General features: G+C 70.0%; 73 protein-coding genes and 2 pseudogenes. 28 read left to right on the top strand and 47 right to left on the bottom strand.

Features of this window, described 5'->3' with window-relative positions:
* The first annotated feature begins 644 nt into the window (after positions 1-644).
* On the top strand, positions 645-1,847 hold the full coding sequence (locus tag J7E87_RS07700) for an amino acid deaminase/aldolase (RefSeq protein WP_215091338.1): 1,203 nt from the start codon (positions 645-647) through the stop codon (positions 1,845-1,847).
* Between the two features lie 51 nt (positions 1,848-1,898).
* Here J7E87_RS07700 and J7E87_RS07705 read toward each other — a convergent pair whose 3' ends face one another.
* From J7E87_RS07705 to J7E87_RS07720, 4 genes are read right to left on the bottom strand one after another with little or no spacing between them, the layout of a single operon-like run.
* Positions 1,899-2,861, bottom strand: coding sequence for a DUF2510 domain-containing protein (locus tag J7E87_RS07705; protein ID WP_215091341.1), 963 nt, complete (start codon positions 2,859-2,861; stop codon positions 1,899-1,901).
* Between the two features lie 48 nt (positions 2,862-2,909).
* Positions 2,910-3,692, bottom strand: coding sequence for a 3-oxoacyl-ACP reductase (locus J7E87_RS07710; protein WP_215091343.1), 783 nt, complete (start codon positions 3,690-3,692; stop codon positions 2,910-2,912).
* Between the two features lie 4 nt (positions 3,693-3,696).
* Positions 3,697-5,106, bottom strand: coding sequence for an aldehyde dehydrogenase family protein (locus tag J7E87_RS07715; RefSeq protein ID WP_215091713.1), 1,410 nt, complete (start codon positions 5,104-5,106; stop codon positions 3,697-3,699).
* Positions 5,073-6,437: a glutamine synthetase family protein gene (locus J7E87_RS07720; RefSeq protein WP_215091346.1), complete on the bottom strand. Its 1,365-nt coding sequence runs from the start codon at positions 6,435-6,437 to the stop codon at positions 5,073-5,075. The genes J7E87_RS07715 and J7E87_RS07720 overlap by 34 nt, the downstream gene beginning before the upstream one ends.
* A 57-nt stretch (positions 6,438-6,494) precedes the next feature.
* Here J7E87_RS07720 and J7E87_RS07725 point away from each other — a divergent pair, with 57 nt between their 5' ends.
* From J7E87_RS07725 to J7E87_RS07735, 3 genes are all read left to right on the top strand, one after another.
* Positions 6,495-7,244: a FadR/GntR family transcriptional regulator gene (locus J7E87_RS07725; RefSeq protein ID WP_215091348.1), complete on the top strand. Its 750-nt coding sequence runs from the start codon at positions 6,495-6,497 to the stop codon at positions 7,242-7,244.
* A gap of 113 nt (positions 7,245-7,357) precedes the next feature.
* Positions 7,358-8,803, top strand: a complete 1,446-nt coding sequence (gene eat, locus J7E87_RS07730; protein WP_215091350.1) for an ethanolamine permease — start codon at positions 7,358-7,360, stop codon at positions 8,801-8,803.
* A gap of 66 nt (positions 8,804-8,869) precedes the next feature.
* Positions 8,870-9,547 (top strand): gamma-glutamyl-gamma-aminobutyrate hydrolase family protein, encoded by a 678-nt coding sequence (locus tag J7E87_RS07735; RefSeq protein ID WP_215091352.1) that lies wholly within the window; start codon positions 8,870-8,872, stop codon positions 9,545-9,547.
* Between the two features lie 76 nt (positions 9,548-9,623).
* On the opposite strand, the gene J7E87_RS07740 is transcribed toward J7E87_RS07735, so the two are convergent.
* Entirely contained in the window at positions 9,624-10,562 is a 939-nt protein-coding gene (locus J7E87_RS07740) for a LysR family transcriptional regulator (protein WP_215091354.1), read from the bottom strand.
* A 70-nt stretch (positions 10,563-10,632) separates the two neighbouring features.
* Here J7E87_RS07740 and J7E87_RS07745 point away from each other — a divergent pair, with 70 nt between their 5' ends.
* Entirely contained in the window at positions 10,633-11,826 is a 1,194-nt protein-coding gene (locus tag J7E87_RS07745) for a TDT family transporter (protein WP_215091716.1), read from the top strand.
* Between the two features lie 6 nt (positions 11,827-11,832).
* Here J7E87_RS07745 and J7E87_RS07750 read toward each other — a convergent pair whose 3' ends face one another.
* The 5 genes from J7E87_RS07750 to J7E87_RS07770 form a co-directional block, all read right to left on the bottom strand.
* Entirely contained in the window at positions 11,833-13,095 is a 1,263-nt protein-coding gene (locus J7E87_RS07750) for a S8 family serine peptidase (protein WP_215091356.1), read from the bottom strand.
* A gap of 187 nt (positions 13,096-13,282) precedes the next feature.
* Positions 13,283-14,029: a helical backbone metal receptor gene (locus J7E87_RS07755; RefSeq protein WP_215091358.1), complete on the bottom strand. Its 747-nt coding sequence runs from the start codon at positions 14,027-14,029 to the stop codon at positions 13,283-13,285.
* Between the two features lie 14 nt (positions 14,030-14,043).
* Positions 14,044-14,637, bottom strand: a complete 594-nt coding sequence (locus J7E87_RS07760) for a helix-turn-helix domain-containing protein (protein WP_215091718.1) — start codon at positions 14,635-14,637, stop codon at positions 14,044-14,046.
* A 174-nt stretch (positions 14,638-14,811) separates the two neighbouring features.
* A complete protein-coding gene (locus tag J7E87_RS07765) occupies positions 14,812-16,653 on the bottom strand; it encodes an ABC transporter permease/substrate binding protein (RefSeq protein WP_215091360.1) in 1,842 nt (613 codons plus the stop codon).
* The gene (locus tag J7E87_RS07770) at positions 16,646-17,782 is read right to left on the bottom strand and encodes a glycine betaine/L-proline ABC transporter ATP-binding protein (RefSeq protein ID WP_215091361.1); all 1,137 of its coding nucleotides are present in this window, start codon (positions 17,780-17,782) and stop codon (positions 16,646-16,648) included. Before J7E87_RS07770 ends, J7E87_RS07765 begins: the two co-directional genes overlap by 8 nt.
* 297 nt (positions 17,783-18,079) lie before the next feature.
* Here J7E87_RS07770 and J7E87_RS07775 point away from each other — a divergent pair, with 297 nt between their 5' ends.
* The 5 genes from J7E87_RS07775 to J7E87_RS07795 all read left to right on the top strand — a co-directional run bounded on the left by J7E87_RS07775 (position 18,080) and on the right by J7E87_RS07795 (position 23,025).
* A complete protein-coding gene (locus J7E87_RS07775) occupies positions 18,080-18,985 on the top strand; it encodes a 5'-3' exonuclease (protein ID WP_215091720.1) in 906 nt (301 codons plus the stop codon).
* Between the two features lie 51 nt (positions 18,986-19,036).
* On the top strand, positions 19,037-19,879 hold the full coding sequence (locus J7E87_RS07780) for a siderophore-interacting protein (protein WP_215091363.1): 843 nt from the start codon (positions 19,037-19,039) through the stop codon (positions 19,877-19,879).
* A 342-nt stretch (positions 19,880-20,221) separates the two neighbouring features.
* A complete protein-coding gene (locus J7E87_RS07785; protein WP_215091365.1) occupies positions 20,222-20,806 on the top strand; it encodes a sigma-70 family RNA polymerase sigma factor in 585 nt (194 codons plus the stop codon).
* The gene (locus J7E87_RS07790; protein WP_215091367.1) at positions 20,803-21,549 is read left to right on the top strand and encodes an anti-sigma factor domain-containing protein; all 747 of its coding nucleotides are present in this window, start codon (positions 20,803-20,805) and stop codon (positions 21,547-21,549) included. Before J7E87_RS07785 ends, J7E87_RS07790 begins: the two co-directional genes overlap by 4 nt.
* A 105-nt stretch (positions 21,550-21,654) precedes the next feature.
* On the top strand, positions 21,655-23,025 hold the full coding sequence (locus J7E87_RS07795) for a deoxyribodipyrimidine photo-lyase (RefSeq protein ID WP_215091369.1): 1,371 nt from the start codon (positions 21,655-21,657) through the stop codon (positions 23,023-23,025).
* Between the two features lie 10 nt (positions 23,026-23,035).
* Here the strand turns inward: J7E87_RS07795 and J7E87_RS07800 are convergent, their stop codons facing one another.
* The gene (locus J7E87_RS07800; protein WP_308312878.1) at positions 23,036-24,268 is read right to left on the bottom strand and encodes a cyclopropane-fatty-acyl-phospholipid synthase family protein; all 1,233 of its coding nucleotides are present in this window, start codon (positions 24,266-24,268) and stop codon (positions 23,036-23,038) included.
* 247 nt (positions 24,269-24,515) lie between these two features.
* Between J7E87_RS07800 and J7E87_RS35845 the strand changes: the two genes are divergently transcribed.
* Both J7E87_RS35845 and J7E87_RS07805 read left to right on the top strand, forming a co-directional pair.
* Positions 24,516-24,641, top strand: a complete 126-nt coding sequence (locus J7E87_RS35845) for a hypothetical protein (protein ID WP_285427305.1) — start codon at positions 24,516-24,518, stop codon at positions 24,639-24,641.
* A gap of 189 nt (positions 24,642-24,830) precedes the next feature.
* Positions 24,831-24,968, top strand: coding sequence for a hypothetical protein (locus tag J7E87_RS07805; RefSeq protein WP_215091373.1), 138 nt, complete (start codon positions 24,831-24,833; stop codon positions 24,966-24,968).
* 63 nt (positions 24,969-25,031) lie between these two features.
* Here J7E87_RS07805 and J7E87_RS07810 read toward each other — a convergent pair whose 3' ends face one another.
* Positions 25,032-25,679 carry a TetR/AcrR family transcriptional regulator gene (locus J7E87_RS07810; protein ID WP_215091375.1) on the bottom strand — a complete coding sequence of 216 codons (648 nt, stop codon included), beginning with the start codon at positions 25,677-25,679 and terminating at the stop codon, positions 25,032-25,034.
* A 229-nt stretch (positions 25,680-25,908) separates the two neighbouring features.
* Between J7E87_RS07810 and J7E87_RS07815 the strand changes: the two genes are divergently transcribed.
* The gene (locus J7E87_RS07815) at positions 25,909-26,304 is read left to right on the top strand and encodes a nuclear transport factor 2 family protein (protein WP_215091377.1); all 396 of its coding nucleotides are present in this window, start codon (positions 25,909-25,911) and stop codon (positions 26,302-26,304) included.
* A gap of 75 nt (positions 26,305-26,379) precedes the next feature.
* Here the strand turns inward: J7E87_RS07815 and J7E87_RS07820 are convergent, their stop codons facing one another.
* From J7E87_RS07820 to J7E87_RS07885, 14 genes are all read right to left on the bottom strand, one after another.
* The gene (locus J7E87_RS07820; protein ID WP_215091721.1) at positions 26,380-29,208 is read right to left on the bottom strand and encodes an RNA helicase; all 2,829 of its coding nucleotides are present in this window, start codon (positions 29,206-29,208) and stop codon (positions 26,380-26,382) included.
* Positions 29,209-29,362: 154 nt separating this feature from the next.
* Positions 29,363-30,265 (bottom strand): diacylglycerol kinase, encoded by a 903-nt coding sequence (locus J7E87_RS07825; RefSeq protein ID WP_215091380.1) that lies wholly within the window; start codon positions 30,263-30,265, stop codon positions 29,363-29,365.
* A gap of 42 nt (positions 30,266-30,307) precedes the next feature.
* Positions 30,308-31,207 (bottom strand): twin-arginine translocase subunit TatC, encoded by a 900-nt coding sequence (gene tatC / locus J7E87_RS07830; protein WP_215091723.1) that lies wholly within the window; start codon positions 31,205-31,207, stop codon positions 30,308-30,310.
* Between the two features lie 101 nt (positions 31,208-31,308).
* Positions 31,309-31,602 (bottom strand): Sec-independent protein translocase subunit TatA, encoded by a 294-nt coding sequence (gene tatA, locus J7E87_RS07835; protein WP_215091382.1) that lies wholly within the window; start codon positions 31,600-31,602, stop codon positions 31,309-31,311.
* 215 nt (positions 31,603-31,817) lie between these two features.
* Positions 31,818-32,015 carry a hypothetical protein gene (locus J7E87_RS07840; protein ID WP_215091384.1) on the bottom strand — a complete coding sequence of 66 codons (198 nt, stop codon included), beginning with the start codon at positions 32,013-32,015 and terminating at the stop codon, positions 31,818-31,820.
* Positions 32,016-32,032: 17 nt separating this feature from the next.
* A complete protein-coding gene (locus J7E87_RS07845; RefSeq protein WP_215091386.1) occupies positions 32,033-32,287 on the bottom strand; it encodes a hypothetical protein in 255 nt (84 codons plus the stop codon).
* A gap of 15 nt (positions 32,288-32,302) precedes the next feature.
* A complete protein-coding gene (locus tag J7E87_RS07850; RefSeq protein WP_215091388.1) occupies positions 32,303-33,259 on the bottom strand; it encodes a YafY family protein in 957 nt (318 codons plus the stop codon).
* 17 nt (positions 33,260-33,276) lie between these two features.
* Positions 33,277-34,233 (bottom strand): YafY family protein, encoded by a 957-nt coding sequence (locus J7E87_RS07855; protein WP_215091390.1) that lies wholly within the window; start codon positions 34,231-34,233, stop codon positions 33,277-33,279.
* A 116-nt stretch (positions 34,234-34,349) separates the two neighbouring features.
* Positions 34,350-34,718 (bottom strand): FKBP-type peptidyl-prolyl cis-trans isomerase, encoded by a 369-nt coding sequence (locus J7E87_RS07860; RefSeq protein ID WP_215091392.1) that lies wholly within the window; start codon positions 34,716-34,718, stop codon positions 34,350-34,352.
* A 77-nt stretch (positions 34,719-34,795) separates the two neighbouring features.
* Complete coding sequence (locus J7E87_RS07865) at positions 34,796-35,767, bottom strand: FKBP-type peptidyl-prolyl cis-trans isomerase (RefSeq protein WP_215091394.1); 972 nt, start codon at positions 35,765-35,767, stop codon at positions 34,796-34,798.
* Between the two features lie 194 nt (positions 35,768-35,961).
* Entirely contained in the window at positions 35,962-36,624 is a 663-nt protein-coding gene (locus tag J7E87_RS07870) for a hypothetical protein (protein ID WP_215091396.1), read from the bottom strand.
* A 15-nt stretch (positions 36,625-36,639) separates the two neighbouring features.
* Complete coding sequence (locus tag J7E87_RS36090) at positions 36,640-37,224, bottom strand: matrixin family metalloprotease (protein WP_215091398.1); 585 nt, start codon at positions 37,222-37,224, stop codon at positions 36,640-36,642.
* A gap of 449 nt (positions 37,225-37,673) precedes the next feature.
* Positions 37,674-39,035: a Pup--protein ligase gene (gene pafA, locus J7E87_RS07880; protein ID WP_215091400.1), complete on the bottom strand. Its 1,362-nt coding sequence runs from the start codon at positions 39,033-39,035 to the stop codon at positions 37,674-37,676.
* A gap of 9 nt (positions 39,036-39,044) precedes the next feature.
* On the bottom strand, positions 39,045-40,313 hold the full coding sequence (locus tag J7E87_RS07885) for an MFS transporter (protein ID WP_215091402.1): 1,269 nt from the start codon (positions 40,311-40,313) through the stop codon (positions 39,045-39,047).
* A 133-nt stretch (positions 40,314-40,446) separates the two neighbouring features.
* Here J7E87_RS07885 and J7E87_RS07890 point away from each other — a divergent pair, with 133 nt between their 5' ends.
* Both J7E87_RS07890 and J7E87_RS07895 read left to right on the top strand, forming a co-directional pair.
* Entirely contained in the window at positions 40,447-41,532 is a 1,086-nt protein-coding gene (locus J7E87_RS07890) for a LacI family DNA-binding transcriptional regulator (protein ID WP_215091404.1), read from the top strand.
* A 67-nt stretch (positions 41,533-41,599) separates the two neighbouring features.
* Positions 41,600-42,655 (top strand): hypothetical protein, encoded by a 1,056-nt coding sequence (locus tag J7E87_RS07895; RefSeq protein WP_215091406.1) that lies wholly within the window; start codon positions 41,600-41,602, stop codon positions 42,653-42,655.
* Between the two features lie 76 nt (positions 42,656-42,731).
* Here J7E87_RS07895 and prcA read toward each other — a convergent pair whose 3' ends face one another.
* The 5 genes from prcA to arc all read right to left on the bottom strand — a co-directional run bounded on the left by prcA (position 42,732) and on the right by arc (position 48,447).
* Entirely contained in the window at positions 42,732-43,496 is a 765-nt protein-coding gene (prcA, locus tag J7E87_RS07900) for a proteasome subunit alpha (protein WP_215091408.1), read from the bottom strand.
* 62 nt (positions 43,497-43,558) lie between these two features.
* On the bottom strand, positions 43,559-44,374 hold the full coding sequence (gene prcB / locus J7E87_RS07905; RefSeq protein WP_251017133.1) for a proteasome subunit beta: 816 nt from the start codon (positions 44,372-44,374) through the stop codon (positions 43,559-43,561).
* A gap of 177 nt (positions 44,375-44,551) precedes the next feature.
* Positions 44,552-44,770 carry a ubiquitin-like protein Pup gene (locus J7E87_RS07910; RefSeq protein ID WP_215091412.1) on the bottom strand — a complete coding sequence of 73 codons (219 nt, stop codon included), beginning with the start codon at positions 44,768-44,770 and terminating at the stop codon, positions 44,552-44,554.
* A gap of 137 nt (positions 44,771-44,907) precedes the next feature.
* Entirely contained in the window at positions 44,908-46,419 is a 1,512-nt protein-coding gene (gene dop, locus J7E87_RS07915; protein ID WP_374195150.1) for a depupylase/deamidase Dop, read from the bottom strand.
* 261 nt (positions 46,420-46,680) lie between these two features.
* Positions 46,681-48,447, bottom strand: a complete 1,767-nt coding sequence (gene arc, locus J7E87_RS07920; protein WP_215091414.1) for a proteasome ATPase — start codon at positions 48,445-48,447, stop codon at positions 46,681-46,683.
* Positions 48,448-48,700: 253 nt separating this feature from the next.
* Here arc and J7E87_RS07925 point away from each other — a divergent pair, with 253 nt between their 5' ends.
* On the top strand, positions 48,701-49,012 hold the full coding sequence (locus J7E87_RS07925) for a ferredoxin (protein WP_215091416.1): 312 nt from the start codon (positions 48,701-48,703) through the stop codon (positions 49,010-49,012).
* 19 nt (positions 49,013-49,031) lie between these two features.
* Here the strand turns inward: J7E87_RS07925 and J7E87_RS07930 are convergent, their stop codons facing one another.
* From J7E87_RS07930 to J7E87_RS07940, 3 genes are all read right to left on the bottom strand, one after another.
* Positions 49,032-49,586 carry a hypothetical protein gene (locus J7E87_RS07930; protein ID WP_215091418.1) on the bottom strand — a complete coding sequence of 185 codons (555 nt, stop codon included), beginning with the start codon at positions 49,584-49,586 and terminating at the stop codon, positions 49,032-49,034.
* Positions 49,587-49,767: 181 nt separating this feature from the next.
* The gene (locus J7E87_RS07935; RefSeq protein ID WP_215091420.1) at positions 49,768-50,655 is read right to left on the bottom strand and encodes a tRNA (adenine-N1)-methyltransferase; all 888 of its coding nucleotides are present in this window, start codon (positions 50,653-50,655) and stop codon (positions 49,768-49,770) included.
* A gap of 56 nt (positions 50,656-50,711) precedes the next feature.
* A complete protein-coding gene (locus J7E87_RS07940; protein WP_215091422.1) occupies positions 50,712-51,959 on the bottom strand; it encodes a site-2 protease family protein in 1,248 nt (415 codons plus the stop codon).
* 108 nt (positions 51,960-52,067) lie between these two features.
* Between J7E87_RS07940 and J7E87_RS07945 the strand changes: the two genes are divergently transcribed.
* Complete coding sequence (locus J7E87_RS07945) at positions 52,068-52,928, top strand: RecB family exonuclease (RefSeq protein WP_215091424.1); 861 nt, start codon at positions 52,068-52,070, stop codon at positions 52,926-52,928.
* A 14-nt stretch (positions 52,929-52,942) separates the two neighbouring features.
* Positions 52,943-53,614, top strand: coding sequence for a response regulator transcription factor (locus tag J7E87_RS07950; RefSeq protein ID WP_215091426.1), 672 nt, complete (start codon positions 52,943-52,945; stop codon positions 53,612-53,614).
* A 72-nt stretch (positions 53,615-53,686) separates the two neighbouring features.
* On the opposite strand, the gene J7E87_RS07955 is transcribed toward J7E87_RS07950, so the two are convergent.
* From J7E87_RS07955 to metH, 4 genes are all read right to left on the bottom strand, one after another.
* Positions 53,687-55,276 (bottom strand): ABC transporter substrate-binding protein, encoded by a 1,590-nt coding sequence (locus tag J7E87_RS07955; protein ID WP_215091429.1) that lies wholly within the window; start codon positions 55,274-55,276, stop codon positions 53,687-53,689.
* Between the two features lie 62 nt (positions 55,277-55,338).
* On the bottom strand, positions 55,339-56,934 hold the full coding sequence (locus J7E87_RS07960) for an ABC transporter substrate-binding protein (protein WP_215091431.1): 1,596 nt from the start codon (positions 56,932-56,934) through the stop codon (positions 55,339-55,341).
* 441 nt (positions 56,935-57,375) lie between these two features.
* On the bottom strand, positions 57,376-58,077 hold the full coding sequence (locus J7E87_RS07965) for an HAD family phosphatase (RefSeq protein ID WP_215091433.1): 702 nt from the start codon (positions 58,075-58,077) through the stop codon (positions 57,376-57,378).
* 97 nt (positions 58,078-58,174) lie between these two features.
* Positions 58,175-61,687 carry a methionine synthase gene (metH, locus tag J7E87_RS07970; protein WP_215091435.1) on the bottom strand — a complete coding sequence of 1,171 codons (3,513 nt, stop codon included), beginning with the start codon at positions 61,685-61,687 and terminating at the stop codon, positions 58,175-58,177.
* A gap of 240 nt (positions 61,688-61,927) precedes the next feature.
* Here metH and J7E87_RS07975 point away from each other — a divergent pair, with 240 nt between their 5' ends.
* From J7E87_RS07975 to J7E87_RS07995, 5 genes are all read left to right on the top strand, one after another.
* On the top strand, positions 61,928-62,692 hold the full coding sequence (locus tag J7E87_RS07975; RefSeq protein WP_215091437.1) for an IclR family transcriptional regulator: 765 nt from the start codon (positions 61,928-61,930) through the stop codon (positions 62,690-62,692).
* A 244-nt stretch (positions 62,693-62,936) separates the two neighbouring features.
* Positions 62,937-63,725, top strand: coding sequence for an MIP/aquaporin family protein (locus tag J7E87_RS07980; protein ID WP_215091438.1), 789 nt, complete (start codon positions 62,937-62,939; stop codon positions 63,723-63,725).
* A 30-nt stretch (positions 63,726-63,755) separates the two neighbouring features.
* Complete coding sequence (glpK, locus tag J7E87_RS07985; protein WP_215091440.1) at positions 63,756-65,291, top strand: glycerol kinase GlpK; 1,536 nt, start codon at positions 63,756-63,758, stop codon at positions 65,289-65,291.
* A gap of 6 nt (positions 65,292-65,297) precedes the next feature.
* Entirely contained in the window at positions 65,298-66,908 is a 1,611-nt protein-coding gene (locus J7E87_RS07990) for a glycerol-3-phosphate dehydrogenase/oxidase (RefSeq protein WP_215091442.1), read from the top strand.
* 253 nt (positions 66,909-67,161) lie between these two features.
* The gene (locus J7E87_RS07995) at positions 67,162-67,833 is read left to right on the top strand and encodes a FadR/GntR family transcriptional regulator (protein ID WP_215091444.1); all 672 of its coding nucleotides are present in this window, start codon (positions 67,162-67,164) and stop codon (positions 67,831-67,833) included.
* Between the two features lie 265 nt (positions 67,834-68,098).
* Here J7E87_RS07995 and J7E87_RS08000 read toward each other — a convergent pair.
* Positions 68,099-68,410: pseudogene (locus J7E87_RS08000) on the bottom strand (fuconate dehydratase); the annotation flags it as partial.
* Positions 68,411-68,665: 255 nt separating this feature from the next.
* Here J7E87_RS08000 and J7E87_RS08005 point away from each other — a divergent pair.
* Positions 68,666-69,661 (top strand): PAC2 family protein, encoded by a 996-nt coding sequence (locus J7E87_RS08005; RefSeq protein WP_215091445.1) that lies wholly within the window; start codon positions 68,666-68,668, stop codon positions 69,659-69,661.
* Positions 69,662-69,840: 179 nt separating this feature from the next.
* Here the strand turns inward: J7E87_RS08005 and mshC are convergent, their stop codons facing one another.
* The 4 genes from mshC to J7E87_RS08025 form a co-directional block, all read right to left on the bottom strand.
* Complete coding sequence (gene mshC, locus J7E87_RS08010; protein ID WP_215091447.1) at positions 69,841-71,070, bottom strand: cysteine--1-D-myo-inosityl 2-amino-2-deoxy-alpha-D-glucopyranoside ligase; 1,230 nt, start codon at positions 71,068-71,070, stop codon at positions 69,841-69,843.
* A gap of 367 nt (positions 71,071-71,437) precedes the next feature.
* The gene (locus J7E87_RS08015) at positions 71,438-72,256 is read right to left on the bottom strand and encodes an SCO1664 family protein (protein WP_215091449.1); all 819 of its coding nucleotides are present in this window, start codon (positions 72,254-72,256) and stop codon (positions 71,438-71,440) included.
* Positions 72,220-72,810 carry a DUF3090 domain-containing protein gene (locus tag J7E87_RS08020; RefSeq protein WP_215091451.1) on the bottom strand — a complete coding sequence of 197 codons (591 nt, stop codon included), beginning with the start codon at positions 72,808-72,810 and terminating at the stop codon, positions 72,220-72,222. Before J7E87_RS08020 ends, J7E87_RS08015 begins: the two co-directional genes overlap by 37 nt.
* Before the next feature lie 106 nt (positions 72,811-72,916).
* The gene (locus tag J7E87_RS08025) at positions 72,917-73,615 is read right to left on the bottom strand and encodes a histidine phosphatase family protein (RefSeq protein WP_215091454.1); all 699 of its coding nucleotides are present in this window, start codon (positions 73,613-73,615) and stop codon (positions 72,917-72,919) included.
* A 59-nt stretch (positions 73,616-73,674) separates the two neighbouring features.
* Here J7E87_RS08025 and corA point away from each other — a divergent pair, with 59 nt between their 5' ends.
* Positions 73,675-74,667 carry a magnesium/cobalt transporter CorA gene (gene corA, locus J7E87_RS08030; RefSeq protein ID WP_215091456.1) on the top strand — a complete coding sequence of 331 codons (993 nt, stop codon included), beginning with the start codon at positions 73,675-73,677 and terminating at the stop codon, positions 74,665-74,667.
* A 33-nt stretch (positions 74,668-74,700) separates the two neighbouring features.
* Here corA and J7E87_RS08035 read toward each other — a convergent pair whose 3' ends face one another.
* Together J7E87_RS08035 and J7E87_RS08040 are read right to left on the bottom strand one after the other, a co-directional pair.
* The gene (locus J7E87_RS08035) at positions 74,701-75,483 is read right to left on the bottom strand and encodes a ferritin-like domain-containing protein (protein ID WP_215091728.1); all 783 of its coding nucleotides are present in this window, start codon (positions 75,481-75,483) and stop codon (positions 74,701-74,703) included.
* 267 nt (positions 75,484-75,750) lie between these two features.
* A complete protein-coding gene (locus J7E87_RS08040) occupies positions 75,751-76,800 on the bottom strand; it encodes an LLM class F420-dependent oxidoreductase (protein WP_215091458.1) in 1,050 nt (349 codons plus the stop codon).
* Positions 76,801-76,930: 130 nt separating this feature from the next.
* Between J7E87_RS08040 and J7E87_RS08045 the strand changes: the two genes are divergently transcribed.
* A complete protein-coding gene (locus J7E87_RS08045) occupies positions 76,931-77,914 on the top strand; it encodes an aldo/keto reductase (RefSeq protein ID WP_215091460.1) in 984 nt (327 codons plus the stop codon).
* On the top strand, positions 77,911-80,145 hold the full coding sequence (locus tag J7E87_RS08050) for an ATP-dependent RecD-like DNA helicase (protein ID WP_308312879.1): 2,235 nt from the start codon (positions 77,911-77,913) through the stop codon (positions 80,143-80,145). The genes J7E87_RS08045 and J7E87_RS08050 overlap by 4 nt, the downstream gene beginning before the upstream one ends.
* Before the next feature lie 400 nt (positions 80,146-80,545).
* On the opposite strand, the gene J7E87_RS08055 is transcribed toward J7E87_RS08050, so the two are convergent.
* The gene (locus tag J7E87_RS08055; RefSeq protein ID WP_215091462.1) at positions 80,546-81,208 is read right to left on the bottom strand and encodes a hypothetical protein; all 663 of its coding nucleotides are present in this window, start codon (positions 81,206-81,208) and stop codon (positions 80,546-80,548) included.
* A gap of 47 nt (positions 81,209-81,255) precedes the next feature.
* Between J7E87_RS08055 and J7E87_RS08060 the strand changes: the two genes are divergently transcribed.
* Positions 81,256-81,444, top strand: a complete 189-nt coding sequence (locus J7E87_RS08060) for a DUF5703 family protein (RefSeq protein WP_005319466.1) — start codon at positions 81,256-81,258, stop codon at positions 81,442-81,444.
* 131 nt (positions 81,445-81,575) lie between these two features.
* On the opposite strand, the pseudogene J7E87_RS34925 reads toward J7E87_RS08060, so the two are convergent.
* Positions 81,576-81,825: pseudogene (locus J7E87_RS34925) on the bottom strand (hypothetical protein); the annotation flags it as partial.

The following is an 81,825-nucleotide window of genomic DNA, read 5'->3' on the forward strand; positions in this document are numbered from 1 at the left end:
GGTCGCGGCGGCTCGGGCGCGCCCGCGCGGGCAGACGGCACCTCCGGACGCGGCGGCAGCGGGAAGGGGGACGGGCGGCGCGTGCCGTCAGCGGGCCCGTAGCGGGCGTCCGGCTCGGGCACAGGCGAGGGCCGGATGTCAGGGGTGGCAGCGTCCGGCTCGGTCCGGCCGGGGCCGTCGGCCTCGGACGCGGGCCGCCGTGGCGCAGTAGCCGTCCGCCCCGCCTGGGCTTCGGCCGACGACGCGTCCACCGGTGTCTCAGGGCTTCGCGGGGCCGTCGGCCCCGGCGGCGGGAGAAGCGGTTCCGGGGGAACCAGGTCCCTGATGCTCGACGGCCGCAGCGCCCTCGGCTTCGGCGGGACCAGCGCATCCGTAATGCGGGAGGTACTCGGCGACGGTTCCCCGTCCGCGGGCTGAGAAGAGGCCGGGCCGGGAGGGCGTTGCGCCTCCGTGCTCATGCCGCCCCCCTGAAATCTCGTCCACGAACACCAACGGATCGCCTTTCGGGGCAGGCCCGTTCGTCACCGCTCGGGCGTCACTCTACGGGCTGGAAGACGCGCCGCGGCAACGAGACCAGGGGTCCGGGGGGATCTGCCCAAAACGTCCCCCTACCCTGCGGTAATTCACTCTGGCAAGCTCAGCCCATGACTCCCCGTGCCGCGGACCGGGCCCGCTACGACAGGGCCACCGCCCATCTCGACGCGCCGCTCGCCGTCGTTGATCTCGACGCGTTCGACGCCAACGCCGACGACCTGGTGCGCAGAGCGGCCGGCAAGCCCATCCGGCTGGCGAGCAAGTCCGTTCGCTGCCGGGCACTCCTCGAGCGGGTGCTGGCGCGCGACGGATTCGCGGGGATCATGTCGTTCACCCTGGACGAGTCGCTGTGGCTGGCGCGGGCCGGGTTCGACGACGTACTGCTGGCCTACCCGTCCGCGGACCGGAGTGGGTTCGCGGAGCTCGCGGGCGACCCCAAGCTCGCGGCCGCCGTGACGGTGATGGTCGACGACGCGGCGCAGCTGGAACTGATCGACCGCTCGCGGGCCGGCGGCAAGGAGGAGATCCGGGTCTGTCTGGAACTGGACACCGCGCTGCACCTGCTGGGCGGCAGGGTACGGATCGGGGCCCGGCGTTCGCCGCTGCGTGAGCCCGCCCAGCTGGCTGAGCTGGCGCGGTCGATCGGGCGTCGCCCGGGCTTCCGGCTGGTGGGCCTGATGGCGTACGAGGGGCATGTGGCGGGGGTCGGGGACGCCGTGGCGGGCAGTCCGCTGCGGTCGCGGGCCGTACGGCTGATGCAGTCCGCGGCCCGTAAGGAGCTGGCGGCCCGGCGGGCCGCGGTCGTGCGGGCGGTACGGGCCGTGACGCCGGACCTGGAGTTCGTCAACGGCGGCGGCACCGGCAGCGTCCAGCACACCGCGGCCGAGGACGCGGTGACCGAGATCGCCGCCGGGTCCGGACTGTATGTCCCGCGGCTGTTCGACAACTACACGTCGTTCACGGGGCGTCCTGCAGCGCTCTTCGCCCAGCCCGTGGTGCGCAGACCGGGCGTGGGCGTGGTGACGGTGCTCGGCGGCGGCTACCCGGCGTCGGGCGCGGCCGGCGCGGACCGGCTGCCCGTCCCGTATCTCCCGGAGGGGCTGCAATACGACCCGCAGGAGGGGCCCGGCGAGGTACAGACCCCACTGCTCGGCTCGGCCGCCGACGATCTGCTGATCGGCGACAAGGTGTGGTTCCGGCACGCCAAGGCCGGGGAGCTGTGCGAGCGCTTCGACACGCTGCAGCTGATCGAGGGTGACCGGGTTACGGGAACCGCGCCCACGTACCGGGGCGAGGGCCGCACCTTCCTGTGAGGACCGGGGCTCACCTGTGAGGACCGGGGCTCAGTACGCCACGGTGGCTCCTCAGCCGGGACCGATGCTGCTGCCGACTCCGCCGCTCGTGGAGTCGCCGATCGGGCGGATGCTCGCGGCGATCTTGTCCATGTCGGCGAGCTTCGGCCCGTCCGGACCCGCGTCGAAGGCGAAGCGGACGACCACCATCGCCCCGGTGCCCACCGTCGAGGGGAAGGCCAGCGACTGGACATACCCGCCGGGGCCCGCTCCGGTGGTGACCCGCCAGCGCACCAGATAGCCCGCCCGTCCGGCGACGGCGACGGACTGCGACTTGAGCACGGTGTGGGACTTGATGCCGCCGTGGATGCGGGTGCCGAGGGTGTCCTCGTCGTACGCCTTGTCCGCCGCCGTCACGATGTCCTGTTCGGCAAGCGTCGCGGGCGAGTTCACATCGGTCTGGGCGGCGGTGATCGACGACACCCGGCCGTGCCGGCAGAACGAGGCGCCGCCTCCCGGACAGTCGTACGTCTCGTCCGTCACCATCGTGGTGCCCTCGTCCAGGGTGCTGTCGGACTTCTCCCAGCCCTGGGGGACGGGCATGGTGATGCCGTTGAGCTGGTCGGTCAGCAGCGCGGAGTCGTCGCCCGCGGACGGGCCGGCGGCGGGGCTGTTCGTGGGGTCCGCCGTGGTCGTGGCCGGCTCGCTGACGCTCGGTGCGGTCTCGGGCTTCGCCGGCCCGTCGTTCTTCCCGAGCAGCACGGCGCCGGTGGCGACCGCCCCGACGAGCACCACGCCCGCGGCGGCGAGCGCCACCAGCCGCACCCTGCCGCCGCCCGCGCCTGCGTGCGGGGCCTGCCGCGCCGGCACGGTCGGCGGGCCGAACCCGGCGGCCTGGACCGGCGCTTGTGCCTGGACCGGGGCGTGCGCCTGGACCGGGCGTGTGTGCGCGCTCCAGGCGGCCCCGTCCCACCAGCGTTCGCTGCCGGGCACGTTGGGGTCCGGGTACCAGCCCGCCGGGGTCGTCATGCTCATCCGGCCACCCTAGGGGGCCGCTTCCGTGGTTCTGCAACGGGAGTGCTTCTACACGGGAGTAACGTACGCGCCCGCGATTCCGCCGTCGACGAGGAAGTCCGTCGCATTGATGAACGAGGAGTCGTCGCTGGCGAGGAAGGCCACGGCGGCGGCGATCTCGTCCGCCTGCGCGAACCGTCCGGCCGGGATGTGCACCAGGCGGCGCGCCGCGCGCTCCGGGTCCTTGGCGAACAGCTCCTGCAGCAGCGGGGTGTTGACCGGTCCCGGGCACAGGGCGTTCACCCGGATCCCCTCGCGGGCGAACTGCACGCCGAGCTCGCGCGACATGGCGAGCACGCCGCCCTTGGACGCGGTGTACGAGATCTGGGAGGTCGCCGCGCCCATGACGGCCACGAACGACGCGGTGTTGATGATCGAGCCGCGGCCCTGGCGCTGCATGTACGGGATCGCGGCCTTGCAGCACAGGAAGACCGAGGTGAGGTTGACGTCCTGGACGCGCTTCCAGGCCTCCAGGCCCGTCGTGAGGATCGAGTCGTCGTCGGGCGGCGAGATGCCCGCGTTGTTGAAGGCGATGTCGATGCTGCCGTAGGTGTCGTACGCGGTCTTGAACAGCGCCTCGACTTGCTCGGCGTCGGTGACGTCGACGCGTACGAACGTGCCGCCGACCTCGTCGGCCGCGGCCTTGCCCGCGGTCTCGTCGATGTCCGCGCAGACGACGTTGGCGCCCTCGGTGGCGAGGCGGCGCGCGGTGGCCAGGCCGATGCCGCTGCCGGCGCCGGTGATGACGGCGGTACGGCCGACCAGGCGGCGGCAGATGTTCTGGGCGGTCATGGCTTCAGGCCTCCGTGTTGATGAAGACGTTCTTGGTCTCGGTGAAAGCGGTGAGGGCGTCGGGGCCGAGTTCGCGGCCGAGGCCGGACTGCCGGTAGCCGCCGAACGGCGTCCAGTAGCGAACGCTGGAGTGGGAGTTGACGGAGAGGTTGCCGGCGGCGACGGCCAGGGAAACGCGGATCGCGCGGCCCACGTCGCGGGTCCAGATGGAGCCGGACAGGCCGTACTCGGTGGCGTTGGCGAGCCGGATCGCGTCGGCCTCGTCCTCGAAGGGCAGGACCACGGCGACCGGGCCGAAGACCTCTTCGCAGGCGGCGGGGGCGTCCGGCGCCAGGTCGGTGAGCACAGTGGGCGGGAACCAGAAACCGGGTCCCTCGGGGGCGGTGCCGCGGATCGCTTTGAAGCCGTCGGGGACGTACGCACGTACCCGCTCCAGCTGCGCCCGCGAGATCAGCGGGCCCATCTGAGTGTTCTCGTCGGCCGGGTCGCCGACGACGACGGACTCGATCGCCGGGGCGAGAAGGTCGAGGAACCGGTCGTAGACCGAGCTCTGCACCAGGATTCGGGTGCGCGCGCAGCAGTCCTGGCCGCTGTTGTCCAGGAAGGACATGGGGGTGGCGGCCACCGCGGCTTCGAGGTCGGAGTCGGCGAAGACGATGTTGGGGCTCTTTCCGCCGAGTTCGAGGGTCACACGCTTCACGCGGTCCGCGCACTTGGCCATGATCTGCTTGCCGACGCGGGTGGAGCCGGTGAACACGATCTTCGCGACGCCCGGGTGCTCGACCAGCGCGTTGCCCGCTTCCTCGCCCGCGCCGGGCAGCACCTGGAAGAGGTGCTCGGGCAGGCCTGCCTCCAGGGAGAGTTCGGCCAGCCGCAGCGCGGTGAGCGGGGTGGTCTCCGCGGGCTTGAGCAGGACGGCGTTACCGGCGGCGAGTGCCGGGGCCGTGCCCCAGGCGGCGATCGGCATGGGGAAGTTCCATGGCGCGATCACGCCGACGACGCCGAGCGGTTCGAGGATGGTGATGTCGAGGCCGCCCGCGACGGGAATCTGACGGCCATTCAGGCGCTCGACTCCCCCGGCCGCGAAGTCGAGGAGGTCGCGGACGTTGCCCGCTTCCCAGCGAGCGTTGCCGATGGTGTGCCCGGCCTCCCGCACCTCCAACTGGGCCAGTTCTTCGAGGTGTTCGTCGACGACGGCGGCGAAGCGGCGCAGCAGCCTGGCCCGGTCGGCGGGTGCGGCGGCGGCCCAGCCCTGCTGGGCCTTCGCGGCCCGTGCGACGGCGGCGTCGACCTCGGCGGCCGTCGTCGCCCGGACGGTTTCGACGATCTGCCCGGTCGCGGGGTTGAGCACCTCGTGGTACGCGTACGGCAAAACGTGCCTCACAGACGTTCGAAGGAGCGGCGGAGCTCCCAGTCGGTCACCGCGGCGTCGAAGGCTTCGAGCTCGACACGCGCCATGTTGCGGTAGTGCGCGAGGACTTCGTCACCGAATGCGGCCTTGGCGATGGGGCTGGTCTCCCAGAGTTCGGCGGCTTCGCGCAGCGTGGTGGGCACCTGCGCATATCCGGCGGTGTACGCGTTCCCGGAGCACTCCTCCGGCAGTTCAAGTTGCTGCTCGATGCCGTACAGACCGGCCGCGACCAGGCCCGCGACGGCCAGGTGGGGATTGACGTCGCCGCCCGGCAGCCGGTTCTCGAACCGCATGGAGCGGCCGTGGCCGACGACGCGAAGCGCGCAGGTGCGGTTGTCGTAGCCCCAGGCGACGGCGGTGGGCGCGAAGGAGCCGGGCTGGAAGCGCTTGTACGAGTTGATGTTGGGCGCGTACAGCAGCGAGAAGTCACGCAGCGCCGCCAGTTGTCCGGCCAAAAAGTGGCGCATGACCTGCGACATTCCGCCGGGTCCATCGCCCGCCATGATGTTCGCGCCGGTCTCGTCCTGGAGCGAGAGGTGGATATGACAGGAGTTGCCCTCGCGCTCGTTGTACTTGGCCATGAAGGTGAGCGAGACGCCCTCCTGGGAGGCGATCTCCTTCGCGCCGGTCTTGTAGACGGCGTGCTGGTCGCAGGTGACCAGGGCTTCGTCGAACTTGAAGGCGATCTCGTGCTGACCGGGGTTGCACTCGCCCTTGGCGGACTCGACGACCAGTCCGGCGGTGGCCATCTCGTTGCGGATCCGGCGCAACAACGGCTCGATGCGGCCGGTGCCGAGGACGGAGTAGTCGATGTTGTACTGGTTGGCCGGGACGAGGTCGCGGTAGTTGCGGTCCCAGGCCTCCTCGTAGGTGTCCTTGAAGACGATGAATTCGAGCTCCGTGCCGACGTGCGCCGTGAAGCCGTGCTCGGCGAGGCGGTCGAGCTGGCGGCGCAGGACCTGACGGGGCGCGGCGACGACGGGTGAGCCGTCGTTCCAGGCGAGGTCGGCGACGAGCAGCGCGGTGCCCTCGTTCCAGGGGACCCGGCGCAGTGTGGTGAGGTCGGGGTGCATCGCGAAGTCGCCGTAGCCGCGCTCCCACGAGGACATCTCGTAGCCGTCGACGGTGTTCATCTCGGTGTCGACGGCGAGGAGGTAGTTGCAGCCCTCGGTGCCGTGCTCCAGGACCTCGTCCAGGAAGAAAGGCGCGGCGAACCGCTTGCCCTGGAGCCTGCCCTGCATATCGGGGAAGGCCAGGACGACTGTGTCGATCTCACCGCTCGCGACGAGGGCACGAAGCTCCTCGACCCCGAGCGGGGGTTTGCGGTCTGCCACGGGATTACGCCTCCTTGGGTCAGCCGGAAGCCATAAGGTATTACTGAAGACCATTGCATGGGAAGAGGAAACGGCAACGTGGTGAAGAAGAGCGATGCGGCCGACCCGCTGACACCCGTGCTGCGCCCTGTGCGCGCGGGCAACGGCTTCGAGGAAGCACTGGAGCAGATTCTTCAGCTGCTGCGCCTCGGGCTGGTCGCCGGCGGCGAACGACTGCCCGCCGAGCGCGAACTCGCGGAACGAATGGGGATAAGCCGGGTCACGCTGCGCGAGGTACTGAAGGTGCTCACCGACCAGGGACTCGTGGAGAGCAGGCGCGGCCGCTACGGCGGAACGTTCGTGCTGCACCGCCCCGACGCCCACGGCGAGGACGAACTGCGCAGGCGCGTGGCGGAGGTGGACGTCGAGGACACCCTGCGCTTCCGCGAGGTGCTCGAGGTGGGGGCCGCCGGGCTCTGCGCCGCGCACGGACTGTCCGACGAGGGCGCGGACCGCTTGCGTACGGCCCTGGCCGCGACGCATGACGCCCCGCTCACCGAGTACCGGCGCCAGGACACACTGCTGCATCTGACCATCGCCGAGCTGTCGGGCTCCCCCACACTGGCCGCCCGTTACGCCGCGGCGCGTGCCACGCTGAACGATCTGCTGGACTGCATTCCGCTGCTCGTACGCAACCTCGAGCACTCGCAGCATCAGCACACCGCGCTGGTCGACGCCGTGCTCGACGGGGACGCGGACGCGGCGCGCGAGGTGATGCGGGAGCACTGCGAGGGGACGGCGGCGCTGCTGCGCGGCTTCCTCTCCTGACACTTTCCTCGCGACCGAACCGTAACCGCGGGTTTACGCGCAGGGCTTGCGCATGACGGATCCCTGCCGCAATGGTGTCCGCACAAACCATTGACCTCTGCCAGGAGCGACTCATGGCCGAAGGCACCACCACACGCGACAAGTCCCCCACCGACGACACCTACTTGAACCGGCGCACCCTGCGCAGGGGCAGCGCCGGATGGCTGCTCCTCACCGGGCTCGGCGTCGCCTATGTCGTCTCCGGCGACTTCTCCGGCTGGAACATCGGCCTGTCCAAGGGCGGCTTCGGCGGGCTCGCGATCGCCACCCTCCTGATGGGCGCGATGTACGCCTGTCTGGTCTTCGCACTCGCCGAACTGTCGGCGATCCTGCCGACGGCGGGCGGCGGCTACGGCTTCGCCCGCCGCGCACTCGGCACCTGGGGCGGGTTCCTGACGGGCACCGCGATCCTCATCGAATACATCCTCGCGCCCGCCGCGATCTGCATCTTCATCGGCGACTACGTCGAGTCGCTCAAGCTGTTCGGCCTGGAGTCGGGCTGGCCGGTCTATCTCGCCTGCTTCGTGATCTTCATAGGGATCCACCTGTGGGGCGTCGGCGAGGCCCTGCGCTTCAGCCTGGTGGTCACGGCGATCGCGGTCGCGGCGCTGCTGATCTTCGCGGTGGGCGCGCTCACGGACTTCAGCGCGGGCGGCCTGGACGACATCCCCGTCGACAAGGACGCCTTCGGCTCTGGCTCCTGGCTGCCGTTCGGCCTGCTCGGCATATGGGCGGCGTTCCCCTTCGGCATGTGGTTCTTCCTCGGTGTCGAGGGCGTGCCGCTGGCGGCGGAGGAGGCGAAGGACCCGGTGCGCTCGATGCCGCGGGCGCTCGCCATATCCATGGGCATCCTGGCGCTGCTGGCAGTGGTCACCTTCATCGCCTCGACCGGCGCACGCGGCTCCAACGCGATCCAGGAGGCCGGAAATCCGCTGGTGGTGGCGTTGCAGGGAAGCGGTGACCCGACGCCGCTGAGCCGCTTCGTCAACTACGCGGGTCTGGCGGGCCTGGTCGCCTCCTTCTTCTCCCTCATCTACGCAGGCTCGCGCCAGCTCTTCGCGCTCTCCCGGGCCGGCTATCTGCCGCGCTTCCTCTCCCTCACCAGCCGCCGCAAGTCGCCGTACCTCGGACTGCTGATTCCCGGCGCGATCGGCTTCGCGCTGGCGGCGGGGACGGGGAACGGCGCGCGGATGCTGAACATCGCGGTCTTCGGCGCCACGATCAGCTACGCGCTGATGGCCCTGTCGCACATCGTTCTGCGCCGCCGCGAGCCCGAGCTCCCGCGTCCTTACCGCACGCCCGGCGGCATGGTCACCTCGTCCGTCGCCTTCATCCTCGCGCTGTCCGCGCTGGTGGCGACGTTCCTGGTCGACAAGGACGCCGCCTTCATCGCGCTGGGCGTCTACGCCGTCGCCCTCGCCTACTTCGCGATCTACAGCCGCCATCATCTGGTGGCGAAAGCTCCGGAGGAGGAGTTCGCGGCGCTGGCGGCGGCCGAGGCCGAACTCGAACGGGACTGAACCGGAACGAAATCAATCAAACTGGACTGAACCTGAAACAAACAGGATGAAAGGATCGGAGTCACTGTGGCCATGCCGCTCATCGGCGTCACCACGTACCTGGAGCCCGCCGCCTGGGGCGTGTGGGAGATGCCCGCGGCGCTGCTGCCGGCCGGATACCCCCGCCTGGTCCAGGCGGCCGGCGGCCTCGCGGCACTCCTCCCGCCCGACGACCCGGCCCAGGCAGAGTCGGTCGTCTCCCGACTGGACGGCCTGGTGATCGCGGGCGGAGCGGATGTCGAGCCCGTACGGTACGGGGCCGAGCCCGAGGAGCGTACGGGCCCGCCGGCGCGGGACCGGGACGCGTGGGAACTGGCCCTGATCCGGGCGGCGTTGGCGTCCGGGACGCCGCTGCTGGGGATCTGCCGGGGCATGCAACTGCTGAACGTGGCACTCGGCGGGACGCTGGTCCAGCACCTGGACGGGCACATCGGGGGTGTGGGCGTCTTCGGCGCCCACACCGTCAAGCCGGTCCCGGGGACGCGGTACGCGGAAATCGTCCCGGAGGAGTCGTCCGTCCCGACGTACCACCATCAGTCGGTGGACCACCTGGCCGACACCCTCGTGGCGAGCGCGCACGCCGAGGACGGCACGGTGGAGGCGGTCGAGCTGCCGGGGGCGGGATGGGCGCTGGGGGTCCAGTGGCATCCGGAGGCGGGGGACGACATGCGGGTGATGTCGGCGCTGGTCCGCGCGGCGGGGTAAGGGGCGGGTGCCCTCCGCCCCGTCAGCCCGGCTTCGAGCGTCAGCCCGGCTTCGACCGTCAGCCCGGTTTCGACCGTCAGCCCGGCTTCGACCCCCCGCGAGTCAGCGTCAGCAGGTCGCGCGCCGGGCCGGTCGGGCGGTGGGAGGTCGGCCAGACCGCGCGCAGGTCGCGGCGCAGGTCGACCGAGTCCAGGGGGATGCTCGTCAGGCGCCGCGCCGTCAGTTCCTCCGTCACCGCCAGTTCGCTGAGTACCGCCGGGCCCGCGCCGCTCACCACCGCCGCCTTGACCGCGGTGGTGGAGGCCAGTTCGAGCAGCGGTTCGGCGAGGCCGCCGTGGGCGGACAGCGCGGAGTCGAGAACCTGGCGGGTGCCCGAGCCCCGTTCGCGCAGGATCAACTGCGTGGCCGCCAGTTCCGCCGGGGTCAGCGGGGCGCGGCGGCGGGCCCACGGGTGGCTCGGGGCCACCACCACCAGCAGGCGGTCGTGGCCGATGACCGCCCCGTCCAGGCCGTCCGGCACGGACAGGCCTTCCACGAAGCCCAGGTCCGCCTCGCCCGCGAGCAGGCGCTGAGCCACCACCGCGGAGTTCCCGGCGAGCAGCGAGACCGCCGTGCCGGGGCGCCCGGCCCTGAGCGCGATCAGCCACCCCGGCAGCAGGTACTCCGCGATGGTCATCGAAGCGGCCACCCGCAGCCGGGAATCGCGCCGCCCGCGCAGCGCCTGCGCCCCGGCGTCGAACGCCTCCGCCGCCTCCACGACCCGGAGCGCCCAGTCCGTGACCAGCGCACCCGCGTCCGTCAGCCGCGACCCGCGCGGGGAGCGATCGACCAGCGCCACCCCGAGCTGCCGCTCCATCGAGCGGATGCGGCTGCTCGCGGCGGGCTGCGTGATACCGACCGCGCGGGCCGCCCGCCCCAGGCTGCCGTGCCGCGCGACGGCCAGCAGCAGCTCGAGCGCGCCCAGATCAGGCACTCGGTGCGCCAATGGCACCCGCTCTTCATGCTCGTCGCTCATAAATCCAGCTTATGGGCCCATAGGGAAGAGGTCCCTGGTGGGGAGCCCTCGCGCGGGTGAGGGTGACGGCATGGTCGTCGCCGCGCAGCCCCGTCCCCGCCCCCGCTCCGCCGGGTGGGCCCTCACCGCCCTACGGCTGCCGGGCCTCCGCCACCTCGGTCCCAACTGGTACGCGACCGTCATGGGCACCGCCATCGTCGCGAACGCCGGCGCCGCCCTGCCCCTCGACATCCCCGGCCTGCGGACGGCCTGCGCCGCGGTGTGGGCGCTGTCCGCCGCGCTGCTGGCCGTCGTCCTCGGCGCCCGCGCCGCGCACTGGACCCACCACCGCGACCAGGCCCGCGCCCACTTCCTCGACCCGGCGGTCGCGCCCTTCTACGGCTGCCTGTCGATGGCGCTGCTGGCCGTCGGCATCGGCACCCTGACCGTGGGTCAGGACGTGATCGGCGAGCCCGCGGCCGTGGCGAGCGCGGCCGCGCTCTTCGGCGGCGGCACCCTCACCGGGCTCGCCGCCGCCGTAACCGTCCCGTATCTGATGGTCGTACGCCACAAGGTCGAGCCCGGCACGGCCTCACCCGTGTGGCTCCTGCCCGTCGTCGCCCCGATGGTCTCCGCGTCCTTCGGCCCACTCCTGGTCCCGCATCTGCCGGCCGGGCAGTGGCGGGAGGCGATGCTGCTGGCGAGCTACGCGATGTTCGGGCTCAGCCTGCTGGCCTCGCTGCTCATCCTGCCGTTGATCTTCGCCCGGCTGGTCCATCACGGCCCGCTGCCCCTCGCGCTCACCCCCACCCTCTTCCTGGTGCTCGGCCCGCTCGGCCAGTCGACCACCGCCGTCAGCAAGCTGGCCGACGTGGCCCCGGGGGCGATCCAGGCACCGCACGCCGAAGGGCTCGCCGCCTTCGCCGTGATCTACGGCATTCCCGTGATGGGCTTCGCCCTGATGTGGCTTGCGCTTGCCGGTGCGATGGTCGTGCGGGCCGCGCGCGAGGGCATGCCGTTCGCACTGACCTGGTGGGCCTTCACTTTCCCGGTCGGCACCTGCGTGACCGGTGCGCAGGGCCTTGCGCACCACACCGGCCTGGTGGCCCTCGAATGGCTCGCGGCCGGCCTGTACGCGTTCCTCGTCGCCGCATGGGCGGTGACCGGCGTCCGTACGCTGCGCGGTCTGTTGGACGGAGCACTGCTCGCAGCGCCAGTGAAGAGGGTCTCGAACGGCGAGGGCGCGCACCGATGCCGGTGCGCGCCCACATCTTGCTTCAACTGACCGCCGTCAGAAGGAAGACGGGAGCATGAGCAGGGGCTCGTTGATCACGTCGCCGTCCTGGGAGGGCCAGGTCCAGTTGGAGCTGCCGGCGTCCCGCAGAGCCTTCTTGACGGTGTCGGGCTTTGCGCCGGCGTGGCCGGCCAGGTACAGCGCCGCGGCGCCCGCGACGTGGGGCGCGGCCATCGACGTGCCGGACATCGTGGTGTAGCCGCCGGAGCTGGAGGTGGAGGTGATGCACACGCCCGGCGCGATCAGGTCGATGTCGGAGCCGTAGTTGGAGAAGTTGGCGAACGTGTCGTCCACGTCGCTGCGGCACGTCGCCTTGCCGAGCCCCCCCGGCTTGCCGTCGAAGTCGGCCAGGGCGCTGACGGTGATCACTTCGTCGTACGCGGCGGGGATCATGTTCGCGGCGTCCTTGTGGTCGTTGCCGGCCGCCACGGTGTAGGTGACGCCCGCGGCGACGGAATTGCAGATCGCCTGGTGCATGGCGTCGTCGTTGCTCTTGCCGCAGTCGCCGTCGTCGGTGCCCGAGCCGCCCAGGCTCATGTTGGCGACCTCGATCTCATCCGCGTGCTGGGTGACGTGGTCGATGCCGCAGATGACGGCCGAGGTGCTGCCGGTGCCGAGGGGGTCGAGCACCTGCACCGGCCAGAGCCGGACGCCCGGTGCCATACCGACCACCCCGGTGCCGTTGTCCAGGGCGCCGATGGTCCCGGCGACATGAGTGCCGTGGCCGTGCAGGTCGGAGGGGTCCAGCATGGGCAGCCAGCAGTTCTTGCCGCCGGCCCGGTACACATTCAGGTCGGCGTGGTTCGGGGTGATTCCGGTGTCGATGACCGCGACGTCGGCGTCCACCCGGGTGTCGACACCGTCGATGGCCGCGGTGAGATTCTGGTCGGCCTCCGCCCGGTCCACACCGGTCGGGATCGACTGGGCGGTGGCGTGAACTCGCCGGTCGGGCTGGACAGAACGCACCCCTGGGTCGTCGGCGAGGGCCGCCGCGACGCTCGCGCTCATGGACGCCGAGTAGCCGTGGAGGGCGTAGCGGTACACGTGCTGCACCTGGGCACCCATGGTGTACGCCTCTGCGACGGCCTCGTCCACAACGGCGTCCATGCCGGCGCCCTCGGTGGTGGCTGTGTCCTCGAGGGTCACGATGTACGCGCCGGGGATCTGGTCGGACTGTGCGGGCGCCTCGGCAACCGCGGGGGTCGGTGATGCGGCCGCAAGCACGAGCGCAAGGAGGGCGATACCGAAAGTTTTAGGCATCCCGGACCTTTCTTGAGGGCATTGAGAGCCGAGACTCAACCCGGTGTTTCTGGGGAGTTCAGGGCATGTCTACTTCGCTACCGCGCTCACAGCTAGCAGGTTTGCCACGGTGCGGCAGGCCGACATCCGGCGGTCGCCGGATTCTCTGACCACCTGTCAACCATGTGGTCCCGTCCGGCCCTCGCTGCTACGCCTCACGCCTCGGGTCGCGGTCCGCCGCCCGCATTGCGCCTCGCAGCGCCCCGCCGAGCACCGAGGGTGCCTCGGCCAGCGACGGCCCGTACCAGGTCAGATGCCGGCCGCTGACCAGCGCGGACGGCAGTCCCGGAAATGCTTCGGGCCCGTCGTCCGCCGCGAAGCGGTACGGCTCGTCGGGCAGGACCGCCAACTGGGCGCCGCTGTCCCGCAGTTCGTCCAACGGGATGCGCGGATAGCGCTCGGCATGTCCCGCGTACACGTTCCGGACGCCGAGCCGGGCAAGCAGATCACCGGCGAAGGTGTCGCGGCCGAGCACCATCCACGGTCGCCGCCAGACCGGAACGACCGCCCGCCACTCCCCCACCGGCGCGACCTCGGACCACGCCTGTCGCGCCTCGTCGAGCCAGCGCGGCCCGGCCTGCCCGCAGACGGCTGCCAGCACCCGCTCCAGCTCGCGGAACGCCTGCTCCAGGTCGCGTATCTCCGTCTCAAGAACCTCGATGCCCGCAGCCCGCAACTCGGCCAGATCGGGTGCCCGGTTCTCCTCCTCGTTCGCGATCACCAGATCGGGCCGCAGCCCGATCACGGCGGCCACGTCGGGGTTCTTGGTGCCCCCGAGCCGTACGACATCGAGCCCGGCGGGGTGGCTGCACCAGTCCGTGGCCCCGACCAGCAGTCCGGGCGCACTGACGACCACGGCCTCGGTCAGCGACGGCACCAGTGACACGACGCGCACCCCGGCCCCGCCCCTCAGCGCCGGGGTTCTTCGGGGCCCGCGTCGTCGATGTGGTCGGCGACCGTGACGACGAGGATCCGGGTGTCGGGGGCGGTGGCCCGCCACCGGTGCCGCACGCCGCCGGAGAGGAAGAGGGTGTCGCCACGGGCCAGCCGGTAGGCGCGGCCCTCCGCCTCGACCTCCGCGGCGCCGTCGGCGACGTACATCATCTCGTCGTTGCGGTGCTGGAATTCGCGTCCCGGATCATGTTCCCCGGTGAATTCCAGGGCCTGGAGCTGATGGTGCCCCCGCACGAGCCGACGGGGCCTCGTGCCCGGCGCCGGTGGCCCTTCCGCTGCCGCGCGTACGACATTGATGGTGCGCGCGGCGTCGGACGCGGCCAGCAGCCGGGCGGGCGTGGTCTCCAGGGCGTCCGCGACCCGCTGGAGGGAGCGCATGCTGGGGCGCGCCCGCTCGTTCTCGACCTGGCTGAGGAAGGGCACCGAGAGGCCGCTGCGCGCCGCGACCGCGGCGAGCGTGAGGTCCAGCGCACGACGGCGCCTGCGCACAGCGGCGCCCACCCGAAGGGGTTCGGTCTCCTTCGGGTCCTTCGCGCCCGTCGCGTCCATGGCGTCCTTCGCGTCCATCCGCCGGGCCCCCCTTCCCTGGTCCAGTCTCACCTTACGCAGCTTCCGGCCCGGGCTTCCCTGCAAGTCCCTCCCCGCAGGGCCCAGGCACGGAGTCCGGAAAGCCGAAAGGGGTGGCCCCGCCACTGGCGGGGCCACCCTTGTGCTTGCTGCCGGCTACTGCGGAGCCATCCTTTCGCCGCTCGCGGCCTTGCCTGCCTTGGCGACGGGGGTCCACTTGTCGGCGAGGCCGGGGTTGTCCCCGAGCCAGGCGCGGACCGCGTCCTGCTCCTTGCCCTTGCCCGTCGTCTGGATCCTGGCTTCGAGGTCCGTGAGCTGCTTCTCGGTCATATGGAAGTTCTTGAGCCACTTGCCGACCTGCGGGTTCTCGGCGGAGAAGCCCTTGCGGGCCAGGGTGTGCACGCCGTCGCCCTTGCCCCAGGAGCCCTTGGGGTCCTTGAGCTTCTTCAGGTCGTAGCTGCTGTACGCCCAGTGCGGCGACCACAACGTGGTGACGATGGGCTCCGTCTTGTCGTACGCACGCTTCAGCTCGGCCAGCATGCCGGGCGTCGAGCCGTCGACGACCTTGTACTCACCCTCGAGGCCGTAGTCCTTGAGAACCTTGTCCTTGAGGATGCCCATCATTCCGGCGCTCGGCTCGATGCCGATGATCCGGCCCTTGAACTGGCCCGACTTGCCCTTGAGGTCCTCCAGGGAGTCGATGCCCTTCATGTACGAGGGGACGGAGAGCTCCAGTGAGGTGGGGCCGTACCAGGAGCCCATGTCCTCCAGTTTGCTCTGGTACTTCTTCCAGTACTGGGCGTGGGTGACGGGCAGCCAGGAGTCGGTCTCGAAGTCGACCTGGCCGCCGGCCAGACCGGTGTAGAGCGCTCCGGCCTCCAGCTGCTTGGTCTCGACCTCGAATCCGCGCTGCTCGAGCATCTCCTTCCAGAGGAAGGTGGAGGCGATGCCCTCGTCCCAGGGGATGTAGCCGATGGAGACCTTCTTGCCCTGGCCGACGCCCGAGGCGTTCGAGGCGTCGGCGGACTTGGCTTTGCCGAACATGCCCATGCCGCCGGCGACGAGCGCGAGGACGACGACGCCCACGAGGGCGACCGCGGGCTGCGGACGGTAGTTCCAGATCTTCGGCCCGCCGGTCAGGGACTTCGCCTTGGCCAGGGCCCGGCGCCCGAGCGGCGAGACCTGGCGGCTCAGCGCACCGGTCATCCGGTCCAGGTACATGGCGAGGATGACGATGGAGATTCCGGCCTCGAAGCCGAGACCGACGTCGACATTGCCGATGGCCCGGTAGACGGCGGCGCCGAGGCCGCCACCGCCGACCATGCCCGCGATGACCACCATGGACAGGCCCAGCATGATCACCTGGTTGATGCCGGCCATGATCGTGGGCAGCGCGAGCGGGAGCTGGACGCGCACCAGGGTGTTGCGCGGTGTCGTACCGAAGGCCTCGGCGGCCTCGACGAGCTCCTCGTCGACCTGGCGGATGCCGAGCTCGGTCATCCGTACGCCGGGCGGCAGGGAGAAGACGATCGTCGCGATGATGCCGGGGACCACGCCGACGCCGAAGAAGATGACGCCGGGGATCAGATAGACCATCGCCGGCATGGTCTGCATGAAGTCGAGCACCGGCCGGGTGATCCCGCTGACCGTCTTGGAGCGGGAGGCCCAGACGCCGAGCGGGATCGCGATCACCAGCGTGACGATGGTGGCGACGAGCACCAGCGAGAGGGTCGCCATCGCGTCGTCCCACAGCTCGATGGAGTCGATGAGCGCGAAACCGGCGAAGGCGAGGACGCCCGCGGACAGGCCGCGCAGCCACCACGCGACGACGGCGAGTATGCCCGCGAAGAGCAGCGGCGCGGGGCTGGACAGTACGGCGTCGATGCCGTCGTACATGCCGGTGACGAGTGAGCTGATGGCGTCGAACAGCCAGGAGAGATGGGACTGGAGCCAGTTGACGCCGCTGTCGACCCAGTCGCCGAGATGGAGCCTAGGCACTGGCCACCGCCTTGGTGGCAGCCTGCTCGGGGCCCGTGCTCCGCGGCGGAGTCTCCGCCGGGGTCATCGGCTCGCCGATGACCGCGAGCAGCCGGGCGCGCGGTACGACGCCGATCAGCTCCCCCTCGTCGTCGATGACGGCGACGGGGACGCCGCTGGTGGAGCAGGGCGTGAACAGGTCGATGATCGGGGTGTCCGCACGGACGGTGACGGGCGCCGCGGCCAGCACGTCCTTGGCGTTACGCAGCTCCTTGCCGTTGTCCGCCCGGGTGCCGTACGCGGCCTCCGCGTCGGCCATGATCGCGCCGGCGGTGAGCACCCGGGAGCGGTCGACGTCCTGGGTGAAGGAGGCGACATAGTCGTTGGCGGGGGTGACGAGGATGTCCTCGGCGGTGCCGAGCTGGACGATCCTGCCGTCCCGCATCACCGCGATCCGGTCGCCGAGGCGCATGGCCTCGTTGAGGTCGTGGGTGATGAAGACGATGGTCTTCTTCAGTCGCTGCTGCAGTTCGAGGAGCTGGTCCTGCATATCCCGGCGGATCAGCGGGTCGAGCGCGCTGAAGGACTCGTCCATCAGCAGCAGATCGGCGTCGGTGGCGAGCGCGCGGGCGAGGCCGACGCGCTGCTGCATACCGCCGGAGAGCTCGTCGGGCCAGGACTTCTCCCAGCCGGCCAGGCCGGCCAGCTCCAGGGCCTCGGCGGCGCGCCGGTCGCGCTCGGGGCGCGGGACACCCTGCACTTCGAGGCCGTATCCGGCGTTCTCCAGCACGCTGCGGTGCGGGAAGAGCGCGAAGTGCTGGAACACCATGCTGATCTTGGCGGAGCGTACGGCGCGCAGCTCGCCGGGGCTCAGGGCGGTGAGGTCCTGGCCGTCGAAGAGGACACGTCCGGCGGTGGGCTCGAGCAGTCCGTTCAGCATCCGCAGCAGCGTGGACTTGCCGGACCCGGACAGACCCATGACGACGAATATCTGACCCGGCTCGACGGCGAACGAGGCGTCGATCACCGCCGCCGTCGTACCGTCGGCACGCAGCTCGTCGCGGTCACTGCCGCTTTCGAGCTTGCGTACCCCTTCGTCGGGTCGTCTACCGAAAACCTTGTACAAGTGCTCGGCCTGCAGCCTGGACACATACACCTCACGCGTTGAACCGAAACGGCCCGCCCACCCCGCATAGGGGTCCCCTGCGCCGAAGCGGGGGAGGAGCCGTGGAGCAGGGCGGGTTCGGCCCGCTTTCCCGGCTTGTTCAATCGCTGCCGGGTCCGCTCCGGGCGCGTGCCTGCCCTGGTCCCTCCGGGGCAAACGCGACAGTGATCCACCTCACGAGGGCGGCGATTGCCCGCACGGGGGCGGCGCGCGGGGTGACTGTCAGCGCTGTCAGTGCTGTCAGTGGAATGCGGCATCATCAGGTCTGTGACGCGACGCCTGATGCTCCTCGACACCGCCTCCCTGTACTTTCGCGCCTATTTCGGGGTCCCGGATTCGGTCCGCGCCCCCGACGGCACCCCGGTCAACGCCGTGCGCGGGCTGCTCGACTTCATCGCGCGGCTGGTCCAGGACCATCACCCCGACGACCTGGTGGCCTGCTGGGACAACGACTGGCGGCCGCACTGGCGGGTGGAGCTGATCCCGTCGTACAAGGCGCATCGCGTCGCCGTGGAGACGGAGACGGGCCCTGACGAGGAGGAGACCCCGGACACGCTGGCTCCCCAGGTCCCGGTGATCATGGACGTGCTCGACGCGCTCGGCATCGCGCGCGTCGGGGCCGACGGGTATGAGGCGGACGACGTCATCGGCACCCTCACCGGGCGGGCGACCGGCCCGGTCGACATCGTCACCGGCGACCGCGACCTGTTCCAGCTGGTCGACGACGCGCGGGGGCGGCGGGTGCTGTATCCGCTCAAGGGCGTCGGGACGCTCCAGGTGATGGACGAGGCCTGGCTGCGCGAGAAGTACGGCGTCGACGGCCCGGGGTACGTCGATCTGGCGCTGCTGCGCGGCGACCCGAGCGACGGGCTGCCCGGCGTGCCGGGCATCGGGGAGAAGACCGCGGCCAAGCTGCTGGACACCTTCGGCGATCTGGCCGGGATCATGGCCGCCGCCGACGACCGGACCGCGAAGCTGACGCCCTCGCAGCGCAAACGACTGGACGAGGCCAGGGACTATGTCGCGGTTGCGCCGAAGGTCGTACGGGTCGCATCCGACGTGCCGCTGCCCGACTTCGACCCCGCCCTTCCCTCCGAGCCCCGCGATCCGGCGACGCTCGACGAGCTGGCCGCCCAGTGGGGGCTCGGCGGCGCCCTGACGCGACTGCTGTCCACACTTCAGCGCTGAGGTGTTAACTTAGGCAAGCCTAAGCACCGCACGAGCTCAGGGGAGACCTCCGTGGCAGAACGACCGGCCCGCAAGGCACCGAAGCCCTACGAGGCGCGGGTGGTGCGCACCGAGCGGATCACCCCGCACATGGTGCGTGTCCTCCTCGGCGGTGACGGGCTGGCCGGATTCGGTCTCGACGGGTTCACCGATCACTACATCAAGCTGCTGTTCGCGCCCGTGGGCGTGACGTATCCGGAGCCTTTCGACCTCGAGCGGATCCGTGAGGAGTTCCCGCGCGAGCAGTGGCCGGCCAATCGCACCTACACGGTACGGAGTTGGGACCCGGCCCACCGTGAGCTCGCGGTCGACTTCGTGGTCCATGGCGACGAGGGGCTGGCCGGCCCGTGGGCGGCACGGGCGCGCGTGGGCGACAGGATCAGGTTCCAGGGCCCCGGGGGCGGCTACGCCCCGGACCAGGCGGCCGACTGGCATCTGCTGGTGGGCGACGAGAGCGCGCTGCCCGCCATCGCCGCGTCGCTGGAGCGGATGCCGGCAGGCGCGCACATCCATGCCTTCGTCGAGGTCGCGGGCCCCGAGGAGGAGCAGAAGATCGTCACGCCGGACGGAGTTGAGATCAGCTGGCTGCACCGCGGAGACCGTCCGGTGGGCGAGGCACTGGTGGCGGCGGTGAGAGCCCTGGACTTCCCCGAGGGCGACGTCTGCGCGTTCGTACACGGCGAGGCGGCGTTCGTGAAGGAGCTGCGCCGCCATCTGAGGCTGGACCGGCAGATTCCGCGCGAGCGGCTGTCGATCTCGGGGTACTGGCGGCTCGGCCAGAGCGACGAGGCGTGGCGCGCGGCCAAGCGCGAGTGGAACGAACAGGTGGAGCGCGAACAGGAGAAGCCGGCCTGACGCTCGCTCCCTCTGGGCCCCCGGCTGCGCGACGCTGCCGGGGGCCTTCTAGATGCAGCCGGCGGTTTCGCGATGTTGTCGGCGGTTTTCGCCATGTAGTCGGCGGCTTTGCGGTGCTGTCGGCGGTTTTCGCCATGGGGCTTGGGCGTTGTCGATCAGCCATGGCCCGGGTCTGCGCTTGCGGTCCAGGGCCCCAACTGGCGGCCGGCGCCGGGGCCGTGGGCGCTCCGCGCGCCTCACGTGCAACTATCTCCGGACCCGGACCAATCCGCCGCACCAAGGGCTCCGAATACCTGGTGGAATCTGTCCGGACGAGATGCCCGCACAGTGGAGGAAAGCCGCGTGAACCAAGCCGTACACATCGGCGGCCCCGCCTCGGCGGGGCCTGATCTGCAGCAGCTGCTGGGCCTGGTGGCCCGAGGCGACCATGAGGCGTTCTCCCGGGTGTACGACGCGGTCTGCGGTCCGGTCCTGGGGCTGGTGCGCGCCGTGCTGCGCGACCCGGCCCAGTCCGAGGAGGTGACCCAGGAGGTGCTGATCGAGGTGTGGCGTACCGCCGCGCGCTTCCAGCCGTCCCGCGGATCGGCGATGACCTGGATACTCACGCTCGCCCACCGCCGCGCCGTGGACCGGGTCCGCTCGGCCCAGGCCGCCACCGACCGCGAGCGGCGGGCGGCGCTGCTCGACCAGACCCCCGCCTACGACGAGGTCACCGAGCAGGTCGAGGCCCGACTGGAGCGTGAGCAGGTACGGCGCTGTCTGCGCGGCCTGACCGAGCTGCAGCGGCAGTCGGTGACACTCGCGTACTACCGGGGGCTGGCCTACCGGGAAGTGGCCGAACTTCTCGCCGTGCCGCTCGGCACGGTCAAGACACGACTGCGCGACGGGCTCATCCGGCTGCGCGACTGCCTGGGGGTGAGCGCATGAACGCCGCTGATCTGCACACGCTGACCGGCGCGTATGTGTTGCACGCGCTGGCGCCCGACGAGCGCGCCGAGTTCGAGCGACACCTTCTGATATGCCCGGCCTGCGCCCAAGAGGTGAGGGAACTGGCCGCCACCGTGGGCAAGTTGGGGCTCGCCGTGGCCGTGACGCCGCCGCCCGCGCTCAAGCAGCATGTGCTGCGGCGGATCTCCGCCGAGCGCCAGGAGCCGCCCCGTGTCCCGGGTGCACGCCGTGGTGGCGCCCGCCGCGGCCGGGGGCTGTCACGCTTCGTGCTGGCGGCCTGCCTCGCCGCCACCGTCTCCTTCGGCGGGGTCGCCGCCTGGCAGCATCAGGAGGCCCGGGAGGCACGCGAGGACGCGCGGGCCTCGCAGCGGCAGGCCGAGGAGCTGGCCTCGGTGCTCGCCGCGCCCGACGCCAGGGTGAGCGGCACGAAACTGCCGGAGGGTGCGCGCGGCACGGTCGTCGTCTCGCAGAGCAGGAACAAAGCGGCCTTCCTCACCTCCGGGCTGCCCAAGCCGCCCCCGGGCAAGGTCTACCAACTCTGGTTCGACGACGGGGGAAAGATGCGTCCCGCCGGTCTGATGGACCCAGCCGTCACCGACAACGCCGTGCTGATGGACGGACCGGTGGACGGCGCTGCCGGCATGGGCCTCACGCTCGAACCGGCCGGCGGCTCCCCCGAGCCGACCACCGATCCGCTCGCCCTGATGCGCTTTTCCACCTGATGCGCGTTCCCGCCTGACGCATTTGCCCGACTGCCGCATTGCACCATTTCACCGTCTGACGCACTCCCCGCCTGATGCACCTCCCCGCCCGAGGAAGGACGGCGCATGAGCGTTGCGGTCATGCTCTTCACCGCCGATCTGCGACTCCACGACCAGCCGGCGCTGCGCGCCGCCCTGCGCGGCGCCGATGAGGTGGTACCGCTGTTCGTGCTCGACCGGGGCATTCACCGGGCTGGTTTCGACGCGCCCAACCGCCGCGCCTTTCTCGCCGATTGCCTGGCCGCGCTGGACGCCGGGCTGCGCGAGCGCGGCGGCCGGCTGGTGATCCGTACTGGCGAAGTCACCGAGCAGGTCTGCCGGGCGGTCGCCGAGAGCGGGGCGCGTTCGGTGCATGTCGCCGGTGGCGTCAGCGCCTATGCCGTACGAAGGGAAGACCGGCTGCGCGAGGCGCTGGAGGCGGTCCGGTGCGCCCTGCACGTCCACGACGGAGTGATCACCGCGCTGCCACCGGGGCGCGTGACGCCCACGGGCCGCGACCACTTCGCGGTGTTCACGCCGTACTTCCGCAGGTGGCAGGCGGCGGGGCTGCGTGAGGCAGTGGCCGCGCCGCGCACCGTGCCGGTGCCCGAGCTCGCCGGCCATCCACTGCCGCGGCGCACCGCGGTCGCCGGGGTGTCGCCGGGGCTCGCCCGGGGCGGCGAGCCGGAGGCCCGCCGACGACTGAGGGACTGGCTGGCCGACGAGAGCGGCGGCATCGCGGCGTACGAGCGGCGGCACGACGATCTGCCGGGCGACGCGACCTCCCGGCTCTCGCCCCATCTCCACTTCGGCACGCTGTCCGCCGCCGAACTCGTCCAGCGGGCACACGGCAAGGGCGGCCCGGGCGCGGAGGCGTTCGTACGGCAGCTGGCCTGGCGGGACTTCCACCACCAGGTCCTCGCCGCCCGGCCGGACGCGGCCCACGCCGACTACCGTGCCCGCGGCGACCACTGGCGCAGGAACGACAAGGAGATCGCCGCCTGGAAGGACGGCCTGACCGGCTGCCCGATCGTGGACGCGGCGATGCGCCAGCTACGGCACGAAGGGTGGATTCCGGGCCGGGCGCGACTACTGGCGGCGAGCTATCTCACCAAGACGCTATACACGAACTGGCGGATCGGCGCCCGCCACTTCCTGGACCTCCTGGTGGACGGCGACATCGCCGACAACCAGCTCAACTGGCAGTGGGCGGCGGGCACCGGGACCGACACCCGCCCCAATCGCGTCCTCGATCCGCTCGCGCAGGCGAAGCGATTCGACCCGCACGGGGAGTACGTACGCCGCTGGGTCCCGGAGCTCGCCCATCTGGCCGGGGCCGCTGTCCATGAGCCGTGGAAGCTCGACGGCCTGGCACGGGCCGGGCTCGACTACCCGGACCCGCTGGTGGAACAGGCGGAGGGGCGGGCACGGTTCGAGCGGGCGCGCGGACTGGACTGATCCATGCGGCTCAGGGGGCCGTCTTCGTCTTGGTCAGCAGCACTTGCTGCACATCCAGAGCACCCGAGCGGAAACCGGCCTCCGAGCCCGCGAGATGGAAGGTCCACATCCGGCGGGTCGTCTCGTCGAAGCCGAAAGCTTCGACGTCCGCGGCGCGCTGGGTGAAGCGTTCGCGCCACAGCCGCAGCGTTTCGGCGTAGTGCGGGCCGAAGCCGGCCCGCTCGGCCGGCCGCAGCGCCGTGCAGCCGGTGACGATCTGTTCGATTGCCTCGTTCGACGGCAGCTGCCCGCCCGGGCTGATGTACTTCCGCGTCCAGGCATACGTGGTTCGGGAGGCAGGCAGCCGGTCGTGCGGCATCGTCTTTGTCTGGAGTGCGACCCGGCCGCCGGGCGCGAGCAGCCGGTCGAGCGTCATGAAGTACTGCGGCCAGTGCTCCTCGCCGAGGGCCTCGATCATCTCGACGCTGACGATCGCGTCGTAACGGCCGAGGACCTTGCGGTAGTCGCGCAGCAGGACGGTCACGCGGTGCTCGAGACCGGCTTCGTGGACGCGCCGCCGCGCCAGTTCCTGCTGCTGCCGCGAGAGAGTGACGGTCAGCACCCGCGCGCCGCGCAGCGCTGCCCGGATCGCCAACTCGCCCCATCCGGTGCCGATTTCGAGCAGCTGCGTGCCCGCGCCGACCCCTGCCAGGTCGAGCAGCCGGTCGATCTTGCGGTGCTGGGCGGCGGCGAGCAGGTGCTGCTCTGCCGGGAAGCCGCGGAAGAGGGCGGAGGAGTAGGAGAGGGTCTCGTCGAGGAAGAGCGCCATCAGTTCGCCGGGCGGGTCGTAGGGCGGGTCGTAGGGCAGGGCGTACGTGCGGTGTCCGGCAGGCCGCCGGGGCGAGAGGACTCCGCGGCGCCGGCCGCGCGGCCGGGGGACGAGCGTGGCCGCGTGCTCGGCGAACACGCTCAGCACACCGACGAGGTCGTGAGCGTCCCACTCGCCCGCCATGTACGACTCGCCGAAGCCGGTGAGGCCGCCGGAGGCAACACGCCTGAAGAAGGCGTGCGGGTCGTGCACCTCCATGAGCGGTCCGCCCCGTCCGATCGGGTCGCCTCCGGCGAGGAGCACCCGCAGCGGCAGCCTGCCGACGGCATGCCAGACGCGTCGTTCGTCGGCGGCCGTCCGCAGCCGGATCGCTCGGGGCAGGGTGGCCACATCGGGCCACCTGAGGGCATCGACGGACGCGGTTCGCGAAGACACCGAGGACGCAGGGGAGGCGGGGGACGCTGAGGACGCCGGAGATACGAACACGCTCACTTCACACCCTCCAGGGAAAGCTGACGCGGACTGAGTTGATTCGGTGCGACGGCGCCCCTGGATTGGTCGAGTGGGAGATCTTTCGGACGTGAGGACTTGGGGCCCTGTACGGACACGGACCGCGTGACGCCGGTGAAACAGCTCGTCCCTAATTTCTGTCACCCGACAGGAAATAGCGACAGGGGCTGACATGACCGCCACCGACCCATGGGCGTACGGCCAGATCTTCCGGAGACCGGCCACGGGCGGCGACGCGACCGCGCTGGCCGGTTTCGGCTACGGGATCGGCCGCCGATCGCACCGAAGTGACGCATAGCCGGGACCATGACGACCCGGCCCGAGGGCAGGCGGCGCGGGCAAGGCCAGGGCGTCCGTTGTCAGGACACTCCCCTAGGACCCTCGATGAGTGCCGCGACGCCGTCCAGCATCCGCTCGAGCCCGAACTCGAAGAGCGTGCCGAGTTCGAAGAGCGTGCCGAGTTCAAGGTCGAACTCGTCCTGGCCGAATGGGCTTCGCCGCGTTCGGCGGGGCCGTTGTCATGGCGGGAGCGGGCGTCTTCTCGCTCGTACTGCTGGGAGGCGCGGGCAAGGCGAAGCGTCCGACGAAGCCCTCCGCCGAGCCGAAGCCCGCGGCGCTCCTCTAGATCATCATCCAGGGGCGTAGGGAGCGCCGTCTCCCAACGCCCCGTCCCGCGGGGGCTCCCCGGTTACGGGCAGGGGCGGGTGGGGGAACAGCCCACAATCCGCAGCGCCGCGTCCGCCGTCGCCCCGGCGAACGCCCCCAACGGCCTGGCCGGGTCAGATCTGTGCACCAGGATCACGCCCTCTATCAGCCCGAACACCAGGTCCGTACGGAGCACCCGCTCCCCCCTGTCCAGCGCGCCGCCCGCCGCCGTCGCCGCCAGCAGCTTCCCGTACGCCGCCTTCAGGTCCGCCCGCACCCGGTGGAAGCTCGTGAAGCGCTCGCCGCGGACCTCCGGGAGCAGGTACAGCGCGCCCAGGTTGTGGCGGCCGCCGCACAACAGCTCCACGTCCGCGCGGCACAGCTCCCACAGGCGTTCCTCCGCGGGGCGCGCGTCGTCCGCGAGCAGCCGGAGTGCGAGCGTCAGGGACGGGGCCACCGTCGACTCGAGGAGCTCGGCGAGCAGGTCCTCCTTGCCGCTGAAGTAGTGGTACATCGTCGCCTGCCGCATACCCGCGCTCTCCGCGACCAGCCGCGTCGTGGTCGCCGCGTATCCGCTCGTGGTGAACAACTCCGCCGCTGCCAGGAGGAGTTCGTCCCGCGCGGACATACCGCTGTCCGGCCGCTGCGTCGCGCGCGGCCGGCCGACCCGTCGTCCCGTGGTGGTGCTCATGAGGCCGATCGTCGCACACGCCCCGGACACCCCATCCGGCGCGATCACGGAGAGCGTTCCGTAACGGTCCGGCGGTTGCGGACACCTGCGGCCGTCACGACCCCGTCGGCGGCGTCTGTTCCAAGGGGACGCGACCACGCCTGCCGCATGACACCTGCGTGGACAGCCCTCCACACCCGGCGGAGGATGGAGGAAAGGGGCATCCATCGGTACGAAAGGTGTGATCGCTATGGCTGAACACCCGGACTGCGCCCTGGTACGCCGGGGTTACACAGCGTTCGCGTCGGGTGACATGGAGGCACTCGGCGCCCTGATGACGAAGGACGTGGTCCACCACGTGCCGGGCAACAACCCGCTCTCCGGGCACCACAAGGGCCTCGATGCCGTTCTGCAGCTGTACCGGCGGCTCGGAGAGGAGACCAGCGGCACGATGCAGGTCCTGCTCGAAGCGGTGATGGCCGACGGGCGCGGGCACGCCATGTCAGTCCACACGGCCCGGGCCGACCGGGGTGACCACGGCCTCGAGATCCGCCATGGGCTCTTCTTCACGATCGTCGGCGGAAAGATCACCGACATCGACGAGTGCACCGAGGACATCGACGAAGAGGACAGGTTCTGGGGGTGACCCCCGGACCGACCGGGACTCCGATGGTCCGGCTCGCCGCCTCGCGGTGAACCGGACCATCGTACGTATCGCCGCTCAGCCCACCGAGCTGTACGCCACCACACCCCGCAGCAGCGCGTCGACCGCCTTGCGGGCGTTCTTCGCGACCGTGCTGCCCTCACGCGGGGCCGCCGCCGCGATCTGCCCGAGCACATCGATCACTTGCTTGCTCCAGCGGACGAAGTCGCCGGCCGGCATCTCCGCCTCGCGCAGCACCTCGTCCAGGCTCCGGTCGGATGCCCACTGGTACGCGGCCCAGGCGAAGCCGAGATCGGGTTCGCGCTGTCCGACACCCTCCGCCTGGTTGATCTTGAAATCTTCCTCCATGGCGTCCAGCCGACCCCAAATGTGGACCATCTCGCCGAGCGCGGCCTTCGCCTTGCCCCCCGGGACCTTGGGCGCCACCGCATCGTCCGACTGCCGCGACTCGTACACCAACGCCGAGACACACGCGGCCAGTTCGGCCGGGCTGAGCCCCTCCCACACGTCGGCGCGCAGGCACTCGCTGGCCAGCAGATCCAGCTCGCCGTAGAGCCGCGCGAGCCGCCTGCCGTCCTCGGTGACCTCGTCACCGCGCAGATAGTCCAGCTCGGTCAGCAGCGCCACGATCCGGTCGAAGGTACGGGCGATCGTGTTCGTCCGGCCCTCGATGCGCCGCTCCAGCTGCCGGGTGTCGCGCTGCAGCCGGTGGTACCGCTCCGCCCACCGCGCATGGTCCTCGCGCTCGTCGCAGCCGTGGCAGGGATGCGCGCGCAGCTCGGTGCGCAGCCTCGCGATCTCGCGGTCGTCGGCGGCGGCCGCCCGCTGCTTGCGGTGCCGCTCGGGCGCGATGTGCCCGGCCTTCGTGCGCAGCGCGGAGGCCAGATCACGACGGGACTGCGGCGAGCGCGCGTTGAACGACTTCGGGATCCGCATCCGCTCCAGCGGTTCGACAGGCACCGGGAAGTCCACCGACGCCAGCCGCTTGACCTGCCGTTCGGCAGTCAGCACGAGCGGCCGGGGGCCGTCGTGGTACTCGAAGCCGCGATGTCCGTCGGTCCGGCCCGCCGGGATGCCCGGGTCGAGGACGAGCGCGAGGCCCGCGAACTTGCCGGTCGGGACGTGGATGACATCGCCCGGCTTCAGCTTCTCCAGCGAGGAGGCCGCGGCGGCCCGCCGATGGGCCGCGCCCTGCTTGGCCAGTTCCGTCTCGCGGTCCTTGAGCTCGCGGCGCAGCCGCGCGTACTCCTCGAAGTCGCCCAAGTGGCAGGTCATGCCCTCGCGGTAGCCCTCGAGTCCCTCTTCGTTCTTCTGCACCTGACGGGAGATGCCGACGACCGACTTGTCCGCCTGGAACTGCGCGAAAGACGTCTCGAGCAGCTCGCGCGAGCGGTGCCGCCCGAACTGCTGCACAAGGTTGACCGCCATGTTGTACGAGGGCTTGAAGCTGGAGCGCAGGGGGTAAGTGCGGGTGCCGGCGAGTCCCGCGAGCGCGGCCGGGTCCATGCCCCGCTGCCACAGCACCACGGCGTGGCCTTCGACGTCGATGCCGCGACGCCCCGCCCGGCCGGTGAGTTGGGTGTACTCGCCGGGGGTGATGTCGGCGTGCTGCTCGCCGTTCCACTTGACGAGCTTCTCCAACACCACGGAGCGGGCAGGCATGTTGATGCCCAGCGCCAGCGTCTCGGTGGCGAAGACGGCCATCACCAGGCCGCGCACGAAGAGCTCTTCGACGACCTCCTTGAAGGTCGGCAGCATGCCGGCGTGGTGCGCGGCGATGCCACGCTCAAGGCCTTCCAACCACTCGTAGTAGCCGAGGACATGGAGGTCCTCGGTGGGGATGGCGGCGGTCCGCTCCTCGACGATCTCGCGCACCCTGAGCCGCGCGTCATCGCCGTTCAGCCGCAGTCCCGCGTGCATGCACTGCTGTACGGCGGCCTCGCATCCCGCCCGGCTGAAGATGAAGGTGATCGCCGGCAGCAGCCCTTCGGCGTCGAGCCGTTCGATGACCTCGGGCCGTCCGGGCGTCCAGATCCGGGTGCGCTGGCGCCGCTCCCGCTCACGGTCCGCCTCGCGCACCATCTTGCCGCGGCGGCGGTCCTTGGGGTTGTACGTGCGCTGGTTCTCCATCCGCGCCAGTCGCACGAGATCGGGGTTGACCTCGCGCCGGGCCGAGCCGCGGCCGCCGTGGTCGGTCTCCTCCTCGAAGAGGTCGTACATCCGGCGGCCGGCCATGACGTGCTGCCACAGCGGGACGGGCCGCTCCTCGGCGACGATCACCTCGGTGTCCCCGCGGACGGTGTCCAGCCAGTCGCCGAACTCCTCGGCGTTGGACACCGTCGCCGACAGCGACACCAGCGTCACCGACTCGGGGAGGTGGATGATCACTTCCTCCCAAACGGCACCGCGGAAACGGTCGGAGAGGTAGTGCACCTCGTCCATCACCACATGGCCGAGGCCGAGCAGCGACTGCGAGCCGGCGTAGAGCATGTTGCGCAGCACCTCGGTGGTCATCACGACCACGGGTGCTTCGGAGTTGACGCTGTTGTCGCCGGTGAGCAGGCCGACCTTGTCCGCGCCGTAGCGCCTGACGAGGTCGGTGTACTTCTGGTTCGACAGGGCCTTGATGGGCGTGGTGTAGAAGCATTTGCGGCCTTGTTGAAGGGCCAGGTGGACGGCGAATTCGCCGACGATGGTCTTGCCCGAGCCGGTGGGCGCGGCGACGAGCACGCCCTTGCCCGCCTCCAGGGCCTGACAGGCCTCGATCTGGAAGGGGTCCAGGTCGAATTCGTACATCTCGCGGAAGGGGGCCAGCGCAGTGGCCGCCTCAACAGCGCGGACGCGGGCGGCGGCATAGCGCTCAGCGGGTGAGAGGTCCTCGGTCATCTTGCTCACGAGCCTACCCGCCACCTCTGACAGTGAGCGCGATCTTTAATTGACCGGGGCAATCACCGGGCAGCTACCGGGCAGTCAGGGGCCAGGCGCCGGGCAGTTACGGGCCGGGTACCGGGCGATCACCGGGCGTCAGGGTACCGGACGATCAAGGGGCAGGTACCGGAGCGAGCACCCGCACGGCGCCCGGAACGCACTCCGCGGTCAGCGGCAGCGCCCCCAGCGGCTCGCCGTCGGCGTACCCGGTGACGCCCTCGGCCTGGAGCGAGATCGCGCGGACGCGATGGGTGGTCACCTTGGGGTGGCTGAGGTGCGTCCCCTTGTAGACCCGCGGAAAGACCTTGAGCAGGGTCGTACGCGTACAGTCCCCGACCACGGTCACGTCGAACAGCCCGTCGTCCGTGCGCGCGCCGGGGCAGATCCGCATGCCGCCGCCGTAGGAGGATCCGTTGCCGACGGCGACAAGGGTGGCTTCGATCTCGCGCACCTCCCCGTCGTCGAGGGTGATGCGGTACGGGATCGGCTCAAGGGCCGCCAGCTCGGCGACCATCGCCAGGTCGTACTTGAAGCGCCCGCTGGGCCATCGCATCCGGTTCCCACGGTCGTTGACGCGCGAGTCGAATCCGGAGGCGAGGATGGTCCCGAACCACTTCTCCCCCACGCGCCCCAGGTCCACCTCCCGGATCTGCTCCCCCTTGAGCGCCTCGGCAACGAGCCGCCCTGCGGCGGCCGGCTCCCGCACGGGCAGCCCGAGCGTGCGGGCGAAGTCATTGCCGGTCCCGACGGCGACGACACCGAGCGGCGTCCGGGTCCCGGCGACGGCTTGCAGGGCGAGCGACATCATCCCGTCACCACCGACGGCTATGAGAGCCCCGGTCCCCCCGTCGACGGCGTCACGCGCCCGCCGCAGGGCATCGTCGGCGTCCTCGCCGAGGACGGTACGCACACAGAACCCGGCATCACGCAGAGCCCGAGCGGCCGGCTGCGCGGCATGCGCGCCCCGGCCGCGTCCCGCGGTGGGATTGACGAAGAGAGTGATCTCGCTGGTCACTGGGTCCCCCTGGACGGAGTCTGGGGGGAGGACCCTACAAGATCAGGTGACGTCGTCGTAACCGTTGAGCCGGTGGGAACGTCCGTCGGCCTCACCGCTCGCCTGCTCGGGCAGGGCCCGGGAGGCCGGCACGGCCTCGATCTCGCCGACTGCCTCGGGAACGAGGTCGAGCTCGGAAGCCTCGTCGTCGTCGAGTTCGGCGTCGGGGTCGTGGCGGCGTCGCCGCCGGTCGTTGAGGAGCGCGATTCCCACCGCGATGAAGTACAGCACGATGATCGGTCCCGCGAGCGCGATCATTCCCAGGGGGTCGGTGGACGGGGTGGCGATCGCACCGAAGACGAAGATGCCCATGACGACACCGCGCCACCAGCCGGCCATCCGTTGTCCGGTCACGGCGCCCGCCACGTTCAGCATGATCAGGATCAGCGGCAGCTCGAAGGAGAACCCGAAGATCAGCACCATGCGGACGGCGAAGTCCAGGATCTTGTCGACCTCGAGGAAGTTCGCGGCGGTGTCAGGCGTGATGCTCAGCAGGACACTCATGCTCACCGGCATGATCACGAATGCGAGATACGCACCCGCGGCGAAGAGCGGAACGGCCGCGGCGGCGAAGAAGTAGGTGTACTTCTTCTCGTTCTTGTGCAGACCCGGGGCCACGAAGGCCCACAGCTGGTACAGCCAGACCGGGCAGGCCGCGATGATGCCGGCCATCATGACGACCTTCACGGTGGTGGTGAAGGGCGACAACAGGTCGGTGTACACGATCGTGGCGCACTTGCCGCCGGTCTCGAGCTGCCCCTGTTCACAGGCGTGGACCGGCGAGGCCAGGATCCGCATCAGGTCCTGGCTGTAGAACGCGGCCACGACGGACGCGATGGTGACCGCAAGCATCGCCTTCGCAAGCCGGTTGCGCAGCTCACGCAGATGGTCCGCGAGCGGCATCCGCCCTTCGGGGTCCTTCTCCTGCTTCTGTTTCGAGCGGGCAGGCTTGAGCAACCCACGTCCTCATCTCGTGCGGCAGGCCGTGATCGGCGGCCTTGGGGTCAGCGCTGGGGGGTGGTGTCTGTGGGCTCGTTCACGGGGCGTGCGCTCGTCACATCGCCGGGCGACGCCTGGATGGTGCGAGGGGCGGCCTGGCCCTGGGCCGGGTCCTGCGGCGGGTCGGCCGGAGTGGCGGCCGGCTGGCCCTCGGACTTCATCGCCTTCGCTTCGCTCTTCAGGATCCGGGCGGACTTACCCAGCGAACGGGCCATCTCGGGAAGCTTCTTGGCCCCGAAGAGCAAGACGACGACGAGAAGGATGAGACTGATCTCGAGGGGACCGATCTGTCGGAACATAGCTGGTGTCTACCTTCTCACCGAGGCGGCATGGGGCTGAGCTGCTGATCACGGTGGACTGATGTCCGAACCGTGACCGGCTGCGATCGTAACTCTCACGGGTAAACGCAGGGCAATCCCCCTGCATACTCCCGTTGCGGCCGGCGCCTCATTGCCTGTTGCCGCCACTTATCAGCCTACCGCCCGAGTCCCCCGCACATCAGGGTGCACCCGCCCTACGGCAGCGCCTCGCCCGTCCGCGCCAGATCCGTCGCCGCCGTTTCCAGATCCTCCGCCGCACGGTTGATCCGCTCAGTCGTGCGGGCCACCTCGCGGCCCAGGCGCTCGGCCTCCAGGAAGACCCGGATGCCGAGGATGCCGAGCACAGCGATCCCGAGGAAGCCGAGGGCGATGGCGAGCATGGGCCAGAGCATGGGCAGAGCCTGACGTCTCAGAGGGAAGAGTGGAGGCGCAGCGTCCGCACGCCCCCGCCGGTGAGGAGTTCGACGATGCGCTCCCCCGCCGGCTTACGGACCGCGGACCCGCAGTCCGGGCAGGTGAAGGAGTAGAACGTGGTCCGCGCGCTCGCGCCGATCGCCAGTCGCAGGGCCCCCGCGGTGAGCTCGAAGCGGGCACGGCAGTCGGGGCAGGCGGCCCTGAAGAGGACCGGCGCCATGGAAGCCGCGATTCCTGACATCGCAGACATATGGCGTAAGTCTCCCTATTCCTGACCGTCGTAGGCCGCGAGCGCCTCTCGCGCCGCCAGCCGGGCGCTGTCCGCCAGGTCCTGCGGCGAGACGATCCGCCCGTCCTGCCCCAGCCGCATCGCCAGCCGGCGCAGCGAAGCGGGCTCAGGCGTACGCAACGTGATGCGCAGACCGCCGTCCGCCAGCTCTTCCGCGCTGTCGTGCGGGTAGTACTCCGCCACCCACCGCCCCCCGGGACCGACCTCGACCACGACCTCGGGATCGTCCGCGGACGGCTGCACGAGGCCCTCCGACAGATCGCGCAGCTCCAGCTCGGGCGGCGCCGCGGGCGCGTCCAGCAGCCTGATCTCCGCCACCCGGTCGAGGCGGAAGGTCCTGCGTGCCTCGGAGAGACGGCACCAGGCCTCCATATACGTATGTCCCACGGCGAAGAGCCGGATCGGGTCGACCTCGCGCTCGGTGAGCTCGTCGCGCGCGGGCGAGTAGTACTTCAGCCACAGCCGCCGCCGCTCCGAGATCGCCCGGTCGACCTCGGCGAAGACGCCGCCCTCGGACTCGAAGGTCACCGAGAGCCGGGAGCTCGCGCCCGCCGTCTCGCCGGCCGCGGCCTCCAGCTTGGCGGTGGCCCGCAGCAGCGCGTCCCGGTCACTCTCGCGCAGCCCCGGCAGCGTGGCCACGGCGCGCGCGGCGACGAGCAGCGCGGTCGCCTCGTCGGCAGCCAGCCGCAGCGGCTCGGCGACATCGTCGGGGTTGTGCCACCAGATGCGCTCACCGTCGGTGTCGATGTCGAGCAGATCGCCACCGCGGAAGCTCGTCCCGCACATCGGCAGTACGTCGAGGTCGGAGATCAGCTCGTCCTCGGTGATCCCGAAGGCGCGGGCGACGTCGCCGACGCGCGCGCCGGGGCGCTCCCGCAGATAGGTCACCAGCGAGAGCATCCGCCGGGTCTGGTCAATGGCGTTGGCGGCCATGGTTGTACGAGTCCCCCTCAGCCTTTGGCCACTGCGCGCAGCCGGTCCACGACATCGGCCCGCAGATCCGCGGGCTCCAGTACGACGACGTCCGGGCCGAACTCCACCAGCCAGGCGTCGAGCCCGTGTCCGTACGGAATCTCCAACTCGTCCCAGCCCTCTCCCAGTTCCCTGATCGACTGCGCCCTGGACCGCAGCGGATAGCCGCAGCCGGTCCGCAGCCGGATCCGCGCGGAGCGGGTCGCGGTCTCCCCGGCCCAGGTCTCGACGGTCTCCCGGACCGTGACGACGTCGGGCACGGGCGCGGTGAAGGCGCCGGCGCGCGAGCGGACCCGGCCGGTGATGCGGGAGAGCCGGAAGACCCGCTCGGCGCCGCGGTCCCGGTCCCAGCCCGCCAGATACCAGTGGCCGCGCCAGCACTCGAGCGTCCATGGCTCGACATGGCGCGGCTGGGGGCGCGCGGCGTTCGCCTTGCGGTAGTCGAAGACGACCGGTCGGCGGTCGCGGCAGGCGAGCATCAAAGGTTCGAAGGCGGTCTCATGGACGGGGATGCGGGGTTCGAGCGCGCTGTGATGCACCTCGTAAGAATCCTCGGCCTCGGGCATGCCTGCCGCGCGCAGCTTCTGCAGGGCGCCGCTGGCGGCTCCGGCGAGCCGCGCCTGCTGCCAGACCTTGGCGGCGAGGCCGAGCGCCGCGGCTTCCTCGCCGTCGAACGTGATGGCGGGCAGCCGGTTGGAGTCGCGGCGGGCGAGATAGCCGGTTTCGCCGTCGAGGTTCTCCACCGTCTCGATGACCAGGCCGAGTTCGCGCAGATCGTCCTTGTCGCGCTCGAACATCCGGTTGAAGGAGTCGTCGGAGCCGGCCTCGAGGTAGGCCTCGATGGACCCGCGCAGTTCGCGCTTGCTGAGCGGGCGGCGGGTCCCCAGCAGGCACAGCGCCAGATTCATCAGCCGCTCGGCCTTGGCAATGGCCATCGACGCCCTTCCTCACAGTGCTTCCGATCGTTGACCGTACCGCTCCGGAGCGTTCGGGGCCAAAGCCGAGGGCCCATGCCACAAGGCATGGGCCCTCGTTCACTGTCCGTACCCGGTCAGACGGCGACCAGGTCGCAGACGAAGATCAGCGTCTCGCCCGGAGCGATGGCGCCGGCGCCGCGGTCGCCGTACGCGAGGTGCGCGGGGATGGTCAGCTGGCGACGGCCGCCGACCTTCATGCCCTGCACGCCCTGGTCCCAGCCGGAGATGACCTGGCCGACGCCGAGCTGGAACTGCAGGGGGGTGCCGCGGTTCCAGGACGCGTCGAACTCCTCGCCGGTGGAGAAGGCCACACCGACGTAGTGGACGGAGACGGTGTCGCCCGCCTTTGCCACCGGGCCGTCACCCTCCCAGATGTCCTTGATCTCCAGGTCGGCCGGCGGCTCGCCACCCGGGAAGTCGATCTCGGGCTTCTCGATGCTCACTGAACTGCTCCTCTAGATGTTGAACGGGGCAACCCGGACAGTCTCACAGATCAAGCCGTCACTCACCGATCAAGCGGTCAGACGGTGCCGAGGATGTCGACGACGAAGACCAGCGTGTTCTTGGCGAGCTCGTGGGACGGGTCCGCGCCGTAGGCGAGCGAAGGCGGGATCACCAGCAGGACCCGGTCACCGACGTTCTTGCCCACCAGGCCCTTGTCCCAGCCCGGCACCACGGATCCGGTGCCGAGCTGGAAGCCGATGGCGCCACCGTGGTCCCAGGAGGAGTCGAACTTCTTGCCGTCCTCCCACTTGACCCCGGTGTACTGCCCGATCAGGCCCTGACCCGCCTTGACCTTCGGGCCGGATCCCTTGATCAGCACCTGCTCCTTCATCTCGGAGGGGGCCTTGACGCCCTTGGGGATCGTGATGGTGGCCGCTTTTTGGGACTCGGCCTTCACCGTGGGCATGCCCTCCGCGGGCGCCGCCTGCGAGCCCTTGACCTCCGAGTTGGGTGCGACCGATGCCACCGCGGCCAGGTCGACGACCCAGACCAAGGTGTCCTTCGCGGTGAGGCCCGACTGGGGGTTCAGACCCTGGCCGATCAGATCACCCGCGGTGCCCTGGATCAGCACTCGGCTGCCGGCCTTCTGACCGGAGACGGATTCGAGGACCTTCGGGGGCAGCTGCTGGGACTGCTGGCCCACACGCTCCACGGGCTGGCGGTGCGGCTGCTTGTCACCGCCCGGCGCCGCCCAGGTGCCGCCGAGGTCGGTCGGGTCGTCCCACTTCCGCACGGAGTAGTCCAGGCGGACGAAGTCACCCTTCTTGGCCTTCGTTCCGCTGCCCTCGGAGACGGTCTTGACGACGGTCTTGTCAGTGGGTTTTGCATCCTTGGGCACGGAGATCTCGGGCTTGGCCCCGAACTTCCCCTTGACCTCGGCCACACCTGCTACCGGCTTGTTCGATGAGTCCGACCCACACGCGCCGGTGAACAGCAGGGCGGGCACGGCCAGCAGGGAGGCGATACGTCGCTTGGTGTTGTAGTTCATCAGTCCAACTGGGAGTCGAGGCCATGGGCAATGGCCGCCACTCTACGGTGTGCCGTCCGCCCGGCCATCGACCGTTCGCGTCACAGAACGGCCCGGTTCACGCCCCGGGCCGGGCATGAACCGGACCTGGTTCAGGCTGGGCCCGCCCCTCGGCCCCACCGTGGCCGAGGGACGGGAAATCGGGCGCAGTCCGGTCAGGGAGAGGCCTTCAGCGAACGGAGCTTGACCTTGAACGCCGCCTTGCTCAGCTCGCTGGCCGTGCTGCCGTCCGCCGTGCCGGAGGCATAGGTCACGTCGACCAGCTTCGAGCCCGACTCCAGGTACACGAAGTGCGGTGTGACGGCCGGGGTTGACTCCGACTCCACCGCTTCCTTGCGGCCGGCGAAGACGAGAAGCTCGTGGCCCTTGGCGAAGGTCCCCTTGGCCGGAGCTTCCTCGGTCACGTACTTGACACCGTCCGCGACACCGCCCATGGAGCGCACGACGATTTCCGATCCGGCCTTCAGACTGCCCTTGTGGACCGTGTCCACGCGCACGACCACCGGGGTGTAGACGGCCTCGAACGTGGCCCCGTCGTCGAGCTTGTCCGTCACATGCACGTCAGGGCCGTGCGAGACGACGGTCCCCTCGAACACGTTCTCGTTCAGCGGGAACGCGACGGCCGCGGCCGGATCGCTGTCCACCTTGTAGGCGTGTCCCTCGATGACGCGGGCCTCGGAGGCGTTCTGGGAATCGGCCTTCGGGGTGTGCGCCCGGGTCGAATTCCCGGCTCCGGAGCACGCGGAGACACTCAGGGCCATAACCGCGAGAACCGTCGCCGTACCCGCGCGGGCTCGCAAACGCTTCGTACCATTCATGTTCGTCTCCCCCGCTCAGTAAAGGGCTTTGACGCCGGCGATGTCGTCGCTGTTGAGATTGCGCCGCGTCCCGGTGCCGATGGCCGTCATGACCGAGGCCTTCTCAGCCGCGGTGTAGGCCGTTCCGTCGGAGCAGTGCGGCCGCCACGGGTGTGCGAGGCCGGTGAAGTGACCGACCTCGTGCACGACGACGGTCTGGACATCGGCCTTTCCGGCGCTGATGTCCTGACTGGCGTTCACCCAGCGGAAGCGGTTGGAGAGGTAGAGAGTTCCGCCCGTGTGCCGGCTGCCGACCCGCTGGGTCGCGGCGTAGCCGGGCGCGGCACCCATCACGCTGCTGTAGCTGTAGGAAGCCCGGAAGGTGTAGATCTGCCATCCGCCGGTGTACGTGGGTGCGGCATAACGCAGGCCCGAGCCAGTGCGGTTCCACTGGGTCAGGCCACCCTTGAGGCCGTTCCTGAGCCCGCTGGGGAAGTTGGTGTTCGCTGCCAGGGACTTCGTCCCCGAAGACTGCCACTTCACCATTCCCGACGTGCAGTACGCCGACGCCGGCGATGCCGTGATTCCTACGAGGGCTGTGCCCAGTACGGTCCCGGCCACGCCGAGAACGAGCGCTTTCCGTCCCCCTCTCACGACGGGCAGCACGGATATTCGACTGATTGACATGTTTCCCCCATGGTCGGTCAGGTCGATACCGGTCCGCTCGCCGGACCGACGAGCGCGGCCGGGCATCCCAACGCGCCTATGAGGCAAGCGGATTGACGGTGCGGCGATGCTAACAACGGCGTTTGTGGAGCCGCCCTCTCACGGCGCGCCCACGCACGAAAATGCCGCGCGCTGATCCTCGCGCCGTGCTAAAGCCCCCCAGCCCCGTTTGCGCCATTAGCAACTTTTCAGCCGCGACGCTTGTACCGATTCCATCCCGGAACATGAGATTCCGGACGCCTTCGGCCCGCCCCTCCACGTGACATGTCTCTCTCACGCAGAAGGCCGCCCGGTGCCGGGGACGGAAAACGTCCCCGGCACCGGGCGGCCGACCCGACCGCCGACTACATGCCGGCGATGAGCTTCTCCACCCGGTCGTCGACCGACCGGAAGGGGTCCTTGCACAGCACGGTCCGCTGCGCCTGGTCGTTGAGCTTGAGGTGCACCCAGTCGACGGTGAAGTCCCGCCGCTGCTCCTGTGCCCGGCGGATGAAGTCGCCGCGCAGCCGTGCCCGGGTGGTCTGCGGGGGCACGGATTTCCCCTCGAAGATCTTCAGGTCGTTGCAGATCCGGGCGGCCTGGCCCTTGCGCTCCAGCAGGTAGTACAGCCCGCGCCTGCGGTGGATGTCGTGGTACGCGAGGTCTATCTGGGCGACTCGCGGATGCGACATGGTCATGTTGTGCTTGGCGCGGTAGCGCTCGATGAGCTTGTACTTCATGACCCAGTCGATCTCGGTGCCGATCCGGTCGAGGTCCTCGGCCTCGATCGCGTCGAGCGTGCGGCCCCAGAGCTCCAGGACCTGCTCGACGGTGCCGGTGCGGATCCCGCGCCGCTCGACGAAGTCCACGGCCTTCTCGTAGTACTCGCGCTGGACCTCCAGGGCGGAGGCCTCGCGGCCGCTGGCCAGGCGCACCTTGCGCTGGCCGGTGATGTCGTGGCTGACCTCGCGGATCGCCCGGATCGGGTTCTCCAGGGTCAGGTCGCGCATCACGGTGCCCGCCTCGATCATGCGCAGTACGAGATCGGTCGCGCCGACCTTCAGCAGCATCGTCGTCTCGGACATGTTCGAGTCTCCGACGATGACGTGGAGACGGCGGTAGCGCTCGGCGTCGGCGTGCGGCTCGTCGCGGGTGTTGATGATCGGGCGCGAGCGGGTGGTGGCGGAGCTGACGCCCTCCCAGATGTGCTCGGCGCGCTGGCTGACGCAGTAGACCGCGCCGCGCGGGGTCTGCAGCACCTTGCCCGCGCCGCACAGCAGCTGACGGGTGACCAGGAACGGAATGAGAATGTCCGCCAGCCGGGAGAACTCTCCGTGGCGTGCGACGAGATAGTTCTCGTGGCAGCCGTAGGAGTTTCCCGCCGAGTCGGTGTTGTTCTTGAAGAGATAGACGTCGCCCGCGATTCCCTCCTCGTGCAGGCGGCGTTCGGCGTCGACGAGCAGGCCTTCGAGAATGCGCTCGCCGGCCTTGTCGTGCGTAACCAGTTCGGTCACGTTGTCGCATTCGGGAGTTGCATATTCCGGATGCGAACCCACGTCGAGGTAGAGGCGGGCGCCGTTCCGCAGGAAGACATTGCTGCTGCGGCCCCATGAGACAACACGGCGGAAGAGGTAGCGCGCCACTTCGTCAGGTGACAGTCGGCGCTGTCCCCTGAACGTGCACGTGACGCCGTACTCGTTCTCCAGCCCGAAAATGCGGCGGTCCATGACTGAACATTACGCCTCACGGCCTGAGCTGAAACCGGGTTCGGCAGCACCGTTTCGATCATTTTCCGATGAGCCTGCGATGTCCTTGGTACGGCCGGGAACTGCGAGGACCCGCTGAGTGGCTGTCAGAACCAGCAGTGCGGCGATGCCACCGGCTCCCGCGACGGCGAAGCTCCAGGCCGTGCCGCCGAGCTCGACCGCCGGGCCCGCGACTGCGGTTCCGGCCGCGGCGCCGACGCCGAAGGTGGTCACGAGCCAGGAGAACGCCTCGGTGACGGTGCCGCTCGGGGCGTGCCGGTCGACGACGATGAAGGCGCAGGCGATCGCGGGCGCGAGGAAGAGCCCGGCGACGGCGGATAGCGCGGTCATGGCGATGACCCCGGGGGTGAGCGCGAGCGGCAGATAGCCGAGCGCGAGCAGGGCGACGATGCCGCGGAGGCGGCGTTCGGGGGCGCCGGCCCACTGGCGGGCGCCGTAGGCCGCGCCGCCGATGAGCGCGCCGAGGCCGAGCGCCGCCATCAGCCAGCCGTACACCGCCTCACGGCCCTGGTCGTCGGCGTACGCGACTCCGGCGACGGTGATGGACCCGAGCGCGAGGCCGACGAAGAAGAACGACCCGAGAAGCGCGAGCAGGCCGGGCGAGCGCAGTGCGCCCAGCCAGTGGGCCTCGCGGGGCGCGGAGCGCCAGCCGCGGGAGGGCTCGGAGAGAACGACGGAAAGCGCGCCGAGGACGCCCATGACGTTGATGACGAGGAGGGCGGCGCCGGCCGACCAGAGCGAGACCAGCACGGTGACCAGCAGCGGGCCGACGGTGAACATGATCTCCTGCGCGACGGCGTCCATGGCGTAGGCCCGGTGCACACGGTCCTCACCGCCCAGGACGCTGGGCCACAGGGCTCGCAGCCCGCCCTCCAGCGGCGGCGTGAACACGCCCGCGACGGCGACGGCCGCGTACGCGACGGGCAGCGCGCCGATGCCGACGGCGGCGAGCAGCACCATGCCGAGGGCGGAGACGACGGCGGCGGGGAACTGAACGCGCGGCTGTCCGTGCAGGTCCACGGCGCGGCCGAGCAGGGGCTGGCCTATCGCGGTCGCTATGCCGTACACGGCGGCGAGCCCGCCCGCGAGGGTGTAGCTGCCGCCCTGCGCGCGGGTGAAGAGAACGATGGCCACGGGGCCGGTGGCGTTGGGCAGCCGCCCGACGAGCGTCCCGGTCAGCAGCCGTGCGGCGTGCGGCGCCTTCAGGATGTCTGCGTAGCCGGTGGCTCCCGCGGCCATGTCCCACCCCTCTCCCCCGGCGCGACCGAGGTTTTACGTATAACGTCTCCAGTCATACGTACCATGTCGACAGTCCGCGGGTCCACCGCGGAGGCGTACCGGAACAAGTGGCTTGCGGCTGAGGACGGCACCGATGGCAGACGGGTCCCCCAAGGACCAACCCGTGGTTTCGGGCCAGGGGGCGTCGCCGCCGCCTGCCGGGAACCGGGCCGGCACCCCCCGGCCCACCAGCCGGGACGTCGCCCGCGCCGCCGGTGTGTCGCAGGCCACGGTGTCCCTCGTCCTCGGCGAGAAATGGCACGGCCGGGTCTCCGAGCGCACCGCCGGGCTCGTACGGGACGCCGCGCGGCAGCTCGGGTACCGGCCCAACCTCGCCGCGCGCAATCTGAGGCTCGGGCGGACCAGGACCGCACTGCTCGTGGTGCCGGCCCTCACCAACGAGTTCTTCGCCCGGGTGTACACGGGCGCGGCCACCGTCGCCGCCGAGCACGACTTCGGCGTGGTGCTCTACCCCTCGCCCGAGGGCGTCGGCCCCGCCAAGGACCCCTTCGCCTCCGCCCGCGCCGCGCTCGACGGCGTGATCGCGTCCTCCATGGCCGCCCAGGCCCTGACCGCCATCCGCGGTACGGATCTCCCACTGGTGATGCTCGACAGCGACCCCGCCGACCCGGGCGCCGCGGCCCGCGTCAATCTCGATATCGCCGACGGTATGCGGCAGATGTCGGCCCATCTGCTGGCGCTCGGCCATCGCCGCTTCCTCCATCTCGCGTCCGCCGTCTCCTCCTGGACCTTCGACGTACGGGCCCGGGCGCTCGCCGCGTCCCTGCGCGACGTTCCCGACGCGGTCGTACGGACCGTGCCCGCACCCCTCGACGTGGCCGGCGCGCGCGAGGCCGTGGAGCGGGCGCTCACCCGTCCGGGGCCACGACCCACCGCGATCGTGTGCGACGACGACATCCTGGCTGCCGGGGCCTGCAAGGCGGTACGGCGGCTGGGCCTGCGGGTCCCCGAGGACATCTCCGTCACCGGCTTCGACGACCTCGCGCTCGCAACCGCCGTGGAGCCGGAGCTCACGACGGTCAGCCTGCCCGCGGAACGGGTCGGCGCGCGCGGCATGTCCGCCCTCCTCGCGGTCCTCGAAGGCCGTCCGCCCGAGGAGGGCGACCTCCCGGTCGAACTGGTCGTACGCGGCTCGTCAGCCCCCGCACGGGCCGGCTGAACCCGTCCGTGTGCACCGTGCCCAGCGGCCTTGAGCACACGACACCCGCCGTGGAACGATCACGATCATGACGAGTACGGCCGAGACCCCGATCGACGCGACGCTGATCGGGACGGCCCCCGCGACAGGCTCCGTGACACCGCTCTCAGGCGACCGGCTGATCGTCAGAACCGATGAGCGGCTGGAGATCCACGACGCGGAGGCCTTCTTCTCCGGCACCCTCGCCCCCACGCGGACCCTGCGCCTCCCGCCGTGCGCCGCGGCCACCCCGCTGCCAGACGGCGCCCTCGTCGTCGCCGAGGGCTCCAGGATCCGCCTCATCGGCCCCGACGGCGCCACCCGCTGGGAGCTGCGGCACGCCGGCTGGCACGGCGGGCACCGGGACCCGCGCCCGCCCGGGCCGCCCGCCGTGAGCCCCGACGGCGCCCTCATCAGCGTCCTCGTACCGACGCTCGCCACCGGCGAGCGCGCCGCGATACTGGTCCAGGACGGACCGCCCCGGCATCGCTACGCGCGGGACACCCTGCTCCTCCTCGACGCCACCTCCGGTGACGTCCGCGCCCGTCGCCCGATCGGGGCCGTCGCCTCGGACGCGACGCAGCGGTGGCATCCGGACGGCTCACTGCTCGCGCTCTCCTGCTGGACTGCCTGGTACAGCTGGTCGACCTGGTGGATCGAGCCGCGCCACGACGGGCTGCACATCCGCGGCGGCACGACGATGCGCGAGGTGATCGACTTCCTTCCCGACGCGTCCCGGGTACTCACCATCCGGCGCGCCGAGGGAATCGCGTACAACGACGACCGCGACGAGCTGGCCTCCCACGATGTGGGCGACGACGACCCGGCGGGGCTCTTCGACCTCGGCGAACTGGCAGTCGACCGCGACCACGACGAGTTCGCCGGCGCGTACCTGATCGACCGCGCGCATGTCCTGGTCACCGGACGGATCTATCTGCCCGGGCGGCCGGTGTCGGTGCGCCACTGGCTGTGCGACGCGGTGACGCTCCGCCCGCGGGGCCGGTTGCGGTACCCGGTGGCGGTCGGCGGCGATGTGACCCCGCTCGGCGACGGCACCTGGCTCACCCGGGACCGCTCCCGCCTCCACCACTGGGCGCTCCCCTGACCTGGGCATACGGCTGCGCCCCGGTCCGCACGGGCGGTCCGGGGCGCAGCCGGGTCAGCGGCCGGGGCCGACGGGGCTACTCCTCGCCGTCCTCGGTCTCCTCGGTGTCCGACGGCGCGTCCGTCGGTGTGGATGCGGCGCCGTCGGCCTCCAGAAGCCGGGCGAGCTGCCGTCCGACGATGCGCTTGAACTTCCGCGCCTGCGGTCGCGTACGGTCCAGGACCGCGACCTCCAGCCGCTCTGCTGGGATCTCCCGCTCGCTTCCGTTGGTCTGGTTGGAGAGGGCCTGTACGGCCAGCTTCAGGGCCTCGGCCAGCGACATCCCGTCGCGGTGGCGCTGGTCGAGGAAGGTGCTGATCTGCTCAGCGCTGCCGCCGACCGCGACCGAGCCGTGCTCGTCCACGATCGATCCGTCGTGCGGCAGCCGGTAGATCTGGTCGCCCTCGGGAGTGGAGCCGACCTCGGCGACGACCAGCTCCACCTCGTACGGCTTCTCGGCCGCGCTGGAGAAGATCGTGCCCAGCGTCTGGGCGTAGACGTTGGCGAGGCCACGGGCCGTCACGTCGTCACGGTCGTAGGTGTAACCACGCAGGTCGGCGTAGCGCACGCCGCCGATCCGCAGGTTCTCGTACTCGTTGTACTTGCCGGCGGCGGCGAAGCCGATCCGGTCGTAGATCTCACTGAACTTGTGCAGCGCACGGGACGGGTTCTCACCGACGAAGACAATGCCGTCGGAGTACTGCAGCACAACAAGGCTGCGACCACGGGCGATGCCCTTGCGGGCGTATTCCGCCCGATCGGCCATGGCCTGCTGGGGTGAGACATAGAACGGCGTCGACACCGGCTATCCGTCCCTTTCTTTCAATGGCGTTGGGGCACCGCCCGGCGGTGGCTGGGGGAGCATCAGAGCAGCGAGGCGCGCGGGCCGTCGGGCTGCTCGAGGCGGCGCTCCAGGACCAGGCGGGCGATCTCGGAGGACTCGGCCTCGGTGAGCCTGCGGAAGCCCTCGTCGGTGATGACGGTGACGAGCGGATAGATCCGCCGGGCCACATCGGGCCCGCCGGTCGCCGAGTCGTCGTCGGCCGCGTCGTACAGCGCCTGGATGACCAGTGTGGTGGCTTGCTGCTCCGTCAGGTCCTCGCGATAGAGCTTCTTCATCGCTCCGCGGGCGAAGATCGAGCCGGAACCGGTGGCCGCGTATCCGTACTCCTCGGAGCGGCCGCCGGTGACGTCGTACGAGAAGATCCGGCCCTTCTCGCGGTCGACGTCGTACCCCGCGAAGAGCGGCACCACGGCCAGGCCCTGCATGGCCATGCCGAGGTTGCTGCGGATCATCGTGGACAGCCGGTTCGCCTTGCCCTCCAGGGAGAGTTGGGCGCCCTCGACCTTCTCGAAGTGCTCCAGCTCCAGCTGGAAGAGTTTGACCATCTCCACGGCGAGGCCGGCGGTGCCGGCGATGCCCACGGCCGAGTACTCGTCGGCCGGGAAGACCTTCTCGATGTCGCGCTGAGCGATCATGTTGCCCATCGTCGCCCGGCGGTCACCGGCGAGCACCACACCGCCGGGGAACGTCGTCGCCACGATGGTCGTGCCGTGCGGTGCCTCAATGGCGCCCTGAACGGGCGGCAGGACGCGCTTGCCGGGCAGCATGTCCGGGGAGTGCTGGCCCAGGAAGTCCATGAACGAGGCCGAGCCGGGCGTCAGGAAGGCTGCCGGCAGACGCCCGGTGCTACGAGGGTTGGCTTCCACGCGTTTCCTTCCGGATAGGCGGCGGCCCGCCCTGCTCGGGCGCGGGCCGATCTTTCGAACTGTGCACGGACCTTACCCGCGCCGTCGCCGGTCATCCGCCCCGGTGCCACCGGCTTTCGCCCGGCGGCACGGGACGGACAACGGGACTTACTCTCCGCCCTTTTGGACAAATGACCTGACGAAATCCTCTGCGTTCTCCTCAAGGACGTCGTCGATCTCGTCCAGTACGGAGTCGACGTCGTCCGAAAGCTTGTCCTGGCGCTCCTTGAGGTCCTCCGAAGCCTGCGCCTCTTGCGTCTGCTCCTCGGTCTCCTCAGTGGAACGCGTGGCCTTCTGCTGCCCGCCGCCGGTGTCCTTGGTCGCCATATCCCTCACCCCGCTCGGTTTGCCCTGACGTGAGTTCGCTCGGTCAAGATCAGACCCTACAAGCAGGGTCCGACATCGGCCCCGCACTTGCCTCAACGTCCGGGGTCCACCTCGATGATTCCCGGACGAGAACCATTTCAGCCCCCGGACAGCACCCGGACCAGGTCTTCCGCGGTGCGGCAGCGGTCCAGCAGCTCCTTGACGTGGTTACGCGTGCCGCGCAGCGGCTCCAGGGTCGGAACCCGTTGCAGAGAGTCACGGCCGGGCAGATCGAAGATGACCGAGTCCCAGGAGGCCGCGGCCACATCGTCGGCGTACTGCTCCAGGCAGCGGCCGCGGAAGTATGCCCGGGTGTCCTCAGGGGGCTTCGTCCCGGCCCTTACGACGTCCGCCTCGTCCAGCAGCCGCTTCATCTTGCCGCGGACCGCCAACCGGTTGTAGAGCCCCTTCTCGGGGCGTACGTCGGCGTACTGGAGGTCCACCAGGTGCAGCCGCGCCGCGTCCCAGTCCAGGTTGTCCCGCCGCCGGTAGCCCTCCATGAGCTCCTTCTTGGCGACCCAGTCCAGCTCACCGGACAGGCTCATCGGGTCGTTCTCGAGCCGGTTGAGCGTGTCCTCCCAGCGGACCAGGACGTCCTTGGTCTGGTCGTCGGCGTCCACGCCGAAGCGCTCCTCGACGTACTTGCGGGCCAGCTCGAAGTACTCCATCTGGAGCTGGACCGCGGTGAGTGTCCGACCGCTGCGCAGCGTGACCAGCCGCTTCAGGGTCGGGTCGTGTGAGACCTGGTGCAGGGTGCGTACCGGCTGGTCGACCGCCAGGTCCACCGCGATGAACCCGTCCTCGATCATCGACAGGACCAGGGCCGTCGTGCCCAGCTTGAGGTAGGTCGAGATCTCGGACAGGTTCGCGTCGCCGATGATCACATGCAGCCGGCGGTACTTCTCGGCATCGGAGTGGGGTTCGTCGCGGGTGTTGATGATGGGCCGCTTCAGCGTGGTCTCGAGCCCGACCTCGACCTCGAAATAGTCGGCGCGCTGGCTGATCTGAAACCCGTGTTCATGGCCGTCCTGGCCGATTCCGACCCGTCCGGCACCGGTGACGACCTGCCTGGACACGAAGAACGGCGTCAGGTGGCGCACGATGTCCGAGAAGGCGGTCTCCCGCTTCATCAGGTAGTTCTCGTGCGTCCCGTAGGACGCGCCCTTGTTGTCGGTGTTGTTCTTGTACAGGTGGATCGGCTGGGCGCCGGGCAGCTGGGCCGCGCGCTCGGCTGCCTCCGCCATGATCCGCTCGCCCGCCTTGTCCCACAGGACGGCGTCGAGCGGGTTGGTGACCTCGGGCGAGCTGTACTCGGGGTGCGCATGGTCGACGTACAGCCGAGCACCGTTGGTGAGGATCACATTGGCCAGGCCGATGTCCTCGTCGGTGAGCTGGCTGGAGTCGGCGGCCTCGCGGGCGAGGTCGAAGCCGCGGGCGTCCCGCAGCGGATTCTCCTCCTCGAAGTCCCAGCGGGCGCGCCGCGCCCTGTGCATCGCCGCCGCGTAGGCGTTGACGATCTGGGACGAGGTGAGCATGGCATTGGCGTTCGGGTGGCCAGGGACGGAGATCCCGTACTCCGTCTCGATGCCCATTACTCGCCGTACGGTCATGCGGCCCTCCTTGCCCGGCGGCGCTCCCCTCCGGGAACGGCGCTCAAGTACCGCTGTCTCCCCGGTGCCTGTGCGGTGCCCGTCCCCGCACTGCGTGACTCGGCGGTACCGAAGAGCCTAGAGCGCCTGTGCACTGGTGGGGAGATCAATTTCGTCATTGCTCCGGTATGGCTTGACCTGTCGGAAAAGCATTCGGCTGCGGATGCCTGTCCCCCCTGCCCTCGGCGGGGGGACCCCCAGCATCCGCAGCCGGTCTGCGTTCTACAGGTACTGACCGGTATTCGCCACCGTGTCGATGGAACGCCCGGTGTCCGCGCCCTGCTTTCCGGTGACAAGGGTGCGGATGAACACGATCCGCTCGCCCTTCTTTCCGGAGATCCGGGCCCAGTCGTCCGGGTTGGTGGTGTTCGGCAGGTCCTCGTTCTCCTTGAACTCGTCCACGCATGCCTGGAGGAGATGGGAGACCCGAAGGCCCTTCTGGTTGTGGTCGAGGAAGGCCTTGATGGCCATTTTCTTGGCCCGGTCGACGATGTTCTGGATCATCGCGCCGGAGTTGAAGTCCTTGAAGTACAGGACTTCCTTGTCGCCGTTGGCGTACGTGACCTCGAGGAAGCGGTTCTCCTCGGACTCCGCGTACATCTGCTCGACGACGGACTGGATCATCGCGTGCGCCGCGGCTTCCTTGGAGCCATTGTGCTCGGACAGGTCGTCCGAGTGCAGCGGCAGCGAGGCCGTCAGGTACTTGGCGAAGATGTCCTTGGCGGCCTCCGCGTCCGGACGCTCGATCTTGATCTTCACATCGAGCCGGCCGGGGCGCAGGATCGCGGGGTCGATCATGTCCTCGCGGTTGGAGGCGCCGATGACGATGACGTTCTCCAGGCCCTCCACACCGTCGATCTCGGCGAGCAGCTGCGGGACGATGGTGTTCTCCACGTCCGAGCTGACACCGGAGCCACGGGTGCGGAAGAGGGATTCCATCTCGTCGAAGAAGACGATGACGGGGGTGCCCTCGCTCGCCTTCTCCCGGGCACGCTGGAAGACGAGGCGGATGTGCCGCTCGGTCTCACCGACGTACTTGTTGAGGAGCTCGGGGCCCTTGATGTTGAGGAAGTAGCTCTTTCCCGCGGGCTGGCCGGTCACCTCGGCGACCTTCTTGGCAAGGGAGTTGGCGACGGCTTTCGCGATCAGCGTCTTGCCGCATCCGGGCGGGCCGTAGAGCAGGATGCCCTTCGGCGGCCGCAGTTCGTGCTCCTTGAAGAGGTCCGGGTGGAGGTAGGGAAGCTCGACCGCGTCGCGGATCATCTCGATCTGGCCGCCCAGACCGCCGATCTTGTCGTAGTCGACGTCCGGGACCTCTTCGAGGACGAGTTCTTCGACCTCACTCTTCGGGATCACTTCGTAGACGTAGCCGGAGCGGGGCTCGAGCAGGAGGGCGTCGCCGGGGCGGATTGTGGTGTCCATCAGCGTGTCCGCGAGTCGCACCACCCGTTCCTCGTCGGTGTGCCCGAGCACCAGGGCGCGCTCGCCGTCCTCGAGGATCTCCTTGAGGGTGACGATGTCCCCGGCGCGCTCGAACTCCATGGCCTCGACCACGTTGAGCGCCTCGTTGAGCATGACTTCCTGGCCGCGCCGGAGCTCGTCGAGCTCGACGCTGGGGCTGACATTCACCCGGAGCTTGCGGCCCCCGGTGAAAATGTCGCAGGTGCCGTCCTCATTGGACTGCAGGAAGACACCGAAGCCGGCCGGCGGCTGGGCGAGCCGGTCGACCTCTTCCTTGAGGGCCACGATCTGGTCGCGGGCCTCACGGAGTGTGTTGGCGAGCCGCTCGTTCTGTGCGGAGACGCCGGCCAGGTTGGTCTGCAACTCGACGATCCGCTCTTCGAGAATCCTCGTATGACGCGGAGAGTCGGCGAGCTTGCGGCGCAGGACGGCGATTTCCTGCTCGAGATAGGCAACCTGGCCGGCGGGGTCTTCAGACCCTCGCCCCGGCCGGATGCCGCGGTTGATGTCGTCGTCGTGGGCTGCCACGGTCCTCACCTCCTCCATGGGGAGCTGGACGCTTCCTGACCCTACCTGGACGGGTGGTGATTGAAACCCCTAGATCACAAAGACTGTCGGGGTGTGTCCGATCTTCACCCTTGCGCTCTCCCTCACGTCAGGGGGATACCCACCCATCAACATCGGAAAGCGGGCGGTTGTATCGTCGAAGCGTTCAACACCCGTCAGCGCTGGCACGACTTGCTTCACATCGCTACATCCGACGAAGGAAACGGCAGGAGATATGAGCGTGCAGCACGAGGCCCCCATCGAAGGCGCCGGGGAGGCCCTGGAGGTCTGGATCGACCAGGATCTCTGCACCGGGGACGGAATCTGTGTGCAGTACGCCCCCGAGGTCTTCGAGCTGGACATCGACGGGCTCGCGTATGTGAAGAGCGACGACGATGAACTGCTCCAGAACCCGGGCGCCGTGACGCCCGTACCACTGCCGCTGCTGAACGACGTCGTGGACTCCGCGAAGGAGTGTCCTGGCGACTGCATCCATGTGCGTCGCGTTTCGGACAGGGTCGAGGTCTACGGCCCCGACGCAGGGTGACGGATCACGTACCGCGCGCTCACAAAGCGGCGGAGCGGACGAACTTCCCGCCCTGCCACTGCCACTTGACCTTCTCCTGCTGGTCGGGACAGCACCTCGGTACGTCCGGCGAGGAGTAGCCGAGCAGGGTCGCCGTAACCGCTCCGTCACGTACGGCGAAGTCCTTGACGGAGAGCTTCTGCGCGGGCTCGAGGAGCGTCGCGACGACGCGCGGACCCGTCCCCCCGCCCTGGGTCAGTACGTAAACGCCGCTCGGCGGAGTGCCGGAGCCGGCGTCGCAGCGGGCCACGGCCACGGTCTCGGGGCTGCCGTCGCCGTCGAGATCGCCCGAAGCCTTGCCGGTCACGACGCTCTTGGCACCGCCGCACTCCAGCGGGAGCCGTACGCCTGCCGGATCGGGGGCCGGGGCGGCAGCGGTGACGGCCCCGGGCGCACCCGCCTGGGACGCGGTGGCGGCCTTGGGCTGCATCAGCCCGGCAGCCGCTACGACCGCAGCCATCGCAGTCGCAGTCGCCAGCCAGTGCACCGGGCGGGCGTGAGTGTGCGCGAGGTCCGGGACGGCGGAGGTCTGCACGCGGGATGTCTCCTGTGACGGTCCGGTGGGGGTGGCCTGCATAGTGCCATACGTCACAGCGGGTGCGGAACAGCGGGGTCCGAATACGTTCGTCAAGAAGAGGTCAACGCGAGGACGCCGCCGCCGAGTTCCCCGCGGTGTCGCGGGAACTGGGCAGCGGCGTCAGTGCGTTGTGCGGGCGTCAGCCCTTGTTGGGGCCTTCGTAGTCGTCGCCGTATGCGCCCTTGGCGGGACGGCGGCGGCGCATCGGGGGCTCCACACCGTCGGCAAGACGGCGGGCGGTGAGGAGGAAGCCGGTGTGGCCGATCATCCGGTGGTCGGGGCGGACAGCCAGGCCTTCGACGTGCCAGTTGCGGATCATCGATTCCCAGGGCTGCGGTTCGGCGAAGCAGCCGATCTCGCGGATGGACTCCACGGTCCGCGCCAGCTGGGTGGTGGTCGCCACGTAGCAGCACAGGATGCCGCCGGGGACCAGTGCCTTGGAGATGGCCTCCAGACACTCCCAGGGCGCGAGCATGTCCAGGATCACGCGGTCGATGTCGGCGTCCGTCAGGTTGTCCTGGAGGTCGCCGACGGTGAGCTGCCAGGCGGGGTGCGGACCGCCGAAGTAGCGCTCCACGTTCTGCTGGGCGATCTCGGCGAAGTCCTGGCGGCGCTCGTAGGAGTGCAGCATGCCGTGGTCGCCGATGGCGCGCAGCAGGAAGCTGCTCAGCGAGCCGGAACCGACCCCCGCCTCGACGACGCGGGCGCCGGGGAAGATGTCGGCGAAGGCCAGGATCTGCCCCGCGTCCTTGGGGTAGACCACGGCGGCGCCGCGGGGCATGGACAGGACGTAGTCGGGGAGCAGGGGGCGCAGCGCGAGGTAGGCGACGTTTCCCGTGGTACGGACAACACTGCCCTCAGGAGCGCCGATCAGCTCGTCGTGCGGGAAGGAACCCTTGTGGGTGTGGAAATTCTTCCCGGCCTCGAGCGTGAACGTGTAGTGGCGGCCCTTGGGATCGGTGAGCTGGACCTGGTCCCCGACCTTGAAGGGCCCGCGTCGGCGGGCGGCACCGGTCGGTTCGGACATGTGACCAGCCTACCGGCCCCTGTCGGCCCCGGGGACCACCCGCCTGCGCGGAGACCTCAGGAGGACGGCCGCGCCATGGCCGCCACGAAGGCGCGCTCCACGTCCGCCGTGGACAGCACGCCGTAGATCTCGCCGGTCTTCTCGACCACGAGGTACTCCGTCGCCGGGGACGACCTCAATTTGTCCAGGAGCGCCTCGCCCGCCAGTTCCGCAGAGACCCTCATGCCCTCTGTCAGGTCCTGGGCGAGGCCGCTGACCGCGACCCATGGGCGGCGGTGTTCCGGGACGCCTACGATCGCGCTCTCGCGGACCAGGGCCTTCGGCTCGCCTTGGCCGTCGACGACGACCAGCGCGCGGGCCCCCGCCTCGTTGGCGCGGCGCAGGGCCTCGGAGAGCGGGGTGTCGGACTCGACGGGGACGGCGCGCCTGGTGAGGGTGCGGGCCTCCAGCTCGGGGAGGTGTTCGCGCAGCCGCGCCATGCGCAGGCTGTTGCCCGCACCGGTCCAGATGATCGCGGCCAGAATCGCGGCGAGCAGCGCGTCGGTGACCGTCTCCATGCCGCCGATGTCCGCGGTGGCGTTGCCGAGGGCACCGGTGTGGGTGAGCAGCGGCAGGCCGATGAGGACGGCGACGGCCAGCGCCCGGCCGACCCAGGCCGCGGCGACGGTGCCCGACATCGGCTTGCCGGTGATCTTCCAGACGACGGCACGGAGCATCCGGCCGCCGTCAAGCGGCAGTCCGGGCAGCAGATTGAAGGCGGCGACGATGAGGTTGGAGATCATCAGGCCGGCCAGCAGCACCCCCGGGACCGTGCCGGGCTCAACGGCCTGCATGCCGAGGTAGAAGACGCCTGCCAGCGCGATCGAGAGGAGCGGCCCGACGAAAGCGAGGATGAACTCGCGGCCCGGGGTCTCGGACTCCTTCTCGATCTCGGAGACGCCGCCGAAGAACTGCAGCTGGATGCGGCGCACCGGCAGCTTGAACCGCAGCGCCGCGATGGTGTGGGCCAGTTCGTGGACGAGCACGGAGGCGTAGAAGGCGACCGCGAAGAAGAGGGAGACGAGATAGCGCACACCGCCGAGCTCGGGGAGCACACGGCCGAGCTGACCGCCGAAGACCCAGGTGATGAGAGCCGCGACGATGAACCAGCTGGGGGCGACATAGACCGGCACACCGAAGGGACGGCCCATCAGAATGCCGCCGCCGGGGCCGTCGGAGCGCCGCGGCTTGCCGCCGTCGGGGTTCGCTCCCCCCGTACCGGACTGCGGTCGCTCGCGCTCACCGCTCTTGTCGTCCTCGTTCACGGGTCCCCTTCATTGCGAATGCGTCGCTCGCTCGATCATGCAGTGCGCGAGGGTCTGACGTCGATGGTATTCCGCTCGCTGTCAGTGGCGGGCCGTAGGGTCTGGGTCATGAGTACGAGTCAGCAGCCCACATCGCTGTCGCCGTCGCGGGCGAGCGACTTCATGCAGTGTCCCCTGCTGTACCGGTTCCGGGTGATCGACAGGCTGCCCGAGAAGCCCAGCGAGGCGGCTACCCGCGGCACGCTGGTGCATGCGGTGCTTGAGCGGCTCTTCGACGCCCCGGCGGCGGAGCGCACGGCTCCGCGCGCCAAGGCCCTGATCCCGGGCCAGTGGGACCGGCTGCTCGAGAGCAAGCCGGAGTTGGCCGAGCTGTTCGCCGAGGACGCGGAGGGCGAGCGGCTGACGCGCTGGCTGGGCGAGGCGGAGCAGTTGGTGGAGCGCTGGTTCTCGCTGGAGGATCCGACTCGTCTGGAGCCCGCCGAGCGGGAGATGTTCGTCGAGACGGAGCTGGAGTCGGGGCTGCGGCTGCGCGGGGTCATCGACCGGGTCGATGTGGCCGCCACCGGCGAGGTGCGGATCGTGGACTACAAGACGGGCAAGGCCCCGCGCCCCGAGTACAGCGAGGGCGCGCTCTTCCAGATGAAGTTCTACGCGCTGGTGATCTGGCGGCTGAAAAGCGTCGTGCCGCGCCGGCTGCAGCTGGTGTATCTGGGCAGCGGCGATGTGCTGACGTACGACCCGGCCCCGGCGGACCTGGAGCGTATGGAGCGCAAGCTGCTGGCGCTCTGGGACGCGATCAGACAGGCCACGGAGTCGGGTGACTGGCGGCCGCGGCCGACGAAACTGTGCGGCTGGTGCGACCACAAGGCGGTCTGTCCGGAATTCGGCGGCACTCCCCCGGTATATCCGCTGAGCATTTCCCCGGCCGCTTCGGCCGAGGATGACCAGGGCAGAATGGGCCCGGTCTAATCGAAGGAGTACCCGTGGCTATCCGCGTCCTACTGGTCGACGACCAACCGCTGCTGCGTACCGGCTTCCGGATGATCCTGGAGGCGGAGCAGGACCTCGCGGTCGTGGGCGAGGCCGGGGACGGCCTCCAGGCTCTTGATCAGGTGCGGGCGCTGCAGCCTGATGTGGTCCTGATGGACATCCGGATGCCCCGGATGGACGGCGTCGAGGCGACCCGGCAGATCACCGGCCCGGGGCGCGACGGCCCGGCGAAGGTGCTGGTGCTGACCACCTTCGACCTCGATGAGTACGTGGTGGAGGCGCTTCGCGCCGGCGCGAGCGGGTTCCTGCTGAAGGACGCGCCCGCCACTGAGCTGGTCCAGGCGATCCGGGTGGTGGCGGCGGGCGAGGCGATGCTGGCGCCGAGCATCACGCGCCGGCTGCTCGACAAGTACGCGGACCATCTGCCCTCCGGCGAGGAGCCGGTCCCGGACACGCTGCACACGCTGACCGAGCGCGAGGTGGAGGTGCTCAAGCTGGTCGCGCGGGGGCTTTCCAATGCCGAGATCGCCGCGGATCTGTTCGTCAGCGAGACCACCGTCAAAACGCACGTGGGTCATGTGCTGACGAAGCTGGGTCTGCGCGACCGAGTACAGGCCGCGGTGTACGCGTACGAGAGCGGTCTGGTGCGCCCCGGCGCGCAGTGAGCCTCCCCGTGCCTGGTGTCCCCCGGCGCCCGGTGGGCGGCGGGGGGCCGGTCGGCAGCGGGGGCCGGGCCGTCAGGCCTTCTTGATCTCCCAGAAGCGGAAGACGGTCGAAGCGTCCAGGGTCCATTCCAGGCCCGTGATGTTGCCGTAGGCCACGGCGTACTGCTTGCCCTGCCAAAGCGGCAGGATCGGCAGTTCCGCCGCGACCAGGTCCTGGAGCTCGCCGTACTGCTGCTCGGTGGCGGCCCGGTCGGCAACGGCGGCGGTCTCGGGGAGGATCGAGCCGGTGATCCGCTTGTTTTCGTAGTGGTTGCCAAGGACGTTGCCCTCGCCGAAGAAAGGCTGTGTGAAGTTGTCGGCGTCGGGGTAGTCGGGGATCCAGCCCTTCACATAGACGCCGTACTTCCCGGCCGCGATGTCCTTCTCGTACTGCTCGAAACCGACCGACTTCACCGTCGCGTCGAACAGCCCGCTGTCGTTGAGCTGCTTGGCGATCGCCTTGAACTCCTGGTCGGTGGCGGGGCCGTAGCGGCTCGGCGTGGACCAGAGGGTGAGCTTCACCTTGTCGCTGATGCCGGCGGAGCGCAGTGCCTTCTTCGCCTTCTCCGGCTGCGGGCTGCCGCCGTACCGGTCGAAGTACGCGGTGTTGTGACCGGCGATGCCGGCCGGGACGATCGAGTAGAGGGAGGTCGCCGTGGACTGGTAGACGTCCCGGACCAGGGCGTCGCGGTCGATGAGATACGCCATGGCCTGGCGCACCCCGAGCTTGCCGACGACCGGGTCGTTAAGGTTGAAGACCAGGTGCTGCACCTCGGCGCTGGTTCCCTCGACGACCTCGATCCCCATGGCATCGGCCGACGCCGAACCCTGGAGTCCGGATATGTCGTCCGCGGGCAGTCCTCGGTAGGCGATGTCGACCTGACCCTCACCGAGCGCCGACGCCAGCGCCTTCTGGTCGCTGTGGAAGAACTTCAGCTTGATGCCCGAGTTCTGCGCCTTGGCGGTGCCCTTGTAGTCGGCATTGAGCGAGAAGACAGCCTCGTTCTTGCCGTACGAGTCGAGCTTGTAGGGACCCGAGCCGACTGCCTTGCCGTCGGTGCGCAGCGAGCCGGCCTCGTACTCGCGGTGGTCGACGATGGAGCCGGCACCCGAGGCGATCTTGCTCGGGAAGGTGGCGTCGGGGGCCTTCAGCTCAAAGACGACCGTCTTCTCGTCCGGCGTCTCGATCTTGTCGATGGTGGAGAGCAGAGGCATGGGGCCCGCGTCACTGGCGATCTTCCGCACACGGTCGAAGGAGAACTTCACATCCTCCGACGTCATGGCGTTCCCGTTGCTGAACTTCAGGCCGTCGCGCAGCGTGCAGCGGTAGACCGTGCTGCCGCCCTTGTCGAATGCGCAGCTCTCGGCCGCCTCCGGCTGCGGGATGGAACTGCCCTTGGGGAAGCTGAGGAGCGACTGGAAGACGTTGTTGAACAACAGCCAGGAGCCCGGGTCATAGCCTGCCGCGGGGTCTGTGGCCAGGACCTCGTCCGACATTCCTATGACCAGCGATTCGGTGCCGCCCGAGGCGGCACCGTCCTTCTGATTGCCGCAGCCGCTCAACAGACCGGCCGCCAGCCCCGCCGCGAGCGGGGTGGTCAGCCACTTGATACCTGTCTTCACAGAACCTTGCCTCTGTTCTCTCGTACCATTCGGGAGCAATGCGCCCCGGGGAATGGTACGGGTCAGACGGCTCCCCGGCCCAACTCCCAAAGCTGCAGGTCCGAGCTGGAGTTGAGCAGCCGCTCGACGCCGGTGACGCCGGTGCGGGCGGCGACGTACTGCTTGCCCTGCCACAGCGGCAGGAACGGCACGTCGGTGGCGACGATCTCCTGTATCTGCGTGAAGGCGTCGGACGCGGCGCTCCGGTCCGCGGCACGGCGCGACTGCGGGATGAGCTCCCGCGCCACGGTGCTCACGTACGGGGTGTTGAGGAAGTTGCCCTTGTCCAGGAACGGGGCGATGAAGCTGTCCGGGTCCGGGAAGTCAGGGAACCAGCCCATTCCGTAGACCGCGTAGTCACCGCGCTTCTCGGCGGGGACGAACTTCGACCACTCGGTGCCCTCGATGGTGACGTCGAAGAGCTTGGTGGCGTTCAGCTGGTTCTTGAGCGCCTCGAACTCCTTGGCCGTACCGGGACCGTAGTGGTCGGTCGTGTAGTGGAGCTTCAGCTTCACCGGCGTGGTGATGTCGGCGTCGCTCAGCATGTCCGCGGCCTTCGTACGGTTCGGCTCGCCGTACTTGTTGTAGAAGGAGTTGGTGTGCGCCGCGATGCTCGACGGGATGAGCGAGTAGAGCGGCTCGGCGGTGGAGCCGTACACCTGGCCGGCGATCTGGCCGCGGTCGATGACTGCCGCCATGGCCTGCCGGACAGCCTTGTTCTTCACCGACGGGTCGTTGGTGTTGAAGCCGAGGTAGCGGATCTCCAGGCCCGGCATCTCGGTGAGCCGGATGTTCTCCTTGGGGTTCTCGGACAGATCCTTGATCTGCTCGGGCGACATCGCGCGGGTCATCATGTCGATGTCACCCGCTTCGAGCGCCTTGCCCATGGAGTCGGCGTCCGGGAACGACCGCAGTTCGACCTTGTCGTTGCTGAGCTTGATATCGCCCTGGTAGGCCGGGTTCTTGCTGAAGATGACCTTGGCGATCTTGCCGCCCTTGGCCTCGGTCTTCATGGTGTACGGGCCGGAGCCGTCGACCTCGAAGCCCTCGCGGAGCTTCTTGCCCTCGTACTTCTCCTTGCTGACGATGGCAGCGACGGGTGTCGAGAGCTTGTACGGAAAGGTCGCGTCCGGCGTGGAGAGGTGGAAGACCACCTCGTCGCCGTTGGCCTCGATCGTGTCGATGTTCGCGAGGAGGGAGGCCGTGCCGCTGTCGGGGTTGATGTCCAGAACACGCTGGATGGAGAACTTCACGTCCTCGGCGGTGATGGCGCTGCCGTCGGCGAACTTCAGCCCGCTGCGCAGCTTGCAGCGATAGCTCTCGCTGACCTTGTCCGTGAAGCCGCACGACTGGGCCGCTTCGGGCACCGGCGCGCCGCCGCCGCTCGGATTGCGCGTCAGCGTCTGGACGGTCTGCCGCAGCACACTCCACGAACCGGTGTCGTACGCGTAGGCCGGGTCGAGGGGCGCGGGCGCGTCCGCGGTCGCGATGAACTGGTCCGTGGTGCCCACGACAATGGCGTCACCGCCGCCGGACCCGCCGTCCGCCCCGCCGCAGGCGACGAGCATCGGCGCGAGCAGGCCGACCACGGCCGACAGCACCAAAGTCTTACGGTTCATCCTGGACGTTCTCCTCATCCGGCACTGGGGTACAGCGATGGTCAGGGCACTCCGCCGCGGCCGCCCGTTCGGAGCGGTGCGATCGGGCCGGGGAAACAGCGCGGTCGGCACTGGGTTCCCCATGGCTGGGTGGCCGCCGAGACAGATCGATAATGCGACGAAGTTCTCGCGACGAGATTAGTCGGAGACGTCAGGAAAGCGGGACCAGGGCCGAGTTGGGATCGTAATCACTCCGTGATCAGCTACGCCCGCGAGTGGACAAGCGCACGACGGGATGATTCGTACACCACTCCACCAATATGGACACAAGGGCAGGCCCGGTCCCCCTGGTCAGGGTGCGGAGTGATGCGGGCCGACCTCTGCGTGAGCACCCAGAGTGACGAACGTCACGCTGTGAAACCTATTGACGAATTCAGGGGAGAAATACGGACCGTACACGCATCAGTTCATCGCAGTGATGAAGGTGCGCAGAAAACCAAGGTCCACTTCTTCGAGCGACCGTACGATCACCCGGCCGTCAGCCGGCGCGATCGGCGCCACGGACGGCACGGCGACCACCCGGCAGCCGGCCGCCTCTGCGGCCGCCACACCTGTCGCCGTGTCCTCGATGACGGCGCATCTCGCCGGTACCGCGCCCAGCCCCCGGGCCGCCAGCAGATAGGGGTCCGGGTGCGGCTTCGTACGAGAGACCTCGTCGCCCGCGACCGAGAGCGCGAAGTGCTGGGGACCGAGGGAGGCCAGAACGCGGTCGATGATGCGGCGGTGGGAGGCGGAGACCAGGGCGGTGGGCACCTCGTGCGCGGCCAGCTCGGCGAGCAGCCGGGCAGCGCCCGGCATCAGCGGCACACCGCGGCCGATGCGATCCTCGAAACGGTCGTTGAGCAGCACAGTCAGCTCCGCCAGCGTGATGTCCGCGCCGGTCGCCTCGATGAGATAGCCGGCGCTGCGCGTCATGGGGCCGCCGACCACCACGTCCCGCCACGCCTGGTCGAGCTCATGACCGAGATCGGCGAAGACCTCGACCTCCGCGTCCCACCAGAAACCTTCGGTGTCCACGAGGGTGCCGTCCATGTCGAGAAATACGGCCTGCAAGGCAGAGCCTTCGGCCGAACGGGTCAAGGACGCGGGGACCGTACTGGTCATCCGGCACACCTCCATGAGGGACGAGAAGGCCGGTCGCCTCCCAGGTGGGGAAGGCAACCGGCCTGCTGCTGGACCGACCAGTGTACGACTCTGCCGACTAACGTGCGTTGAAGTACTTCGCCTCGGGGTGGTGGATGACGATGGCGTCGGTGGACTGCTCGGGGTGGAGCTGGAACTCCTCGGAGAGCTCTACGCCGATCCGCTCCGGCTCCAGGAGCTGGGCGATCTTGGCCCGGTCCTCGAGGTCCGGGCACGCTCCGTAACCGAGCGAGAAACGCGCGCCGCGGTACTTGAGCGCGAACATGTCTTCCACGTCGGCCGGGTCCTCGCCCGCGTAGCCGAGCTCGGCGCGGACGCGGGCGTGCCAGTATTCGGCGAGCGCCTCGGCCAACTGCACGGACAGACCATGCAGTTCGAGATAGTCGCGGTACGAGTCCGACTCGAAGAGCTCGGCGGTGGCTCCACCGATCTTCGAGCCCACGGTCACGACCTGGAGCCCGACGACGTCCGTCTCGCCGGACTCTTCGGGGCGGAAGAAGTCGGCGAGGCAGAGGCGGCGGCCGCGGCGCTGGCGGGGGAAGGAGAAGCGGGTGCGCTCCGAGCCGTCCTCGTTCAGCAGGATCAGGTCGTCGCCCTTGGAGACGCAGGGGAAGTAGCCGTAGACCACGGCCGCCTCCAGGAGGTTCCTGGTGTGCAGCTGGTCCAGCCAGCCGCGCAGCCGCGGCCGGCCCTCGGTCTCCACCAGCTCCTCGTAGGTCGGTCCGTCGCCGGCCCGGGCCTGCTTGAGGCCCCACTGGCCCTTGAACAGCGCGCCCTCGTCCAGCCAGGACGCGTACTCCTTCAGCTGGATGCCCTTGATGACCCGGGTGCCCCAGAACGGCGGCTGCGGCACCGGATTGTCGATCGCGACATCGGAGCGGACCGCGCCCTCCGGCTCCTGGACCTCCAGCACCACGGTGTCGCGCTTGGCCACCCGTCGCTGCTTCAACTCCGGCAGGGCAGCCCCGGGGACACCGCGCTTGACCGCGATCAGGGCGTCCATCAGACGCAGACCCTCGAACGCGTCACGGGCGTAACGGACTTCACCCTCGTAGATCTCGTGCAGATCCTGCTCGACATACGCCCGCGTCAGCGCGGCCCCGCCAAGGATGACCGGGAAGTCGGCTGCCAGCTTCCGCTGATTCAGCTCCTCCAGGTTCTCCTTCATGATCACCGTGGACTTCACCAGCAGACCCGACATGCCGATCACATCGGCCCGGTGTTCCTCGGCCGCCTCCAGGATCGCGGAAACCGGCTGCTTGATACCGAGGTTGACGACGTTGTAGCCGTTGTTGGACAGGATGATGTCGACGAGGTTCTTCCCGATGTCGTGGACGTCACCGCGGACCGTGGCAAGGACGATGGTGCCCTTGCCGTCCGCGTCCGACTTCTCCATGTGCGGCTCGAGATGGGCCACCGCGGTCTTCATCACCTCGGCGGACTGCAGCACGAACGGCAGCTGCATCTGGCCCGAGCCGAACAGCTCTCCGACGACCTTCATGCCGTCCAGGAGGGTGTCGTTGACGATTTGGAGGGCCGGGCGGGTCTGGAGAGCCTCGTCGAGGTCGGCCCCCAGGCCATTCTTCTCGCCGTCGATGATCCGGCGCTTGAGCCGCTCGTCCAGCGGCAGGGCGAGGAGCTCCTCCGCCTTGCCCGCCTTCATCGACTTCATGTTGACGCCCTCGAAGAGCTCCATGAGCTTCTGCAGCGGGTCATAGCCCTCGGCGCGCCGGTCGTAGATCAGGTCCAGCGCGACCTTGACCTGCTCCTCCTCCAGACGGGCGATCGGCAGGATCTTCGAGGCGTGCACGATCGCCGAGTCCAGTCCGGCCTTGACGCACTCGTCCAGGAAGACGGAGTTCAGCACGACCCGGGCGGCGGGGTTCAGGCCGAAGGAGATGTTCGACAGGCCCAGCGTGGTCTGCACATCCGGTCGGCGGCGCTTGAGTTCACGGATCGCCTCGATCGTGGCGATGCCGTCCTTGCGCGACTCCTCCTGACCGGTGCAGATGGTGAACGTGAGCATGTCGATGAGGATGTCGGGCTCCAGCACACCCCAGTTCCCCGTCAGATCGTCAATGATCCGCTCGGCGATCGCGACCTTGTTCTCGACGGTGCGGGCCTGGCCCTCCTCGTCGATGGTCAGCGCGATCAGCGCCGCGCCGTGCTCCACGGCGAGCTTGGTGACCTTCGCGAACCGCGACTCGGGACCGTCGCCGTCCTCGTAGTTGACGGAGTTGATGACCGCCCGGCCACCCAGCTTCTCCAACCCGGCCCGAAGGACGTCGACTTCGGTCGAGTCGAGCACGATGGGGAGGGTGGAGGCGGTGGCGAAGCGGCCGGCCAGCTCCTCCATGTCGGCGACGCCGTCCCGGCCGACATAGTCGACGCACAGGTCCAGCATGTGCGCACCCTCGCGGATCTGGTCCCGCACCATCTCCACGCAGTCGTCCCAGCGGCCGTCCAGCATGGCATCACGGAACTTCTTCGAACCGTTCGCGTTCGTGCGCTCGCCGATGGCCATGTAGGCGGTGTCCTGGCGGAACGGCACGGTCTGGTACAGCGACGCGGCGCCCGGCTCCGGACGCGGCTCGCGCACCGTCGGAGCGAGATCGCGGACGCGCTCTACGACCTGCCGCAGATGCTCCGGCGTCGTACCGCAGCAGCCGCCGACCAGGGACATGCCGTACTCCCGTACGAACGTCTCCTGCGCGTCCGCGAGCTCGCCGGCCGACAGCGGATAGTGCGCGCCGTTCTTTCCGAGGACCGGCAGGCCGGCGTTCGGCATACAGGACAGCGGGATACGGGAGTGCCTGGCGAGGTAGCGCAGGTGCTCGCTCATCTCGGCCGGGCCTGTGGCGCAGTTCAGGCCGATCATGTCGATGCCCAGCGGCTCCAGCGCGGTCAGCGCCGCGCCGATCTCGGAGCCGAGCAGCATCGTGCCGGTCGTCTCGACCGTCACGGAGCAGATCACCGGGAGGTTGGTGCCGGTCGCGTCCAGGGCCCGGCGGGCGCCCAGGACCGCGGCCTTCGTCTGGAGCAGATCCTGGGTGGTCTCGACCAGCAGCGCGTCCGCGCCGCCCGCGATCATGCCCTCGGCGTTCTGCTGATAGGCGTCCCGCAGCTTCACATACGGGGCGTGGCCCAGCGTCGGCAGCTTGGTGCCCGGCCCCATTGAGCCGAGCACCCACCGCTGCTGCCCCGTCGACGCGGTGAACTCGTCCGCCGCCTCACGCGCGATCCGCGCCCCGGACTCGGAGAGCTCGAAGACCCGCTCGGGAATGTCGTACTCCGTCAGGGCCGCGAAGTTGGCACCGAACGTATTCGTCTCGACACAGTCGACACCGACCTCGAAGTAGGCCGAATGGACGGATCGGACGATGTCGGGGCGGGTCACATTCAGGATCTCGTTGCAGCCTTCGAGGTCCTCGAAGTCCTCGAGCGTCGGATCCTGCGCCTGGAGCATCGTGCCCATCGCCCCGTCTGCCACCACGACTCGCGTGGCGAGGGCTTCCCGCAGGGCTTCGATTCGGGTCCGGCTGTCAGCGGAGGGGGTCGGCAACGAGGCCATGGATGTGCTCCCTGGAGTGCGACGGCTGTCGGCTTTGCGTCTTCGGGTGGAAGGCGCACGGGGCCAGACTAACCGGGCCGGCCGACGAAGGGGTGGGCGTCCCACGGGGCGGACGGCATGATGTCCTCGGCGCGCATGTGATGGCTTTCGGCCACGAAGGACTCGCTCTGCGGTAACCAAGGTCGGCATCGACCGATAGTGTTCAGCATTGTCGAACCGCAGTGGAGAAGGGCCGAGCCAATGGCGAAGAACATCCAGTCACTCGAGCGAGCAGCGGCGATGCTGCGGCTGCTCGCGGGCGGGGAGCGCCGGCTCGGCCTGTCCGACATCGCCTCCTCGCTCGAGCTGGCCAAGGGCACCGCCCACGGCATTTTGCGCACACTCCAGGCCGAGGGCTTCGTCGAGCAGGACCCGGCGTCCGGCCGCTACCAGCTGGGTGCCGAGCTGCTCCGCCTCGGAAACAGCTATCTGGACGTCCACGAGCTGCGCGCCCGCGCCCTCGTCTGGACGGACGACCTGGCGCGTTCCAGCGGCGAGAGCGTCCACCTCGGAGTGCTGCACCAGCACGGCGTCCTCATCGTCCACCACGTCTTCCGGCCCGACGACAGCCGCCAGGTCCTGGAGGTGGGGGCCATGCAGCCACTGCACTCCACAGCTCTGGGGAAGGTGCTCTCGGCGTACGACCCGGTGGCGCACAGCGAGGTGATGGAGGTCGAGCGCAAGGCCTTCACGCCGCGCACGGTCACGGGCCTGGCGGACTTCGAGTCGATGCTCGACCATGCGCGGGCGCGCGGCTGGGCCGCCGACGTGGAAGAGACCTGGGAGGGCGTCGCCTCGCTGGCCGCGCCCATCACCGACCGTCGCCGCATGCCGGTGGGCGCGGTGGCCATCACGGGCGCGGTCGAGCGGATCTGCGACGACGGAGAGCTGAGGTCCGAGCTGGTCGCGGCGGTACGGGACTGTGCCCGCGCGGTCTCCAGGGACCTGGGCGCCCAGCGATTCTGAGCGGCGATTCGGCCCTGTTCGGCACCCCGTCGATAACGATCGGGTTTTCGGCCACATAACCCTTGACGTCGTGTTAACACTGGGGCAAAACTGCCGTGCATCGGTCGGCATTGTCGAACGCCTAACGGCAATACGCGCTAGGGTGTGACAACGCCGGGGCCGGCAATTGCCCTCACCTGAGGGCACGGACCACCGGAGTGACCCGGGGTTCGCTTTCCCTGGACGAAGGACAAAGGAGTCGCGGGTGTCCAGCTCCGACATCTTCATCGGCGAGATCATTGGTACCGCCGTACTCATCCTGCTCGGTGGTGGCGTGGTTGCCGCCGTCGTACTCAAGCGCTCGAAGGCGCAGAACGCCGGCTGGCTGGCGATAACCTTCGGGTGGGGATTCGCGGTCATGATCGCGGTCTACATGACGGGCACTCTTTCCGGCGCCCACCTCAACCCCGCAGTCACCGTCGGCATCGCGGTCAAGGACGGGGACTGGAGCAATGTTCCGGTCTACCTCGCCGGGCAGATGCTCGGCGCCATGATCGGTGCCGCTCTGGTCTGGATCGCGTACTACGGACAGTTCCAGGCCCACCTCACGGACCCGGAGATCATCGCCGCGCCTCCGCACGAGGAAGGCCTGGTCAGCGAGGCGGCCGCGCCGAAGGCCGGACCAGTGCTCGGCGTCTTCTCGACAGGCCCCGAGGTCCGGGTCGTGTGGCAGAACCTGGCCACCGAGATCATCGGCACCACGGTGCTCGTGCTCGCGGTCCTGACACAGGGCCTCAACGACAGCGGCAACGGTCTCGGCGTCATCGGCGCACTGATCGTCGCGCTCACCGTCGTCGGCATCGGCCTCTCGCTCGGCGGCCCGACGGGCTACGCCATCAACCCGGCCCGCGACCTCGGCCCGCGCATCGTGCACGCCCTGCTGCCGCTGCCCAACAAGGGCGGCTCGGACTGGGGCTACGCCTGGATCCCGGTCGTCGGTCCGCTGATCGGCGGCGCCCTCGCAGCGGGTATCTACAACCTCGCGTTCGCCTAAGCCGACCCTCTGACCTCGCAGGAGCACCCCGTGACCGACGCACACATCACCGGCCCGTTCATCGCGGCCATCGACCAGGGCACCACCTCCAGCCGCTGCATCGTCTTCGACACCGACGGCCGGATCGTCTCCGTCGACCAGAAGGAGCACGAGCAGATCTTCCCGAAGCCGGGCTGGGTGGAGCACAACGCCGCCGAGATCTGGACCAATGTCCAGGAGGTCGTCGACAGCGCCATCGCCAAGGCGGGTATCACCTCCGCCGACGTCAAGGCCATCGGCATCACCAACCAGCGCGAGACCACCGTCCTCTGGGACAAGAACACCGGTGAGCCGGTGCACAACGCGCTGGTCTGGCAGGACACCCGTACCGACGCTCTCTGCAAGGAGCTCGGTCGGAACGTCGGCCAGGACCGCTTCCGCCGCGAGACGGGCCTGCCCCTGGCCTCGTACTTCGCCGGCCCGAAGATCCGCTGGCTGCTGGACAACGTCGAGGGCCTGCGCGAGCGCGCCGAGCGCGGCGAGATCCTCTTCGGCACCATGGATTCCTGGGTCATCTGGAACCTGACCGGCGGCGTCGACGGCGGCGTGCACGTCACCGACGTCACCAACGCCTCGCGCACCATGCTGATGAACCTGCACACCCTCGACTGGGACCAGAAGATCCTCGAGTCGATGGACGTGCCGGCCGCGGTACTGCCGGAGATCCGTTCCTCCGCCGAGGTGTACGGCTCGGCCGCCGGCGGCGCGCTCGCCGGTGTGCCGGTCGCGTCCGCGCTCGGTGACCAGCAGGCGGCCCTGTTCGGCCAGACCTGTTTCGCCGAGGGCGAGGCCAAGTCGACGTACGGCACCGGCACGTTCATGCTGATGAACACCGGCAGCGAGCCCGTCAACTCCTACAACGGTCTGCTGACGACCGTCGGCTACCGGATCGGCGACCAGCCCCCCGTGTACGCGCTGGAGGGTTCCATCGCCGTCACCGGTTCGCTGGTGCAGTGGATGCGCGACCAGATGGGCCTGATCAGCACTGCCGCGGAGATCGAGACCCTCGCTATGAGTGTCGAGGACAACGGCGGCGCCTATTTCGTACCGGCCTTCTCCGGCCTGTTCGCCCCGTACTGGCGTGACGACGCCCGCGGTGTGATCGCCGGCCTGACCCGCTATGTCACCAAGGCGCACATCGCGCGTGCCGTGCTCGAGGCCACGGCCTGGCAGACCCGCGAGATCAGTGACGCCATGACCAAGGACTCCGGTGTCGAGCTGACCGCACTCAAGGTCGACGGCGGTATGACCTCCAACAACCTGCTGATGCAGACCCTCTCGGACTTCCTGGACGCACCGGTGGTGCGCCCGATGGTCGCTGAGACGACCTGCCTCGGCGCTGCCTACGCCGCCGGTTTGGCCGTCGGCTACTGGCCGGACACCGACGCGCTTCGCGCCAACTGGCGCCGGGCCGCCGAGTGGACCCCGCACATGGACGCGGACAAGCGGGACCGCGAGTACAAGAGCTGGCTCAAGGCCGTCGAGCGGACCATGGGCTGGCTCGAAGACGACGCTGACGAGGAGTAATTCGAGATGACCACCCTGCAGAGCGTCCCCGCCCTGGGGACACACCCGGCTGCCGGCTCCCTGCCGAGCCGCGCCGAAACTCAGGAGCAGCTTTCCAAGGCGACATACGACCTCCTGGTGATCGGCGGCGGCATCCTGGGCATATCCACCGCCTGGCATGCGGCGCAGTCCGGGCTGCGGGTGGCTCTGGTGGACGCCGGCGACTTCGCCGGCGCCACCTCCTCAGCCTCCTCCAAGCTGCTCCACGGCGGTCTGCGCTATCTGCAGACCGGCGCGGTGAAGCTGGTGGCGGAGAACCACTTCGAGCGGCGGGCGGTATCCCGTCAGGTGGCTCCCCACCTGGCCAACCCGCTCACCTTCTATCTGCCGGTGTACAAGGGCGGACCGCACGGCGCGGCGAAGCTCGGCGCGGGCGTCTTCGCCTACTCCGCACTCTCCGCGTTCGGCGACGGCGTCGGCCATGTCATCAGCGGGAACAAGGCGCAGCGTGATGTGCCCGAGCTGCGTACGGAGGGCCTGAAGGCCGTGGCCGTGTACGGCGACGACCAGATGAACGACTCCCGGATGGCGCTGATGACGGTGCGTGCGGCCGTCGAGTCGGGCGCCACCGTTCTCAACCACGCCGAGGTCACCGGGCTGCGCTTCACCAAGGGCCGGGTCACGGGCGCGGAGCTCAAGGACCGTATGGACGGCACGGAGTTCGGTGTCACGGCCCGTCTGGTGCTCAACGCCACCGGTCCGTGGGTCGACCACCTGCGCCGGATGGAGAACCCGGACGCGGCTCCGTCCATCCGCCTGTCCAAGGGCGCGCACCTGGTGCTCAAGCGGACCTCGCCGTGGAAGGCCGCACTGGCGACGCCGATCGACAAGTACCGCATCACCTTCGCCCTCCCCTGGGAGGACATGCTGCTGCTCGGTACGACGGACGAGGTGTACGAGGGCGACCCGGCGGATGTCGCGGTCAACGAGAAGGACACCGCGCAGATCCTGGACGAGGCCGCGTTCTCCATCCGGGACCAGCAGCTGTCGCGAGACCTGATCACGTACTCCTTCGCGGGTCTGCGGGTGCTGCCGGGCGGTCCCGGTGACACCTCGAAGGCCAAGCGCGAGACGGTCGTCACCGAGGGCCGCGCCGGCATGCTGTCGGTGGCCGGCGGCAAGTGGACGACCTTCCGCCACATCGGCCGTACGGTGATGAACAAGCTGGCCGCCCTGCCCGGGGGGCCGCTGGCCGACGACATGGAGCCGATCTCGCGGCTGCCGAAGAAGCTTCCGTTGCCGGGTATTGCCAACCCGAACGCGGTCGCGCACCGGCTGCTGGTCGACGGCGGTACGCCTGGTCCGCGGATGGCCGCGGACACCGCCAGGCACCTGGCCACGCACTACGGCTCGCTCTCCTTCGACATCGCTCGCCTCGCCAACGACGACCCGGCGCTCGGCGCGCGGATACACCCGGACGCCCCGGAGATCTGGGCGCAGGTCGTGTACGCGCGCGACCACGAGTGGGCCGAGACGGCGGACGATGTGCTGCGCCGCCGTACGACGCTGACGATCCGGGGGCTCGCTACGGACGAGATCCGCGAGAAGGTCGACAAGCTACTCGTCGACAAGCACTGACAAGAACTGACAAGAACCGACAGGGCTCGCAAGGGCTGACGCCGGTCCAGGACTGACACCGCGTAAGGGGCGGCCTCCAATGGAGGCCGCCCCTTACGCATGCAATCGGTTTCGGGCTCGATCGGGCAGAACGGATCGAAACGCTCCGGCGATTCGCCGGGAAGACCGCCGCCCCAATCGTACGGAAGGAGGCTTCTACCACCCTCCGGGACGCATAATGGGGACCGATACATCGGATGTATGGAGGTCGCCCATGGCTGTCACCGACGAGGCCATCGAGAAGATCAAGGGAATGATCGTCTCGGGTGCGCTGCGCCCCGGCGACCGCCTCCCCAAGGAGAGCGAACTCGCCGCCGAGCTGGGCCTGTCCCGCAACTCGTTGCGTGAGGCGGTGCGCGCGCTGTCACTGATCCGCATCCTGGACGTCCGGCAGGGCGACGGCACCTACGTCACCAGCCTGGACCCGCAGCTGCTGCTGGAAGCCCTGAGCTTCGTCGTCGACTTCCACCGGGACGACACGGTGCTGGAGTTCCTCGCCGTACGCCGCATCCTGGAACCGGCCGCCACCGCGATGGCCGCCGGCCGGATGAGCGAAAGCGAACTGGACGTGCTGAGCGCCCAGTTGGACGCGCTCGGGCCACAGCCCTCGGTGGAGGAGCTGGTCGCAGCCGACCTCGAGTTCCACCGCGGCATCGTGCAGTCCTCGGGCAATTCGGTGCTCTGCTCGCTGCTTGACGGGCTGTCCGGGCCGACCACCCGGGCGCGGGTCTGGCGCGGTCTGACCCAGGAGGACGCGGTCAGCCGTACGCTCCACGAGCACCGGGCGATCCTGGCGGCGCTGCGGGACCGGGACGCGGAGGCGGCGCGGTCGTGGGCGACGGTGCATATCGCGAGCGTGGAGCAGTGGCTGAGGTCGTCGCTTTGACTTCCGCTCCCCGCCCTAAAGGGCAGGGATTCCTGCCACGGTCGGCTGACCGTCTCGGTGGGTTCCTGCTTCAACGCGCTGTGCCGGTAGGAGTACCGGTCTTACCTGCGCCGCCGCCGCGCCGAGTACGGTGCCGCGAAGTCCCTTGTCCCCGTCATGAGTTGACCTCCTTGATGATGCGGCGGGCCCGCCAGACAGGCCCTTGCGGCTAGCGGTGGTCGGCGATCGACTCGGGGAGCATGCGGGCGGAGAAGCCCGGGGCGCTCGGGGCGACATACCGTCCGGAGGCGATCTCCGCGAGGTCGGCGTTGACGGGCGCTGCGGGGTCGGCTGCCGTACGGGGAACCGGGCGCCCGATGACATACGGGCGCAGCGCCTCGATGGCGGCGGCCACGACATCGTTGCCACGCCCGACGGTGAAGCAGAAGCCGTGCCCCTCGGTCCCGTCGGACGCGCGTATCACCACATAGGCGGCGGAGTAGTCGGGGTCGGGGTTCATGGCGTCGGAGCCGTCGAGCTGTTCCGAGGTCGGGAAGCGGATGTCGTGAACCTCGAACTCCGTGACGGTCCGGCTCATGCACGCCCCCGTGAAGAAGAACATCGGATCTCTCTGGGTCATCCGATGTATAGCGCCGTTCGCGCCGCAACGTCCAGGGCCGGGACGAAATTTTCGTACACAGCTCGGATGAATCGATGGCCGGGATGCCCTGGTTCTCCGACGTATGCCCTATCGCGCGGAAGTTCACCCGGCCGTGCAAGGGGGCTGCGGCCGGGCACCCCGTAAGCCGTAAGGTTGGGGCGTAGACAAGGGAACTTCGGAAGGAGGCACTGGGTGATCGAGCTCGAGGGGGTTCCCGAGCTGATCGACCCGGTCATGGTGGCCGCGTTCGAGGGCTGGAACGACGCCGGCGACGCCGCCTCCACCGCGGTCGCACACCTGGACCGGGAATGGAAGGGCGAGGTGTTCGCGGCGCTCGACGCCGAGGACTACTACGACTTCCAGGTCAACCGGCCCACGGTGTGGCTGGACGGCGGAGTACGGAAGATCACCTGGCCCACCACCCGGCTCTCCGTCGTCCGCATCGGCGGCGACAAGCCACGCGATCTGGTGCTCGTCCGCGGCATCGAGCCGTCCATGCGCTGGCGCTCGTTCTGCAACGAGATCCTGGGCTTCGCCCATGAGCTGGGCGTCGAGATGGTGGTCATCCTGGGCGCGCTGCTCGGCGACACCCCGCACACCCGTCCGGTGCCGGTCAGCGGCATCACCTCCGATCCAGATCTGGCGAGGACCATGGATCTGGAGGAGACCAGGTACGAGGGGCCGACCGGGATCGTCGGCATCCTGCAGGAGGCGTGCACACACGCGGGTGTGCCGGCCGTGAGCCTGTGGGCCGCGGTGCCGCACTATGTGTCGCAGCCGCCCAACCCCAAGGCGACACTCGCGCTGCTCAACCGCCTCGAGGACCTGATCGGCCTGCGGATTCCGCTGGGCGAACTGGCCGAGGACGCACGGGCCTGGCAGCTCGGCGTGGATCAACTGGCTGCCGAGGACAGCGAAGTGGCTGAGTACGTTCAGACTCTGGAGGAGGCGCGGGACACCGCCGAGCTTCCCGAGGCGTCGGGCGAGGCGATCGCCCGCGAATTCGAACGCTATCTGCGCAGGCGCGACGGCGGTCCCGGGCATGCGACGGACGGCGGCGAGGGCAGCTCGTATCTGCGCGACACCTCCAGCGGGAGGACCCGGCCGCCGTTGCCGCCGCGTGCAGAGCCCGATCCCGAGGTGGAGCAGGGGCCCGAGGCTGAGGACGAAGATTCCTCGGACGACTGAGGTATGGCAGTGAGGAGCGGGGCGGGCGCCGGCCTGGCGCCCGCCCCGCTCCGTTCTCGGTTCGTACTCAGCGCTCCCAGTCCGTACTCGGCGTCGGACCTGAGGCAGCCGCAACTCCCGTGCAGAGGGAGCCGGGTGGGCAAAGGCCCGCCCGGCGCCCGATCAGGCGTCGTACGGGGTTAGAGCGCGACGCCCAGCAGCGCGTCGACGGCACGTGAGACGAGGCCGGGCGCGCCCTCGTCCGTACCGCCCTCGGACTCCTGGCGCGCGGCCCAGCGGTCGACGGCGACCAGCGCGGCGGGCGCGTCGAGGTCGTTCGCGAGTGCGGCGCGGATCTCCCCGACCAGGGCGTCGGCGGCCGGCCCGTCGGGCCGGGACACGGCCGCACGCCAGCGGCCGAGGCGCTCGACAGCGTCCTGGAGGACCTGGTCGGTCCACTCCCAGTCGGCGCGGTAGTGATGGGAGAGCAGGGCGAGCCGGATCGCGACGGGGTCGACTCCGTCGCGGCGCAGCTTGGACACGAAGACCAGGTTGCCCTTGGACTTGGACATCTTCTCGCCGTTGAGCGCGACCATGCCGGTGTGGACGTAAGCCTTGGCGAAGGGGTGCTCGCCGGTGAGGACTTGGGCGTGCGAGGCGCCCATCTCGTGGTGCGGGAAGGCGAGATCGGAGCCGCCGCCCTGTACGTCGAAGCCCATGCCGAGATGGTCCAGGGCGATGGCCACACACTCGATGTGCCATCCGGGCCGCCCGGACCCGAGGGTGCCGCCGTCCCAACTCGGCTCGCCCTCGCGGGCGGCCATCCACAGCATCGGGTCGAGGGGATTCTTCTTGCCGGGGCGGTCGGGGTCGCCGCCACGCTCGGCGGACAGCAGCCGCATCGCTTCGGCGTCGAGGTTGGACACCTCGCCGAAGTGCGGGTCGGCCTCCACGGAGAAGTACACGTCGCCTTCGAGCTCGTACGCGGCACCCGCGTCCCGGAGCCGCTCGACGAGCGGCACGATGCCGGGTATGGCCTCGACGGCGCCGATGTAGTGCTGCGGGGGAAGCATCCGCAGTGCGGTCATGTCCTCGCGAAAGAGCGCGGTCTCGCGCTCGGCGAGTTCGGTCCAGTCGTGCCCGTCGCGGATGGCGCGCTCGAGGAGCGGGTCGTCGACGTCCGTGACGTTCTGGACGTAGTGCACCTGCCGCTTGGTGTCGAGCCACACGCGTTGAACGAGGTCGAACGCGTTGTAGGTCGCCGCGTGCCCCATGTGGGTCGCGTCGTACGGCGTGATGCCGCAGACATAGATACGGGCGACAGGACCGGGGTCGAGGGTCACAGGACCACCGGTCGCGGTGTCGTGGATCCGGAGGTCGCGGCCCGTGCCAGGCAGGGCGGGGACCTCAGAAGCGGGCCAGGCATGCATGGCATGAGCCTAACCGGACGCCCCTTCCGCGTACGAACCGGATCGGTCGACTGCCTGGCCGGTTAGGCGGTCTTGCGGGTTGCGCGGGGGTGTGTTGGCGGGACCTCGTCCGTGGTGGCCGGGGTCCGCGGGCACCGTTGCGTGGTTGCCGGGGTGCCGTGGGCGCGCTGCCCGGGGTCCGCTCCGGGGTTACGCCGGGACTGCACGAATTACGGCGCGTCTCCGGTGTGCCGCGGGGTGGGGTCCGTCGCGGGGTACGGTCCGCCGTGCGGCACAAATCACGCTTTACGTCCCGGCTCCACCCCTGCGCGTCCCCCCGCCTCGGCGAACACCGGGGCGCTACCCGCGCCGCGGGGCCCAACCGCCCTCACACCGGCGGCCAGGGAATCGCCGGCCAGTCCCCCGACGGCACCGGATGCCTCCCCGTCCCCAGCAGCACCCCCACCCTCGACCGCAGGGCCTCCACCTCCGCCCCCGTCAGCAGTTCCGCCAGACGGGTGGACAGCCATTCGCCCTCGCCCAGCGCCGCCGTCAGCCCGGCCAGCGCCGAGGTCGCCTCCGGCAGCAGTGGGTCCCCCGCCCAGCCCCACAGCAGCGTCCGCAGCTTGTCGTCCACGTTGAACGTGACCCCGTGGTCGATCGCGTACAGATGACCGTCCTGCGTCGGCAGCAGATGCCCGCCCTTCCGGTCACCGTTGTTGATCACCGCGTCCAGTACCGCCAGCCGCCGCAGCCGAACATCGTCCGCGTGCACCAGCAGCGCCGTACGCCCCTCGCCAACCTCCGCGAAACCGACCGCCTTCCAGCCGTCGCCCGGCTCCTCGTCCTCGACCAGAGCGAGCAGCGACGCCGACGGGTCCGCCTCGATCCAGAGCTGGACCATGCCCTCGCCGTACGGGCCGTCCCGCAGCACCGTCGGCGGCACCAGGCCCCACCCGGTCGCCTCGGAGAGCTCGTACGCCGCCACCTCGCGCTGCGCGAGCGTTCCGTCCGGGAAGTCCCACAGCGGCCGCTCCCCTGCGACCGGCTTGTACACGCACCGGGCCTGCTCGCCCTCGTGGGAGACGGAGCAGTACAGGACCGCGTTGGACGCCTCGCGGACCCGTCCGCGCACGGTGAGCTCGCCCTTGGCGAGGAGATCCCGCGCCGTCAGGCTCCGCGGCGGTATCCGTTCTGGCGCGGGCATACGTGTCCTTCCGGATCGAGCGGCAGGCTGCACAGCGGGCACGGCGGCCGGCCGGCGTTCACCACGTCCAGCGCGCGCTTGGCGAACGCCCTCGCCTGCGCCCCGGACAGCCGGACGCGCAGCATCGGCGGGCCGTTCTCCTCGTCCTGCAGCAGCCGTTCCTCGGCCTCCGCGAGGTCCTCCTCGGAGTCCGCGTCCAGCTCCACCAGCGCCTGGGCCTCGACGATCATGCGCTGTTCCTCGCCGTCCCACGCCAGCGCCATCGTGCCGACCCGGAACTCCTCCTCGACCGGAGCGTCGAGCGGTGCGGAGTCCGCGACGTCGGCGGGCGCCATGGCCGGCACCGGCGCGTTGCCCCCGGTACGGCGTACGACCTCGTCCAGCAGCTCGTCGATCCGCTCGGCGAGCGCGGCCACCTGGGTCTTCTCCAGGGCTACGCTGGTGACGCGCCCTGAGGCCGAAGCCTGCAGGAAGAACGTACGGCGTCCAGGCAGCCCGACCGTGCCGGCCACGAAACGGTCCGGCGGGTCGTAGAGGAACACCTGACGGGACACGTTCTGTCTCCCTCGGGATCGTGGGGTCGGTGGGTATCGGCTGCTCTGGACGGCTGTCGAGCGGGCATACGGGTTTTCAGCCCGTCCACCCTACTGCGGGGAGCGATCACGGGGCGCCCGCGCCGCCCCCCACGACCGCGGTCCCGCCGCCATCGTTCCCGCCGCCGTTCCCGCGCGGCGCGAGCGAGCCGAAGTCCCCGGTGTCACCGAGGCGCAGAAGAAATGGACGAGTGCGGGTGTAACGGATCGCGGTCACGGAACACGGCTCCACATGAATCCGCTGGAAGAGATCGAGATGCATGCCGAGCGCGTCCGCCACCAGGGACTTGATGATGTCGCCGTGCGAGCACATCACATAGGCCGCGTCCTCGCCGTGCGCCGCGTCGATGCGCGCGTTCCATTCGCGTACGGCGTCGACGGCGCGCGCCTGCATGGCCCGCATCGACTCCCCGCCGGGGAACGCCGCCGCCGACGGATGCCGCTGCACGACCTCCATGAGCGGTTCGTCCGCGAGCTCCGCGAGCTTGCGCCCCGACCAGTCGCCGTAGTGACACTCGCCGATCCGCTCGTCGCTCTGCAGTTCAAGGCCGGGCCGGGCGTCCAGCAGCGGCTGCATGGTCTGCAGACAGCGCTCCAGGGGGCTGCTGACGACGGCGGCGACCGGCACGTCGGCGAGCCGCCCGGGCAGCGCGGCCGCCTGCGCGGCGCCGCGCTCGTCGAGGAAGACGCCAGGGGTCCAGCCGGCGAGCACCCCCGCGGTGTTGGCGGTGGAGCGTCCGTGGCGTACGAGGATCAGCGTGGCCATGCCCGCCAGCCTAAGCGGACCCACCCTCGAGGGTGCGTCCGGGCCGTACGCAAGGAAGAATGCACGCCGTGATCGTGGACTGTGCCATTTACCGGGAGGGGCGCCGCATCGAAGGCCCGTCCGACTTCTCCGATGCCCTGGCGGAGGCACGGGCCGCCGGCGACGCCTTTCTCTGGATCGGTCTTCATGAGCCGACCGAGAAGGAGTTCGAACACGTCTCGGCGGAGTTCGGGCTGCATCCGCTGGCTGTGGAGGACGCGCTCAACGCACACCAGCGCCCCAAGCTCGAGGTGTACGACGACTCGTTGTTCATGGTTATCAAGCCGGTGGTGTACGAGCCGGAGAGCGACTCCGTCACCACCGACGAGCTGATGGTCTTCATCGGCGACTCGTTCGTGGTGACGGTCCGGCACGGTGAGGGCGCGCCGCTCGCGGCGGTCCGCCGACGGCTCGAAGCCGATCCCGAGGTCCTCAAGCACGGCCCGACAGCGGTTCTCTACGCGATCTGTGACGAGGTCGTCGACCATTACATCGATGTGGCCGCTGAACTCCAGGTGGACTTGGAGGAGCTGGAGACTGCCGTCTTCGCACCCTCCGGCGGTGACGCGCGCAACAGCGCGGTGCGGATCTACACCTTCAAGCGGCAGGTGATGGAGTTCCGCCGCGCCGCCGGGCCGCTGGCGGCTCCGATGGTCCGTCTCGCGAGCGCGAGCGTGCCGTTCGTCCATGAGCATTCGCAGCCGTTCTTCCGGGACGTCAACGACCATCTGACGCGAGCGAATGAGCAGGTCGAGGGGTTGGACCGGCTGCTGTCGGACGTTCTGTCCGCTCATCTCGCACAGATGGGCGTGCGGCAGAACGACGACATGCGCAAGATCTCGGCGTGGGCGGCCATGGTCGCGGTCCCCACCATGGTCGCGGGGATCTACGGCATGAACTTCGATCACATGCCGGAACTGCATTGGGTGTGGTCGTATCCGACGGTGGTGCTGCTGATGGCCGTGGCGGTGTACGGCCTGTTCCGGCTGTTCAAGCGCCGCGGCTGGCTGTAGGCGCCCGAGCAGCCGCAAACGCCCCCGCCGCTCTCAGAAGGCGGGAGCGGCGGCGGGCCCGTCGAGCGCGCCCCGGCGCTCGGGCATCTTGAGGCTGACCATCCGGTGCCAGCCGCCGAACCGTTCGTAGGCGTACATGGCGTGAATGCCCGCGGCCAGCGTCGCGGACTTGGCCCTGGGCCAGTGCAGCAGCCGTCCCATGTGGCCCATCACCGCGAGGCTCACATCGCGGTAGACCTTGATCTCGGCGAGGGCGCTCCGGCGCAGGACCCGCTGGATCGTACGGCCGTGCCCGGCGGCGGCCAGCCGCAACAACTCCTCGTGGCAGTACGCCAGGTGGTTGTCCTCGTCGTTGCAGATCATGGTGATGGCCCTGCCCAGTTCGGGATGGTCCCCGAAGTGCTTGACCAGCATGTCCATCTGGTCGGCGGCCCGCTGCTCGGTGACCCTGCTGTGCGAGAGGTAGACGACGACGTCCTCCTCGGTCAGCGGCTCGTCGCGGCGCAGCTTCTCGTGGGTGAGTCCGATGCCCCGCTTTTCGAGCAGCATCGTGTAGTCGGTCTCGGGCGGGACGGGGACCGGTTGCAGTTGGCGCTTCTTGAGCAGGGCGTCGAAGAGCCGGCCGTGCTTGTCCTCGTCGGCACCGTGCCGGGTGATCTTGGGCGCGAGGGCACGCATGCTGTCGGGCACCAGGGCGGCGATACGGCCGTTCTCCCAGCCGCCCTGTGCTTCGCCGCTGGCCGCGATGGAGCAGAAGAGCTGGAAGGCATCGTCGCTGTCGACGATTTCCTGGAAGAGACTTCGGGCCGAGAGCATCACTGCCACCTCCATGAAGACATCCGCAAAAGACATCCGCAAAGAACGAGTCAAGTCCGGTACAGGAGGCGAGGCAACAGGTAGGTCGCACAACTCCGCCGAACGGAGGACGGCGGAGCGGGCGCCGGCCGTAACCGAGGCCCGCTTTCCGGCGTTGTGATGCATGACGGCCGTGGCGGGGAAGACCCCCGAGCCCCCACCACGGCCGCAGACTTTGCCACCTTCCCAACGGCGGCCTCAGCGCGTGCAGGCCGTCCAGCGGCCGCGTTACGCGAGCCCGGCGCGCTCCAGGGCCTCCGTGCCCGCCCGCAGGGCCGTGAGCCGCTCGTCGAGCGTGAAGCCGGCCGGAGCGAGGGTCAGGGTGGTGACGCCGGCCGCGGCGTACGCCGCCATCCGCTCGGCGATCCGCTCCACCGGGCCCAGCAGCGTCGTCTGGTCGATCAGCTGGTGCGGGACCGCGGCGGCCGCCCCCTCCTTGTCGCCGGACAGGTACTTGTCCTGGATCTCGGCGGCTTCCTTCTCGTAACCCATGCGCTGCGCAAGCTGGTTGTAGAAGTTCTGCTTGCGGCTGCCCATGCCACCGACGTACAGCGCGGTGTACGGACGGAACATGTCGGCAAGGCCGCCCACGTCCTCACCGACCGCGAGCGGCAGCGTCGGGCAGACGTCGAAGCCCTCCATCGTCTTTCCGGCCTTCTCGCGGCCTGCCCGCAGATGCTTGATCGCGGTGTCCTCGAGGTGGTCCGCGGACGGGAAGATCAGCAGCGCGCCGTCCGCGATCTCGCCGGTCTGCTCCAGGTTCTTGGGGCCGATCGCGGCGATGTACAGCGGGATGTGCTCGCGCTGCGGGTGGACGGTGAGCTTGATCGGCTTGCCCGGTCCGCCCGGCAGCGGGAGCGTCCAGTGCTCGCCCTCGTACGACAGGCGTTCGCGGGCCATCGCCCTGCGGACGATCTCGACGTACTCGCGGGTGCGGGAGAGCGGCTTGTCGAACTTGACGCCGTACCAGCCTTCGGAGACCTGCGGGCCGGAGACGCCGAGGCCGAGGCGGAAGCGGCCGCCGGAGAGAGAGTCCAGGGTGGCGGCGGTCATCGCGGTCATGGCGGGCTGGCGGGCCGGGATCTGCATGATCGCGGAGCCGACGTCGATGCGCTCGGTCTGGGCGGCGACCCAGGTGAGCACGGTGGGGGCGTCGGAGCCGTACGCCTCGGCGGCCCAGCAGACGTCGTAGCCGAGCTTGTCGGCCTCCTTGGCGACCGCGAGATTGTCGCCGTCCATCCCCGCGCCCCAGTAGCCGAGGTTGATGCCGAGCCGCATAACCGCTCCCTCTTACTGATCAGTAACGTCCCTGTTCCGGGGACTCTAGCGCGGGTTCCCGCGATCCGTCAGGGGGAGGTTGTCCACAGGCTCTCTCAGGGTGCGCCCCTGGCCAGTAATCTCAGCGCCCATGGAGCAGAGGCAACTCGGCCGTACCGGCCTGCGCGTGTCCCGGATCGGGCTCGGCACCCTCACATGGGGCCGGGACACCGATGAGCACGACGCTGCCGACCAGCTGAAAGCGTTCTGGGAGGCGGGCGGGACGCTGGTCGACACCGCCGATGTGTACGGCGGCGGGGATGCCGAGTATCTGCTGGGCCGGCTCGTCGAGCGGCTCGTCCCCCGGCGCGATCTGGTCATCGCGACGAAGGCGGGCAGCGCGCCCGACCCGGACCGGCGCTTCAACGGCTCGCGCGGGCATCTCCTCGCCGCGCTCGACGCGTCGCTGGACCGGCTCGGGACGGATTACGTCGACCTGTGGCAGGTGCACGCCTTCGATCCGGACACCCCGCTGGAGGAGACGCTTCAGGCGCTGGACATGGCGGTGAGCAGCGGGCGGGCGCGGTACGCGGGCGTGTCGAACTTCTGCGGCTGGCAGCTGGCGAAAGCCGCGACCTGGCAGCTGGCCTCGCCCGGAGTGCGGACGCGGCTGGCCAGCACGCAGATGGAGTACTCACTGCTGCAGCGGGGCATCGAGCGGGAGGTGCTGCCCGCCGCCCTGGACCTGGGGGTGGGTCTGCTGCCGTCGTCGCCGCTCGGCCGCGGGGTGCTGACCGGGAAGTACCGGCACGCGACTCCGGCGGACTCGCGGGGCGCGTCGGAGCAGCTGGCTCCCTTCGTCGAGCCGTATCTCGACGAGGCGGCGAGCAGCATCGTGGACGCGGTGGCGACCGCGGCGGACGGGCTGGCGGCGACGGCACTTCAGGTGGCGCTGGCGTGGGTGCGGGACCGGCCGGGAGTGGTGGCCCCGATCGTCGGCGCACGCAACGCACAGCAGCTCACGGCCGCATTGTCAGTGGAGGCGCTTAGTCTTCCTGACGAGATCTGCCAGGCGCTCGACGATGTGTCGGCGCCAGTGCACCGATATCCCGACCAGGACTGGAGCACGCTGTGACTGCGCCTTCCGAGGGGACGCCGCCCCCAACAGCCGCTGCGCGGCGGGCCGAACCCCCGGCCGAGGACCGCGCCCCCGTGGACGAGGCCGCTGCGCCGGCGCCGGAGGCCGCCGAGCCGGACGGGCCCGCTGCCGCGGACGCTGCCGACGACACCGCGGAGACTGCCGACGGCACCACGGGTGCTGCCGACGACGCCGCCGAAGGGGCCGCTGCCGGTGCGGAGGGCACCGAGAAGGCGGGCGAGGTGTCCGAGGCCGAGGCCGAGCTTGCCGCGCAGCGGGATCTGCGGGCCCGGATCGAGCAGCGCAAGGCCGAGAAGGCGGGGCCCATCGAGGCCGGCGCCAAGCTGAGCGGGACGGCCGCAGATCTGCTCGCCGCGGTACGGGCCGTGGAGAGCGGTGAGAAGTCCGGCACCACGTTCTTCGATTCTCCCCCTCGCTCCGGTGGGGAGACCTCCACCGCGCCTGCCCCGAGGCGACCCGCGCCGGTGCCGGTCGAGCCGGTGCGGCCGCGGGCGCCCGAGCCCGCGGGGGCGCCCGCGGCGAGCGCGCCGGAGACCGTCACGGGCGTACGTTCCGTGCTCGCCGAGGGCGGTGCGCCCGAGGCGCTGGCACCGCAGTTGGCGGACGCGTTCGGGGAGCGGGCCGCGGACGTGCTGCGCGAGGATCCATGGCGGCTGCTGTCCGTGCCCGGCGTCCGGCCCGAGCAGGCCGACGGCTTCGCCCGGGCGCTGCTCGGCGCGGAGTGCGGCCCCGGCGACGAGCGTCGGACTGCGGCCCTGGTCACCTGGCAGTTGGAGCACGCTGCACTCCAGGGCCACACCGCGCTGGAGTCGTCCGTGGTACGCGGGGCGCTGGCCGAGCGGTCGGTGCCCGATCCGGAGGAAGCACTGCAACAGGCCATCGCGGACGGCGAGGTCCTGGTCTTCCAGGACGGCATCGAAGAAGAGGCGGCGGAAGAGGCGACGGACGGCGAGGAGTCCGGGCAGGCTGCCGTAACGCTGCTGCTGGGGCTCGACAGGTACGCGCTCGCGGAGGAGAGCCTCGCGGACGGGTTGGCGCGGCTGGCCAAGACCGGCGCCGACGCCAGGTGGGAGGCGGCGCAGGCCACCGAGCTGGTCCGCGCGGTCGAGGCGAGCGGCCTGGTGGCGCACACCGGCGGGGAGGCGGCGCGCGCTGAGCCGGTCGCGCTGGCCGAGGCCGCCGGTCGGGTCGGGCTGCGCGCGGTCGTCGCGGTCCACAGTGAGAACGGCCGCAGGCGGCTCGGACCCGAAGCGGTCACCGTCGTCACCGTCAGGGGGCTGCTCTCCGGCGCGGAGGGGCCCGGCAGGGACGGAGAGGGGGCGTTCGCGCTCGATCTCCTGGTCGTACTGGACGCGCCACAGCTGGACGTGGAGACCGCCGCGATGCTGGTCGAGTCGATGGCGGACGGCAGCCGGCTGGTGCTGAGCGGCGACCCCGGCGTCCTCGGCTCGGCCGGCGCGGGCCGGGTCTTCGCTGATGTGCTGGCCGCCAGGGTCTGCCCGCAGATCGCTTCCCGTACGCCGGACGCCGGCCCGATCGGAGAGCTGGTCTCGGGCATCGGCATCGGCGAGCTGAGCCAGGTGGAGGCGCCCGGCAAGGAGGTCGTCATCGTCCCGGTGCGGGACGCCGGCGAGGCGGTCCACCGTACGGTTCAGCTGGTCGCGGACTCCGTGCCGCGGGCCATCGGGGTCCCGCCCGAGCAGACCCAGGTGATCACGGTGGGGCACGGTGGCTCGGCGGGCACCCGCGCCCTGAACGCGGCGCTCAAGCAGCGGCTCAACCCGGGCCCGGGCCGGTTCGGCGGCTTCGACCCGGGTGACCGGGTGGCGTACGCCCCGGCGCTCGGCCGGACGCTGCCCGGGACCGTCGTCTCGGCGGACGCGGAGGGCCTGCACATCGACTGTGACGGCACTCCCGTCGTCGTACCGAAGGAGCGCGTCGAATCGGCGGTGCGCCACGGCTGGGCGCTCACGGCGCACCAGGCGGCGGGGATGCGCTGGCCGGCGGCGGTCGTGGTGCTGCCGGGCGACGCGGCGCAGGGGCTGAGCCGACCGTGGGTCTACACCGCGTTCAGCCGCGGCGAGCGCCATCTGTCCGTGGTGCACGGCGTCGACCAGGCGCTGCCGCGAGCCGTGGCGGAGATCCCGTCCCAGGACCGCACGACGCGCCTGCGGACGCTGCTCGAGGGGCTGCTCGGGACACCCTGACCGCGGACGCCACAACGGGGACGCGGTCGGCCGAGGAGGCCGTCACCCAGGGCGCCGAGGCCGGGACGTCGGCCTGCTGCCACGCCCAGGGGGACGCCGTAGTCGACGGCGCCCCCTGGGCGACGTGCCCGAGGACCGCGTCCCTCGGGTGTGACAGTGGCCCGCGCTTCGGGGCTGGGTTGCTCGAGGGACTGCTCGCCTCGCCGCCGTGACCGAGACGCGGCAGCGGGGCGCCACAGTCAACCGCGTCATGGCCGACGACGCACGGCCCCGCAACCGGGGACGCCACAACCGGGGACCCGTGCACGAGCACCCCATGCCGGAGCGCGCCGGGTCGGCGGCATGCGAAAGACCCCTGTCGGTCGGGCGAGACAGGGCCTGCGTTACGGGGCGGGCGCTGTCAGGATTCCGCTTCTTCGTCGAGGTCGTCCAGATCCTCGCCCAGCTCGTCCTCGTCGAAGACCGAGCTGACGTCGAAGCGGCACACGATCCGCTGCGGATCCGCCTGGTCGAACGGCGTGCTCAGCCACTCGCCCGGCTCCGGGATCTCGTCCGTTGCCGACACCCACAACGTGGAGTCGCCCTCCTCCAGGCCGAACTCCTTGTGCCGGGAGGCGATTTCATCCGGTTCGTACTCCCCGAAGAGCACCCCGAGCGCCGCGTGCACACTCGTGCCGACCATCGGGACACTCTCCGGGCCGTCGACCTCTGGATCCACATCAGCGATGCGTTGCGCCTGTGCGAGCAGCCGCTGCGGCTCGACCACCGCGTAGTCCCGGCGGATCAGCACGCTGAGCGCGTTCGGCTCCTCGGGGCCCGCGTACGGCGGCAGTGAGTCGTCCGCGCCCGGGATCTCGAAGGGGGTCACCTCGTCGTAGCGGTCGTAGAGGCGCTCGTCGTACGCCTCCGCAGCCGCGGCAAGGCTGTTGAACGCGGCATAGACGGCCGGGTCGTCCTCGCCCGTGCGGTTCTCGACCGCCGCGAGGTGACGGTCCAGTGCGGCTTTGACCGCCTCGGCGGCGGCGCGTACCTCGGCAGCGGTGGGCTGCGCAGCATCAGACATAGTGCAGACGCTATCCGTACAGGGGCTCTGCCCGCACAATAGATGCGATGCCGGAATACGAATTTGTCGACGTGTACGTACCGCGCGGGGTCTCCCGCAAGGAAGCGACACGTCTGCTGACCGACCACGCCGAGTACGGACACTGGGAGTTGGACCGACTGAGTCTGCACCGGGACGGCAGCCGCAGGGTGCGGCTGCGCCGGCGCATCATCCGTCAGGTGCGCGCCACCTGGTGAGCGGGTGAACGGGACGGAGCGAGCCCCGCGACTGCGGGACCCGCTCCGTTTTATCCACTTTCGTACTGCTCAGAACTCTGCTCAGGACCGCGCCGCGAGCCACACCGACTCGTTCAGCGGTGACCGCGCGGTTACGCCCTGACGCGGCCGCGGCGGTACAGCACCGCTCCGGCCAGCAGCAGTCCCGCGCCCGCCGGGATCAGCATGTCGAGCGGGCCCGAGCCGGTCTGCGCGAGCTCGTCGGGAGTCACGGGCGAGTTGCCGGTCTGCGTACCGGGGGTGTTCGGAGCGGCCGGCTCCGGCGCGTTGGGCACGTTGGGCGTAGTGGGCTGACCGGGCGTGACCGGAGTGACCGGGGTCACGGGCGGCGTAACCGGAGTG

This window comes from Streptomyces sp. ISL-1 (genome assembly GCF_018614585.1).
GTDB classification, from domain to species: Bacteria; Actinomycetota; Actinomycetes; order Streptomycetales; family Streptomycetaceae; genus Streptomyces; species Streptomyces maoxianensis.

What these genes read in the sequence shown, in the direction of transcription:
- J7E87_RS07700 (WP_215091338.1), top strand. Translation starts at nt 645, where the DNA reads ATGACTCCCCGTGCCGCGGACCGGGCCCGCTACGACAGGGCCACCGCC.
- J7E87_RS07705 (WP_215091341.1), bottom strand. Translation starts at nt 2,861, where the DNA reads ATGAGCATGACGACCCCGGCGGGCTGGTACCCGGACCCCAACGTGCCC.
- J7E87_RS07710 (WP_215091343.1), bottom strand. Translation starts at nt 3,692, where the DNA reads ATGACCGCCCAGAACATCTGCCGCCGCCTGGTCGGCCGTACCGCCGTC.
- J7E87_RS07725 (WP_215091348.1), top strand. Translation starts at nt 6,495, where the DNA reads ATGGGAAGAGGAAACGGCAACGTGGTGAAGAAGAGCGATGCGGCCGAC.
- eat (WP_215091350.1), top strand. Translation starts at nt 7,358, where the DNA reads ATGGCCGAAGGCACCACCACACGCGACAAGTCCCCCACCGACGACACC.
- J7E87_RS07740 (WP_215091354.1), bottom strand. Translation starts at nt 10,562, where the DNA reads ATGAGCGACGAGCATGAAGAGCGGGTGCCATTGGCGCACCGAGTGCCT.
- J7E87_RS07745 (WP_215091716.1), top strand. Translation starts at nt 10,633, where the DNA reads ATGGTCGTCGCCGCGCAGCCCCGTCCCCGCCCCCGCTCCGCCGGGTGG.
- J7E87_RS07750 (WP_215091356.1), bottom strand. Translation starts at nt 13,095, where the DNA reads ATGCCTAAAACTTTCGGTATCGCCCTCCTTGCGCTCGTGCTTGCGGCC.
- J7E87_RS07760 (WP_215091718.1), bottom strand. Translation starts at nt 14,637, where the DNA reads ATGGACGCGACGGGCGCGAAGGACCCGAAGGAGACCGAACCCCTTCGG.
- J7E87_RS07775 (WP_215091720.1), top strand. Translation starts at nt 18,080, where the DNA reads ATGCTCCTCGACACCGCCTCCCTGTACTTTCGCGCCTATTTCGGGGTC.
- J7E87_RS07790 (WP_215091367.1), top strand. Translation starts at nt 20,803, where the DNA reads ATGAACGCCGCTGATCTGCACACGCTGACCGGCGCGTATGTGTTGCAC.
- J7E87_RS07795 (WP_215091369.1), top strand. Translation starts at nt 21,655, where the DNA reads ATGAGCGTTGCGGTCATGCTCTTCACCGCCGATCTGCGACTCCACGAC.
- J7E87_RS35845 (WP_285427305.1), top strand. Translation starts at nt 24,516, where the DNA reads ATGACCGCCACCGACCCATGGGCGTACGGCCAGATCTTCCGGAGACCG.
- J7E87_RS07805 (WP_215091373.1), top strand. Translation starts at nt 24,831, where the DNA reads ATGGGCTTCGCCGCGTTCGGCGGGGCCGTTGTCATGGCGGGAGCGGGC.
- J7E87_RS07810 (WP_215091375.1), bottom strand. Translation starts at nt 25,679, where the DNA reads ATGAGCACCACCACGGGACGACGGGTCGGCCGGCCGCGCGCGACGCAG.
- J7E87_RS07815 (WP_215091377.1), top strand. Translation starts at nt 25,909, where the DNA reads ATGGCTGAACACCCGGACTGCGCCCTGGTACGCCGGGGTTACACAGCG.
- J7E87_RS07820 (WP_215091721.1), bottom strand. Translation starts at nt 29,208, where the DNA reads ATGACCGAGGACCTCTCACCCGCTGAGCGCTATGCCGCCGCCCGCGTC.
- tatC (WP_215091723.1), bottom strand. Translation starts at nt 31,207, where the DNA reads ATGCCGCTCGCGGACCATCTGCGTGAGCTGCGCAACCGGCTTGCGAAG.
- tatA (WP_215091382.1), bottom strand. Translation starts at nt 31,602, where the DNA reads ATGTTCCGACAGATCGGTCCCCTCGAGATCAGTCTCATCCTTCTCGTC.
- J7E87_RS07840 (WP_215091384.1), bottom strand. Translation starts at nt 32,015, where the DNA reads ATGCTCTGGCCCATGCTCGCCATCGCCCTCGGCTTCCTCGGGATCGCT.
- J7E87_RS07845 (WP_215091386.1), bottom strand. Translation starts at nt 32,287, where the DNA reads ATGTCTGCGATGTCAGGAATCGCGGCTTCCATGGCGCCGGTCCTCTTC.
- J7E87_RS07850 (WP_215091388.1), bottom strand. Translation starts at nt 33,259, where the DNA reads ATGGCCGCCAACGCCATTGACCAGACCCGGCGGATGCTCTCGCTGGTG.
- J7E87_RS07855 (WP_215091390.1), bottom strand. Translation starts at nt 34,233, where the DNA reads ATGGCCATTGCCAAGGCCGAGCGGCTGATGAATCTGGCGCTGTGCCTG.
- J7E87_RS07865 (WP_215091394.1), bottom strand. Translation starts at nt 35,767, where the DNA reads ATGAACTACAACACCAAGCGACGTATCGCCTCCCTGCTGGCCGTGCCC.
- J7E87_RS07870 (WP_215091396.1), bottom strand. Translation starts at nt 36,624, where the DNA reads ATGAATGGTACGAAGCGTTTGCGAGCCCGCGCGGGTACGGCGACGGTT.
- pafA (WP_215091400.1), bottom strand. Translation starts at nt 39,035, where the DNA reads ATGGACCGCCGCATTTTCGGGCTGGAGAACGAGTACGGCGTCACGTGC.
- J7E87_RS07885 (WP_215091402.1), bottom strand. Translation starts at nt 40,313, where the DNA reads ATGGCCGCGGGAGCCACCGGCTACGCAGACATCCTGAAGGCGCCGCAC.
- J7E87_RS07890 (WP_215091404.1), top strand. Translation starts at nt 40,447, where the DNA reads ATGGCAGACGGGTCCCCCAAGGACCAACCCGTGGTTTCGGGCCAGGGG.
- J7E87_RS07895 (WP_215091406.1), top strand. Translation starts at nt 41,600, where the DNA reads ATGACGAGTACGGCCGAGACCCCGATCGACGCGACGCTGATCGGGACG.
- J7E87_RS07910 (WP_215091412.1), bottom strand. Translation starts at nt 44,770, where the DNA reads ATGGCGACCAAGGACACCGGCGGCGGGCAGCAGAAGGCCACGCGTTCC.
- dop (WP_374195150.1), bottom strand. Translation starts at nt 46,419, where the DNA reads ATGACCGTACGGCGAGTAATGGGCATCGAGACGGAGTACGGGATCTCC.
- J7E87_RS07925 (WP_215091416.1), top strand. Translation starts at nt 48,701, where the DNA reads ATGAGCGTGCAGCACGAGGCCCCCATCGAAGGCGCCGGGGAGGCCCTG.
- J7E87_RS07935 (WP_215091420.1), bottom strand. Translation starts at nt 50,655, where the DNA reads ATGTCCGAACCGACCGGTGCCGCCCGCCGACGCGGGCCCTTCAAGGTC.
- J7E87_RS07945 (WP_215091424.1), top strand. Translation starts at nt 52,068, where the DNA reads ATGAGTACGAGTCAGCAGCCCACATCGCTGTCGCCGTCGCGGGCGAGC.
- J7E87_RS07960 (WP_215091431.1), bottom strand. Translation starts at nt 56,934, where the DNA reads ATGAACCGTAAGACTTTGGTGCTGTCGGCCGTGGTCGGCCTGCTCGCG.
- J7E87_RS07965 (WP_215091433.1), bottom strand. Translation starts at nt 58,077, where the DNA reads ATGACCAGTACGGTCCCCGCGTCCTTGACCCGTTCGGCCGAAGGCTCT.
- metH (WP_215091435.1), bottom strand. Translation starts at nt 61,687, where the DNA reads ATGGCCTCGTTGCCGACCCCCTCCGCTGACAGCCGGACCCGAATCGAA.
- J7E87_RS07975 (WP_215091437.1), top strand. Translation starts at nt 61,928, where the DNA reads ATGGCGAAGAACATCCAGTCACTCGAGCGAGCAGCGGCGATGCTGCGG.
- J7E87_RS07990 (WP_215091442.1), top strand. Translation starts at nt 65,298, where the DNA reads ATGACCACCCTGCAGAGCGTCCCCGCCCTGGGGACACACCCGGCTGCC.
- J7E87_RS07995 (WP_215091444.1), top strand. Translation starts at nt 67,162, where the DNA reads ATGGCTGTCACCGACGAGGCCATCGAGAAGATCAAGGGAATGATCGTC.
- mshC (WP_215091447.1), bottom strand. Translation starts at nt 71,070, where the DNA reads ATGCATGCCTGGCCCGCTTCTGAGGTCCCCGCCCTGCCTGGCACGGGC.
- J7E87_RS08015 (WP_215091449.1), bottom strand. Translation starts at nt 72,256, where the DNA reads ATGCCCGCGCCAGAACGGATACCGCCGCGGAGCCTGACGGCGCGGGAT.
- J7E87_RS08025 (WP_215091454.1), bottom strand. Translation starts at nt 73,615, where the DNA reads ATGGCCACGCTGATCCTCGTACGCCACGGACGCTCCACCGCCAACACC.
- corA (WP_215091456.1), top strand. Translation starts at nt 73,675, where the DNA reads ATGCACGCCGTGATCGTGGACTGTGCCATTTACCGGGAGGGGCGCCGC.
- J7E87_RS08035 (WP_215091728.1), bottom strand. Translation starts at nt 75,483, where the DNA reads ATGCTCTCGGCCCGAAGTCTCTTCCAGGAAATCGTCGACAGCGACGAT.
- J7E87_RS08040 (WP_215091458.1), bottom strand. Translation starts at nt 76,800, where the DNA reads ATGCGGCTCGGCATCAACCTCGGCTACTGGGGCGCGGGGATGGACGGC.
- J7E87_RS08045 (WP_215091460.1), top strand. Translation starts at nt 76,931, where the DNA reads ATGGAGCAGAGGCAACTCGGCCGTACCGGCCTGCGCGTGTCCCGGATC.
- J7E87_RS08055 (WP_215091462.1), bottom strand. Translation starts at nt 81,208, where the DNA reads ATGTCTGATGCTGCGCAGCCCACCGCTGCCGAGGTACGCGCCGCCGCC.
- J7E87_RS08060 (WP_005319466.1), top strand. Translation starts at nt 81,256, where the DNA reads ATGCCGGAATACGAATTTGTCGACGTGTACGTACCGCGCGGGGTCTCC.